This window comes from Paenibacillus rhizoplanae (assembly GCF_042684125.1).
GTDB lineage: Bacteria > Bacillota > Bacilli > Paenibacillales > Paenibacillaceae > Paenibacillus_AQ > Paenibacillus_AQ rhizoplanae.
Genome location: NZ_JBHUKY010000022.1, coordinates 57,672 through 173,014, shown reverse-complemented (window position 1 = coordinate 173,014; position 115,343 = coordinate 57,672). Strand labels below are relative to the sequence as shown.

The window sequence follows — 115,343 nt, the reverse complement described above, 5'->3', positions numbered from 1 at the left end:
TGTACAGCAGGAGCTGGATCACCCGCTTCAGGATACCGCCCGCTTTGCGCACTGCCAATAAGGACAGCAGCAAGATTGCGAAGTTAATGGATGTGACCAGAATCAGCTCCAGAAAACCGCTCCGCGCATAGTCCGCATACGTGCTGTTCTCCGGCAGAATTCCGTCCCAGGCCCCGAACAGATACGAGAACTGGACACTCACAAATAGCATGTACACCGCATTAATTGCAGTCAGCACGGTAGTGATAATGACCGGATCATCAAGACCGATACCCTCCTCCCCTGCTTCAGCCGCTTCCAGCTTCTGCCCCATCGCATCAAACTCACTGACCAGAGGAGTGCGGATATAGGATTTACTCTGTACGAACCCCCAGACGAAGCCGAACATGCCCAGCCCGACCAGCAGAACCCACAGGCCCCGGAAGATCCAGTCCCCCAGCGAGATATTGTCAAAAATCCCCGGGAGTGCTTCCAGCAGCTGACTGAACACTCCGTCCGCCGTAGAGAGCAGCGAGATCACAATCAGCAGCAGCGGTACGGAAATCAGCAGGCCGATCAGCACCCGCATCAATACCTGCTTGCGTTCATTCGCCATCCCGCCCTTGCCCCGGCGCAGCAGCCTCAGTGCCGTCGACCAGTTGCGCAGACTTTGCGGGAACAGATGCTCAAGCGCCGCGCCGATCAGTGCGAATCCGCTCCAGGCGGGCTTGCGGTAACTAAGCATATACGTCATATGTAGTAGAATAAGCACCGGAATAACAACGATATTAAGCGCAAAGAAAAACCAGTTGCCGAACAGCATATAGGTCAGGGACAACAGAAATATGGACACCATCCAAACATAGCTGAACCAGGTCTGCTTGCGCAGCTGCTCCTTGGCGAAATAGAGTATAAAAGCATAAAATAAGACCACAAAAATCGGGTATGAGATCCCCGGCATTTTGCCGTAGAACAGGTACTGATGCACAACCGCAAGCAGAAATGCGGCCAATAAGGCTACACGCCCAAGCCCCGGTTTGGATACCATTTTTTCGTCCATGGTAGATTCCCCCATCTTTTTACTGTCATATCCTAATTCTAGCTGATAAAATAAGAAGAAAAAGAGAAATATAATATTATTAATTTCCTATTTTATAAATTAGGCAGGAGGAGAATGTCCCAAATGAAGCTGCATAGTCAATTCCTGAAGCTGCATTCGCAGCATGGAGGTCCGGCCGAGATCTCTGTTACCCTGGACGAGCTGGCCTTGACCCTTGGCTGCACCCACCGCAATGCACTGCATGTGATCCGCAAAATGGCCGATCTCGGCTGGATCAACTGGACCCCCAACCGGGGCCGGGGGCGGCGCTCCAAGCTGGTGTTCCTCGCAGCGGCCGAGGACATTGCCCTGGAATCCATGAAGCAGGCGATAAGCAGCAAAGATATCAGCAGTGCGCTTGAGGGCATCCGCGGACATGCCCGCACCTCATCGCTGCAGGACACGCTGCAAGGCTGGCTGCTCGCTTACTTCGGGCATCATGCCGAGGTGCACAGCGACAAGCGGATCGATACGCTGCGGCTGCCGGTCACCCAGCAGCTCCATACCTTCGATCCGCTCTATATGAATTTGCTGGCGGAGTCGTTTGTCTCGAGCCATGTTTTTGACGGGCTGGTCGGCCGCAGCGGTGAACGCGGCAAAGTGATCCCCGGCCTGGCCCATGCCTGGGAGACAGACGGGAGCCGGACGGCCTGGACTTTTCATCTGCGTAAGGAGGTCTTGTTCCATCATGGTAAGGTACTGACCGCTGAGGATGTCGTCTACTCGTTCGAACGGATGATGTCTACCTCGCAGCGCATGCTGTACAGCTATATTGTCAAGGAGATTCAGGCAGTCCAGGCCTTGAATGCCTCTACCGTCCGCATACTGCTGAAGAAGCCGAATGAACTCTTCCTTCCCTTCCTCTGCACCAGCCGGGCGGCGATTGTGCCCCGCGATCTGGAGTCCATTGGAGAGAATCTGTTTGGACGCAGACCGGCGGGCACCGGTCCGTTCAAGGTTGTGGAGATGAATGAGGATACCTGTGTGCTGGAGGTGTTCCCTTACTATTTTCAGGGGCGGGCCCATCTGGACCGTGTTGAGATTATCTATGTCCCGTGGAGCCTGGACCGGGAACCCTCAGAGACCGGCTCTGCCTTCCATGTCATCCCGAATCCGTCTACAGCGGGCGCAGACTCTCTAAGCAGAATCCACTCTGAGTCTTATGTCCGCAAATTCGTAACCTGCAACACGAAGAAAAAGGGACCGCTAAGCGATCCCCTTCTCCGTGCCGAGCTGCTGTCCTGTCTGCATGAAGCTCCGAGAGTGCCCTTCCGGCATTTCGCAGCGCCTCCGGCTGAAGTCTTGCAGATTGCCACGATCCCGCAGTATGCCGGAGATGCCGAATACATCGCCGCAAGACTAACGCAGCACGGATATTCCTGCAAGGTATTATCCGTGTCGCCGGAGGAATTCAAAGGCCCGATCCGCCTGAAGTCCGACCTGATCGTCTTCTCGCTGCTCCGCGACCAGGACGAGCAGCTTCGGCTGTACGACCTGTACCTGACCCTCTCGCAGCACATTGAACCGCGCACCCGTGCGGGCATTGAGGGCAGGCTGCGCCAAATCTCGTTGGAGCCTGATGCCGCCGTTCGGGCGGAAGGCTTCCGGGTGATTGAGGATACTCTAACCCGTGACCACCAGCTGTATATTCTGTACGAACGGCCTGCCGAGACCGCCTATCTGCCCTCAGTACGCGGGGTGACCTTCAACAGCCAGGGCTGGGTCGATCTGCGCCATCTGTGGTTTCCGCCCGAGCTGTAGATATGAAGTAGAAGATCGGGGGAGGCTTGCTACACCGCAGACTATATTAGGACACGCAGCCTCCTTTATTCTGTACCGGGTAAATACGTAGCCAGACTTCTGCGCACCAGATTAGGGGAGACCGGCTTACGGCCGAGTTCCCTTGACCAGATGGAGAGCTGGCCGATGTGATGAATCTCATGCGCGGCAACATGCCGCATCACTTCGCCCCATCTATGCTGGGTAACCTGCCCATCCGGCCCATCCTCCCTTAGAATCCTCCGTTCCAATGCCTCATTCCAAGCCACTACGAAGGACTCCACCTCCGGCCGGAAGCGCGCATCTACTTCTCTGATTTTCTGCAAAGTATTGTACTCCGTGAAGTCTAAACGGATATCCGGCTTACCTTCCATATCCCGGACCCAGCTTAATTCCACATCCACTATATGCACCAGCGTCTGCAGGATTCCGCCCACCCCGCCAATGCGTGTCTTCGCCAGTTCTTCTTCCGGCAGTTCCCCGCACCATTGATACCATTCCTCGCGGACCTGCCAGTTATAACGAAATAAGGTTTGCATGGTTGGCCTCCTTTTGCCTCTAAAGATTTAAACCCAAAGCTTGGTCGTCACTGCGGTGAACATTTGGACTGCTGGTCGCTTTTGCTGATTAAACCGCTGCTATATAAAATGCACTTAAGATTTGAACTCCAAGCTTGGTCGTCGCTGCGGTGAACATTTGGCCCTCCGGCCGCTGTTGTGTTTGGATTTCTTGATTTAAACCGCTATTAGCGGTGGAAATCCAAACACAAAGGCGGACGCTATCGCTCCTACAGTTCCAAATTTCCCCTCCGCTTCTTTTGGCTTTTTGTTAAATTCTTTAGTGCTTCTATATACCTTACCCTTTTCTGCGCCGGATGCTATAGAATCTCATCGCTGTGGGAACGCCCTTAATCTCCAGCACCCCGCTATAGATCAGTTCTCTCACCCTGTGCTCAAAATAAGCATCACCGACATATTGCTCACAGTATCCGAGCGCCTCACCGACCAGCCGGGCTGATTTCAGGAATCCATCATCCCCTGGCGGCGGCTGAAGCGAGTCCAGCTTCTCCAGCAGATAGCTGTCATAATACTCAGCGGGCACCTCCAGCAGGGTATCCTCCTGCCAAATCCGCAGAGCGCCGGACTGCCTGGATATCTCCTTCCATTCCTGAGATAGCCGCGCGATATCCGCAGCACCCAGCCTGCTGCCCTCATCAATTCGCAGAAGTGCTTCCCGGAGCTTGTCTGACGGAATCTCACCGGAATGATAGTAATTTATATAAGCATCCGGCCGGTTGAACAGTTCCTCACAGATTTCGCAGGCATCACACACTATGATCTCGTTCGGTCTCTTCCCCAACAGATGAGCAATAAGACGCAGCCCGGTCTGCTCGCAAGCATTGCCACTGGTCCAGATTATAATCTTGGCCTGCTCAGGAATCTGCTCCAGGTTGTCCAGCAGCTCAGAGTACTCTCTTTCACATTCATCAGAGACTGTATAGTATTCATGGATATGCTGGCGGAACCAGTCGCTGCGGAGCTTCCTTCCCACTGGTGTATCCAACTGATCCAGCGGACCTATAGCATAATTCTCCCGTAGGATAATCAGCTTATGGGTAGCCGTCCAGCCAAATTCTTTAAGCACCTGCTTCATGCTGCCCCCGAAGGAGTCGCCGCAGAGAATATGAACATGGGTACTGTCAGGTGCAGGGTCCCAGAAGGCACGCTGCGCCGGAAGACTCATCAGTGATGAGTACTGTTCAATCAATTCAGCAACCGGCTCCGCCATATGCTTATCCAGAGGTCTCTCCAACTGCCCGTGCTGCTCCTTCAACTCGCCTATCCCCGCCAAAATCCCCGTCAAATACTGCTTTACTTCCTCATCCCTGAGCGTACTTACAGCCTTTTTGATCGCCAGCATGTCCATCAACCGGATTCACCTCTGATTCAAAATTGAAATTAATTCTCGGAGCGGTCGAGCAGCCGACCTTTTACAAGTAAATAAGCAGGGGTACTCGGCGTTTCGGTCTTAACGGTAACCTCAAGAGTACCCTCCTTGCGGACAGCTGGTCTTACACGCTCCTGCGGCGGGAACTGAAGCGTATCATCATATAGGATATAAGCTGCTACATCCGCTGCCCCGGCTGGAATATCCTTTCCGGTTATATTCTTCGCCTTCACTGTAAAGCTGCCTTTCCCGGGATCATAGGTGTACGAGACTGGCCGGAAGGCATCGTTACTGATAATCTTTCCCGGGGGAGCTGTAAATGGTCCTCCTTCCATATCCTCCAATGTATATTTAATCATATCCGTCTGCATCAGGGTTTCACCCGTCAGCGTGTAGAGCTGACTCGCCTGATCCCATTTGCTCACAATGCCCAGACGTCCGGCGAGCACACTGACGGGAATGAACATCGAATTCTGCTCCATCACCGGAACCGTGTCCATCGACCCGGCAACCCCGTTAACCGAAACCGATTTGGAACCAATGGTGAACTTAACCGTTACACTATCCTTTTCGATGGCAGCCGTTCTAGCCTTGGCATCATAGCTCACCTTCGCCCCCATCAGCTCGCTAATGGAGCGAAGGGGGATCATCGTCCGGTAGTTGGCATCCACATATGGCGCCTTTGGTGCTGTATAGAGCACATAATAATCGTTGATTTTCAGAAGTGCAGGGTATTTCTTCGCCGCCGCCTCTACCTTCCCCGGATTCATACCCGTCAACATGGCGAAGCTCAATCCCGCAGCCAGTAAGGCTGTCAACACCTTTTTACCTGTCTTCATTTCGAACATCCTCTCTTTTCCTCTATTTCATATATTTTTACCATCTTTCTTATTACTCCAAATCTCTGTATCAGTTGCGCCTCTCTACTAAAATCTAACAAACTGCACAGGGATGCAGTGTCATTTCGTGACATGACCTTTCTCTGGTTGAACATGTAGAAGCAGTTTGAATACTTCCTTGATATATTTATAATTAGAGTGAAGTTAATGCAATCACCTCTCAATAATCTCTCCAGCGAGAAGATAAAGGACCGTCTAAAAAGAAATGACGCCGCTGAACTTCTGATGCTCCCTCTTTCTGTCGGTGAGTACCATTCGAACTGGAAGTTCGCCCAAGATATTTGTGCCATGCTTGCGAATTATGAGTCTGCTGCTATGATCACCACCTGACAATATGCTGCACGGATAATCAGGCTACGGTAACTACCGGGTGATATGCTTCTTACGAAAGGAGGGATTGCGGTGGAGTGGCTGGAGCGAATGAATCGGGCGATCGGTTATATTGAAGATAACTTAGAACAAGATATTGATTACGATCAAATCGCTAAAATTGCCTTATGTTCGGTTTACCAGTTTCAACGCATGTTCTCATTTGTACTTAATGTTCCCTTATCAGAATATATCAGGCGCAGAAGACTGACGCTGGCTGCATTTGATCTAAAGGACAGACAGAACACAGTGATGGAGATAGCTTTGAAGTACAGATACGAATCACCGGAAGCCTTCTCCCGGGCATTTCACAATCTGCATGGAATGACGCCTACATTAGCGCGCAATGCCGGAAGTGAGTTAAGAGCCTATCCCCGCATCTCCTTTCAAATCATCTTAAAGGGAGTGACCGGAATGAATTACCGGATGGAGCACCGGGATGCTTTTCAAGTGTATGGGCTGGAGGATATCTACCACTACGACACTATTGCGAATGAAACGGGCGTAACGATCCCGGAGGTTTGGCAAAATATCTGCAAGAATGGAGAGTTGGAACGTTTAGCCCAGTCAGTAAGCGGGGCATGGAGAGACGAAGGCAATTTCAGCAACGAACTTGGAGCGGTCTTTGCCTTCGATGCCTATACATTCACAAGCAACTCGACCTTCCCTTATCTAATCGGGTGCTACAAAGCGCCAGGCAGCCAAGTGAATGGATACACGGTGGTTGATGTTCCCGCAGCTACGTGGGCCGTATTCTCAACACTCCATGATGGGAACGGCAGCGGCAAGTATGACTTGCGTTCTTTGAAGAATCGTATCTTCTCGGAATGGCTGCCAACCTCAACTTATACGATTCTAGATGGCGGTAATTTCGAGATGTATGGTACAAGCGCAGATGGCTATGAATATTGTGAACTATGGTATAGAGTCGGGGAATAGTTATGGAAAAGCGCGGTGTCCGGAATGTCCGGTCATCGCGCTCTTTTTGTTTTTAGAAGTACTTCTGCAAGGGAGCTCTTGCCTTTCCCCCTGCCTCCCCCCACAGTAAGTGAACTTGAGCTTCTCCCTTTTGGGAGGAGTGGCGGAGGGGATGTTTGGAACTGCAGGAGCGGCAGCGTCCGCCTAAAAGCTTTCCGAAGGAAAGCTCGCATCGAAAGCATATGCTTGATTTGGATTTCTACCGCAGACTATGCGGCATAAATCAGGAAATCCAAATCTAACAGCGGCCGAAAGTCCAAACAATCCCTGGAGCCACGACTATTCCCAATATAGAGAGTAACTCTAATTCACTTCACCGACCCAATCATCCCAGCCACAAACTGCTTCTGCATCACAAAGAACACCAGCGCAGTAGGAATCGTGCCGATTACAATCGCAATCATAATCATCCCGTAATCGGGAGCGTAACCTGATCCGAGGGTAGAGATGAGCAGCGGCATGGTCTTGGTCTGTGGGGTCTGCAATACGATCAGCGGCCAGAGATAGTTGTTCCAGCTCGACATGAACGTAATGATCGCTCCGGCAGCGTAAGTCGTCTTCATGGTCGGCTGGTAGATGCGCAGGAAGATGCCCAGCTCGCTAAGCCCATCCATCCGGCCAGCCTCCAGCAGCTCCTTCGGGAACATCTTCGTACTCTGGCGGAAAAAGAAGATCAGGAACGCGGTAGTCACGGTAGGCAGAATGACCGAGGTCATCGTATCGATGCCCATCCAGGGGAAGACGTTCGAGATCTGGCCGAACATCCGGTACAGCGGGATCATCAGCGCGGCGAACGGAATCATCATCGACAGCAGCAGAATGTTGAATACGATATCCTTCGAGCGGCTGCGGAAAACCTCGAAGCCGTAGCCGGCCAGCGAGGCAATCAGCAGCGCCAGCAGCGTGGTGGTTATGGAGATTTTCGCTGAATTCATCAGGGATAACTGCAGGTCCGTGGTGTCCAGCAGCTTGCGCAGATTCTCCAGCAGATGGGTACCCGGCAGCAGCCGCCCGCGGGTGACATCCACCGACTTATTCGTCGAGCTGACCACCATCCACAGGAATGGAAAAATTGAGACAATGGCCGCGATGCTCAGGAATAGGTACATGAAGAAACGTTTACTTTTAGCCATTCTTATCACCTGCCACTTTGAACTGGATGAACGACAGCAGCGCGATCATAATGACGATCGAATACGATACGGTGGCTGCATAGCCGAAGTCTGCTGCATATTTGAACGACAAATTGTAGATGTACTGGGAGATCGTCTGGGTCGCGTTGCCCGGGCCGCCCTTCGTGATATTCATGACCTCGTCGAACAATTGCAGCGTCCCGATGGTTGAGGTAATCGAGGTGAACAGGATGATCGGCTTCAGCAGCGGGACCGTAATTCCGAAGAACTGGCGGGAAGCCGAAGCTCCGTCAATCCGGGCGGCCTCGTAGATGGAGTGATCGATATTTTGCAGGGCCGACAGGTAAAAAATCATATTGTAACCCGTCCAGCGCCAAGTGATCGCTATGATAATGGTGATTTTGGCCCAGAACGGATCGGTGATCCATTCAATTGGGGCACTGACCAGATGGAGCTTCAGCAGCATCGTATTCACCAGGCCATTGCCGGAGAACAAATACTTGAATACCACAGAATACGCAACCAGTGAAGTGACACAGGGCAGGAAGATCGCCGTCCGGAAAAACCCCTTAAATCTCAGCTTGCTGTCATTCAGCAGTACCGAGATAAACAGCGCGAGGATGATCATCAGCGGCACTTGAACCAGCAGATAAATGAAGGTGTTTTTAACCGATACAATAAATGTTTTGTCAGACAGAAGCCGTGAATAGTTATCGAAGCCGGTAAATGTAAGATTGCTGCCCGTTCCCGTCTGGAACGACAGAATAAGTGCCTGAAGCATCGGATAGAAATAGAAGACGAAGATCAGAATGACCGCAAGCAGGACGAAGGACCATCCGGTCAACACGCTTTTAGTGCGGAACCTAAGTTTGGAATTTGTTTGATGCACAGCTGCCCAGTCCTTTCCTTATCATTTAAAATAAACCCCGGGCGCCGCCCGCCTCCTGAACTCCCGGAAGCTGCAGGCCACGCCCAAGGTCACTGTATGAGAGCTAATTATTTAATCTGTGACTCGGCCTGGGCCTGGGCATCGCTCAGCACACTGTCAATATCCTTGCCGTTCAGATAATTCTGCATCTCTACAATCAGGATGTCTTCAATTGCATAGGTGTTGATACCATAATTGACGCTTGGGATCTGCTCCGTCCAGGCAGCGAAATCCGATACAATCTTCTGACCGCTGAAGAATTCATTGGCCTGGCTGTAAGCTTCTCCGCCCGCAGCCGCTTTGAAGGTGCCAATGACACCGATATCCGTGAGCAGCTTCTGGTACATTTCCACATTCGAGCCGAAGGTCTTAGCCATGAAGTCTGCTGCCGTCTCCTTACCATCCACATTCATGACATACCAGGAGCTTCCGCCCAGGTTCGAGGCATGAACGGATTTGTTCACAGTCAGCTTGGGAAGCGGTGCGATGCCCCACTTGCCGGATTGTGACGCTTCAGCCGTAATCGAAGGGGTGATCCAGTTGCCTGTCGGCACGGATGCTACATCGCCGCTGTTCAGGGCGGCTACGAACTGGCTCCAGTCTGCATGCACCTTGGCTACGTTTGATTCGGTCAGCTCCTTATAGGTTTCAAAAGCTTCCTTAAGCGGTGCATTTCCCGCAATATTAGGCGTCTTGCCGTCTTCCTTCAGGTACCACTCGCCTGCGGATTGAATCATGACCCGGATCAGTCCGAGGTCGTTCGGGTCCAGCGTAATCAGCGCTTTGCCGGTTTTGTCCTTCACGGCCTTGCCGATTTCAATATATTTCTTCCAGTCGATATCCTGCAGATCGGCGGGCTTGTAGCCTGCCTGCTCCAGATAGTCGGTTCTGACATAGAGGCCGGTAACGCCGGAGTCAAAAGGAATTCCGTACTGCTTACCGTCCAGGCTGGTCGGACCGCTCTTGTAATCCGCGAAGTCCGTGCCTTTGATGCTGCTGCTCAGATCGTAGAAGGAATCCTTGTACGATTGCAGGAAGCTCTGGGAACGGTAGTCTTCAATCAGCACGATATTCGGCAGACCTTTGGTGGTTCCGGAGTTCAGCCCCGTGTTCAGCTTCTGGATGATATCCGCCTGTGCATATTCCACAATATTAATTTTTACGTCAGGGTTCGTCTTGGCATATTCTGCTTTGGCCACTTCCAGCGCGGCGATGTTGAATGCAGGGTCCCAAGCCCAAATCGTAATTTCCTTCGCCTGTGCAGGCTCTGTAGCTGCTGTATTCTCTGTCTTTCCCGTGTCCGCAGCAGTATTGCCGGAATTCTTGGACCCGGAGTTCGAGCTGCAGGCCGTAAGCAGTAGCAGGCAAATCAGGACTAACGCAAAGCCTTTTTTCATTGGTAAGCCTCCCCTTTGATGCGCTTTACTGTATCTCGCTTGAATGTAAGCGCTTATTTATTACATAAGTAATCTTATCACCCGCTCCGGGGGACCCGTTAGAACTTACTTTATGGGGATTGGTCATTTTATCGCCTGATTGTAAGCGCTGCCTATTGGCCGTTTGTTCTTTTTTTGGAAAATGGTAATAATCTCACTTCTTCATCAGCGGCAGGCGGATTCGGATCGCAGTCCCCTCCCCCGGCGCACTCTTAATGGTGACTCCATATTCTTCGCCGTACATCAGCACCAGCCGGTCATGCACATTTTTGATGCCGATTCCAGTGAACAGCTGGCGCTTCCCCGCAAGGCTCGACATAGGCAGATCAGCCGCTCCGGTATCCATTCCATCCCCGTTATCCACCACTTCACAGAGCAGAGATCCGGCATCCTGGGAGATGAGGATATGGATATATCCGCCGCTTTTGCGCGTAAACGCATGGAAGAAGGCATTCTCAATGAACGGCTGAATAATCAGCTTCGGCAGATGACAGTCCATACAATCCGGGGAGACGAAGAAATTCACCCTGATCCGTTCGCCGTACCGCACATGGTTGATGAACACATAGGATTTCAGATTCTCCAGCTCCTGCGTCACCGTGATACTCTCACTGACATCGCTCAGCGCATTCTGCAGCATCGAGATCAGGGCATGAATCGTATGCACCGCCTTCTCCTGACTGCCCTGCTGCACCAGGAAGTTGACCGAAGCCAGCGTATTGTACAGAAAATGCGGGTTAATCTGATGCTGCAAGGCCGCAAGCTCGGCATTCCGCTGCTCCTTCTGCGTCTCCACCAGCTTCTCGACATATTCATTCAGCTCGTCCAGCATATAGTTATAGGCATGCCCCAGCTCCTGAAATTCAAAGCTCCCCGTAACCGTAATGTAATTGTGGAAGTTACGCTCGGTGATTTTGGACATCTGCCGGGTAAGCAGCGTGAGCGACCGGGTTAGCCTTCTGAAGATCAGGAACACCACGATCAGGGCCACGGCCACGATGGCTGAGCAGAAGAGCACGACCATTTTACCGTTAACCATCTGGCCGAGGGCCGTCTGCTTATCGATCAGGTTCACAATATAGAAATCGTAAGACGGCAGGTAATCCGCAATCAGAATCGAATCAGTGCCCTGGAAATCAATGTTCTGGTACGCAAGCTGCTGCTCCTCAATCTCACTCGCCACCTGCAATAGATCCCCCGCCTGCTGGCCCATCAGATCACTGCGGTTGCTGGACACAATCATCCCCTGCTTATTGAGGATCACCACATCGTTCCCGGTACTGACAAAGCTCCCGTAGAAGGAGCGGAAATCCTTTTCATGAATGGTAAAAAACAGCGTTCCGTAAATATCGCCGGTCGTCCGGTCCACCAGCGCTTTGCTGCCTACGATCACCGCTTCCTTCTGCGGCGAATTCTGCACCGTCTCCTCATAGAACTGGTACATCAGCCGTTTCGGCTCAGCAAGAGTATTCCGTGTCAGCTCATGCTCCTGAAGCTCGCGGTCGCTCATCAGCAGATTGTTGGTATTGGTGGAGTAGCTGCGGCCGTTTTTGCCCATGATTTTGATCCCGACCTGGTAGGCATCGAGAGTGGACTGAATCTTCTTCATCTGCGTGGTCATATTGTAATAGGTCCGCAGCATCCGCAGCGAGTCCGAGTCCTCCTCAGACAGGAAGGAACGGATCGTGCCACTTAGCTGAGTATTATTAGTAGCCGTAACGATCGAATAATGAAAGGCTTCAAAGCTCGCCTTAATCTGGCTGATCACCTTGGAATTCGTAATGCTGAAGGTATTCATGAACAGCTTCTCCGACATGCGGACGGTCGTCCAGGAGGAAGCGATGGCTACGGCGATGATGCTGATCAGCATGACGATGAAGATTTTGATGAACAGGCTGTGAAATTTGAACCGCTCCCAGTATCTGCGCATACGCTCTACTCCTGCCCGTAATGCTGACGCCGGTAGCCGCTCGGGGACAAGCCGTTGTATTTCTTGAACACTTTGCAAAAATAACTGTGGTCCCCGTATCCGACCATACTGCTAATCTCCGCTATGGGTGCCTCCCCGGCCCGCAGCAGCTCTGCCGCCTTACCCGTGCGGACCGTGTTGAGATGCTCCTTGAAGCCCTCGTGATTGTAGGTCGTGAACAAGCTCGACAGATACGAAGGGTTGAAATGAAAATGACGGGCCAGCTCCGTAAGGGTTAACGGCTCGGCATAATGCTCCTCTATGTACTGCAGCAGCTTCGTCATGTTGGCATTGCTGCCCGGTGCTGGCGCTGCCGATAAAGTCAGCTCCATGATCCGGCTCAAGTAATCATCCAGAATCCGTATGGCCTGCTCGGCAGTATCCGCTTCATCAATGGCCCGGAACAGGCCGTATTTCCCCTCCTCCAGCTCCTGCAGATGGCTGAACTGATTCGTAATATTGAAGATAATATTGCCCAGGAAGGACTTGAACTGATACACATCCCCGTCATTCTGGCGGCTGAGCGCATCCACATGCTGATGCAGGTCACCGAACGCTTCCGCCAGCTGCTGCCGTTTCAGTTGTTCTGTGAAGGGCGTCAGGTTGAACTTGGGCAGCGCAGTCCCCTGATCTGGACGTTCCGGCTGGATAAGCAGGGTCTGCTCCGGCCGGAAAAACCGGCACTGCTGTAGTCTCGCATTGTTCTCCTGCTGGACGGCCGCCAGTTCGCCCAGCGAACTGAATGTCCGGCTCAGCGTCAGCCGCAGCTCCACCTCTTGTCCGGCAAGTGTATCTGCTAACTGGTGTACAGCCTCCAGCAGCTGCGGCCCATGGGCTTCTTCCAGATTGATCAGCATGAACGTAGTGCCCGAAGGCTCTGCGCATGGAATAACGCACTGCACCAGTCCCGGAACACTCCGGCTTAGTTCACCGTTAACAGCGGTAACCACGGTAGCGGATGCAGCCTCATGTGCATTGGCGGCGTTGCTGCTGACTGCATTAATAACGGTATGATTCATGGCGTTGTCGCTGCTGACCGCGTTTATGGCGGTATGGTTAATGGCTTCGCCGCCCGGTGCTGGCTGTGCCGGTTCCCAGCCCAGCAGCGCGAAGCATTCATGCGGAAGCAGCTGCTTCACATACGCTTCGCTCTCCGGCGGCAGCCGGTAACCGGCCAGCATCCGGCCGAGCAGGGTATCCAGCGGCTGCGCTTCTGCCTCCGTTTGTCCCCCGGTGCCGCTCAGTCCCGGGATGCGTTCCCGGGTTTTTTTCAACACTTGCAATAAGGCCCCGGCTTCCAGCTTCGGCTTCAGAATGTAATCCGCCACCCCATGCTGGAACGTCGAGCGCACATAATGGAACTCGCTGAAGCTGCTCAGCACAATCACCTCGGTAGCCGGATAATCGCGCTTCACCAGCCGGGTTAACTCCTCGCCATCCATCACCGGCATGACAATATCCGTAATGATGATATGCGGCTGCAAGGTCTGCAGCGAATTCAATGCTTCCCGTCCGTTGGCCGCTTCACCCACGATCTGAAATCCTTCCTGTTCCCAGTCCAACACATATTTAATCCCTTGCCGGACCAGGATTTCATCGTCCACAATCAGCACCTTGCATATTGGATTCATGATTCTCCCCCGCCTTCTGTAATCTTGACTCTGGCCCTAGCCACTATGAACGGATTATAAAGCGCTATCATGGAGATGGTCAAACTTAAAATAAGAGCAGGGAGACATTCCCTGCTCTTGGTTGTGCAATTTTAGTAAAAAGTATGTTGTCCAGTATATACGAAGGAGCATTCCACTCTCCGTCATTCTTAGATTTCCCGCCAGGTAATTGCATTATGTACAGTAGAATCGGAAAAAAAGCGCTCCAAAACGCATTCTAATGTATTTGCTGCAATAGAATTTCTTAAAAGGGTCCATTTCAGGCAAATATCCGAAAATCTAATGTATGAAGTACAATCGATGGCGAAAAAGCTATGGTTTTCCACCTTTTGATTGTACATAATACAATAGACCAGACCTTCATGCCGCTCTTGGGTAGCATTTCAGAGGATGAATTTTCGAAGATGATGGCCCTCAATTTGGCTCCATAACAATGTCATTCGTACGGACACTGCTATTTCAGGCTAGAATATGCCGGGGCAATTTTCAGTTTCTCCAAACTTTTATGTCCTCTATGCCACCCTAATGCGAGCTAAGATGCTTGCGGTATCCCTCGACCTTCTCTTCCCTATACCCCATCGCCTCATAGAAAATATGCGCTTCCTTCCGCTTCTCCCCCGACACGAAAATGATATAGTAACAGTCCCGTTCATGCGCGATCGCTTCGATCGCAGTCATCAGCTTCTTGCCGAGACCTTGCCGCCGTGCGCGCGAAGACACCACCACATTCTCAATGACCATGAACGGGCGGCAATCGCCCACCAAGTCCTGGCAGACGATCCCCATCAGCGAGCCTAACAATTCCCCGTCTACAAAAGCACCCAGCAGCACATACCGCTCGTCCTCCCGGATGGTCCGAAAAGCATTCTCCAGCTTCAGCGGGTCCGCCCGTCCGCCCATTAATTCATCGTAGAGTGTGTTCAATGCTTCCAGTGATACGATTTCAATTTGTTCTATGGTTACCATGTCTTGTTATGCCCCCTACTTCGCATTCTTCAACTCAAACTCCTCACTCTTCCCGTCCCACTCCACAGTTACTTTAATGACGGAGTCCTCATATTCAAACGCGCCTTCTCCATATCCACCCATATGCAGCATATCCCAGCGTACTGGACCTTCCTCCGTGCGGGTGCCGCCGCCGCTGAAGCCTTTGTAGCCATATTTGAACTGCTTGATTTCCCCCAGATCGGACTGCTTACCCTTGTATTTCAGATCGAAGGTATATTGTTTGGAGCTTTCACTGCTTACTTTGTCCCCTCTAGTAATCAGCTTCTGGCTGGCCTCCTGCTTATAAACGCCCGACCAGGTGTCACCCTCGCCCTTGAAGGTATAGTTGAAATGGGTCGTTTCCGTATTGCAGGACGTCAGCAGCAGTAGCAGAACTCCGGGAAGCAGCAGCACACGTAACATCTTCTTCATTCACGGTCAGCCCCTTTTCCCATAGGTTGAATTAGAGCTAGCGGGACATGTATTGCAGTACTCCCTCCACCCGTTCCTCTACTGTAAAATCCCCTTCCAGCCGCAAAAGATCGCTGCTTAGCCCGGCCATCCATTCCTCATGCAGCGTCCGGCTGCGGACCTCCGGTCCTGCCGTATCATACAGCGCGGCCCATGCCATAAAATCCTGTACATCCTCATATTTATCTCCGCCCGGCAGACCCTCATCCCCGTAACGTTCATACTCCCTCGCCCGCAACCGCTCCAGACGAACCTGCTCAGGAATCCACAGGAAAACCACCAAGTCGAACGTGTCACGCAGCGAATCCCCCCAGCCGCAAACCGCACCGGACAGAATCCATGGCTCATGCCGCGCCAGATCCGTCTGCAATTTGTTCAAACGCTCTGCTACAACACTTTGCTTCGTGTACTTCTGCTCCCAAAAGTAATCGTCACTATCCAATTGAACATGCGGAAGCCTCTCCGCAAGCGCCTTGCCCAGGGTCGTCGTTCCCGCCCCGGAAGCTCCCATAATATGAATTCTGCGGTACATACGCCCTCCTGAAAGAAAGAATCATTGTATACATTCGTATATTTTACCATGCTAAGCAGACGCAAACAAAGCCGCGGCCCCAGGCCACAGCTTTGTTCACCTTCCAGATGCTCAGCGCGCTCCTCAGCTCACATCCGGCGGGATGCGCCGGGCGATGCCAGTGGCGATAGCTGCCCGGATGACAGCCAGACGTACCTGCTCCACGACCTTCTCGTTGAAAATGCTCGGAATAATATACTGCTCATTCCGCTCATCCGGGTGGACCACTGCTGCAATGGCCTGCGCCGCTGCCAGCTTCATCTCCAGATTCACAGTCTTCGCCCGGCAGTCCAGCGCCCCGCGGAAAATCCCCGGAAAACACAGCACGTTATTAATCTGGTTAGGGTAATCGCTTCTGCCGGTGGCCAGCACCCGGACGTAAGGCTCTGCCAGATCCGGTTCAATCTCCGGGGTCGGATTAGCCATGGCGAACACGATACTGTCCGGGGCCATCGTCTTCAGATGCTCCACCTTGAGAATGCCTGGCCCGGAGACCCCGATAAATATATCCGCTCCGCGCATGGCTTCGTCGAGTCCTCCGCTCAGATTCTCAGGGTTGGTAGCTTCGGCCAGCCAGCTCCACTCAGGGTTCGAGTAGGCTTCATTCCGGTGCAGTATCCCTGCCCGGTCTACCGCGTAGATCTGCTTCGCACCCGCAGCCAGCAGCAGACGGCAGATCGACACCCCTGCCGCTCCGATGCCGACGACTACGATTCTGGAATCCTCGATAGTCTTGTCTACGACTTGGAGCGCATTCAGCAGACCAGCCAGAGCAACTACTGCCGTTCCATGCTGGTCATCATGAAAGACCGGAATATCCAGCTCCGCCGACAGCCGCCGTTCAATCTCGAAGCAGCGCGGAGAGCTGATATCCTCCAGATTGATGCCACCGAAGCCGGGAGCAACCGCTTTCACGATCTGAATGATTTCTTCCGGAACTTTGGTATCCAGACACAGCGGGAACGCGTCAATATCCGCCAGCTGCTTGAACAGCATGGCCTTGCCTTCCATCACCGGCATCGCCGCCTCCGGCCCGATATCGCCAAGGCCGAGCACAGCGGTACCGTCGGTGACGACAGCTACCGTATTTCTTTTCATCGTCAGGGAATATGCCTTGGACGGATCTTCGGCAATTGCCGTACAGACACGGGCCACACCGGGGGTATACACCAGCGACAGATCCTCGCGGTTCTTGATCGGCATCTTTGGGGTGACCTCGATTTTGCCGCCCAGATGGGCCAGGAAGGTACGGTCGGAGACATTGATGACTTTGATCCCGGCCATATTCTTCAGCACGCTTATAATCTCTTCATTCGCCGCATCCTGCACATTGACAGTCAGGTCACGGGTCGTCACATCCTTGCCGCCACGGATCACGTCAATCGCTACAATATCACCGCCAGCCGCTGCCAGCCTGGACGCCACATCACCAAAAGTAGCTTCTGCCTTACGGATTTCAAGCCGGATAATCATCGTTGTTGCAATGGACATAGAGTTATGCCTCCCTCATCAGACGGATGAATTCTATCCTCAATATACTACAGTTCACACGATGTTCATAATTTATTCCGGGTTAACCGGGAATTTCCCATTCCTCAGCCAGCTTTAGCAGCTCTGCTTCCGCAGCTTCTTCGTCTTGCCCCAATACTTTCGCTTCTATATAGTAGGTTACCGTATTATCGCTGTCACTCTTGCCGGGACGCTGATAGCACAGCCAATAATAAGTAACTTCAGGAGCAGGATAGACCGCGCTTCCCTCCTGTATGAACTTGATTAGCTCCCCTTCACCTGCCGGTGTAGGCACTGGCTTCCTCCATAGCAACTCTGTATGATTAGGGATACTGATATAATTGCCCGGACGGCTCTGATCGCCAAGCGTCAGCTCCAGCTGATCTTGAGTCACAGACTCCAACCCTTGCAAATACCGCACAGGCTCGTCCTCACTTAGACGCAGCCGGTGGTGTGCCGCCGGGGCGGAATCAGATGCTGCGAACCCGTATAGCGCTCCCCCGCCCAGAACGAGGCAGATTGCTGTGGTAAGCACGGTTTTACGTATTTTCACTCTCATATGGACTCTCCTTAGTAACCATCTAGTGTAGGATATCATTGTGTTTCCAAGATTGACAGGGCACAATAGTAATGGCGCGAAGACTATGAATTCTTATTTTCGAACAAACACAGCAAGGATTAGGAGAGAGAAGATATGACGAACCCTTTTCAAGCATTGGTAGTGGACAAGACAGAACCATTCTCCATAGAGGTCAGACCGGTATCCCTGGAAGAACTGCCCGCCGGTGAAGTGTTAATTAAGGTAGCTTATTCCAGTGTAAACTATAAAGACGGGCTGGCAAGCATCCCGAATGGGAATATTGTACGAAATTATCCGTTCATTCCGGGGATTGACCTGTCAGGGACGGTAGTCTCATCGAAGGACAGCCGCTTCCGCGAAGGCCAGTCGGTCATTGCCACCAGCTATGGGATCGGAGTCTCCCACTTCGGAGGCTTCAGCGAGTACGCCCGCATTCCTGCAGACTGGGTAGTGGACCTGCCGGAGGGCTTAACCCTGCGGGAAGCTATGATCTATGGCACAGCCGGATTCACAGCGGCGCTGTCTGTGCAGGCGCTGGAAGCACAAGGCATGACTCCCGATCAGGGAAAAGTACTCGTCACTGGTGCCACCGGCGGTGTCGGAGGTGCGGCAACCGCCATACTGGCGAAGCTGGGCTACCAGGTTACCGCCAGTACCGGCAGAACGGATGAAGCCGGATATCTGCAGGCGCTGGGTGCTGCAGAGGTGATCTCCCGCGAAGAGGTCGCAGGCACTGCGGTGAAGCCGCTGGACAAGCAGCTTTGGCAGGCCGCAGTAGATTCAGTGGGGGGCGCCCCGCTTGCTGCTGTCCTGAGCAAAATCGCCTACGGCGGCGCAGTTGCCGCAAGCGGCTTAACCGCAGGCACGGCTGTCCCAACCACCGTCCTGCCGTTTATCCTGCGCGGAGTCAGTCTGCTCGGCATCGATTCCGTAGCTTGCCCTATGGAGATACGGGCCAAGCTCTGGCAGCGTATGGCAGGCGACATGAAGCCTGCGGTGCTGGATACGCTGGTGGACCGTGAGATTTCTCTGACTGAGCTGCCTGCGGCGCTTCAGGATATTCTCCAGTCGGGCACCCGGGGGCGCGTGCTGGTCCGCTTATCCTAGCTTTATATTATAACAAAGACGGCAGAATGTTCTGAATTCACAGAACATTCTGCCGTCTTTTTTGCTTTCCATCTCAGGGCTCCCCGTTGTCTGTCACTTTTACCGGCTAATTAAGCCTTGACCTTGAAGTATACTTCAACCTTTATGCTATCCCTGTAACAGACAATTATAGGTGGAGGTACTGCAAATGAGAGGATTAGAGATTGTAATTATTGTTGTGATTCTGGCTGCCACAGCGGGGATTTTATTTATGAAGAAGGGCCGGCGGCTGGATACCGGGATGCTGCTGGCTGTCATAACAGCCTTGGGACTGCATGGAGTGATAGAGAATTACCGTATCCAGATGGCTCCGGCCTACGCCGCAGCACTAGGGCTACTGATCATACTGAGCTTCAGGCTCTTGAAGCAAGACTCACGGGACCGGCCGAAGAGATCTACGAAGCTATGGAAAAGCCTGCTGCTGATCGTTATCCTCCTTCTGGCAGGTGTATCCGTATATGCGAGCCGGCTGCTGCCCATGTTCACGTTACCCGAACCAACAGGACACTATGCCATCGGAACGATAGCAAGAGAGCTGACGGATGAGAACCGTGACGAGACACTAAGCCCACAGGAAGGCGACAAGCGGAAGCTGATGATCAATGTCTGGTACCCGGTCGCTCCGGAACTCGCTGAGGGTAAGCCAAAAGGCCATTATCCTTCCGCTTTAGGGGAAGCGGTGAGCCTTGTATTCGGATTGCCGAAGCTGTTGTTCAGTCATGTCACCGCTATCCCTACCCATGTCGTCGATGGAGTACAGCTGTCTGCTGAAGAAGCCAGTTATCCGGTACTGCTGTTCTCGCCGGGAATCCGCTCCACCCGGTTTCAAAGTATGTCAGTGATTGAAGAGTTGGTCAGCCAAGGGTATATCGTAGTGGGGATGGACCATCCTTATACCTCAGCCAAAGTCACTTACCCAGATGGAGACTCAGTCTATTACGTGCCTGATCCCGAATTCGATACTTCTGCTGAGCTCTACAATCACAATGTGAACGGGATCGCAATCCGTGCAGCAGATGCCAGCTTTGTGCTGGATACATTGACGGAGTGGAACAATCAGGACCCGAACGGACTGTTCCAGGGTAAGCTGGATCTCAGCCGCGCTGGGATCTTCGGTCATTCCTATGGCGGGGCAACCACTGCTGAGTCACTTGCCCAGGATAAGCGGTTCAAGGCAGGCATCAGTCTGGAAGGCGGCTTCTGGGGGGAGGTTGCGCATGCCGGGCTTAAGCAGCCGTTTATGTATATGATGACTGGCGGTACCGCTCAGAGTCTTGATCCGGCTGCAACGAAGAAGGATAAGGTCTTTTATGAGGAATTCGCTCCCGATCTGGAGTCTGTGATGACCCGCAGCTCCGGGGATACCTATTATCTGACCATCGATCATTTCATCCATCAGAGCTTCACCGAGATTGCATTGCTGTCGCCTTCCTTATTCGCAAATGGTCTCGATCCGGTGCATACTGTAGATATTACCAGATCTTATGTACGGTCATTCTTCGATCAATATCTGAAAGGCGAGCCTCAGGCTCTATTGAACGGTCCTTCGGCCGAATACCCGGAGGTAACATTTGACCCGGCCTACACGCACAAGAGACCATAGACGTAGATAGATATCGAGTACAGGAGGGAATAACAGATGAAGGGAATGACCCGTGGTGAACTGGCGCGGCAGGCAGGGCTGAGTGCGGCAGCCATCCGTTACTATGAAGACAGCGGCATCCTGCCTCCCCCGGAGCGGACCGCAAAGGGATACCGGATCTACTCTGCCGATTATCTGGTGAAGCTGAAGTTCATCAAGGATGCCCAGTCCCTGGGCTACTCACTGAAAGAAATCCAGGCGGCGCTCGCCCTGCTCGGCTCAAAGATGGATGAAGATACCTTAAAGGAACTCGTCCGTGACAAAATCACCGAAATCGACGAAAAGGTTGCCTCCCTGTATGCTATTCAGCGCATGCTGACAGGTCTGCTCGAGACCCCGCAGGAGGATATTCAGAATTATCTGCATTCTTTCCAGGTTCCAGATAAGAATCATTGAAGACAAACTATCTCATCTTAGATCCAAGTAGAAACGGCTTTGCCGTCCTTTTATAGGACGGCACCGTTTCAGCGAGAAATTGAAGGATAAGTTATAATGTGAAACATATAAGTTCTTATATTTGCAAAAAAAACGGCGGCGTCATTCTGCATTCACAGAATACGCTGCCGTTTGTGCTGTGTGGATTTCTGTTATTCGGTTCCCGCCTCATGTACAGCTTGCGGAGGAGCCGGGACGTATTGCTGCTGGCGGTAGGGCTGGGCATACGGCTGAGCATAATAACCGTGTACCGCCATCGGCTGGTATCCGAAGGATTGCGGAGCCTGCTGCTGATGCATGTAAGGCGGCATGTTCGCATTAGCCATCATCGGCGCCATATTGGCAGGAGCGGGGTAGGTTCCCTTCATATTCTCGGCCGCAGCCTTCGCAGGGGGGCAGCAGTCTGCAGGCGGACCAATGAGGGTCTGAGGCTTCACCGGAGCCAGTGTTTCCTTAACCAGCGCTTCATTGAGGCAGTAGGTATGTGCCAGCACATTGGCCGGAGTTAGACTCAGAATATCCGAGCCGAGGATGACCTCCGGTGTTGGAGCATCGAAGATCGCCAGCAGATGGGTGCAATCCATCGTGGCCACTTCATAATGCCACCAGCCCTGCGGTACATTGGCAACCTGGCCCGGGGTGATCGGAAAATGCAGCAGCTCATTCGTAAACGGGTTGATCAGCGACACCACAGCCGCGCCTGAGATGCAATACACCAGCTCAGCGGCATTTTGATGATAATGCGGCTCGACTACATTGGATCTGCTGAGAAAGATATCGAGCAGCGAGGTATTCTCCAGGGTGTTCAGATTTTTGATGCCCAGTACGTTGATATAATTGCAGTCATCCTTCTTGAACAAGGTGTTGCAATTCATATCAAACGTAAACTGTGTATTCGGCGACGTATAGTCCATATAAGAGGTCACACATATCCGTCCTTTCCTCGGGGCCGTTTTTATCGTTCTGGTTATAAGATATGTATCCGCCCACGCCCAGGTGACAGGTTCATTCTACAATAGATTGTGCGGATGGGCAGTCGCTGGATGGAGCTGCAACCATAAAAGGAGTAACGTCTCACGTGCCCCGCAGCCGCCTATGCTATTGTATGCTGTTTTCCGCATACATTTTGCCCGGAGGCCCCGTATCTGCCCCAATGTATGTGGTTTTCCACATACATTCCAGACTCCTCGTATACTCGCCGGACCTCCACACCCTTTTCCAATCCCAGACAAAATAAAAAGACGGCGGGTACACACCCTCTCCGTCTGTCCATGGTACAACAAAGTTATCATTCACCAGCAGCTTCGCTGGATTAATGCTGTAATCTGCGCAATGTGATGGCGGCTGTGCCAGATGTACCTTTCCACTGCGGTGTCCAGTGTCATTTCACCAAGACCGCCGCTTACGAAGGTCCGGTCATAATCCTCAGGCTGCAAGGAGTCCAGCAAGGTCGCGAATCTCCGGTTAAGCAGTCCGATGAGCTGAAGTGAGGATTCCACCGGTTCGTTGGAAGAATCGCCCAGTTCCGCCCACAGATCCTGTCTGTAGCTTGGAACCAGCGGTGCTTCCTCCGTCAGCCCCCGCTTGAAACGGAGGTACGCGTACATGCCGGTGTCGGCTAGATGATGCACGACCTGAACTACGGTCCAGCCTCCCGGCCGGTATGGCGTATGCTGCTGTTCCGCCGTTAGCGGCTCTACTGCTGCCCGCAGCTCCTCTCCCAACTGCCTAAAGACCGCAACCGATGCTGCCCGCACTTCTGCTGTCCGGTTCCCCTTAGGGGCGAATCTTCCAATCGGGTATTTTAACAATTCCAGCTCCTGCTCTTCCACATCGTCGTTCATTTCGCTCACAGCTCCTTTGTTATTGTTCGCTGGATATCAGCTCATAGGCCTCTTCCAGTGTTCCCGCTGTAACATCCGGCTTGACTTCAAGCTCCCAGGGCTGACCGTTCCGGTTGAGCCAACAGGATTTGATTCCGGCTCTGGCTGCTCCGAGAATATCTGACGCAGAGTCTCCAATGTGGATAATTTGCTCCGGCTCCACCCCATAATGGGCTATCACCTCAGTAAACATACGGTTATGCGTGTCATTTTTATACGACTGATACGTCTCCGAAGTGAACAGCAAGATGGGATAATTCCGGTAGAACTCAGGAAGCATAAGATCATCTGTATCACTTACAATACATACCTGATAATTCCGGCATATGCGCTGTAAGAAGGCCTCGGTGTCAGCGTACATTTCAGACAGCCGGTGCTGAGCAAAGAGGTTATCCACTGCCTGCTCACAATCGTAATCCAAGCCGGACTCCTGGAATACGCTCTGAAACCCTCTGTAATAGATCTCTCTGCTGCTGATAAAAGTACCCGCCTCCCGGGCTTCGCAGGCTGCGGCATAATAACGGCTCAGCAATTGCTTGCCGAGTTGCAGTGCCCTTGCTTCACTGAACGTCTGCTGGAGAATCGGCCTCCAGACCGCTGACCGCCTGCTCTCAATATTCACCAGGGTCTGGAACATATCCAGACTAATCACTTTGAATGACTGCATGGCCCGTCTCCTTATCTGATTAGCAATTGAATCTCGCCGTCACGAACAATGCCGGTGAATTCCAGTAGATCGTTACCTCGTTCGTGGAATAACTGTCCTCGTGATCCGCGTAACACTGGGCTGCGGGTTTGCGCCGCAAATGCTTCTTCACATATTCATCATGCAGTCCCCGGTCCGGGCCGCCAACCACCAGGCCCGGAACCGGCTCAAGCACATGATCGCCCACAGAAGGGCGGTGATGGGGATGCATGACCGCATGTTCGCCGAACCCGCTCACATAGCTGATTCCCAGCACATTGCGGCCCAGCAGGTAATGCAGATGATCCAGAGCACAAGCAGCATATTCCTGTTCCCCGCTGAAATGTTCCGCTGCCAGCAGCAGCATGGCATGGTTCATGACCAGCATATTGCTGCCCCAGATATAATCCTGCTCCAGCAGCGAGATTCTGTAGCCGTCATGACGGCTCTGCCGCAGCAGGCGGTCTGCTTCTGCCAGCAAGCCCTCCCTTAACTCCGCATACAAGGATGGCAGCGTGCCTGCTTCCCCTATGAGCAGGTAAGCCAGTGTGCCATAGCCGCCCATATCCCCCCAGCCGAAGCTGTATTTGGGGAACGGCAGCTTGGCAAGCTCAAGAGCAGCACTGTGGAATTGTTCATCTCCTGTCGTGCGGAATAGCTCCGCCGCTGCCCAAAAGCGCTCGTCACTGTCTACCTTATCGCCATATTCCCCTGTGGTAATCCCTCGCGGATTGGTGAAGCCCGGCACATGCGGATGCGCAGTCAGCCAGCTCCAGGCAGCCCGCGCGGCTTCCAGACACCGCGCCGCATATGCCTCATCGAACGGCTTGTAGATCCGCGCCGCCATAGCCATCACACCGGCGAAGTCCCCGGTAGCAGCTGCAGAGACTGGCGAGAAATACAGCTCCCCAGTATCCTCCTCCGGCATCACATCAAGTCCGGGGAAATGCGCTGTGGTCAGCTTGTGGTAGACTCCGCCGCTGCCGGACTCCTGCATTTTGAATAGCCAGTCCAGCTCCACGGTGCATTCCAGCAGGACATCCAGCAGGCTGCCGTCACTCTCGGGTAGTGTATGTACACCGGCAAACGCCGCAGGATACAGCTCCCAGGCCAGAAGAAGATCCGCTACGGCCTTCGCTCCAGGCCCGGAGTATTTTCCGTAGTCTCCCGCATCGTGCCACCCTCCGCTGCTGTCTTGTCTCAGCCCGGGCTGGCCGATGACCGTACCTTCTGCCAGATGGCAGGCCTTATGCCCCCAGGCTCCCGCATACTCTCCGTCAAGCTCCACGCCGCAGCGGTAGTAATAGAAGGCTTTCAGCAATCCCCGCTGCAGTTTCTGATACGGCTTCTCTGCAATAAAAAATGCAGCGGATTGCTCCCCCTCCGCCCCCTCGATCCGGTACTCCCCGGGTGAGGTAAGCGCCGAGAAATCTCCGCTGCGCACACGGCAGCCGCTGGGCTTATCCTCAATATTAGCCCCGGTCTGTCCGGTGAATACCACATTTCCGCTTGCTATGTCAATTATATGGTAACGTGGGGTGTCCCAGGAGAACAGAGCCAGCTTATCTCCTCCGCTTGAATAACCTGCCTGGTTCACTGCAATGGTACGAAGACGCTTTTCACTCATCCTGTAGTCGCTCCCTTGTTAACTCCTGTATGTATATGTCCTTCTGTCAAACCATCATCTATTCCTTCAACAGCTTAACAAAGTTATCCGGCAGACTGAACTGCTGATTATTAAGAATCATATCCCGCAACTCGGAGAATGGATCTTCGTCCTCCTGCGAATCCTTGATTTCCTTAATTTCACGGTGCAGCCGCTCCATCTGCAGATCGAGTTCGTACGCCTTGTCAGCCGCATTCTTAAGTTCACGTGTCAGATGCTCGGGAACCGCCTGGCTGTATTTATAGAAAATTTTATGCTCCAGGCTGGCCCAGAAATCCATAGCAATCGTGCGGATCTGTACCTCAACACAAACATGCTCCTGACAGTCCGACATGAATACGGGAACCTCGATAAGCAGATGCAGACTCTGATAACCGTTCGGCTTCGGTTTTTTAATATAATCCTTCACCTCAAGCACCTTGAGATCGTCCTGCTTCTGTAGCATAGCGCTGACCTGATAAATATCTGAAATGAACGAACAGGTGATCCGCAGCCCGGCGATGTCCTTAATACTGGATTTGATCTGTGCGAGGGACAGCTCACTGTTCTTGCGCAGCATTTTCTTCATAATGCTCTCCGGGGACTTGATCCGGGACTTGGTGTGCTCAATCGGGCTATAATCGTGTAGCAGCTGGAATTCCTCTTTGAGGATATCAATCTTGGTTTCCATCTCGGCAAGAGCGAACTTGTAAATCATCATAAAGCGGGTAAGCTCATATTTGAGCTGCTTCAATTTCTCTAACTGGTAGTCGGTATGCATCTTCATTTCTCCTTTATGCTGCTGTACAGAATGACTAGAATCTCTATGCAACTCTTCCATCTCTCATTAATCATAGCCAATCTATGGCGTGAACACAAACCTTCCTCCGGTCACAGGGACTCCTGCGCGCAACCTCCTTTCTTCTCTCTGCACACGAAAAAAAGCCAAACCGTCCAAAAGGACAGTCCGGCCGTTAATTAGAAGGGTTCGCTGCGGACAGTGCCTCTTCATCCAGTTATTCAGTTAACTACTTCATCAATGGACAAGCTGCGTTCACGCGACAAATCCCGGAAGCCCTCGCCCACTTTTACGAGCGGCTTAAAGAGGTCCAGCGGGTTATTCATGACGATCATGCCCACTTCGCCGTTGCTCAGCTGCACATTTTTGCCCACGAAGCTGGGCAGTAAATGTCCGGTCAATGCCTGCACCACCGTCTCGTTCAGCTTGCCGAAGCCCATCTCATGCACCTTGCGCAGCACCGTAACCAGCCCCTGCTTGGGACGGTTCGCAGTAGAAGTGGTGAGCGACATATAGATGTTGGCTACCGAAACAATCTGGGCGTACGGATGAATCTCTTTTTTGAGCAGCTGATTCGGATAACCTGAGCCATCCTCATACTCATGATGCTGGAGGGCTACCAGCGCAGTAACCTCGTCCATTTTGGAGCCGCGGATCAGATCATAGCCATAGAAGGTGTGGCGTGCCAGCTCATCCTTCTCGGAATCCGTCAGCAGACCCTGCTTGTTCAGGATCGACAGGGGCACCTGGCTTTTGCCGATATCATGCAGATAGCCCGCACGGCTGATCAGGTAGCGCTCCTCCTTGGAGTAACCCATCCACGCTGCAATGTAATAGGATAATAAGCCCACCTGTAATGAGTGGTGATATGTATCGATGTCATCCCGGTCCAGCAGGAGCAGCAGGGAGACAACATCCTTTTGCCCTTCCAAGGTCTCCAATAGCGGCTTCAGTGTATCATCGACTGCCGGCTGCGAGAAGCTACCCTTCGTCAAGGCTTCCAGAAAAATCGCTTCATAATTCAAAATAGCGAGATCAAAATCATCGTGCAGCCCGTGGCTGGGCGCAGGTTCGGAATCCGTATGCAGCCCGCTGCGCGGCTCGATATCGACATAATCAATTTTGTGCCGGATCAGGATACTAATCTCTTCCCGCTCCACACGTGTCCCCTTGGGGAGAACATGCAGACCTACACCATTGAAAGTGTCTGCCATTAGACAATCACCGTGCTTCAGATCCGTGACATGTACTTTCAAGTACCAGCACCCCTTTTGTATTTATAGAAATATTCCGTTATGCTCCACTTGATCATAGTCAACAGACGGTAAAGTAACAATCCGGTGAAAGTCACAAACTCCCCGTAATCTAGTGCTATAGAATCCCTGTCTTTAGACGCCTTTCCATATTCTGTTCAGAGCCATCTGACAAATCTCTTGTATTTTAGCCTAATTTCGTTCTCTTCTGCCCAGTACATTAGTCTCTTCCTCACCGCTGCTGTGTCTTCTGTGAACCTGAAGCAGAGATTAACCGGGACAATCCGTTTGCCTGCAGGCAATATTCCTACTAGCGGACCATCTATGTAAATGACCTTAATCCCTGACGCGGAGATGCGCTCTTTGCGAATAATAAGCGAATCTGTCCCCCATTGAAGCTGCCCTTCCTTCCGCAGGGCGTTGATAAGAATGAAGATGCAGGTCACGATACTGAGTCCAATCCATACCAGCATGATGTAGTATAAATAGAAATTTCTATCCCGGTCGAGGTTAGGGGGCAGTGTCAGAATAATTATGGGAAGCAACACCCCTATCAAGGTTTTAACAGGATTAGGCGCTTTGATTCGGTCGGTTATGGCTAGGGAATCTCCGGTCAACTTGTTCAACCTCCATCCGTCCAATTTGTAGTATAATCGCTAATGCAGTCCAACACTTTGTCCAAGGGGGATCAATCCATTATGTATGAGCATCTCGTCGTCTTCCGCTTCAATGAGCAATTCGAACCAAGCCAAGAGCAAGCCCTGTTACAAGCACTGCTGGCGCTGAAAAAGCAAATCCCCGGCATCATTGACCTTACAGCAGGCATTAATGTAACCGAGGAGCAGGAGAATGTCCACGGCTATACGCTGGGTCTCCGCGTGACCTTTCAGAATAAGGAAGCCCTGCGTGAGTACGGGCCGCATCCGGCCCATCAGAAGTTCGTGTCCATGCTGGAGGGAATCCTGGAGAACGTTGTGGTGGTAGACTACCCGATTTAGAACAACTGGTTCACATCGAACAGTACCTTGCCGATCAGCGCATCCTTGTCTACGAACGGAGTCTCCCATAAGTGAGCGTCATAGCTGACATTACGGTTATCGCCCAGGAAAAAATAATGGTCTGCGGGAACGGTGACCGGCCCGAAGGTATAGGTCATCGCTTCCTGGAGATACGGCTCGGCAATAGCCTCATGGTTGCGGTACAGCTTGCCCTCCTTGATCTCAATCACATCGCCCGGCAGTCCAATCAGCCGTTTTACATATCTTTTATGCGCATCTTCGGCGACCGGCGGATGGAACACCACGATATCGCCATGCTTCAGCGAGGTATTCCAGAGCATTTTGTCCACCACAAGCCGGTCGTTAATCGCTATAGTCGGAATCATCGAGCCGGTAGGCACACGCATAGCTTCTGCTACGTAGGTACGAATAAATAAGGATAGAATAATGCCAATGGCAATACTCGGCACCCACTGCTTCAAGAATTTCTTCAACTTCCTTCACCTCAGATTCGTATAATTAGCCTTCAAAATGCTCAATAATCCGCGACATTTCCAGCTCCGCGTCTACTGGAGAGTGCTTCGGCAGATAAATCACCAGCAGTCCGCCGAAGATCTGCTCCCACCTACCCCCATGCTCTGTAACCCGCTCCGTGAAGCTGCGGATCTCGCCGGAAGCCGCCGCCTCTTTACTGAGCAGCCAGGCATACCGGACAAGCCCGGACTTCTTCACCGTCTCAATGTAATACGCGATCCCCTCACGCTCACTCACTCGGATAATATCGCCAAGCGCAATCCCCGGGTTAAAAATCGGCGTCTCCTCAATCCGGTAAATATCCTTATCGACCCGGGTCACATCCAGCACCTCAATCTCCCGGCCTTGCTCATCAAAGCATATATGTAATCCTACCGTTCCCGGCAAAAGCATCCACCCCAATTCTGTTCTGTCATGCTATCATTTCATCGCCCGAAGTGACCTCGAAATGATGCCCTCGAGCACCTTCCAAGGAAGCAGGGCCTTGCCGATCATCAGCACCCGCGAGCCCCGGCCAACAGGATAGCGGAGCTTCGGCGCACGCAAGGCAGTGATCCGTCCAATCAGGTCAGCCACCTCCTGCGGATCGGGAGCCGTCTCGGACGCCCGCCGGGAGTATCGCAGTACCTCCTCAAGCCTGGTGTGATAGGGGGAGCCTTCATTTGTGTGCATTCCCGTAATCCCTTTGTCCCAAATGGGGGTACGGAAGGATCCCGGTTCAACCAGTACAACGCGGACGCCAAAAGAGAGCATCTCCTGACGCAGGCTCTCGCTGAACCCCTCCACCGCAAACTTGGAGGCGGCATACGGACCATAGCCCGGGAATCCGCTCAAGCCGCTGACACTGCTCACATTAATAATCAGGCCGCTGCGCTGGACCCGCATTAGAGGAAGCACCGCCTTCGTTACGGCAACCAGTCCGAAAAAGTTAGTCTCCATCTGCCCTCGCCATGCCTCCATGCTGACCTCTTCCACGAATCCGCCTACGGCGAAGCCAGCGTTGTTCACCAGCACATCAATTCTGCCGGCGAGCTCAAGACTAGCCTGAACGGCAGACGCAATCGAAGCTTCGTCCGTCACATCCAGTGCCAGCAGATGAATACGCTCCCGCACCCCCGCTTGCTCAGCCTGCTGAACCAGCTCCTTGCTGCGGCCAAGATCACGCATGGTGGCAATGACCCGGTACCCTCTGCGGGCCAGCGTGATTGCGGTGAGCAGCCCGAATCCGCTGGAGGTCCCGGTAATCAGCGCAACCGGCTCATGCCCCTGGGGCAGGCCTAAATTAGTGTTCATGGGGCACCTCTTTTTATTATTGATGTGATGTATGAGCTTCCAATTGCAGCAGCTGATAATTGTTCTTAATGTAGTTGTAACCCGAGTATACAGTAAGGACTAACGCACCATACATCAGGGTTAGGTCAACAGGGAAAGAAGTGAACAGGCTGAAGGGCGCATTATTCAAAAGTATTGCCGAGATAGCAGCAACTTGCAGCACCATTTTCCATTTGCCGTATTTATCGGCTGCCAAAGCTACCTTCTGCGCTGAGGCGGCGATACGGACACCCATCATTATAACTTCCCTCGCCAATATTAAAAAAGCAATCCAAGATGGGATCATGTGCAGACTCACCATTAGAATCAGCGCGGCGGCAACAAGCAGCTTATCTGCCAACGGATCAAGCAGTTTTCCTAAATTGGTAGTCTGGTTATATTTTCGTGCTACATACCCGTCCAGCTTATCTGTTATTGAAGCCACAATAAAAACTAAGGCTGCATAAAAAACACCATGTACCTCTAAATATGCCAGAATCGGGAATTGGTTGACCCATGCTTCCGGGTAAATGGGAAAAAGCGCAATGAACAGCGGAATCAGCAATATCCTGAACAAGGTAATACGGTTAGCTAAATTCATCCTCTGCCTCCTGTCTCACTTTCATTGTTCCGGCCTACAGCTTCAGCTTCTGAATAAGCGGCATGCCGATCCGCCGGAGCAGCAGCTCCAGGATGGACCAGCCGCAGCGGTTCAGCAGAGAGGTCCCCCGGTCATACACCGCTGAATATTCAGTGGCTCCAGACGCTCCCCGGTTGCGCTTGAACTGGCCGACGCCGGAGCTCTCGTGCAGTAATAGTTCCCTGCTGCCTGCAAGCCCGATCAGTACAGCGGACAGCATACGGTAGAGTCCTAAGGACTGAGGCAGACTTGTGTCATAACCGAATAATGGCGCCGTCATCGCGCCTTCCCGCTCATAGAAGCCAAGCACCGCATCCAGCCTTCCCTCCTTGCGCAGCCCGTAGATCTGCAAGGTTCTCCGTTCCAACGCAAGAGCAATATAGGCTTCGGTGAACTGCGGATTATAGGCCGAATATTTATCGATATACAGCAGTCTGTACAGCTCCACGATCCGGGGAATGTCTTCCTGCGTGATCTCCTCCGGGCCAACCTCAGTATAGCCGTGCTTTGCCAGCAGATTCCTGTCGCGTTTGACCAGCCATCTGGCCTTCGAGCCGGAGGTATTCGGGTGCAGCAGGTAGATCTGCCGGCTTGGAACGAGCTTGCAGCCATACTCCTGCAGTCTGGCAACGAGTTCTCCCGAGGTCTCCCGGCTAAGCGAACGATACATTAAGGTATAACCCGGATAAGTCTGCCGGAGGTAATCGAGTATCGCCGTCAGCTGTTCCGCACTTAAGTCGGGATACAGATTGGTGGACAGCAGCCAGTTATTCACCTGAACCACCCGGTTGAACCGTGCTTGTCGCAACATCCGGCCCATCCCTGAGAGCATTAGCGACAGGAGTCGCTCAAACATCCGGTTATTAAGCAGAGCTAACTCCTCACGCGCATAGCTGACATAATGGGTATAGGGTGAGCATACATAGGAATTGTCATAGTCTGCTTCGTTGACAGTAATCGGAACGGGCAGCCCATCGATGGTCAGCACCTTAACAGTTGTACTCACATTATCGATAAAAGGTTGCGCTCCCCGCTCCAGCAGCGGTATAAGATACTCCCGGGCATACCGCCCATATTCCGTATCCGGCCAGTCCAGCCCCGCAACAGAATCGCGGTCATACTGCGTTACCCGCTTCTTCACGGCTTCCAGCCCCTCTCCACACGGCGCAGCTTCACAGTTCCGGGCACGAAGCTGTAAGCGGTAAAAGTCAGGTGCGGAGTGTTACAAGACAGCCTGGCGAACAAGCGCATCAGTTCTGCTGTAATCTGCTGCTCCGTGCCTTGATCGGTGCCGCTCCGTGTACGATAGGAGATCTCCAGCTCAGTCAGGCTGTGCTGGATAACCCTGTAATGCTCAATATCTGCGGAAGCCGTCAGCACAGCCCGGGTAACGAAATCAGGGAATACCGTAACGTGCGTGCTGTCTGCCGCATGGGGCAGATACAGAATATCATCGCAGCGTCCTTCGATCTGCTCAATGGCCGTGAACAGCGAACCGCAGGGACACGGCTCTGCCGCTTCGGTCAGAATATCATTCAGCCGGTAGCGGACGATGGGCTGCACACTTCTGGAGAAATCGGTCACGATGGGCACGAACCGGCGTGATTTTTCATCCAGCATTTCTTTTTCGATATGTACAATATCTTCATTGAGATGCAGCGTCCCGTGACTGCAGGTCGCACCGAGGAAGCCTTCCGTACACTGATAAGCCTGATGCACCTTCTGCCTGAAAGTCTGCTCAATCTGCTGCCGGTCGAGCGGGTCCAGCACTTCCGCAACCGCAATGATCCGGCGGGGATGCAGATTCATATCGCCTGATTGCTGTGCCTCAGCCAGCAGACGCAGCATGGACGGCGGTGCAATCCAGATATCCGGCTGGTACTCCTTCATACGGGTCAAGAGCTGGGGAAGCGGCTCCAGCAGATCGAAATACCGGAACTGCAGCCGTCCCTGCTTCACAGATTCATACAAATTACTATTCGCCCGCAGAAAAAATGCAATGCTCGCCCGCTTCCACAGTCCACCCGGCAAAAGCTTCGCCAGCACCGTACCGGTCCAGGCAGCCTGCTCTTCTTCTCCAACGAGAAAAATCCCCCGGTTGCCGGAGGTTCCTGAGGATAACCCGACGGTGACGCCTTGCAGCATAGGCTTGAAGTTCCTGCTGTTCTCCGCTTCATAGGCTTCTGCAAAAGCCTGCTCCTTCGTAATGCCCGCTGTATTAAGCTGATCGAAATTCCCCATCATCTCCGGCTTCCCGATCACCGGGAAACTCCGCCAATCCTTGGACGGAATGCCTGCCCACAGCTCCCTGTAGAACTTCGAGCGCTGCCTCACCTTATCTACATGAAGCCGGATACGCTTCTCCTGCCACTGCTCGAGTGCTGCCCGGTTCTTCCAGCGCCTGCCCCACTTGGTGAGAATATAATGGGTGAGCACCTGCCTGATCCGCTTCATGTCACACTTCCCGTTCCCCAGTGCGCAAGCGCCTCGCGGCAATGGCTGGGTACAATCCGAAGCTTGGGAAATTGTTCATGCAGCTGGCGCAGCCGCTCGAAATTGCGGTGGTATTCTGTGCGGCTGGACATGATTAAGCCTGCTGCCAGGTGCGGCTTACGGTTCTCCCGGAACGCCCGGCTCGACCAGACCGTATCTGCGCAGAGCAGATAATCATGCTCGCCGGTGGAGACGAATACGCCGATCATCCCGGCGGCATGGCCTGACAGCTCCACCGCCAGCAGGCTGCCGTCTCCAAGCAAATCATAGGCTTCCGAGAACGGAAGGCCTTGCGGCAGCGCACGCTTCGCTGAGGCTTCATCCACAGGGATGGAGCGGAGTCTGAAATCCTCCGGCAGCAGCCCTGGCAGGAATCCCGCCTTCGTCGCCCGCACCGGACCCAGCCCGCTTACGGCATCGTAAGATTTCTGCAAATAGATATACTGCGCCTGCGGGAAATCCCGTACCCCGCCGATATGATCGGCATGAAAATGCGACAGCACCACATACCGCACCTCCTCCGGCGAGATCCCCCCTGCCTGCAGCCGCCGCACTGCACTCTCTTCCTCTCTATAGACAACCGGAGTGATCTTGCGGTATAGAGAGGCTGGCAGACTTGCTGTCTCCTGGAAGAAACGCGCACTGTAGCCCGTATCGAACAGGATGGGTCCGTATTCCGGATGCCGGATCAGCGCATAACCTGCCGGGAAGGCAACCGGCTTCAGTGTGCCTCCACGCAGCGTCAGCCGCTCGGGATGCAGGCAATAGCCCGCAGACAGTATAGATAATTCAACTGGAATTTCTGTAATCATTGCTGTTCCCTCCACCATTCTGCAAAGGCACGAAGTCCCTCGTCTGTTGTTATACGCGGTTGATAACCCAGCTGCTCGCGGGCCAGTGTAATATCCAGTGTCTGGGAGATGCCGAGTGCGGCTGCAGAATAACGGGTCAGCAGCGGCTCACCCGGAATAGGCAGCACCTTGTAGATCCCCTCCATTAAGGCCGCTGCGGTATAAGCTACCGGGTAGGGCAAACGCCGGGTGTGCAGCGGAAGCCCAAGCAGTAAGAATAGCCGGGTGACCAGCTCTTCGAACCTTAGCGGCTCACCATTAGTAATATTGTAGACGCTGCCGGAAGCAGAGACCGGGGCTTCACAGCAGAGCAGCATGGCATCGACTACATTCTCTACGCAGGTGAGATCAAGCTTGGCCTGTCCGCCATTCATCAGCGGCACCCCCTTGCTCTCATTCGCTGCCAGCAGCCGGGGGAACAAAGCGTTGTCCATCGGGCCGAATATGGCTCTGGGCCGGAGCATGAAGGCGGTAAGCCCTTCTCTCGCTGCCTGCCGGACTACCTGCTCGGCGATCAGCTTTGTTGCGGCATAAGCATTGGCCGGCCGCCCGGGAAGCGGATCACTCTCCCGGATGCCGAAGCGGGGCCGCTGGCTGGAATACACACTGGGCGTGGAGATATGAACCAGCCTTCCTACGCCATGCCTTTTGCACCCTTCTACGATATGGCTTGTAGCCTCCACATTGCATGTATAGAACTCCTTGTACTTCCCCCAGGGTGACGACAAGGCTGCACAATGGAACACCACATCCATTCCCCGGCAAAAGCTATTGGCAGTCTCCGGATCACGCAGATCCCCGGACAGGAACACTGCACCTTCCTGCTCCAGCTGCTTTCCCTGCTCCGGGTTGCGTCCCTGCGCGTAGACCTCCCAGCCCATCCGGGCCAGCCTCCGGGCAGTATGCCGTCCAAGAAATCCGGTTGCACCTGTTACGAGCGCTTTGGTCATGCCTCACCATTCCATTCTATATCTTCAGTTAATGCCTCTGTAATCGAGATGCGGTGCCGCCTGGATGTCTTCCAGGCGGCGTATACTATGCGGAACTGCTCGCGGGCAGGGCGGCGGTCATCCTTGCGGTAGACCACATCTGCTGCTCCAAGCAGCGCTTGCCGCCAGCTGCGGAGGCCCCCGGTTCCCGGCTTCAGCCCGCAGCCCAGCATGGGCAGCGTCAGCATGGCCGTGCGGGCTGAACGCGGAACAATAATTGTTCCGCTCTGCACGAGCAGGCCGGGATTCAGCAGAGCCTCCGTCAGTCCGTCCTCCGACGAGAACAGATGAATACCGCTTGTTGCGCGCGGATTGCATTCAATCGGATACAGCGTCCCATTCTCCGGTTCGATGAAATCGAATCCGATCTGGCCGCTGAAGCCGGTTGCTGCGGCGAACCGCTGTACCCATTCCAGAGCCGCAGGATGCTCCAGGGATTCAAAATACACGCTGGCCCCGCTGCGCCCCGTCCTGTACCTGCTGTCATAAGCGGCATGCGCCACAACTGTGCCTTCGTGAATAATACTGTACGTACAAACAGCTCTGCCTTGAATGTACTCCTGGGATACCCAGGGAGCCCCGGCCGATAGTCCGGCTGGAGGCTCTACTTCCTTCGTAACGCGACTATGCGGGATGGTTGAAGCGGATCTTTTATCCGGGAGAATGACTTTAGAGGCAAAACGGGAATATGCAGGCTTGTAGACCCGCTGCTCCCCCTTGTCAGCTGCCTGCTTGACAGCTCTCCGCCATTCTTCTGTACTGCTGATCAGCACCGTGTCCGGGACCTTGAATCCGAGCGAACGGAGCAGGATCATGAACTCCCCTTTATGGTGCAGCCCGGCCAGAATACTTCGTTCTGGCGTAAGCACGCAGCACCCCGTCAGATGCTCAAGACCGGCAGAGACATAGAATATCTCCTCACAGGTCGGAATCAGGCAGTGGATGCCCAATTCTTCCGTTAACGCTGCCAGCCGCTGGACATAAGCCTGCGGGTGGTGCCTTGGGGCAGGCACCCGGAAGCTGGCCTCAACGGCAGAGGATACCCGGCACAGATGATACTCAGCACTTTCCGCCACATATACCCGGTGGCCCGCCGCTTTGAACAGCCTCGCCAGTTCCAGAGCCACCGGGGCGCGTCCGCCGGTAATCAGAATATGCCGGGCCTCAGTAATCAATAATCATGCCTCCCAGAGACAGCCCTGCCGCTGTACCGATCAGCATGATCCGGTCTCCGCGCGATATCCGGCCCTGACGGATCGCTTCATGCAGCCCCATCGGGATGGACGCGGCAATCGTATTGCCATGGCCTGCAGTGTTGTCGAGGAAGCGGTCCTCGGCAATACCCAGCTTTTTACGCAGGAGACGCATCGCCATTGCACTGCCCTGATGGGGAATGACCAGCGTGAAGTCGTCCATCTTATTGTCTGTGGCACTCAGCATATCAGCAATGAAATCCGGAAGCAGCTTGGACGCTTTGCGGAATATAGCCTGTCCATCCATATGGAACAGATAAGGCAGCGCATCCTCGGCTGTATAATTCTGGGGATGGAGTCTGGTCCCGCCCCCGGCAATCTCCGAATAACGCGCACCGCTGCTATAGGTTTTGAGCGAGGCATGAAGTATCCGCGAGGAATCACCGGTCTCCCCAGGCCCGATCACCACCGCTGCCGCTCCGTCACCGAACAAGGCTGAGCTCTCCTTATCCTGCCAGTTCAGCCCCACCGAGGCAATCTCAGTGGCCACCAGCAGCACATTTTTATATCTGCCCGCTTCCACCATGTAGGACATCACATCAAGCCCTACAAGAAAGCTGAGACAAGTCGCATCGATATCAAAAGCCGGCACACCGGAATCCGCCTGACCCATTGCCTGCTGAATGAACACGGCGGTACTCGGCAGCGGCTGCTCCTTGGTTCCGCTTGTACACACCAGACAATCGACCTCGCTGAAGCTGAGGCCTGCATCAGCGAGAGCTGCTTCAGCGGCTCTTGCGCCCATGAAGGAGGCGGTTTCATCTGTATTGGCATAATGGCGGGTGCCGACGCCGGTGATTTTGTTCACCCAGCCCGGTGTTGTGCCAAGGATCTGATCAAGCTCTGCATCACTAACTACACGCTCCGGCAAATATTTGCCTGTTCCTTTTATTTTCACATGTCTAAGCTGCATAATGCATCTCCCATTCCTGTGAGTACCAAGATGTCGAACTTTATATAATATTGTAAACTACAGATACATTCTACTAGATTTTCCGGCAGAGTCATATACAAAAAGAAGATAAAATTCCCATTTCACGAACTGGCGTTCTTAAAAACACTTGACTCCCGCAGGTTCACGGGGTTATAGTAAATGCACAATAGCACACGTTAAGCGGGAGAAGCACCTCGCAGGACAGGCAGTTCATGCCTTTCTTGGAGGTGCTTCTTTGTGTCTATTGCCAAATGAACAATCAGAGGAGCTGAACGCAATGTTTAAATTCACGGGCTGCACGAATTGGAGAGGTAAGGGAGTTGTTACACCTTTGACGGGGAGAGCTGTACGAAGGATGGCTGTGCTGGTGATCATCCTGTCACTGTGGGTATATCCCTTGTCCGGTGTCTCTGCAGATTCCGGGTGGGATGCTGCGCTGGACGAGATTCATAATCTGTACACAGAATATACGGGTTTACAGGCATCGCTGAAGTCTGACCTCCAGCGGAATCAGGAATTGCGCAAGCAGAATAACGCTTCACTTGCCGCAGTGAACAAGCAGCTTCAAGCCACTAATGCTGCCCAGCTCGCTAAGCTTAAGTCTGCCCTGGAAGCGGTGCAGAAGAAGCATGCTCCTCTCCTGAACCAGTATACTGCTCTCAGCAAACAGATTACCGCTGCCCGCAAGGCAAGCAATCTGAAGAGTGCCACTGTGCTTGAGCTGAAGCGCAATAAGCTGAAGGCTGCCGCTACCGCAGCACGGGCTGAAGTGAAGAAGGCCACCTCAGCCTTGGCAGAAGCCAAAGCGTTAACTGCTGCGAAGAACAAACCGGCTAAGGATGCCCTTGCACCGATCACCCTGCTCAAGAAGCAGATAGCCGCGCAGAACAAGCTATTCTCAGCCGCACAATCAGAGAGAACCGAGGCCGACAAGCGCTACAAAGCCGCTGTCCAAGCGGGGGACGCCACCCAGGCTGCGGCTGCAATGAAGCTGTCTTATAACCGGATGAAGGAGATCCGTACTATGGCCGGACAGTTATACGGCTGGGAGCAACAGATCAGCACGGCGCTCCGTGCCGCAGAACTGAAGCTGCCGAAGTAGCTTATTTATGAAGGTCAGAGTAGCTTCACCAGCCAGGTGATGATGAAAGCTCCCGGTACCAGCAAGGCTTGGCCCAGCAGAGATCCCAAGAAGCGCGAGCCCATCAGGAGTACATAGATCTTCCCGAGCTGGTCACGGTATTCCGCATTCTCGGTTGCCTTATGGGTGATAATTCCCAGCTGCGGATCAATGAACACAGTCAGCAGTATCGTTGCTATACCGTTAATCAGGCCCGATGCCTGGGAAGCAGTGGTGCTGAACGCCGGCAACAGCTTGGCCGCATACATCGAGGATAACACGCCTACCGTGTAGAAGGCCGTCACGAAGACATTCATCACAATGAAGCGCTTGGGAATTCCAAGATAGCGGAAGCTGCTTAGCCTGACCTTCGGTCTGCGGATATATTTGCGCGTATTCTTAAGTTGGCTGACTGTTACACTCGTCAGCAGCTTGGGGATGGAGCCTTCGATCTCCAGCTTGGAAATCACTCTTGCGAACAGTCCTACGAAGGTCGGAAACAAGGCGATGGCGATCAATGTCCCCAGTGAAGATGCCAGCATAATAATCCGCAGATAGTTGAGCAGCGGGAAGCTGCCGTCAGCTTTGGCATAATCTACGAACTTCGCCGTTAAGGGGCCTTGTACCATATTTGCGGTTCTGGAGACCAGCACGATAATTCCGGTCAGGGATAAGGCGATGGCGATCTTGTTCAGCTTCACTCCGGCAAAACGCACCGAATACGACAAGGTCTCCGCCGTATGAATAATCAGAGTCAACAGACATACCACTAATAAGCTGTTCGTCATTTACGGTTACTCATCTCCAAATCAGGCAGCATTCGGCAGATGACCGGCATTCTTGTTCCAGATTATTACAGACCGGATCGCCTCACTTAATATATATTCTTCTTCCTATAGAATCCAGAATCAATTTTGTAAGATTTGGTCAACCGTCCAGCAGAACAGAATTCCGGCTGTATACCGGACCAGATCAATCCAGAGAAAGCCGTGGCCGAGAATCAAGCTGCCAAGGGTTGTAGCACGCACATGCAGAATCCACTCTGCCTGATAGAGCTGGCTGAACTCAATTCCGAAGCTGAAGCACAGGCTAAGGACAAGCGACATCCATAGCGGATGCCGGACCAGCAGCACACGGGAGGCAAGGTAGATCATCCCTGCCCAGATCGCATCCCCAAAGTGTTCGCTGACAAAGTGCGGCAGCAAGTTCCCGTATGCTCTGGTCCCAAGACCCAGCAGGGCGGCTAGCAGTACTGCACCGCAATAGATCATTCTGGATTGTAAATTCAATATCCGCAATCGAAACTACTCCTTCATCAATCAAATACAACCTTCAATCAAATATAACTTTCCCGGGCGCAGCTGCATCCCGTACGAACAGCTTCGGGGGATACGGAATGGTTAGCCCGGGCAGCTCGTCTTCCTTGAAGAACTTTAGCTCTTCCGCTTCCCCGTCCATGCTTCTGAGCTGGCCTTTAACAATAACGCATTCAAATACAATAGCCGTGTACTCCACCTGATCTCCATTACTATACTCGTATCTGTATTTCTCGCCGCCGAATACGCCGATAATCTGTTCAGGCGTAACCATCAAGCCGGTCTCTTCGAATACCTCTCTGCGCAGCGCTCTGGACGGGGTCTCTCCAGGTTCAATCGCTCCGGCTGGCAGGCCCCATAACGTCTCATCCTTTTTGCGGATCAGCAGAATCCGATCCTGTTCATCCCTCACTACAGCCGCTACGGACGGCATCATTAACAGCCCGTTGCCGGCCTTCCCGCGCAGCTCCCGGTAATACTCAGACATTGGCATGAAGCTTCCTCCTGACTTGACTTAGATTAGTTCCTATATCATTCTTAATTCAGCACTATATTTGACATGGTTGTATGATATTCCTTGTCAGACGTACAATTGTGATAACAAAAGGTTATAGAACCCAAAAACATCTCCAGCCATAAGGCGGAGATATCTTTGGGTTCTATGCATTTTTTATGTTCACACCCGTCACTAACTCTTCAACCTTCTCCAAGCTCCGGTGGCTCCAGCAGATGATCCAGCAGTTGCAGCCCGCGGCGACGGGTGCGGAAGGTCCACAGCAGATCTGCTGTGAATAGCAGCAGGACGATGGGAAGTATGGGCATCCATACCCGCTCCATATGCAGATACAGGAAGTGTACCAGCGGTTGCAGACCGAAGATGCAAGCCACTGACAGTCCCCACCAATACAGCGAGAATTTCAGGCAGATATGCCCTTGCAGCTGAAACGGCATCCCTGAATAATCCCACCACTGTCTACGAAAGATCCCCTTAAGCAGCCAGCCGCTGACAAACTCAACCACCGAAGGGACGATCAGCGCAAGCAGCAGGAATAACGGCAAGGGAAGCCTGATTTCATGTGCCGCCAGCAGCAGCAGCGGTGCGCAGCCATACATGGGCTTGAATGGCCCTTTGAGGAAGCCTTCTTTGCGAAAGGTACCCGTGCTGTAAAGGTTATAGCTACCTTCAAGGACCCAGCCCAGAAATGAATACACAGTGAAATAGAACAGATAGGGACTAGCCGCAGCCACTACACTGTAACTATTCTGTAAAAGTAACGGTGTCATCGTAGTTATTCGCGCCTCCGGTCCCATTTATTTTCCAATTGGAGCTAGTATGCCTCCAAGAACCGGACGTTATGACGGGAATATCTGTCGGTTTTCCGCATACATTCCAAACTCCTTATTTACTCCGTTGGCCTGGGTCCGGTCCTATAATAGAAAAAAAACTGCCCCAGTAGGAACAGTTTGCTACGTGCATATGCCTTATACCTTATGCTGCCTTATGACCTAGCCGTATGCAACAGCCTTAGCCGTATACCCCATCCCCTAATTCTTAGGAAGCGGGTCAGGATGGGCGGTTTCGGCCGGTTTGGCTTCCCAATCATCGGCTTCCGGTTCAATATCCACACCGTTTTCCATCTTTTTGCGTTCTGCGAGTGAATCCCCGTCTTTATTCTCCTTGTTGCGGATGTCTGCTTCATTTTGGGATTGATCCGACATGTGAATTCCTCCTTGTATGCAAGTTGTGCGCGATTTGGATTACTTAGTTATAGTTACCCGCGAACCCCTTTTGCAAACATCCCTTCTGAACAAAGCTGCTTTTCCCTTGTCTTATCCATTCACTTGCCATTCAGCAGACTGGTCCTTCTTACTCGTAATACACCCGAAACACAATGTCCTGCTCGTAATTCCCGAAGCCGCGCCCGAATAACGTTAAGCCGCCCCGCCTTCGGGTCGTGTCTTCTGCCGTGAACCTGAAGCTCCACTGGTCCTGCTGCCAGCCCACCTGATCAATGGTAACTGCCGATATCTGCTGGCCGTCTATATAAGTGCCCCCTGCATTAATTCTGAGCACCTTCAGCAGCCCGTACTGGTTCACATCCGATTTCCACCAGGCTGGAGTCAGCCGGCCTCTCATTACGCCGAAGTCACCGGGGCTGGTCCATTTGCCAAGCGAAATGCCGTTCATCATAAAAGAGATATCCGAAGGCCACTTCTCGTTCACACTCGGCGCCTCCGAGCCGATCTCCATTGAAATCTCAATCTCCTGCACCGTCTGATCCATGAACAGATAATTCGGAACCTTATATTCCACGTATCCCTTGGCGAACCAGAGAATGCCGGCATCCACCCGCTGCGGGTCCAGGAAATAACGCGGGTCGTCATAATACCCGATCAGCTTCTCGGTGGTGGCAATGCCGCAGGTCGGTGAAGCTGCAAGGTCGGTGTAATGGCCGACAGGGACAGAGACCTCGACCACCTTGCGGGCGATTCCTTTGGCCCCGGATAATTTAATCTGCAAGAAATTCGCAGAAAGTGAGCAGAATTTATAAGTCCCCCCGTCGATCCGCTTCATCTGGGAGCTGACGATGCCGGCCTTCTGCAGCTTCGCTACATGCGAGCTGACAATGGCACTGCTGAGGTACAGTCTCGCTGCAATCTCCTTAATATGCATCTCCTCGCTGCTAAGCAGATCGATGATCCGCAGCCGCACTTCGCTGGCCAGTGCTTCATAGACCTTCAGCGATTCGGAATCTGTGGTTAAATACATCGGTGGCCCTCCGCGCTCTTTGAATTAGTTATTAAGTTAATCCTGAAATTAGTTATTGCTTAGTATACCCCGTAATTCGTATCATGTAATCATAAACGGGCTTGAACGATTAGCTATTTCATTAATCTAATACAAAGGAGCTTCTAACTATGAGCATTCAATCCAAGATGATTGTCGACAAAGACTTCAAGCTGGCTGAGGTAGATCCAAGGCTGTACGGTTCCTTCATTGAACATTTGGGCCGGGCCGTGTATGGCGGAATCTATGAGCCGGGACATCCTACCGCTGACGCGAACGGGTTCCGCGGCGATGCCCTCCAGGCCATTAAGGCACTCCGCGTACCGATCATCCGTTATCCGGGAGGTAACTTCGTATCCGGCTATAACTGGGAAGACGGCGTTGGACCCAAGGATGAACGGAAGCGCTCTCTTGAACTGGCCTGGTGGGTTACAGAAACTAATCAGGTAGGCACGAATGAATTCGCCGATTGGGCCAAGCTGGCCGGTTCCGAAGTGATGATGGCAGTAAACCTCGGCACACGCGGAATTGACGCTGCAAGGAATCTGGTCGAGTACTGCAACCATCCCTCCGGCTCTTACTGGAGTGACCTGCGGATCTCCCATGGCTACAAGGCTCCGCACAATTTCCGCACCTGGTGTCTGGGCAATGAAATGGACGGTCCATGGCAGATCGGAGCCAAGACTGCAGTCGAATACGGAAGACTCGCCAATGAGACCGCCAAAGCGATGCGCTGGGTGGATCCTTCCCTGGAGCTTGTAGCTTGCGGCAGCTCGGGCAGCAACATGAGTACTTTTGCCGAATGGGAAGCTACAGTCCTGGATCTCACCTACGATAATGTCGATTTCCTCTCACTGCATACGTACTACAATAACAATGATGGAGATACAGCGAACTTCCTGGCCCAATCGCTCGATATGGATCAGTTCATCGACAGCGTAGCAGCAGTATGTGATTATATCAAGGCTAAGAAGAAAAGCAAGAAAAAGATTTACCTGTCCCTCGATGAATGGAATGTGTGGAAATCGCAGGGCTCAAGCCGTGCCGAGCAGCACTGGCAGATTGCACCGCCTGAATTCGAGGATGTCTATACCCTGGAGGATGCGCTGGTTGTAGGCTGCTGCCTGATCAGCCTGCTCAAGCATGCAGACCGGGTCAAGATGGCCTGTATCGCCCAGCTCATTAATGTCATTGCACCGATTATGACGGAGGACGGCGGACCGCTCTGGCTGCAGACCACATATTATCCTTACATGCATGCCTCCATCTACGGCCGGGGAACGGTGCTTCACCCGCTGATTACAAGTGCGAAATATGATTCCAAGGATTTCACCGACGTTCCATATCTGGAAGCGGTCAGTGTATATAATGAGGAGCTGAACGAGGTTACTGTATTTGCAGTGAACCGCCATCTGAGCGAAGGCATGGAGCTGGCGGTTGATCTGCGGAGCTTCGGGGCTGTAGAGGTCATTCAGCACACGGTTCTTGAGCATGAGGATCTTCAGGCGGCCAATACCCGCTCCAACCCGTCGAATGTGCTTCCGCACAACCGGGGAACGGCAGCCGCAGACGGCGGCCGGGTGAGCGCAATGCTTCCGGCTGCTTCCTGGAACGTAATACGGCTGCGTGTGAACGGCTGATTACTGAATATCTGCAAAATTAATGGTACATGATCCAGGCGACGAGCGGTCCGGCGATGGAGCCGACAATGGCACATACGGTCATGGCTACAGAGCTCATGGACACCGACTCTTCGCCGTATTCCAGCGCTTTGGCTGTGCCGAGGGCATGGGAAGCTGTGCCCAGGCCAATGCCGATCCCCGACTCGCTGCGGATTCTGAACAGCTTGATAATATAGGGTCCGCCAATCGCTCCGGTGAAGCCGGCAACCATCACGAAGACGGAGGTCAGCGATGAATCTCCGCCGAGATTGCTGGAGATCTGGATCGCTACAGCGGTGGTAATCGACTTGGGCAGAATAGACAGCACATACAGCTTAGAGAAGCCGAGTCCGGCCGCCATCAGCAGCCCGCTGAACATGCCGACCATAAGTCCGGTGACCGTTCCGCCGAGAATGGCGGGGAGGTTCTTCCACAGCACATGCCGCTGTTTGTATAAGGGATAGGCCAGCGATACTACCGCTGGTCCCAGCAGGCGGTTAATCCAATCGCCGCCGATCATATAAGTCTCATAAGAGATATGGAAGCCCATAAGCAGCACAACAACCGTGAACGTTGCCGTCAGTGCAGGCAGCAGAACCGGAAGACGGTAGCGTTTGTACAGCATGGACATGACCAGATAGATTAGAACATTCATCAGCACAAAACCAACGGCCAGCAGAATTCTCATGCTTCCTTCCCCTTCTCGTGGAGATTACGGGCACGATACGTCCGGCGTGTTAAGCGTTTGACGCTGCGGGCGGCAATCCACTGGCTGGAATGTGCCGTAACAACCATGGTCAGCACACTACTGATGATGAGAATGCCGATCAGGAGCAAGCCTCTTCCGCTGAAGATATCCAGGTGGTTCATAATGCCTGCGGTGGCGGGGATGAAGAACATGGGCAGATACGCCAGTATAAAGGACGAGCCGTTCTCGATCAGCTTCACGGGCACAATCTTTAGCAAAAGCAGCACGAAGAGCAGCAGCAGTCCCACGATACTGCCTGGAATCGGCAAATGCAGCAGCTCTTGCAGATAGTCTCCGGCCAGGAAGAACACATACAGCAGGCAGACCTCGGCGATAATGCGGATGATTTTCATAATGCAGGAATCCCTTCAATCTTGAAATGACGATCTTAAGCAGCCGCTTACCGGCAGCAAGTTGACCTCCTAAGAGTAGCAGAGTTTTCAGTAAATTTTCAATAAGTTTTCGACTCTTCTATGTACTTTCATAACGGTGGACGCGGAAGCAGGAACTGCCGCAGGTTCTCCAGATTGCAAAAAGAAACGGATGCTGCCTTGAGGGCTGCCCCCGTTTCTTTTTAGATTCTCATCAGGTTCTCCTGCCCGTTGACGCCGCCGCCCTTATATCCACTCTACCACCTGAGCAGCGGTCCGCCGGGTCTTGGCACGCGGCTCGCCGGTACGGTAGCCGAAGGCTACCATGCAGGCCAGCCCGAAATGTTCAGGGTCCATAATCCCCTCGTCGGCCAGAAGCTGCTCCATCTTCTGCTTATCAAAGCCTTCAATCGGACAGGAATCGATGCCGATCAGCGCGGCTGCGGTCATCATATTGCCAAGGGGCAGGTACGTCTGACGTGCCCCCCACTCGAACATCGACCGCTCATTGCCAGCCAGGCCAAAATCGTTTTTCAGGAATGCATCGTAGACCTTCTGCTTACCTTGGGTGATCTCAACCGGCAGCTTCTGTACCTCCGACATGATACTCTGAATATATTCTGAGCCAGCTGCCAGATCACGCGGCTGTCTGGCCAGAATAAGCACGAAATGGCTTGCGCTCGGAAGCTGCTTCTGGGCCCCCCAGGCGTATGGCAGCAGCTTCTGCCGGAGCTCCGGGTTCTGGACAACTACAAACTTCCAGGGCTCGAAGCCGAACGAACTCGGTGACAGGCGTCCCGTCTCCAGAATGAAGCCGAAATCCTCCCCGCTGATCTTTCTGCTGCTGTCGAATTTTTTGGTCGCATGTCTGTACTCATAGGCCGCCAAAATCTGTTGTTTCGTCATTTCAGTTGCTGTGCTTGTGTTCTCCATCCTCCATACTCCCTTTCTGTGTACCGTTCATGATAAGGAATTGACGTTTTCCTGTTACCATGTCTATAGTAATGGATATACAACATATTTAGAAGTACGCACATTTTTGTGATGTAGTATACAAAATGATACTAAGGAGCGTGTTCAGTGATGCGCGACCGTAAAGGCGGTTTCGGCACCTGCCCTGATGGCAATGGTTTTGCTTGTCCTGTAGAATTCACCCTCGATGTCATCGGCGGCAAATGGAAAGGTGTACTGCTGTACCATATGATGGATTCCACAGTCCGGTTCAATGAATTCCGCCGCATCTGCCCCAGCATTACCCAGCGCATGCTGACCCTGCAGCTCCGCGAGCTGGAGGAGGATGGCGTCGTACACCGTGAGGTCTATCATCAGGTGCCGCCAAAGGTCGAATACTCCTTGACCGAATTCGGCCGGTCTCTGATTCCGATCATCAAGCTGATGAGAGATTGGGGTCTGGAGTACCAGGCGAAGCAGCAGACTTCAGAGAGTCCAGCTATCGACACCGGAGTGTAGCAGGGCACACAGAATAGGGATGCAGCAACCCTCTGCATCCCTTCGTTATCTTCCAGTCTATTATGAATCTTCGAAAAATTCCTCCGCCTTCTGCTTATGCTCCTCCTTGACCTGTCCGGCAATGGCCCGGATGCCCGCCGCCATGACGGCAGCATCGTCTGTGAAGCCCAGGCCGATCAGCGCATCGGGAATGGCATCGATCGGGGAAATGAAATACGCCAGCGCTCCAAAGGCAATCCCTTTCGCCCATAGCGGTGTTTTGGCATCCATAGCACAGTAGTACATGGCTATCGCTTCTCTGGTGAAGGGGATTTTACCGGCGGCTTTCTTGGTTTTGCTCCAGAAGCTCTTCTTCACAAGCTCCTCATTCTTCTTGTCATACTCAAAGCTCTCCACCAACACTCCCGCCGGCAGCTTGCCTGTCTGATTGTCCATCCGTAGTTCCCTCCCGGTGATTAGACTGCCTACCTATGGCCTCGCGCCAACTCTTACTATATCTTCACACCATTCCCTTGCGGCTAATCACTGTGACCTGTACTACTTCACTTAGGAGCCCAGATGCTCCTGGAAGAACAGTGCCGTCTGTCTGTGCTGGAATTCGCTTACCTCATGCCCGGAGAACGGATAATCCTTAATCTCCTTAGGCGACTCTATCCGGTTATACGCGGCATAGATCGTCTCCGGCATACATACTGTATCCTTCCAGCCTACAGACATCAGGACAGGGGCAGTGAAGCGGTGAACCAGATTAACAATGTCGAAAAAGGCCAGGTTCTGAAGCGTACGCTCCAGATGCTCCGGGTAGCGCTTCAGGTAATCCGCAATCTCTGTGAGTGAGCTGGTCGAATTCAGCACTCCGAAATCCAAGCGGCACAGATTAGGAATGTCTGCGGCTACCGCAGCCACGCGGCGGCTGAGCGCCCCTGCCAACAGCGCGATCCCCCCGCCCTGGCTGGCTCCTGTAATCGCAATGCGCGCCGGATCAACCCCCGGCAGCTGCGCTGCCGTCTCAATGGCCCGGACTGTATCTATGGCTAATGCCAGATAATAGGATTGCTCCTTCTCCAGCAGCCCCTGGCTGATCCAGCCTCTCACTATACCATGCTCCTGCGGCAGCAGATTGCCGGTCTCGCCAAGCTGTCCCCGTACATCTACGGCCAGAACAGTGTATCCAAGCAGCACGAAATGTGCGTAGCGTTCAGGATATCCCCGGTCTCCGGTGTAACCTGGAAAGGTGACGATACACGGCCGGTCTCCCGTGCCCTCTGCATCACCAGCAGGCTGGATATACCAGGCATTGATCGTAGTCTCCCCATAGCTCATGTAGCTGACCTTGCTCACCTTCATGCCCGGATACGGGGTCTCTTCAGGAGTGATCGTCACCTCCAGTGGCTGATCCTCATCTTCTGCGAGCAGATCATTCCAGAATTCATCAATCGTCTCCCGGTCCAGTGTCGGCTCCGGCCGGCAGTTCTCAAGCTCTTGCTTACGCACTTCTATTGCGTTCATCTCTATTCCTCCTGTATCGCTTGCATTCTTTAACCTTGCATGTCTATGTAAGCGTCATTAATATTATAGATATAAATTCATAGAATTCCAAAGGAGTTGTTTATTATTCGTTACGGAACGTTAGCACATACAGCCGGCTGCCTGCCGCTTAAGGAATTGACTGCCGCTCTTCAGACCTACAATATTGATTTCGTACAGCTCGCTCTGTCCAAAGCCATACAGGATATCGACCTCTCCCCCGGCAAGCTGAGTCCCGGACTAGCCTCCTATATCGGTGAGCAATTCGACAGGGCCGGTATCCGCATCGGCGTGCTTGGCTGCTATATCAATCCGATCCATCCCGATCCTACGGTCCGCCGGGCGGAGATTAACCGCTTCAAGGAGCATCTGCGCTATGCCCGCCTGTTCGGTGCCCCTATGGTCGCCACGGAGACGGGAGCGCTCACGACCTTCCAGGAACTCGACCCTTACCGCTATGAGGAGCTTGGCTGGGATGCCCTTAAGGCAACAATCGAGGAGCTGGCAGAGGAGGCAGAGAAATGGGGCGTATTTTTAGGGCTCGAAGGCGTCAGCACTCATACCCTATCCTCTCCGGCCAAAATGCGGCGTATTCTCGATGAGGTGCCCTCCAGCTCCATCGGTGTCGTATTCGACCCGTGCAACCTGATCGGTGAAGAGGTTCATCTCCAGGATGAGATCGTCGATCAATCCTTCAGCCTGTTCGGCGACCGGATCATCCTCGCCCATCTTAAAGGAATCTATGAGGAAGGCGGACGCATTCGTCACGGCGCTCCCGGAGCCGGACTGTTCCACACCGCTGAGTTCCTGAACAAGCTTGAGGCGCATAAGCCGATGATCGATGTCTCGCTGGAGGATGTCACCAGCCTGGAGATCCGGGACACTGTGAATCTGCTGCGTAATCTGCACAAATCGTTATAATCCGGCCATAACCCCATTTCCTCCAAAAGTACCGCTTAGCGGTACTTTTCGCTTTTCACTGAATAAAATAGTATACCTATCGCATTTTTGTAGAGCGATTGTGCAGAAAGGAAGGGATCACAGATGCGGTTCACTTTCCCCATTCTTACCTTATGTCATGGCGGGGCACAACGTATGCTCGTAGAGCTTACGAACGGTCTTACGGCCCGGGGCCACCAGGTTGTGATCGTCATGCCACTGGGAGGGGATGTTTCCTATGACGTCCATTCCACTCTGCTGATTACCGACTACACGCTGCTCCGTGAATCCGATTTCCCGGTCAGTGATGTCATCGTCTCCAACTTCTACACTACGGTTCCGGTCTCACAGGCAGCCAGCCTGAAAGGCAAGGGCATGCATATCCGCCTCTCCTTGTGTTATGAGCCGCTATTCCTGCCGCAGAATGAAGTCTCCTTCCCTTCCTATCACATTACCGATAAACTAATTGTCCTCTCCAAATGGCAGCAGGAGTTGATTAAGCTGGGACACGGAATCAGCGGAAGCATTGTGCCGGTAGGGATCAGTGCTTCATTCCGAAACATGAATATCCGCAAGGAGCTTCAGGAGCCGCTGAACATTACAGCAATCCTGCGCAAGGTGGAGCACGGCTTCTCCTGGCACCGCGAGCAGGATTACCTGGTGAATCAGCTGGATATCGTGAAGCAGAACTTCCCGTGGATCAATATCAATTTCATCAGTCCGCCGGATGAATGCTTCACCTCCGATTCGCTAAGAAGGATGATGAACAGCGGCAAATACCGCTTCTTCACGCCGCTCAATGACGAGGAGCTATGCTATCACTATAACGGTGCTGATATTTTTGTCAGCTCCAGCATTTTCGACACCGGCTCGTTGCCCGGGCTGGAGGCGATGCGCTGCGGGGCAGCGTTGGTCTCTGTCTATGCGGGAGGAAATCTGGAGTATGCCCGCCATGAGGAGAACTCCTTGTTGTCCTACCGGTATGAGAACCGGCTTGCGGCGGATGTAATGCGGCTCATTCAAGATCCCGTACTCCGGAACCGGATCGCCGCGCGCGGTGAGACCGATTCAAGATCATGGACCTGGGAGAACAGTGTCAAAATTCTGGAGCAGACGGCAACGGCTTTTTTAAAGGGGAACGGTGCGGGGAAATCGCGCTCCAGCCGACCTTTTGCAGAGAATGGGTAGAGGCTCCGGAGAATGCAGAAAAAGGTCCAACTTATGAGGATGGGGTTGAACCTTTTTTGTATTTTCCACTGATCCGCCAGAATACTGCCGGCAAGCCTAAGAACCCATGACATCTATACATAGGCACGGCTGCACGTATGGTTTACACTGATTGTATACACACTAGGGTTATCGGAGGCGGGAGCATGAACAGGAATGAGGAGCAGCAAGAGTCCATGGGGTCTCAGTTCAAATATATGGTCAGCGGGGATTCTATCTCCAAGGGCGTTGTGTACGACGAGACCCGAAGCAAGTATGTTATTCTGGAGGATAATTATGTAACCATGCTTCAGGGCAAGCTCAAGGGAGCTATGCGCAATACTGCCAGATTCGGCAATACGCTGATGAAGGGCTTCAGCAATCTGAAGCGGGATGTACTGAAGGAGAAGCCGGATGTGGTGCTGATTGAATACGGCGGCAATGACTGTGACTACCACTGGAGTGAGATTGCGAGCAATCCTGAGGCAGAGCATAGTCCCAAGACAGATTTTCCGGCCTTCGAGCGGATGCTGGTGGATATGATTCATTTCCTGAAGAACCAGGGGATCACGCCAATCCTGATGAGTCTGCCTCCGCTGAATGCGGACAACTACTTCAAGTGGGTCAGCGGCAACAATCCCGATTCCGAAGTGAACATTATGAAATTCCTCGGCAGCGTCACCAAGATCTACTGGTGGCAGGAGCGTTACAACTCCGCTATCATCAAGGTTGCCGAGAGCACCAAGACCAAGATTATCGATGTCCGGGGTGCCTTCCTGCAACAGCCGGATTACACCAAGTTCATCTGCCGGGATGGCATCCACCCCAACCGGGAGGGCCACCGGATTATCTACGATAAGGTGCTGGAATTCATCCGCATGAGTGAACCTCAGCTGCTGCTGGAGCCTGCGGCCATGCCTGGACATCCTTAGACAATAGCAAGCTCTCCCCAGCCTTGGCGGGGGAGAGCTTATTTGTGTTCAGGGCTGCTGCAAGGAGACGTAGTTGTCGCCCAGAAGCTTCTGGAAGTAATTGCGGTTATACAGCATGCTGGGATGACCCGGAGAATGAAGCAGCGCAGTCTCATTATAACGGTTGGCCCGCTCATGCTGGCCCAGCCGGTCATAACAGAGCGCGAGCTGCAGATTCGGAATCCAGGTGGCGAAGGCCTCATTTTTCATCGCCATGGACTCCGCCTGTCCGGGCAGCTGAAGGGCAAGCTCAAACCAGTAGATTGCCTGGTGTAGCTGGCCCTTATCCAGATGCCAGCCCCCCAGACGGCAGCAGCCTTCGGCACGCGGAGCATCATATTGCAGTGTACGGGTGACCGCAGTGAAGGCCGCTTCCTTCTCCCCCAGCGCTTCCAGGCATTCGGCCAGCCGCAGGCAGGCCTGAATATTATCTTCAATCCAGCCCTGCCCGCCGCTGAGGAACAGCTCGTAATACCGGCAGGCCTCCCGGTGAATTCCGTGGTCGCGCAGCTCATTGGCATAATAATATTGATCACGCGCAGAGAAGCTCTCGCCTTCCGCTGCCCGTTTGCGGTAGATCCGCAGATTGCGGTCGGTGTACGCCTTATCCTTCTCATGGGTAACGCAGACGGTACTTGCCAGCGACGGGCCGTACACCTCCAGATATTCATGCACCGGACCGATCCAGCGGAACCCGCATGACCGGCGGACCAGCCGGTTGCGCCGCAAGGAGGTCGTCACCCTCCCCTCCCCGTCAAAAGCGAGATTATACTGCATATTCACGCTGTCCACCTGCTCCGGCAGCGAAGACTTCAGCTCCCTGAACAGCGCCTGATCTTCTTCTCGCAGATAGTCGTCTGCATCCAGCCAGAAGATATAATCCCGGGTCGCCTTGCTGAAGGCGAAATTACGGGCAGCGGAGAAATCATCAATCCAGGTAAAATCATAAATTACGGCTCCATAGGCACCGGCAATCTCCTTGGTGCGGTCTGCCGATCCTGTATCCACAATAATGATCTCATCGGCCAGCCCTTCCACAGAAGCCAGGCAGCGGGGCAGGCTCTTCTCCTCATCGCGGACAATCATGCATAAACTGATCTCAATCATGGCAGCCTCCTGAATACATAATCCACTAGACTACCATGATATGCAGTGCAGCAACCGGCAAACCCTTGCTCTCACCCAAGGGCTGCGGTGCGTTTTTGGAGCTTATACTTTTTTTGCGGACTAAGCCGATGATTTTTGTTATAATAAGCAGCATACTATTCATATACAAGAAGGGGACGTTAGCTTTGTCAAAAATCGTTAAGACATTAACCATTGCCGGCAGTGACTCCAGCGGAGGCGCAGGCATTCAGGCAGACCTCAAAACCTTTGAGGAATACGGCACTTACGGCTTCAGCGCCCTGACTACCATTGTGACGATGGACCCTGACCGGGGCTGGCACCACAATGTATACCCTATCGATGCTGCCATCGTTGCCGAACAGCTCAAGACGATCTTCGCCGGTGGTCCAGTGGATGCCATGAAGACCGGTATGCTCGGCAGTGTGGAGATTGTTAAGGTGGCTGAACAAGCCCTGAAGAACAACAAGCAGACCAATGTCGTGATCGATCCGGTTATGGTATGCAAAGGCGAGGATGAAGTATTGAACCCGGAGAGTGCAGATGCCATCCGCGATCTGCTGCTGCCGCTGGCTACGGTGGCTACTCCGAATCTGTTCGAAGCCGGAGTGCTCTCCGGTCTCGGCAAGCTGACTACGCTTGATCAGATGAAGGAAGCTGCCCGCCTGATCCATCAGCTTGGCACCCAGAATGTTGTCGTCAAGGGCGGAAAGGCGCTGGGCGGCGACAAGGCGATTGATATCTTCTTCGACGGCAGCGAATACCTCGTCCTGGAGACTGCGAAGATCGAGCCTGCCCATAACCATGGTGCCGGTTGCACCTTCGCCGCAGCGATTACCGGCGGACTGGCTAATGGCTTGTCGGTGAAGGACGCTGTGGTGAAGGCGAAGGATTTCGTATCCGCCGCTATCCGTAACGGATATGCGTTCAATGAATATGTCGGCCCTGTATTTCACGGGGGCTACCGTCTGGAGCAGTAAGGCTGGACCCTTAACAAGCATGTAATTGAGCAATAGGCATACCAAAAACCTCTCTTCCTGATGACTGTCCAGTTCATCGGTGAAGAGAGGTTTTTGGTGTACTGTATATCCTGCTTACTTAACGGGCGGTTCCTCCGCAATATGCTTCACGAACTCCAGCATCTTATCCTTGTCCTTGTCATTCAGTACACCCATAATGATGGATTTCGCATTATAATTGATTGGCAGCTCCGAGATGAACGGAGATTTCAGAATATCCACACCGTACAGCTCATTCTTGCCCGTGTCCTCATTGACTCCCCACTGCATGCGGGTATCGTCAGCGGCAAGCTTCCCGTCCGCCGTGATCTGCTCCATATTCTGGAATCCGGTTTGTCCGCCGATCCATTTGACGGTGGCCTCATCCAGAATGAGGATATCCGGCCGGTTCGCCGCCAGCTCCACAACTGCCTTTTGCATATAATTCATATCCAGCGAGTCGGAGCCGTCGCCCGTTCTGGGCAGATACGTCATCACCGTCTCCACCCGCTTCCATTCCGGGTAAGCCGCGATGATCGCCTTCTCCAGCTCCTCGGTCTTGCCGCTGGTATCCGTGACTCCGAAGCTGCCAATGAACATAATCTTCGCATCCACTGGCGGCAGGGAAGCCAGATATTGTCTGTGCTGGTAATTGTCATAGAGAGCCTTCCCGCCAAAAATCACCACCAGCAGCCCGATAATGCCGAGAATCACATGTGTTCGGTATAGCCGCATGAAGGTCTCCCACTTGCTTGCCGTACCGGAGAAGCGTCCGTACTTGGCGAGCCGATCGTCTTCGGCCTTCTGAATCTCCTGCTCATCCCAGGTATCTAGAATCAGCTTGTACGCCCGGAAGTCCGCTTCATAACCTGCTATCTCTTCCTCAGTGGTCAGGGCGCGTCTTCGCTTCAAATGCAGATCGAACCGCTTGTTCAGTTCCTCTCTGGTTACGGTTTCAGGTAATTCTAACTGCACATACGCTTGCTTCAGGTTCTCGTTCACATTGAATTCTCCTTTGATATGGATGATGCCGTAGTTCTATATTAACAGACTTCACCCTGTATTCTCCACTCGCGCTATAGGCGGGCAGCAATGTCCGGGGTCTCCATCAACAGGAACTCCATTTCGCTCTCCCCATGCTGATGTACGAAGCTATGTAAGAGGACGAAGCCTGCCTTCTTATACAAGCTGACTGCCCTCAGGTTAAAGGCTGCCACCGACAATCTGAATCGCTTCGCGTCATACGTCTGCTCTGCAAACTTCATCCCCGCCAGCAGGAAGGCCAGTCCATGGCCCTGTCCGGTCAGATCCGGTCTTAGCCCCAAGCCGATATCGAGGGCCGTTCCATCCAGGTAGAGTCCGCTCTCAATCCCTTCCCCCACCTGCGCGTTCTGTCCGTAACAGAAGAACCCGATCAACGCTCCCTCCGCAGCAGCTACACTGAAATAAGAGCCATCCAGCAGCTCCTCGATATCCTCTGCGGCATCAGCCGCATCCAGCATATTGTACAAGGTATATGGCGGCTCATATCTCCAGTTAACAATCTCTCTGGCCGCCGGCTCATCCATTAACCGGATCTGATAACCTCTGCCCTGTTCCAGAATCACTACATCATCCCTCCACTCTTTTGTTTCCTGAATTCGGTGGGCGTAAGCCCCCGATCTTCAGCCAGCCCTCTCCGCCCATTATGTAATAAAAATTTCTGTAATCCGGAATATAGCCCATATCCTTAAGCGCTGTCTCTCATTATAACACTTTCGACATGGGTCCCGGGCGGGATATTCTCGGCGAGCTGAAGGCAGCCTTCGCAGAATAACGACTACAAATCCGCCGCAGAAATCATCCGCGATCACTATAGCGGACGAATTGTTCGCTGAGCTTAGAGGAAGTCTATAACAGGAAGCCGGGGTCTGCTAGCCTCTAGTCCAATCCGTGCAGTCCTCTCCACTCTTCCGGCTGCATGCCGGTAATCCGTTTGAAGACGGCGCAGAAATAGCTCACATTCTCGAAGCCTGTCCGCTGGGCGATTTCATAGATCCGCTGCCCCCGGCTGCTGAACATCAGCTGCTTGCTCCGGTTAACCCGCTGCTTGTTAATGTAGGCCACCGGCCGATCTCGGACGGTCCGCTGGAACAGCCGGCACAGATACTGCGGCGAGACTGACGCTACCTCGGCCAGCTCCTTCAGCAGCAGCGGGCGGTGCAGGTGAAGCTCAATATATTGCAACACCGGCTTCATCCGCGCAAGCTCATTGTCCTCATTCGAGGCCGGAAGCAGGCTGCGCTTCAGATCCAGCAGTAGTGCATAGAGCAGCTTGGAACGCTCCAGATTGTCTTGCAGCTCATTGCCGGAGGAGAGGGTTAGCATCTCTTCCAGCGGTGCAAGAATGGGCTCTGCCCGCAGACGCCCGACCCCGGACTCGCGGATTCCGGCGTAGAGCAGCATCTGGGCCGCTTCTCTTCCGTTGAACGAGATCCAGGCCAGCTCCCACTCCCGGCTAAGCGGGGTATAGGAATGGGGAACATCGGGGTAGAGACAGAACAGGTCGCCCGCCTCCGCAAGGTAGGACTTGCCCCTGATATTCACTTCACCCTTCCCGCCGAGGACCTGGTGCAGCTGATAATCCGGGAAGCCCGCAGGCCGTGCCATCTCCCCCTGATGCTCCCAATACCCGATGGTCGTGGCATACAGCGGCAGCAGAAGCATATCTTCCATCTCGCAAAAGATCATCGTGCTATCCATAGATTCTCCTTCCAAATGCAATCTCGCTTTGATCTGTTGTTTCATATTTTATTATAGCTGAAGAAAATCATTATATATACCCAGAACATTTCCCATCCTATAATATGAATATAACAATATAAGGAGATGTTAACTTGCGCAACAAACTCTCATATCAGCAGCCTGTCAACGGATATCCCGAATGGAACAATAATCCTGAGATTTTTCAATTGAACCGTATAGACGCCCATGCCTCCATGATGTCCTTCCCGGCAGCGGCCGACGCCCTGCAAGGGGATAAAGCATCCTCATCCCGTTACCAGACGCTGAACGGAACGTGGAAATTCGCTTTTGCCGAAACACCGGATACACGGATCAAGGACTTCTATAAGACCGGATACGACGCTGCCGGCTGGGCAGATCTCGCCGTTCCTGCCCACTGGCAGTTCCAGGGATATGATTATCCCCAATACACCAATGTACGCTACCCTTGGGAAGTATCCGAGCCGGATCTGAAGCCTCCCTTCGCTCCAACGGTATACAATCCGGTCGGCTCCTATATCCGTTCTTTCAGCGTTCCGCAGGATTGGGACGGACAACCTGTATTCATCAGCTTCCAGGGTGTGGAGTCCGCCTTCTATGTATGGGTGAACGGCGAACTTGCCGGATACTCTGAGGATACCTTCACACCGTCAGAATTCGATATCACCGCCTACCTGCTTCCCGGCGAGAATAAGCTGGCCGTTGAAGTCTACCGCTGGTGTGATGCGAGCTGGCTGGAAGATCAGGACTTCTGGCGTCTGAGCGGAATCTTCCGCGATGTCTATCTCTACACTGCGCCTCCAGTACGGGTAGCCGACTTCTTCGTCCGCACCGAGCTGGACAAGAGCTTCACCGATGCGGAGCTGCAAGTCGACCTGACTCTGGAGAACTATTATAACCGGGTCATCGGGGCACACACCGTTGAAGTACAGCTCTACGACAGCAAGCAGCAGCCGGTATGGGCAGCGCCGGTGTCAGCCGGATTTGCTTTTGAACAAGAGGGAACTCAGCTGCTTAAGCTGTCCGCAGCCGTGAAGAACCCGCAGAAATGGAGCGCGGAGAAGCCTAACCTCTATACCCTGCTGATTACTGTGAAGGACGATCGAGGACAACTGCTGGAAGCGCTCAGCTGCAAGACGGGCTTCCGGACCTTCGAGATCCAGGACGGCCTGATGAAGATCAACGGCAAACGGATCGTATTCAAGGGCACGAACCGCCATGAATTCTCCTGCGATACCGGCCGTGCGCTCTCCAAGGAAGATATGATCACCGACATCAAGCTGATGAAGCTGCATAATATCAATGCCGTGCGTACTTCCCACTATCCGAACCAGTCGGTATGGTACGAGCTGTGCGACGAATATGGTCTCTATGTAATTGACGAGACGAACCTGGAGACACATGGCTCCTGGCAATACGGACAGAAGGAGCTGCATGAGGGCAACGTTCCCGGCAGCCGCCCGGAATGGCGCGCGAACGTCATTGACCGCTGTAACTCCATGATGCAGCGCGACAAGAATCACACATCCGTCATCATCTGGTCGCTTGGCAATGAATCCTTCGGCGGCGATAACTTCCTGGCCATGTATGACCACTTGAAGCAAGCTGACCCGACCCGTCCGGTGCATTATGAAGGCACTTATCATTACAGACCTTCGGACGCGGCCAGCGATATTGAATCGACGATGTACATCAAGCCGGATGAAGTTGTGGAGTACGCTCTCAGCAATCCGAAGAAGCCGTATATTCTGTGCGAATACAGCCATGCCATGGGCAACTCCTGCGGCGGCCTGCATCTGTACACCGAGCTGTTCGACAAATATGACAGCATTCAGGGCGGATTCATCTGGGACTGGGTGGATCAGGCGATCCGTACAACCACTCCTGAAGGCGTGTCTTATCTGGCTTACGGCGGAGATTTCGGGGAGAAGCCGCATGACGGCAACTTCAGCGGCAACGGGCTGCTGTTCGCGGACCGCAGCGTGACGCCTAAGCTCCTTGAGGTGAAGAAATGCTATCAGAATATCACCATCACCGCACTGGATCTGAAGAGCGGAAGCTTCGAGGCCCGCAACCACTTCCTGTTCACGGATCTGGCAGACTATCAGCTGAGATGGACACTGGCTCTGAATGGCGAGACTGCCCAGGAAGGACAATTGCCGCTCTCCACAGCGCCTGGCGAAGCAGCCAGCTTCACGGTTCCGCTGGATTCAGCCTTGCTTGAATCGGACAAGGAAGCTGTACTTACGGTGTCGTTCGTTCAAGAGGGCGCAACCGCCTGGTCTGAGGCTACGCATGAAGTTGCCTGGGAACAGTTCGTGTTAACCCCGTATATTCCGTCCCGGGGCCCGGAGCTTTCGGGTGGTACCCTGCAAGTGAAGGAGCAGGATGGCTTCCTGACCTTCGAGGGCAGCGGATTCGCGATTGCCTTCGAGGCAGCAACCGGAGCCCTGACCTCGCTGAAGTCCTCCGGGAAGGAGGTTCTGCTCGCACCGGCCAGACCTAACTTCTGGAGAGCTGTAACAGACAATGATCTGGGCAACAAGCATCCCGAGCGCTGTGCGGTCTGGAAGGAAGCGTCCTACGAGCGTCAGCTGGCCCGGTTCAGCTGCAGCGTGGAAGGCAACCTCGGCTTCGTGACCGCCGACTATCTGCTCAGTACGCAGCCGCAGTCCACCTTGCGTGTTCATTACGAGATTCGTACGGATGGTTCGGTCGAGATCGTACAGGAGCTTAACCCTGGCAGCAGCACCCTGCCGGAGATCCCGGAATTCGGAATGGTCTTCGAGCTGGACAGCAGCCTGGACACGATCTCCTGGTATGGCCGCGGGCCGCATGAGAACTATTGGGACCGTAAGGCCGGAGCTCCGCTGGGGCTCTACACAGGCAAGGTCAGTGAGCAGTTCACGGATTACCTCCGCCCTCAGGAATGCGGCAACAAGACAGATGTCCGGTATGCTTCCGTCACCGCAGGACGCGAAGGACACGGATTATCCGTGGAAGGCGCAGTACCGCTTGAAGTTGGTGCGCTTCCTTGGTCTCCGGCCGAGCTTGAAGCCAGCGACCACGGCTACAAGCTGCCTGCCTCTGACAAGACCGTGCTGCGTGTCAATTACAAGCAAATGGGCGTGGGCGGCGACGACAGCTGGGGGGCACCAACCCATGAGCAGTTCACTTTGCCTGCCAACCGTCCGTATACCTTCAAGTTCAAGCTGTCCCTGCTATAAACTGCCTTCTCCCTTAAGTCAGATCAGCACAATGTCTGTAATGAGCTAAAGATAGCTTTTCATAATTACCCGGAAGGGGTTATGGAAAGCTTTTTCTTTGTTATAGATTCTACCTCAGCAATGTAAGTATTTCACTGCTCTCTAGAGAGCAAGAATAGTCGTAATTCCACTTTGCTTGGCGAATCAGCACTTCCTTTGTCACCTGTGCAGGGGGCCGCCGAAGAATAACGAATTACTCATAGAAGACTACTACACTGGAGGGATTGAATTGGAAATTCTGAAAACAAAGGAAGCTGCGGAGCTGCTGTCCGTTAGCCAGACTACGATCAAACGCTGGGCGGCCATGTTCCCCGATTTCTTTCCAAAGGACCGTCTTGGACATTATACCTTCTCGGAGCAGCAAATCTGCCAGCTCAATCATATTAAAGACCGTATTAATCAGGGGGAAGCACTGGAAGGCATAGATCCGGATCTCACGAACGACAAGCTGCCAAAGGGCTCGCTGTATGAGAATCCAAGCCTATATACAGACGGTGACCCTATGAATAAAATATGGTCCCGGATCGAGTATATTGAACATGCACTGGATCAAAAAGCGAGCGAGATCGTTTCGGTACAGCTGCTCCAGCAGCGTGCAGAGCTTGAGGATATGCGAGTAATGATTAAGGAATTATCCGCGTCGCTGGAAACGATGCAAAAGCCCGGCAGTCCATCCCTTTCCCCGCATGAAGAGCTTTATCCGGTTGCCGCTGGCAGGCTGACGTCTCCACCAAGGAAGCGAGGTCTATTGCGCTCTTTTTTTTCATTCCTATAACCCTGTCTCTTTCAGCATTACAGAGATTACACTAGTGTGAAGACTTCGCTAACCCAGCCCCTACATTACCCCGGTGAGGAGATATTGTATGTCAGACACCGCCGCAAGAATCCGGGATGAAATCCTGGGCTCCATGGCAGAACAATTCGAAGTGCATGTCACTGAAGCGGTCCAGATCGATCAGGGCTTCCTGAATCTGAAATGGAGGCTGGACAGTGATCATGGCCGTCTGTTCGTGAAGCAGTACAGCAAGATCCGTTACCCTGAACCCCTCACCCGCGGACTGGAGGTCTCCTTAAGCCATCAGGATCATCTGTACCTGGAAGGCCTTCCTGTTCCGAAGCTATTTTCGCACCAGGGGAATTATGTGTTGAGAACGCCTTCACAGGAACGGTATGTCCTGATGAACCTGTGTGACGGTGACAGCATTGCGCCAGGCTCGGCAACCGAGCAGCAGATGTATGCCCTAGGCAGGGTAGTCGGCCGGATGCACAAGGTGCTGAACGCACAGCCTGCTTCGTTGCCATTGTACTGGGAGGTCCGCAGCCAGGCGTCTATGGTGAGAAACTGGGAGGCACGCTATCTCCAGGCCACCGCCCGGCAGAGCGAGGATACTCTATCAGCGCTTGAGCTTCAGCGGAGGATCATCGACCGGATGGACACTGGCATCTTCGCGGACTGCGAACGGGGCTGGGGGCACCGGGACCTGTTCGTGGATAATATGCTGTTCAGGGCAGATCAGGTGGCGGCGATCCTTGATTTCGACCGGCTGCATTTCGTCTATCCGGAGTTTGATATAGCCCGGCCGATCCTCTCCTGCGCGTTATCTGAGGACGGAATCGGGCTGGACCGGGTACGTGCCTTCGTGACGGGCTACCGTGAATATACCCCCTTGCCTGCAAGTACACTCATCCGGTCACTGAAATTAACGTGGTGGAAGGAAGCCGAATGGATTGCTGTGCCTCAGCAGGATGAATTCCCTCCGCTCGTCCGCTTCCGTCAGGAGAATCATTGGATCGCGGCCAACTGGGAGCGCTTGAATGATATTTTTGCCGGGATCTGAGGGATTGTCCTTAGCTCTGATACAGCCGGATGCTCGACACCGTCATTACCGCAGGCAGCGCAGCTTCATCTACCGCGACCGGATCGTACCACCCGCCTACAGCAAGATTAAGCAGCAGATAGAACGGCTGATCAAACGGCATAACACCCGGCTCCAGCCGCCGCTCCGCGAAGCAGTGCCCGTCTACCAGCCACATTATGGAGCCTTCCTCCCATTCCAGTGCATACTCCCGGAATTCATGAATCGTTCCGCGCTCAAGCTCATGGGTGAACTCTTCCACGACCTTATGCTCCAGATCCGGCCCATAGTGCAGCGTTCCCGCTATGTGCCTGGGCAGACGTCCCTTCGCCTCCAGGATATCGATCTCACCGGAAGCAGGCCAAGGGCCGTAAGCCTGATCCTGCGGAAGCAGCCAGATGGCAGGCCAGAGCCCCTGCCCTACCGGCAGCTTGGCGCGCACGACCAGCCTGCCGTAGCAATAAGAGAACTGGTCCTTCGTATCCAGCCGTGCCGAGGTATACGCGAAGCTCCGCCCCTCCTGCTCCGTCACTTCGCAGCGCGCACATAGCTGCAATCCTTCCTCTCCGATAGACAGATTCCCCGGATGCCCTGTATAGAACTGCTGCTCCCCGTTGCCCCAGCCCGGAAATACGGGATTCCCGTCATTGTCCAGCAGGTCGTTACCCAGGCGAATGTTCCAGAGCTTCAAATCCGCCGCTTCACTTGTGAAATCCTGCTCCCATACAAGCTTGTTCATCCACTGCACACTCCTTCCGTTTAATCACAGCATAATGAATTTCCGGCCCCCGTGGGCGGAATCCAAAAAATTGGGATAGGGTCAATAATCATGGCCTTTTTTCCTCTGCCCTTTTCTCATACGATGATAGAGGAAGGGGGCACAAGATATGTTCCACACGAGAACGGAACAAATGAAAGCGCTTCTCAGGCAATGGCAGCTGCAAAGCATGGTGATCCCGGGCATCCTCTGGATGTTCATCTTCTGTTACGTCCCTATGCTGTGGCTGATCATTGCCTTTATGGACTTCAGCATCGCCAAGCCCATGCTGGAGTCTCCATTTGTCGGTCTGAAGCATTTTCAGGATTTCGTCACAGATGACCGGTTTTGGCGTTCGATCCGCAATACCCTCGGCATGAGTACGATCAAGCTCGTGCTGGGTTTTCCCATCCCTATTTTCTTCGCTTTGCTGCTGAATGAGATCCGCAGTCTCCGGTTCAAGCGTACGGTGCAGACCATCTCTTACCTGCCCCATTTCATTGCCTGGACGATCTTCGGCGGCATCGCACTCAACTGGCTGGGCGAGGGCGGTGTAATCAACCAGCTGATGATGGCTCTGGGGCTTCAGGACCGGGAGATCCTGTTTAACAGCGACCCTAAGTACTTCTGGTGGATTACCTTTTTCACCGATACGCTGAAGGAGACCGGCTGGAGTGCCATCATCTACATAGCAGCCATAGCCGGCATTGATCCGGGGCTGTATGAGGCAGCCGAATTGGATGGAGCGAACCGCTGGCAACGGATGTGGCATATCACGGTTCAGAGCATCCGCCCCACGATTGCGATTCTGTTCATCCTCGCCGTCAGCGGAATACTCGGCAGCAACTTTGAGCAGATCTTCATGCTGAAGAACAACATGAACATGAAGATGGCGGAGAGTCTGGACCTCTACATCTATAACATGGGGCTGGTCTCCGGGCGTCACTCCTTCTCCACCGCTGTCCTGTTTGCCCGTTCGATTGTCGCGCTGGGGCTGCTCCTGTTAGCCAATCAGACGTCCAAGAAGTTAACCGGGGACAGTATTTTTTAACCCGACTCCACCTGGAAAGGAGACAACAGATTCATGGCAAGACGCGGAGGTTTGCGGCGGATTGGCGCTTTTGAGCTTATCAACACCCTGCTGATGCTGGCAGTCTGCTTCCTGACGCTGTACCCGATGTGGTTCGTGCTCGTCAACTCGCTGAATTCACCGGCGCAGGCTTCGCTGGGTACCGTCAACTGGTTTCCCAAAGAGCTGTCGCTCGCCAGCTACAGTGTTGCTTTTAACGACAGAACCTTGATGAACGGCTTCTACATCACAACGCTGCGTACGGTAATCGGAACGGTAGTGCATGTGCTGTTCACTGCAATCGTTGCTTACGGAATGAGCAAGGCCAACTTAATGGGCCGCAAGCTGTATCTCAAAATCTCATTGATTACGATGCTGTTCTCAGGCGGGCTGATTCCCTCCTTCATTCTCATGACGAAGCTGGGCCTGTATGATAGCTTCTGGGTGTTCATTATCCCGTCGATGTATACTTTCTTCAATATGGTTATATTTATGAGCTTCTTCCGCACTATTCCGGACAGCCTGGAGGAATCCGCCAAGGTAGACGGCGCTTCGGATTACGGCGTGCTGTTCCGGATTGTACTGCCTAACAGCATGGCGGTCATTGCCACCATCGCCCTCTTCTCTGCGGTCTATCACTGGAATGATTATTATCAGGGCGTCATCTACATTCATTCTCAGGAGCTGCTCCCGCTGCAGACGATGCTGTACAAAATCATCGCCGAGAACTCCATGTCCTTCATGCAGCAGCAGGCGATGGCCCAATTCGGTGCCCGGCTGCCAGGCAATTCGATCAAGTTCGCCTCGATGATGGTGGCCACGCTGCCGATCCTTATCTTTTACCCCTTCATTCAGCGTTATCTGGTCAAGGGCGTGATGATCGGCGCGATTAAGGGGTAGCGGCAATGAAGCATTCTACACCATACCGAAAGGATGATTCTTACGTGAAAAGCAAACCTGTAAGGCCCGTCTTAGCCGCTCTGCTGGCCGTAACCTTAACGTTAACGCTGGCCGCCTGCAGCAGCAATTCTGCAAGCAAGGAGAATACCCCAACGGCTGCACCGCAGGCTGAAGCCTCGCCCTCGCCGTCGGCCGAAGCCAAGCTGAACGGTGATGAGCCTGCCTGGAAGCTCGATACCAGCCCGGTAGATCTAACCTGGTTCGTTGGCGCGAACTGGTATGCCCACACCTGGGGCGAGAGCCTCGCCTCCAAATATGTCACGGAGAAAACAGGCGTCAACGTCAAGCTGGAGGTTCCCTCCGGTGAAGCGAATGAGCAAATCACGCTGATGATGACCTCCGGCAAGCTGCCGGACCTGATCAGCATGGGCTCCTGGGAGACTGCGGTCAAAAAGCTGTGGGAAGGCGATCATGTCTATGCGCTCAATGAACTGGCCGATCAGTACGATCCCTACTTCTTCAAGGTCGCCGGAGACGGTACGCTGAAGTGGTACCGGCAGGAGAACGGCAACACCTACGGGGTTCCGAATGATTCCTACAGCCCCAATCTGATGCATGAGACCAGTATGACCGCAGCCAACCAGACCTTCCTGGTCCGCAAGGATCTGTACGAGGAGATGGGTGAGCCGGACCTCAGTACCCCGGAAGGCTTCCTGGGTGCGCTGCAGCTGCTGAAGGATAAGTACCCCGAGTATAAGGGCCAGCCGATCAGCCCCTTTTTCGCCCAGGGGAATGTGCCTTACGGGATGACGGAATACCTCCAGAATCTGCTGGCGGTTCCGCATGAGAAGGATGGCAAAGTGTATGACCGTATTACCGATCCCGATTATATTGCCTGGCTCAAAACCTTCCGCACCGCTTACGAGCGCGGACTGATTAATGTGGACTTCCTGGTCGATTCCGATACTCAGGTGGAAGAGAAAACGAACAACGCCCGCTACTTCATGATGATCCGCGAATGGACCGGCATGACGGCGGTCAATCCGATGCTGGCTGCGGGCGCAAATCCGGACTCCAATTACATCGCCGTTGACGGGCCACAGAACAGTAAGGGCGACAGCGCCAAGCTGTTCCCCGGCAACATGGACGGCTGGATGGTGACGATGATCAGCAAGTCCACTGAGAACCCGGAGCGGGCGATCCGCTTCCTGACCTACCTCGCCAGCGAAGAAGGCCAGCGTGACCTGTTCCTCGGCAAGGAAGGCGAAACCTGGGATAACGTGGACGGCAAGCCGCAGCTGAAGGCCGAATTCGCAGACATGCTGGGCAGCAATATCGAGAAGCTGGAGAAGGAATACGGCATTCTGGATACGTACTGGATGATGCGCAATCCGGTTATCGTCAACCAGTGGAGACCGGAGAAAGCGCCTGTGATCAAGCAGATGGAGGATTTCGCCAATGCACAGGCCGATATCGACAGCGGGATCTACAAGGGGCTTGACCCGCTGGGCGATTCCGAGGTGGCGGTTGCCTGGTCACGCATCTCCCAGAACTGGGAGGAAGTGCTGCCTGAGCTGATTACGGCCAAGGACGAAGCGGCTTTTGACAAAATCTTCGAGAGCTTCCTCTCCCGCCGCGACAGCTACGGCTTCGCGCAGGTCATGGAGTTCCGCCAGACGGAGCTGGATGCCCGCAAGGCCAAAATGGCGGAATAAGGAAAAGGAATACCCCCTATAACCTACTGTGTACCGGCGGCCGGAAGGGCGGCCGGTATTCCCTGCTTAGAAAGGAATCCGCCTCAGGCTGCAATGCCTTATGGCCTACCAGCCGATTGGTAATCTGTGCTATATTACTGGGATGGGAGGGATTCCAGATGAAGGCTACGCTGACAACAGCAAGGCGGCTATACCGCAATTCCCGCATCTCGCAAAAGCTCTTCCTGGCCTTCAGCCTGATGATTGCCATCCCTGCCATTGTGGTCTCCTTCCTGTTCATCCGCACCCAGGAGAGTCAGCTCTACAAGGAAGCCATGGCGGAAGGCAGCAATCATGTCGCCCGGCTGAACGAACGGCTGCGCAGCCGGATGGACATTCTTGAGAACGCTTCCGCGACTGCCCTGACGCAAAAGGCATTTGTGGATTTCATTCACTCCAATATGCGCGGAGAGGGTCTGCGGCTCGTGAAATTCAAGCAGAACCAGTATGAGCAAATGCACAATATTATTCAAAGCCATGAGATGATCAGCTCGCTGAGCTTCTATGTCGATAACCCCAAGGTATATGAGATCTGGCCGGAAATCTATCATTATTCCAAGTTCCGGCCGCAGGATTACTGGATGACGCTCCGCGATGAAGGCGGCGCCGCCTTCAGGCTTTTCTCCTTCCGGGATGGCAGTGATACGTTGTCTTACTACAGGCTGGTGCGGCTTCAGGGCCAGCAGCAGAAGCTCCCGACCATTATGGAGATCCGCGCCAGACACAGTGTTTTTTTCAGCGATCTGCTGGAAGACAGCGGGCGGGATTTCTTCACGGTGATCATGGACGGCTCGGATGCTTCCCGCAATGTATACCTCCCGGGGCATGAGTTCCCACAGAAGGCCGGGGAGAAGCTGGACGACATCCTGACCGGGGTTCATGAGCAACTGGAGGTGCTGGAGCAGAAGACCCCGATCAAGATTCATTCCGGGGATCAGACCTACTATGCGCTGTATCGTTACATTGCTCCGCTGAACGCCTATGTGGTCGATATCGCCTCCCGCCAGGTGATGATGCAGGGCCCGCGGAACTGGTACCTGATCGTGATCACCGTCACCTCCTGTGTATTGCTGCTGATGCTGCTGCTCGTCTCCCGGATGACCCGGCGGATCTTCCGCCGGCTGGAGAAGGTGCTGGTCTCCATGCGCAAGGTGCGCAGGGGCCAGCTCGATGCCAAGATTGATACGGGACTCCGGGAGAACGAAACCGGTGACGAGATCGACTACGTGGCGGTCAGCTACAATAATATGCTGGACGAAATCCAGCGCCTGATGACCCAGGTCGTGGATAAGCAGCTAATCGCCAAGAACGCCCAGCTCCACTCCCTGCACTCACAGATTAATTCCCATTTCCTGTACAACGCACTGGAGTCAATCCGAATGCGCGCGGAGGTTGAGCGGCAGCCTGCGATTGCCGGTGCCCTGGTGTCGCTGGGTTCACTGCTGCGTTACAGCATGATGTGGCGCAGCGACACTGTTACCCTCGGTGAAGAGCTGGCCAACATTCAGAGCTACATCCGGTTCATCAACTTCATGGAGGGCGGAAATATTGAACTCGCGGCGGATCTCCCCCCTGAAGTGCAGCGCTATAATATTCCCAAAATGTGCATGCAGCCCATCGTCGAGAACGCCGTACACCATGCGGCCCCCTCGGGCGGCAGTGTTCATATCGGCATTTCGGTACGTGTAGAGAAGGACAGCCTGCTGCTGATCGAGATCCGTGATGACGGTGCCGGAGTAGATCCGCTGATGCTGGACAGTCTGCAGTCTGTACTGCTCGGCCATTCGGACACACCGATTATCAGCAGCAATAGCGGCCTGGGGCTGGAGAATGTACATAAGCGCCTGCAATTGCACTACGGCACCGATTCTGGTCTTTGGATCGACAGCATACAAGGAGCCTATACCTCTGTAACCATACGGCTGCCCTGGGAAAATGTGAATCTTGGAGGTTGGTAGACATGATCAACATTCTGATTGTGGACGATCAAAAGCATATCCGCGACGGGCTGCAGGCGATGCTGCGCCAGTTCCCGCTGCAGCCCGGCCATATCTACAGCGCTGCCAATGGAATCGAAGCACTGGAGCTGCTGCGCCAGCACAGCATCCAGCTCGTAATTACTGATATCCGTATGCCGGACATGGATGGCCTGGAGCTTATGGCGCAGACCAGTCAGGAACGACTGACAGTGGATTACCTGATTATTAGCGGCTACAGCGATTTCGCCTATGCCCAGAAGGCCATCGGGCTGGGGGCCAAAGGTTATCTGCTTAAGCCCGTGAAGCGCGAGGATCTGCAAGCCTCGGTGGAGCATGTCTGGCAGGAGATAGAGACGCGAAGGTCGCTCTCCAGCAGCCTCGAACAGCTCTCCCGTCTGGCCCGGGAGGCGGACCGCAAGGAGCTGCGCATGTATATGCAGGGTGCGGCGGGAGATGAGACCTGGATTGCGGAGACCGAGCAGCAGAACACGGAGCTGTGGCGCAGCTACCGCCTCTGCCTGCTGCGCGAGGAGCTGTGGATTAACCAGCCGGGGGCCAGCAGCAGCCATAGCATAGAATCCATTGCCTATCGTGTGTACGGCAGACAGGGCTGTATCTGTCTCCAGCACCGTCCTTATCTCATTCTGGCGGTGGATGCAGCCGTTGATCCTGATGTCTTCCCGGCTGCGCTCACCGCTGAGCAGGTTGAAGTTATCACCGCCATGACCGGCCCGCAGCAGGGATTAAGAAGCCTGCCGGGCAGCTATACGCAGGGAGTTGAGCTATACCGCCACAGCTTCCTTTTTCCGGAGAAGCGCTGCCTTCTCCCCCGGCACATTGAGCGGCTGGAGCAGCAATGGGAGCTTCCTTATGAGGAGCTGTATGCCCTGTTCCAGTTGACCGGCACCAAGAACAGCGGCAGCATTGCCCAAGGGATCTCGGGTCTCTTCCACAAGGATGTGCTGCAGCGTTACCATATCCGCTACACCCAGCAGCTGTGCCGTGCCGTCGTTCAGATGATGGAGGAGTATGAGCGTGTCATCCGTCCATATATGGGCGAAGAAGCGCTCGACCTCCAGTGCCTGCGCAACCTGTTCGATTATCCCGGCATCCGCGATTACATTCAGGCGTTGCAGCAGCAGCTCCTGCGGCTGAACCAGTTCTACTACGATTACAAGTGCAGCTACCGCAGCTCCCAGGACTTGAACGAGGCGATCCGGTTCATCCACGAGAATTACCACAAGCCGCTGGATCTGGCCATGGTCTCCAACCATGTCTCGCTGAATTACGCGTATTTCTCCAACCAGTTCAAGAAGAATATCGGCAAGGGGTTCGCCGAATACCTGCGTGATGTGCGGCTGGACAAAGCCCGGCGCCTGCTGGCCGAGACCGACCAAAGAATCCTGGAGATTGCCTCCATGGTCGGGTATGAGAGTTACAAAAGCTTCACCCGGGCCTTCCGCGAAGCCATGAATATGCAGCCCACCGAATACCGTCTGCTGACCCGCCGGAAGCTGGAACGGGAAGAAGATTACCGGGACAACCACGATTTTGAGGTAAGATCAACGTGAGCACTTGGGTGGATGCTCCGCTGTTTAAGCGGAATCCCCAGTTCATTCTCCAAAAACATGAGCGTACATTCAGCCCATACGCCTCGCGCTGGCCACTTATGTTCGGTTTTCCGATTACATTCGGCCTACGCTACCACCCGGTCTAATTTTGTTCGGTTTTCCGTTAAAATTTGTTAAATAGATGAACAGACGACGTTCTGTTTTTAGGCGCGCTGCTCATTTTCATGCAGGAGTTGTGCCTTGAAAGACATGTTTGTTTTCGCATACCTTCGGCCCATCCGCCTTGCGCCAGCCTATTGCGAGGAGATGTTCCTTGCTTCGCAGGCTAGGGTTTTCAGCAGAGCAAACGGTAGAACACAAAAAATTGGGTCATAACAAAAAAGATTGTCCCTTTTAGCGGTATATAAGATTCGATAGAATAAAGATGTTCTCTCATATGTAAGCGGTTACCTTCACTACCATTTAATTAAAGGAGGGCAAGTATGAAACGACTTCAGCTTAGGGATCACGGATTTATGCAGAAGGTACTCAGTGTGTTCCTGGTTATGGTGATGCTGGCCGGCACCGGCCTGTTGCCTGCATCGAGAATTCAGAAGGCGGACGCAGCGGGTGTAACGGTTAGCTCCATGACTTATTTCTCAGCGGCAGACGGTCCTGTAATCTCCAAATCCGGCGTCGGGCAAGCGAGCTATGGCTTCGTTATGCCTGTGTTCAACGGTGGCTCGGCCACCTGGAGTGATGTGTCGGATGATGTGGGCGTCAAAGTGAAAGTAAATGGCAACTGGGTAGACATCGACAGCGCAGGCGGTTACGTCTACAACCAGAACTGGGGGCACTGGAGCGACGGCGGGAAGAACGGCTACTGGTTCACCCTCTCGGCGACAACCGAAATCCAGCTCTACTCCAAAGCGAATAATGCAGTTACGCTGAACTACACCCTTGCTTTTCAGAATTTGAACACAACCACGATCTCCGCAATGGCACCTACCCAAGGGCCGCAGATTACAGCAGGCTTTACGGGCGGTGCAGGCTTCACCTACCCCACCTTCAACAATGATCCGGCCTTAACTTATGAAGCCGTGGCAGATGATCTCAAAGTATTCGTGAAGCCGGTGGGCAGCAGCACCTGGATTGACATTGACAACAATGCAGCGAGCGGCTGGATCTATGACAGCAACTTCGGCCAGTTCACCGAGGGGGGCGGCGGGTACTGGTTCACCGTTACCGAATCCATCAACGTCAAGCTGGCCTCGAAGACCTCCTCCGCCAGTCTCGTCTATACCATCACCTTCAATCAGCCGGTCCGTAATTCATATGTCCTGACAGCCTATGACGGCACGGCTTACACCGCAGATAACAGCGGCTCCATCGGCTTCCCCCTGCCTAAGATTGACGGGGGCGCACCCATTGGCACCGAGCTTGGCAAATTCGTCTATCAGATCAAAACCGGCGGCCAGTGGGTGGATCTGAGCAATTCCGGCCAGAGCGGATTCGTCTACGCCGGTAACGGCTACAACAATATGTCCGCCGCCAACCAGTGGGGCTACTGGGCCGATCATGTCTACGGACTGTGGTTCCAGCCGATCCAGGTAAATATGGAGATCCGCATCGGCTATCCGCTGAACGGGCAGCAAGGAGGAAATGTCGGCAGCAATTATGTCTATTACACCTTCACCGGCAATCCGAATGCTCCTCGACCGGATGAGAGCGACCAGGAAGATATTACGCTGGGAACCCCGTCAGACCCGGCTGTCGCAGGCATGAACCTCCTCTGGCAGGATGAGTTCAGCGGGACCACGCTCGATACCGGCAAATGGAATTATGAACAAGGCTACTATATTACGAATGACCCCAATAGCTGGGGCTGGGGGAATAACGAGCTGCAGCATTATACGAATAGTACCGAGAATGTATTTGTCCAGAACGGACAACTGAATATCCGGGCCAAGAACGATCCGAAGTCCTTCCCGCAGGACCCGAACCGTTACGCACAATATTCCTCCGGCAAAATCAACACCAAGGATCATATGTCCTTCCAGTACGGCAGAGTAGATATCCGTGCCAAGCTGCCGACAGGCAACGGGATCTGGCCCGCACTCTGGATGCTGCCGAAGGATGCCGCTTACGGGGCATGGGCGGCTTCCGGTGAAATTGATATTATGGAAGCCAAGGGACGGCTTCCCGGCACGACCAGCGGCGCCGTACACTTCGGCGGACAATGGCCTGTGAATAAGTATATTGCCGGTGAATATCATTTCCCGCAGGGCCAGACTTTTGCCAATGACTATCATGTGTATTCCATGGTCTGGGAAGCAGACAACGTCAAGTGGTATGTGGACGGCAAATTCTTCTTCAAGGTCAACAGAGCGCAGTGGTATTCCGTTGCTGCACCGAACAATCCGAACGCCCCGTTCGACCAGCCTTTCTACCTGATTATGAATCTGGCGGTCGGCGGACATTTCGACGGCGGGCTCTCCCCCGCCCCATCCGATATCCCGGCAACGATGCTGGTAGATTATGTACGGGTGTACAAGGAGGGCAGCGGCGGCGGGAATCCCGGCAATCCGGGTAATCCGGGCAACGTCTCCGTCAGCGGCGTATCCGTCACTCCTGCTAATGCCCAGGTTCAGACCGGACAGAACGTCCAACTGACCGCCAATGTGGCGCCGTCCGGTGCGACCAACAAGCAGGTTACCTGGAGCGTTGCGAACAGTAATACCGCCTCTGTAAGCCAGAGCGGTCTCGTCACCGGGCTGGCCGCAGGTACAACAACCGTAACGGCTACAACAGCAGACGGTAACAAAACAGCCAGCAGCACCATTACCGTGACCGCACCTTCTCCGGCGGTCATTGTGATCGGCGATCAGGTGCGCGGCCTCAAAAAAACTGGAAACAACCTGCTCTTCTACGTGAACGGCGCTACCTTCGCCGACCTGCATTACAAAATCAACAACGGCGGCCAGCAGAACGTGGCTATGACCTCTGTGGGTAACGGTAATTATACCTATGCGGTAAATAACCTACAGCAAGGCGATACCGTGGAGTACTCCTTCACCTATAATCCGGGGCAAGGGGCGCTGGATTCCCCTTGGAAGACTTATGTGCATGGGGTGACCCAGGGAACCCCCGAATAACCGCAGCACGGCCTGAATAGATAAGTGACCGGATGTGCAGTCGCTTCATATGACCTCTGTCACAGGGGAGGAGGAAGTCTCAGGACTTCTTCCTCCCCTGTTTTTTGTGCGCCGGGCAACAGGAATGCAGCAATTACAATTTACCGGAAACAAAATGTGACCGAATGCCGTCCTAAAGGGTGTTATAGATAAAGGAGGGCATAACCTCATGCAGCAACCCATGACCCGGCCGGGCAATCATGTGATACAAAGTTACGAAGTCTATGCTGAAATGCTGTACAGGATTGCCCTGGTTCATCTGGGCAGCCGCCAGGATGCCGAAGAAGCAACTCAGGATACCTTCATCAAGCTGATGGAGAAAGCTCCAGTATTCAAGGATGACGAACATCAGAAAGCATGGCTGATCCGTGTCATTACCAACCATTGTAAGAATCTGCTGGGCAGAGGCTGGCGCAAGCGCGAGGTCAAGCTCGAAGGCGTGGAGCCGGTAACGTCCGATAACCCCGAGGAATTGGCTATTCTGCAGCTCGTGCTGGCACTGCCGGTGAAGTATAAGGCTGTGATTCATCTGTATTATTACGAGGATTACCCCATCCAGGAGATCAGCAGGATTCTGCAGATCAGCGAGTCTGCCGTGAAGATGAGACTACAGCGGGGGCGGCAGCTGTTAAAACTGGAGCTGGAAGGAGCGGAACCGGAGTGAAGGAAGAACAATTTCGGACAACATACAAGAAAGCGGTGGATACTATGAAATCTAATGAAACGATGAAGCAAGGACTGGTCAATAAAATGGAACAGAAACGCCGTCCGCGTAGAATGGCCTATCTCGCAGCAAGCTTGCTGGTTGCTGCCGGAATCGGTCTGGCCGGACCGGACATTATGAAGAAGCTGAATGGAACGTCTGCCCCGGGTCAGGTGGCCCAGGTAGATCCAGGCACGCCTGCACCGGGCAATTCCGCAGGGGTAGTCATTCCCAAGATCGAGCTGCCGGATAAGAGTACCGGCGTTGCAGTAGATATGGTCGGACTTGTCGTATACAAAGGTAATATCTATACGCAAGCCGCGACCCGCATTGATGCGGCCGATGCCGCCGCACTACGCGGTGAGAAGCTGGGCCGCACGACCAGCGGAATCGACGAATGGAGCGGCAAGGATCAGTATACCGAGCTGGCCTCGAACATTGGTGAAACAGATATCTATGCCGTCAAGGGTTATGATTCCGGGTTCATGGTCATGTCCTATACGGAGGCTGACGGCCAGGTGTTCGCGGAGCTGTACGAACACACGAATGGCATTACGATTAACAGCGGCGCCGATCTGTTCGGCAAGCTGAATCTCGAAGGCCACATCGCCTCTGCCAAGTGGGAGAGCTTCAGCAGCTGGAATAACGGCCAGCAGCAGTACCTGCCGCTGCCGGAAGGGGCAGCACGGGACGGCTTCCTCGCAGCACTCATGACTGCGAAGCCGCTGGCAGCGGAACCGCTGACAGAGCAAGGCATCTATGACAGCGAAGACCGCAAGATTATCTACTTGGAGCTGGATAACAAGGCCCGGGTGGAGCTGACCTTATTCGGTCAGGGGCTCGTGCGTTACGGTGCGGCTCCCGTATTCTTCGAGGTTGAGTCCGGTGCATTCCAGGCGCTGTGGGATAACCTAAAATAGTTCAAAGGCCATCCCTGCCGGGATGGCCTTAAGCTTTTACACACGAATAGAAAGTAAACCATCCTATACACCGCAGATTTATTCACCTAAGAGACAATTCCCGTGCTACCCTTCCATTTTTCCTTAATATACTCCTTGATCTGTTCCGCCAGCGCGGCCGGAGGTGTAGAAGTGGAGTCAAAAGTAGGCATCGGCGGATAATACTCCGTATCTGCATGGTCCAGCAGCCACTGCGCGAATTCCTCGTGCTGCCTGAGCATATCCTCTGTCCAGGTCGCTGCATCCTCCCGGCCCCGCAGGCGGGCATTTCGGGTGGCATCGTCACAATGCAGGTTAATAAAGTGCACTTCACTGAAAGCATCATAAACATCGCATTTCTTGGCGTCCCAGGGCATCATCGTCCCGCAAATAATCGTCCCTCTTCCCGACAACGCAACGGCACGCGCACAATGAAACAGCACATTATACCGGTCCTGATACTCCAGCTTCTTCCCCGTGCTTCCGAAGTTATCATCATCCGTACTGAACAGCACAAATTCCGGCATCTGCTTCCTCAGCTCGTGCATGACCGTGGTTTTACCTACTCCGCTGGCTCCGGTGATAATGAATAATAGTAATTGGGTTCTCATATACTCTCGATCTTAGCCCCTTCCACGCGGTATTTCTTCTCCCATTCCGACATAGCGTTGGAATCAAGCCTGATTAGCTTGGCCGGGGTGTATTCGTTATACTCATTCAGCTCACTTTTGTCTTGTGGAAGTCGCAGTTCTTTAATTCTGCGCACCACTTCCTCATCGGTATGAATCTCCACCGACTCCTCCTCAGACACGACCTTCAGTGGAATCACCTGCTTAACACTGGTACCGGTTCCATCCCTATCCGTGTAAGACAATTCAACCGCCAGACTATACTCCCCGCAAGGGACCGGCTCCCTGGTGAAGATTTCAACGTACAGGTCCGTTACTGACTGCGTATCGTCAATCCATATTCTCCCACTGCTGTCTTCAACAGCACCATTCAGATTAGGGGACCGGTGAAGCCCTGCCGGAAGGATTAATTGTAAGCGGGCATTCTGCACCCCGCCGGGCGGCGCGATCTGAAGCCAGAGATGAATCATCCCCTCTTCCTGCTCTATAGCAGATTTTGCAAAACGCATTTGGATCATACCTGTCCCTCCTCTTGAAGTAGTCTAGTAATCGTCTCAAGCATCTTCTCCTTCAGCGCCGTTGAGATGCGCGGACTAACGGAGAGAATGACATCCTCACTAACAACATGCATCTCACTCTGGAGCATCTGATCCGATTGGTAGAGCCGCAGGTTATCGCCCAGCTTCATGATTTCGTCCATCGTCAGTCCGGCTAACTTCTCTTGGGCCGAGGCCAGCGTCTCGCCGCTCCTGGTTAATACAAGGATCGCCCGTAAATAATACAAATGACTATCTGTATACGCCCTCTTATTGCCCACCAGTTCCAGCGGCGGCAGCATTCCAATCTGCGTATAGTACCTGACCGTCCGCAGATTCATCTGCGGATCTTCATTCTGTAACACCTCAGCCACTTGCTTCGCGGTGTAGGTATTCATTGGATTCTCCTTCCTTACGAAATTTTTGTTACAGTTCACTGTATTGGTTACAGTTTAGTGTAAGACATAAAGAATGTCAATATTCTCACTTTACGTGAGATCCGGATATTGCTGGAGATCAGAGGTAAAAGATTGATAGGTCCTAATTACAAAAAGAAAAAAGCCTGCCAACCTTAACTGGTTGATAGGCTTTTTTAAAAAAAATTCAAACTGTATAATTTATAAATTTAAATTTCTACAATTGTTCTGTACTTATTCAAATACAGGAGGAACTGTGGAATTTCCAGCTTTCTTCTTACTTAAAACTCCCATGAATCCAGCCACGATAAGTAGTACTCCTGAAAGAACGTAGAACAACGAAATACTGATTGCCCCAGCTACACCACTAACCAACATAAGATATCCAGCTAGTTTTGGCTTACTTTTAGAGAACGCAGAACCAACTATTCCCAAAATACTGAATAGTAACGCAGAAACTGCCAACCCTGTAATACTTGAAGTCCCACTATCCGAAAAAGCAGCATCAACGCCTCCGATAGCCATCGCTAAGAGTGAGGCGATAATACCAGTAATACCACCAATTAGCCCCATTGCAAACATTCCAAATCCCCCCATGGTAATTATTTCACAGGAGAATATTACTACTTTTTTAGAAATTTGTATATACCTATATTTACATATTTCTAACTTTTTCGACAATTTACATTTCAATCAAATTACTAATCCCTCCGCTTCAGCTCCATCGTGCCGGTGATCCGTCCTCACGGTGTGTCGAAGGCCGTGTGTCCCGGCGGATATCTGCGTATAGTATCTGACTGTCCCCAGATTCATCTGCGGTGCTTCGCAGTATACATGTCGATCCTACCCCTTATGCTATACTAGTTTTATCTGCAGGAAAAGAGGACCACAACAATGGATATACGAAAATTACAATACTTCATTGCGGTTGCGGAAGAGCTGCATTTCCATCGTGCCGCAGAGAAATTACATATGACACAGCCTCCGTTGACCCAGCAGATTCAAGCTCTGGAACAAGAGCTGGGTGTGAAGCTATTCGAACGGAACAAACGTCAAGTCCGCCTCACACCAGCGGGATCTGTTTTTTGGGAGGAAGCCACCCGGATCTTAGCTCAACTGGAGCGGTCTATTCAAACTGTACGACTGGCAAGCCAAGGCATCATTGGACATTTGAACATCGCTTTCATCGGTTCAGCAGAGGGCGGAATCATGGTCGATGTGCTCAAAATCTTCCGGCAAAGGTTCCCTCAAATACAGCTGAACCTGCTGGAGATGACTTCTGCCCAGCAATGGCAGGCGTTGCATGACGGTACCATCCATATTGGATTCATGCGCTTCATTGAGCCGGCCAAGAATATTAATCATTGCAGCTTGATCAACGAAACTCTGGTTGCCGTATTGCCTGATCAGCATCCCTTGGCTGAACTGCCGGTATTGCCCGTCTCCGCTTTGCGTGCCGAGCCTTTTATCTTCTTTCCGCGTAAGCATGGGCTTCCTTTTCATGATCTTATTATGGGCTTTTGCGCAGAGCATGATGTCTATCCTCAGGTTGTACAGGAAGCCGTGCAAATGTATACCATTGTAAACCTTGTAGCAGCGAACCTCGGGGTTTCCATTGTCCCTTCTTCGGTTTCCGTGTTCCAGCGCAGCGGAGTCGTGTTCAGACCCTTTGAAGACAAGGTGCCGCCTGTCCCCTTCTATGCTGCCTGGAGAACGGATACGAATCAGGCCGTCATCTCTGCCTTTGTAGAGATTTTACAAGACCATAACTTCAGGTAAAGGTGCGCGAACAGAGTGATTCAGCCGGTCTTCGCAGGATCACGTTCAACCAGTCCCTCCAGTACTCTGTCGATCTCACCCAGCAAATCAGGTCCAAGACGCACCCCTGAAGCCTTAACATTCTCTTGTACTTGCTCTGGTCTGGATGCCCCAATGATTGCAGACGACACCTGCGGATTCTGCAGCACCCAGGCGATGGCCAATTGCGGCAGCGTCAGCCCCGCTTCGTGTGCAAGCGAGGACAGCCGGGATACCGCCGTAAGAACCTCTGTATGCAGCCACTGGCCAGCCAATCGTTCAAAAAACGGAGAACCCGCCGAGGTCGAAGCACGGGACCCCTGCGGGACCGGTTGATTCGGCAGATATTTCCCGGAAAGAATGCCTTGGGCCAGCGGTGACCAGACGACCTGCCCGATCCCTTCCCGCTCTGAAGCCGTAATAACCTCCGCTTCGATCACCCGCCATAACATCGAATATTGCGGCTGGCTAGCGACCAGAGGTACCTTCAGCTCCCGGGCCAAAACCGCAGCTTGTGTGATCTGTTCCGCCGTCCATTCGCTGATCCCCACATACAGAACCTTCCCTTGACGCACCAGATCTGAGAATGCCAGGAAGGTCTCCTCCAGCGATACCTTCTTGTCAAATCTATGGGCATAATAAACATCTATATAATCCGTCTGCAATCTTTTCAACGAGGAGTTACAAGCTTCCATGATATGCTTCCGGGATAATCCCCGGTCATTGGGGCCTGTTCCTGTAGGCTGATAGACCTTGGTACATAACTCGATGCTTTCCCGCCGCACTCCTGCTAAGACTTGCCCCAGCACCGTCTCTGCCTTCGTGTCCGAATACACATCTGCGGTGTCGAATGTAGTAATTCCCGCGTCCAATGCCGCATGGACACAAGCTTTGGCGGTGTCATTATCCACTTGCGCACCATGCGTAATCCAGTTTCCAAAAGCAATCTCACTAACCGATAAGCCGCTTTCACCCAATTTCCGATATTCCATTTTCTTACCTCCTTTTAATAGCCATTTAAGCGTAACAAATCACTATTAATAGGTGAAATATCTTTTAACGGGTATTTTGATATGAAAAAAATATCACAGAGCATTCACTGTGTTCTCATAGTTGAACCAGGCTCAACATGCAAAGACCCCTCCATTAAATTGGAGTGGCCTTCTTAGATCTATAGAGTAGCTACTGTCTGCTCATACAACTCCCCGTCTACCCCATTCACAAACGGCGTCCATTCCCCTGCCGTATACAGCTGCAGCCGATGCATAGCCCGAGTACATGCCGTATAAAAAAGCTTTCGCTCTCTCTCCCTGTGATACGTCTGCGGGGAGGCGTCGTAGATCAACACGGCGTCGAATTCGACACCTTTGGCGAGATAGGCTGGAATCACCTGTACACCCTTTTTAAAGGCAGGAGTATCCTTGGTAATATGAAGCAACCCGGCAGCCCCTCCGGCAGTCAAAATCTCATAAGCTTCTCTACTCTCGTCAGCCGTCTTCGTAATCACAGCGATGGAGCTATAGCCTTCAGCCTGAAGCTCCGCGAGATCCTCTAAAATGCGCTCTGCCTTCAACTCATCATTGCCCAGCTTAGCCAATACGGGCTTCCGGCCCCTCCGCTCAAAAGCTACAATCGCCTCGCCGCCGGGCAGCAGCCGCTTCGTGAACTCCACAATCTCAAAGGTCGAGCGGTAGCTGCGGACCAGCAGGAACTGGCTAGTCTCTTCTTCTCCATAGAGCTGTAGCAGCGGTGAACTGCTTCCATACAGATTCGTCGCCTGCGTGAAGATCGCCTGGCCGAAATCTCCCAGCACCGTCATGCGGGCACGCGGAAACAGCTTTTTGAGGAACTCATACTGGAACATGGAGTAATCCTGGCCTTCGTCCACAAAAATATGCCGCACCTGCGTGTTCGTCCGCACCCCCTCGATCAATTCTTTTAAATACAAATACGGGGTCGCATCTTCATAAAAAAGTTCCTGCCCGCTCAGCTTATCCTTCGTCTGCCCGCAGATCTCCGGCCACAGCTCCGGCACCCCCGCTTCCCCTGTCATCTCCCGGTAGGCTCGTTCATCAGTGAACAGCCCGCGGTATAACCCGTTCATGTCGATGAAGGTGAACTTCTTGACCCCCCGTCTCAGCGGTCTAAACTGCTCCTTCACAATCATCTCGCTTAGCAGTTCTTCCTCCCGTTCGGCGTAATCGAAGTCCCCTTCATCCAGTTGCCGCTTGTGCACCAGCATTTCTTGCAGACGGAGGTACTTCTCGGCAAAATCAAACACCCCTTGCTCTCTGTGGAGCTTACCGTGCACTTCAGCGTATTGGTCATTGTCAAGGTAATTCATCTCTTCCTCTACCCAGGCGGCTCCCTGCTCCTGCTTTTGCAGTCGGGTCAGCTCTTCGAGCAGCCATTTCTGCACCAGCGTAATCCGGTTAGGCAGACGAATGGAAAGATCATAGCTGTATAGCTTGCTCTTGATTTGCTCTCCTGAGATTAACACGCGGTCCCGGAAGCAGATGTCCTTGAACAGCATCCCCTCCAGCTTCAGCCACTGCGCATAACCCTGAAGTGCCCGGAGGAAGGCTTCCGACGCCTTATATTCGACTCCCTTGAGACGGGCTTCATAACCCTCTTCCTGCTGAGCGGTAAGCACATATTCCATCTGATCGAACGAATCTTCTATCCGGTAATCCCGACCCAGCCACGTTTCCAGATATTCCTGAAAGGTCGTCTGCTGCATATTCTCTTCACCCAGCTCCGGAAGAACGGTAGACACATAGCTGTTGAACATCGGGTTAGGGGAAAATAATACGATCTGATCCGCCGTAAGCCGCTCCCGGTGTTTGTACAGCAGATAGGCTACGCGCTGGAGCGCTGCCGAGGTTTTGCCGCTGCCCGCCGCTCCCTGCACAATAAGCATCCGGCTGGTATCGTTACGGATAATCGCGTTCTGCTCCGCCTGAATCGTGGCGACAATGCTTTTCATTTGTGAATCTGCGCCTTTGCCAAGCACCTGCTGGAGCAGTTCATCTCCGATCGTAACGCTCGAATCGAACAAATGCCGGAGCTGACCGTCACGGATCTGGTACTGCCGCTTCAGCTCCATCGTTCCGCTAATCCGTCCTCCCGGTGTGTCGAAGGCTGCTTTTCCCGGCGGATAGTCGTAGTACAGGCTCGCAATGGGGGTCCGCCAGTCATAGACCACGAAGCTCAGACCATCCTCTTCGATGAAGGAAGACACTCCGATATAGACCTGTTCCACCGCCTTCTGACCCTCCTCGTGAAAATCAATCCGGCCAAAATAAGGCGACGGCAGCAGCCGCTGCATGTTCTTCCATTGCCGCAGCTTCCGCGCATGACTGCGTTCCCGTTCAGACAGGACGGCGTCCTGCTGGGTGATCGTGAAGAAGCTCTCTTCGAAATCCTCCTCCGTACTCGTATTGACCGTAACCTCTTCCCAGAATCTGCGGCGGATGTCCGTAGCCTGCTCCTTCAGCTGGCCAACTTCCGGCTCCAGGTTTGCGATCCCCGATTTCAGCTTCTCCTTGACCTGCTCCAGCCACTCCTGCTCCTGCTCCCAGCTGCTTACCTTCTCCATCACCGGATCACTCCTCTTTCTTGAAATAGTCCCAAACAGGCGGGTTGACAAACCGGATGTCCCTTTGCTATAATTAAGATATAAATAAGATGCGTTACCTCCGATATATTTTAATAAAAGTAGTCAACAGTCTTATAACATTAGCATATTATTTCTTTGTATGCAATATTTTTTTGTACATAATTAGCCCTGGCGCTTGCGCCAGGGCTTTGTTGTTCAGATGATAACCTGTCCTATTATACCGGTCTCTCGATCTCAAAAATCTCCCCGATCCCCGCATAATGATTCCCGGCCAATCTGCTTACCGCCCCTAATTGTACCGGATCAATTCTTCCCTGTTCGTAGATCTCCTCATCAATATGAAACTGCACGATCCTGCCGATAATCAGATCATTATTAGGCAGCTCAAGGCAATGCTCCAACACACATTCCATCCGCACCTTCGCTTCCTTAATCCCCGGCACGCCAATGTGCAGACTATCCACAGGCGTCAGTCCGGCTAGAGAAACCTCACTCTGATCCGGCGGCAGAGGAGCCGCAGTCATATTCACCTGCCCGACATTCTGCTGATCCACAATATGAACCACAAACTCCTTCATTTGCTTAATATTGCGTGCAGTATCCTTGGACTGCCCCCCGGCATGTTGAATAGAGACGGAGATCATCGGCGGGTTGGAGGATACGATATTGAAATAGCTGAACGGCGCACCATTCAATACCCCCTCATCCCCCAGCGTGGTGACAAAAGCGATCGGCCGCGGAATAATGCTCCCGACCAGCAGCTTATAATTATCCCGTTCGGTATTGTGCATAGGATCAATTGAAATCATGATCGTGCCTCCTCTTTTTGTATATAAGCTGAATTAGACAAGCTCTCTTAATGTGAATGGCAGCAATACCTGCTTAAGCTGTTCTCTATGCGGCTCATATTGTTCCGGCAACATCAGGCGACTGCCCATTGTTTCCGGGGATTCATCATGGGCGAAGCCTGGAGGATCAGTAGCAATCTCGAACAGAATCTCCCCATGCTCTCTGAAATAGATAGCGTTGAAGTAATTCCGGTCCTGAACTGGCGTTACTCCATATCCATTATCATGCACATAATCCTGCCATTCAAGCTGATCCTGGTCATCCTTCGCTCTCCAGGCGATATGATGGACAGTGCCGACTCCCATTTCGCCGCGCTGCACCGCAGTTACCTTGAGTTCAACCACATTTCCGAGGTCCGCAGTGGAATGGTAGCGGGCGACATCGCCTTCCTGCCCCACCAATGTAAGTCCCATCACCTTGTCCAGCAGCTCAGCCGTTTGTTCAGGATGCGTGGACAGCAGTGTTGCGCCGCCTAAGCCCTTGATCGCCACCGCGGGGGTTACCCCGCTGAAGGTCCATTCATTACGCTCACCCGCCTCCCGTTCCACCAGCTCCAGATGCAGACCGTGCGGATCATCGAACTCGAGATACTGCTCTCCGAACCGCTCCATTTCGGTAAAAGCAACCTTGAACTTTGTCAGTCTTTCTCTCCAGAAAGCCATCGCGCCTACCGGAATGACATACGAAGTAACACCAACCTGCCCCCCGCCGATCTTACCCTGATACGCATCCGCCCACGGGAAGAAGGTAATAATGGTTCCGGGCTTCCCGCCATCATTGCCGAAGTAGAAGTGATACGTTCCCGGATCATCGAAATTGACCGTTTGCTTCACCAGCCGCAGACCCAGTACTCCTGCATAAAAGTCCATATTCTCCTGCGGATGCCCGACAATAGCGGTGATATGATGAATGCCCATGGTTTGTTTGTTCATTTGAATTGCCTCCTTATTTATTGATTCGGATATATCTTTACTTTAAGATATTTAGTTAATAATTATCTTTAAGTTAAGATGTTTTATATCCTCACTTTACTTTCTATAGTTACAGTTGTCAAGTACTTGTTGAAACAACAGGCTTGGAACGCTTTTATCAGATTACCATTCACAATGCTGCACATATTGCAATATTCTCCGCACTGTATAGTCCCCAATCCAAAATTGTTGCACAAAAGGCAGTTTTCCCGCATCGACCAAGCCACTGAGCGGATTATTCCTGCTTTTTATACAACAATCCTCGCGAATACTAATATATCAATGAATCGGAGTTGCAATTTATGCAGCATTTCTATCTGTAGGCGTTAACTTCACTTAAGAGTTTTCTCGTAAAAGCACAAGGTCATCTTATCATTGATTTCCCGGGTTTCATCGGTCCTTCTGTAGCCCAGCTTCTCATACAAATAGCAGTTACGCTCCTCCTGCACGACGGTCGCCAGCCCCCACGTTTTCGCATCCGCATAGATCTCTTCAATCAGGGCAAAGGCTTGCTGGGCAATGCCTTGGCCTTGACATTGCGGCAATACGCATATTTGACCGAGCCAGTATTGATACTGATCTGTCTTCTTGACTCTCATGCTGCCTACTGCATTTCCGGCGTTTCGGATGAGATAGTAATCAACAAATTCCTGATTCATCCGTTCTACACGTCTCTCCAACGTTTCATTAGCCGGATTTGTCTCATAATCCTGATATTTCTCCAAGAGCGGCATAAAGGCCTGAAGCTGCATAGCATGAATATCCGCCGCATCCTCCCCTGTAGCTTTACTTAGTGTAACCTCTGACTTTTTAGTAATCCCCCAATTTCATGGCCTGTACACGTAATCCCAATGTTCACCTTTAAGTACAGAGCCAGGACCCATGTGCCGCTTCTGCTGCAAAATAAAACCAACGCGCTCATACATCCGCTGGGCGGGAAGCAGATCGTCATTAGTGGTCACTAGAATGTGCTGTACTTCATTCTGCAGAATACGATGAACCGCTTCTTGAAGCTGCAGGGTGCTGTAGCCCTTGCCTTTGTAGGCAGTCGCAATACAATTATGGCCGATTTCAGCATATCGGGGCATCTGCCTCGGGTCCCAGGATACAAAGCCAATCGCCTTACCATGCAGCGTAGTCATGAACCCATATTTATCCGCAATTTGCAGATTGTCAAAGAAAAAGTTGTCAAACTCCTGCCAATCCTCCAGACAGCTCTGCTCATACCTGCGATCGAAGGAATAGGCATCCTTCAATAATTCAAGCAGTGTTCCCCGTTCAAACAGGCTTACCTTACTGAACTCAATGTTCATTTACTTCCCTTCTTTTCCCGGGTTTGGCTAAATTATTTCAATACTACAGGTTCCAGCAGACTAAGATCATACAAGTTGCCGCTGCCCTCAGGGCAGTCATTGCGGATATGCTCTTCCAGACAGAGTCTGCTGCGGTCAGAGCGGTACTTTGTGCTATGGGCTAACTGATCCATCAGCATCTTCCAGGAGCCCCCAATGTCTTCACTGCTATCCAATTTGGCATAGAGTCCTCCGGGCAGGATCATTTCCTTGAAAGGCTCAGGTATGCTGATTCCTTCAGGAATTGTCGCACACATTCCATAACCGTAAGGCTTACCTGCACTACTTGGCATAGGCTTCATATTCCCGCCGAATAACCGCGCCGTACCCAGAAGATTTGCGGATTCCAGCCAATCCATTAAGGGTCCCATCGCTTTGTCTTCCGGAGACTGGTCCACCACGATATGAAAGGCTACCCTCATCGTTGGCAGTGTAATCACTTTGAATGTGGACTGCTCGGTTACATTACTCATAAAGACATTCTCCATTTCGCTAAGCAGTTCCTCCTGAATGGAGGTCCTCTTATTGGAAGTATTCAGATAATCGAGTACCTGATGTAATTGCTGTCCCACCCGTTCGAGTTCTTCCTGGTGCGCCTGTAGAGCAATTAGCCTGTTCTGTATAACCTGCTTAAGCACAGGCACAGAACTTTTATCCAAAACAGCCTGTATTTCTTTGATCGGGATATCCATTCTCCGCAGCAGCGCCGTGATCCTGATACACCTAAGCGCTTGTTCATCGTAAGTACGCCAACCTGAGGATACCTCCCGATAGCTCTGAAACAATCCTTCCGCTTCCCAGTGCCGCAAGGTGCGGCTTGTCAGCCCCAGTTGCTCCGACAATTGCTGTATGGTAACCACAGCTTCAGGTACTGATTCGTATAATCCTCCAGCTTCTCACGCAGGCTCTGCACGGATTCATCTCCTAACTTATTTGAGTGTGATTGATGCGTACACAACAAGCGGGCCTACAGCTTCGCAAATAACCGCTCCCCGCTTGTCTGTATATATCTGTACATGCCAGTGCAGACCGCCGCCATTAGAATGCCGAAGCCCAGCAGGATGAGATTTCCGCCCACCCCAGGAAGAAGCATGAACAGTACGGCGGGAACAGCCAGCGTGAGAACGCCGATAACCATCGTTACCAGCACCGACGCGCTCTGCTTGATCGCCGCAACTTCACTAGTCCAGTCCAGCTTGGGCAGCTTCAGGTTCACCATAACGCCCAGCAGCGCGGAATAGCAGGCATAGATTACCGGAACGGCCAGCATTAATATACTTTCCATCCATCCGGCATGAAGAGTATAGGCCAGCAGCCCCCAGCTTACAGCTGTAATGGGTAACGTAATGGTGAGATTCACCGCCACTTTGCTGAATACAATCGCCGGTTTGGGCACGGGGGAGCTGGTCAAGATCCACAGATGATTGCCTTCCAGCGAAATAGAGCAGGCTGTCGTACAGCTCAGAACAACGAATAGAGAGATAACCAGCGGACTCAGCGTACTTAGGGAGTCCGACAACTGCGGGATGTCAAGAATGGTTCCCAGCTGCTCTGAGCTGACGAATAATAAGGAAATGGACATCATCAGGAGCAGCACCATCCCGATCCCTGTGTTCAGCACATAATTGACCGAGCTGAAATAACGCCGAAGCTCCTTTAGATACAAGGCTTTGAATGCTGAATTAGCCTGTAGCGGCTTCATCTTATATGCGCGGCTTGCGCGGCTGGTCATAAGCCCTGTATGAATCGCCTTATACCGGGTCGCCAGCAGGACTGAGAACAGCATAAAGGCCAGCACAGACACCGCGATGAAGAAGAGCAAGGCGCTTACCCGGTACGAGCAGACTGCGTCAACATACACGGAAGCCGGAGGATACACCTTGAAGATCATATCACCCAAGGCGGCTCCAACATCTGCAATCGCCTGCTGCCCTTGATTGAGTGTGAACGAGCCCAGCATCAGCACAATGATGAAGGCGAACGTGAGGATCATATTCAGGATTTTGCTCGCCCGGAACCGGGAAGAGACCCAGCTAATGAGGGTGCCCACCAGCGTAGCCGCTATAATCGGCAGCAGAGTAATGAAGAAGAGCGTCAATAGGAAAAACAGATAGAACAGCACGCCCGGCTTCACATGTATTGCATACACCGCCCCCGCCGGAAGCATGATCAGCAGGGTGAAGAACAAATTCATCACATAGAGCTGAAGCACCCGGCTCGCCACAACATGGCTGGTCTTCACCGGGAGGGACATAATCATATCGTAGTCTTTATAGCTGAATAATACCCCGCTTGCCTTATAGACCGTAGTGAAGAAGCCAATCAGCGAAGTGACCGCCATCATCACTGCCAGCAATAAGTCCATCCGCCCAAGCTGCTCGAACGACTGCGCCATCATGAAGCTGTAGCCGAATGACACGGCTCCGATCATGAGTATCCCGGTTATCACCAAGAGGCTGATCAACAGCGCCTTGCGTCTCTGGGCAGGGTCTTTCGTATGGAGCGCCTGATTGAGGCCGAAGGAGGACAACAGCTGCAGCTTCGTTAATCTCCAGACATTAATCATTATCGATCAGCTCCATGAATACGTCCTCCAGGCTGTTCTCGCCCCGTACCGTTTCAGTTAAGCCGTGGGCAATCAGCCGTCCGCCCTTAATGATCGCGATTTTGTTGCAGAGCTTCTCCGCCGTATCTAGTACATGTGTGGAAAAGAAGATGGCGCTGCCCCTGCTGCACAGATCCGTCATGATGGTCTTCAGCGTATGCGCTGCCTTGGGATCAAGGCCGACAAAAGGCTCATCCAGCACCAGCAGCTTCGGCTCATGAATCAGCGCCGAGATAATGGCCAGCTTCTGCTTCATGCCGTGGGAATACGAGGAGATCAGATCGCCCAGACTGGCTGTAAGCTGGAAGGCATCGCCGTATTGCCCGATCAGCCGCTCGCGATCCGCCTTGGATACGTTAAAGAGATCGCCGATGAAATTCAGGTACTGAATCCCCGTCAGGTGATCGTACAGGTCCGGGTTATCCGGGATGTAGGCAATTTTCGCCTTACAGGCTAACGGATCTTTTTTAATTGAAATGCCGTCAATCTCAATCTCCCCTTGTTCAAAATCAAGCACGCCCACCACAGCGCGGATAGTCGTGGTCTTGCCAGCGCCGTTATGCCCGATGAAGCCATAGATGTCGCCCCGCTCGACTACCAGACTGAGATCATCTACTGCTTTTTTGCCGCCCTTATAGCTCTTCGTAAAATGTCTAATCGTCAGCATTTCCTCTCACCTCTTCCTTGGTGTTAGCAAATAACTATAATACGAACAGCACGGGCTAATGGTTCATTTCAATATTAAATCCCAATCTCCCGCATCTTCGCCGTGATTAAGTTCATGCGGGGCTCAAGCGTCCCTCCGCTGTATCTCGGCAGACGTATCTCATCGACGATCCGGCCGTCGCACATGAACATAATCCGCTGCGTCCTGGCCGCCACAGTGGCATCATGGGTGACCAGCATGATTGCCGTCCCTTCTTCATTGATTCCGGACAGCAGGTCCATGATCTCCTCGGCAGCCTTCAGATTCAGCGCGCCGGTCGGCTCATCCCCGAAAATAATGCGCGGACTGCCCATCAGCGCCCGGCAGATGCCGGCCCGCTGCAGCTGTCCGCCCGAAGCCTCCGTGATATCACGCTTCGCCAGCTCCGCGATGCCCACCTTCTGCATAAGCTGCTGCGCCGTATCCGTAATCGCCGCAACCTTCCTCCGGTTGCCGCGCATCGACGGCAGAATAATATTATCCAGGATGTTCAGATTCTTCATCAGTGTCGGCTGCTGGAACACGAAGCCCATTTCCGTTCTGCGGAGATCTGCAAGCTCATCCTCTTCAAGTATCCCCAGATCCCTGCCCTCAAAAGTAACCAGGCCCCCGTCGATCCGGTCCATTCCGCTCAGCGCAAACAGGAGCGTGGATTTCCCTGAGCCTGAAGGTCCCATCACCGAGACGAATTCACCTTCGTGAATATCGACAGATACTTCGTCCAGCACCTTGCGGCGCTCCCCGCCGGTGCCGTATTGTTTGGTTATATTTTCACCCGAAATAATCTTCTTCATCTGCTTGATCTACTCCTTAATATTGCCGGATATTTGAATTCGGCCGATGCCCGATGTGCCGATAACCGCCCCGATGAGTACAGAACCGGTCATGATTAGCGGACACAGCAGATACGCCGAGAGTGGATGGACCACGAACTTGAACGACGAAGCCCCGAAGGAGGAGATCACAGCCCCGGCAAGAATCTGCCCCAGAGTGTTCGCCAGCAGGGTGCCCAGAACCATCCCGGTCACCAGTACAAATATAGAACGCGTATAATACTGTACAGTCAGATCGGAATTCCGGAAGCCCATCGATTTCATGACGGCAATAGAGTAACGGTCCTTGGCTACCAGCATCCGCATGAACAAGAGTGTAATCAGTACATTCAGGACCAGCATCACGGCTAGAGCAGCCCACGCAGCCTTACCGACTGAGCTAATGGTAGAGCCGAAGGTCTGCGTCACATATTCCCCGATATCGGACACCTTCGCATAACTGAACCGCTCTGCATATTCGCTCACCTTGCTGCTGATTAGTATGGAATCTGCAAGCTCCGCATAAATCACGGCCCACATGGCCTGATCAGAAGTCGTGGTGAAGGTGGCCTTGGCTGTTTTCCCGCCGTTGGTCACATCCGAATAAATCCCGGACACCGTAAGCTCCTTCGCTTCTCCGTCTACGAGCAGGGTCAGGGAATCACCGGCTTGCTTGCCCAGCTCCTTGGCATTCGCGGCGGAGAGGGCAATCTCATTCGCTGCAACCGGGCCATGTCCTTCACCATAGGCAACCGGAAAAATGGAATGGTCGCCCAGCTCAACCTTTATCCGCTCAACGACACCATTGTCCAGCTTCACGTTCAGCGCCTGAGTGGTCAGCACGGCAAAACGGAAGATCATCACATCCTGCTCCATCACCCGCGCAATATCTGCGGCCTTCTCTGCAATATGGTCCGTCTGCTGGATATCCATGCGCAGATCACTGTCACCGATGCCCATGTATGTAATGAAGCTTGGAGAGGAGATCGTATGATAGAGATTCTGGGGCACAATCATAAGGAAGGAAGAGATGACGAGCACCGCAAGCATGGTTGCGTATAGACTTTTTCTGGACAAAACATCCTTAACGCCCAGGTAGACATTCGTGTTCAGCAGCCGGTTGCCGCTCAAGGTAAAACGTCTGGAGCCCGTCCGGGTCTCCCGGGATGTCCCGAACCGGATGGCTTCGACCGCCGAAATCCTGCGGAAACGCTTCAGCACCCTGTTCACATAGGCAATAATAATAAGGAATACGAGCAGTACGCCAAGGATGCCGCAGGCCAGAGCAAGTGCCGGATGCGCACTTTCGCCCATATACAGCCTGATATTCTCAAGCAGCAGACCTCTGAAGCTGAACGATAATGCCAAGCCGAGGATACTCCCCAGAGCTGCTATCGCTGCGTATTTGGCCAGATAGATTCTTTTGAGATCCGAGACGCGCAGACCGATGGCCTTCATGACACCAATCTCCCGGTAATCGCTCTCGATGGTAGCCATGAGGGTGAACCGTATACATAGAAAAGCAATAATAACGACCAGCACGCTCGCCAGCAGGATCACCGCAATCATCAGCCCGTCAGAGATCGCATTAAGCACTCTGAACAGGGGATATGTAATCACCGGGCCGTTCCCCTCAAGTCCTGCTGCGGTGTAGTCGGTCTCAAAGGCCCCCAGCATGGACAGGTCCTTCAGCCTGAACTCAATCAGATATTCCGTGGTTCCGTACTGCGCCAGCTCCGCATAATCCGCCGGGCTGACGAGGAACCGCTTCGATGAAGCGAGCAGCGAGTTCATCTGTGAATCCCGCAGGAACCCCGCTACGGTGAGACTTGCGGCTCCCACGGTAACCGTCCCTCCGGCCTTGACGGAGCCATCCTTCATATAACTGATCGGGACATACACCTCGCCATCCCGTACATCAATCACATTCCCGTCCAGATCAAGCAGATAATCAAACTTCCCGCTCTGTGTGCTGAAGCCGTTATCCTGAACACTGTCCGCAAGCGTATGCCCGTCCATGACAATCCTCGCGCCTTCTACATTGAGAAAATCAAGCACCTGGTGTTCTTCAACCTTATTGTTCTGCTCTGCAAAGGCCTTGAGCCGGGCTTGATCCAGCTGGCCGGAATGCATCTGCAGGAAATGCGGCGTCTTCGCCTGCGTCATCAAATGATCGATGGCCCCGCTCAGATTGACGACCAGAATGGCTGACAGAGAGACGAGCATGGCTGCAGCTGCTACGAACAGCATAGTCGTGAGCGTAATTCCCTTACTTGTGCGGATATCTCTGCGGATGATTCGGTAAAACATAAGTTACCCCCTGCTCTCAAGACTTGTAATGGATTTGAGCCGATAGATCATAACCGAAGCGGCGCTTAACAGCAGGCCGGCAATGATGATGAGAAGTCCCATCCCCCGCCCGCTGCCGGTGCCGATGATCCGCCCCACACTATCCGCCAGAACTCCGCCGCTCACCAGCAAGGGAGTAAATACGTAGTCTGCCAGCACACCTGCCAGCATATAAGCCGCCACGAATCCTAGCTGTGAGAGCAGTCCGATCAATGACCAGGCTCTCCCTTGAACGGAATTGTCAATATTGGTGCGGACCAGATAATCCAGGGCCGTGTTCGTAAAGGGCAACATGGCAAAAAACATAAATCCGGCAGCGCCAATCAGCACAATATTCTCACGCAGTCCGAAGACGGCGATACTGATTCCTGAGCAAAAAAGCGACACTGCCAGCATGCGAACGAAATTTTTTTGTATATGCAGCATCCCTATAATGACACTCGACACCAGCATTCCCGATGCCATGACCGTCTCAAGCGTTCCCAAGACAGCACTATTAGAGAACGCCAGAATCATCGGCATGGACAAGGTCTCGATGAACCCGATGAAGAAGGTCATGACCGAGGTCATAATCACCAGCACCAGCACCCCCCGGTTCCCCGAGACCGCCCGCCAGCCTTCTTGAAACTCCCGGAGGAAGGCCGGTGCCTGTTCCGTCTTCTTGGAGGTAAGCCCGCTGCGGACCGCAAGCGTAGTAGGCACGGTTAGAAAAAATGTACAGATGTCGATAATCAGCAGCAGCTTCACATCAGAGACTGTAAGCAGCAGGCCGGCAATGAGCGGCGAAATCAGATATTTCGCGGAACCGGCAATCTGCACAAATCCGCTGGCCTTTGTATACTGCTCCTCGGTAAGCAGATCCGTTATCGTAGCCTTATAGGCGGGATCAAGCAAGGAGGAGAACACCGAGCTGACGGTCACCCCTAAGCAGATCTGCCACAGCTGCGCGTCTCCATTCAGCAGGCAGACCAGAATATAAATCAGACCTAAGGCAGAGAGCGTATCCCCCAGTACCATCAGCAGCCTGCGGTCATAGCGGTCCGCAAGCACGCCTGCGACTGGACTGAGCAGCAGTGATGGCATGAATGCCAGCAGGGTCACCAGCGCCATAGCCGATGCCTGCCCGGTCTGCTGTAAGGTATAAATCCCCAGTCCGAATGCGGTGAGCCCGCTGCCGATGGCTGAGATCAGTTGCCCTGACCAGAGAAACAGGAATCTGCCAAACCCTGTGCCGGATCTACTCATCACCATGGTTTTCCTTCGCTCCACTACTGCTGCCGAACATCTGCATCACACTCATTAGACTTCCGCCCGCAGCACCGAGCAGCCGTTCCACATTGGCGATGAAGGCCAGAATGCGTGACATCCGCTCCTCCTCCGTCATTTCAACCATGTCATTATCAAAAATGGTGGTGGCATAGACAACGACTATCTCCATGCATTCATACGGATAAGGAGTATTGAATATCCCCTGCTCGATCCCCTCGCTGATGATGGGGGCTAGAATCGGCGGAACGCTGCGGATAACCGCCTTCTGAATTTTCTGATGCATCAGCGCATTCTGCGGCTTGTGGATATGCTCCATAATTTCCGTGCTGCTGCTTTCTCCGCTGCTGATGTTCAGCGCCATGACCGCACGCAGAATCCGCTCAATGACGGGTATGCTCTTATCTTCAGCAATCTGCTGCGCGGCATGAAGGATAGTGGCATTCGTCCGCTCAATCAGCGCGTCCATAATATCCTCCTTCGACTTGAAGTGATAATACAGCGTCCCGCGCGCAATGCCTACCCTGCCCAGAATATCGCCCGTGCTGGTACCGTCGAAGCCCTTCTGTCCGAACAACTCCTCGGCTGCATCCAGAATCTCATTTCTGCGGGTTTCCGCTTCTTTTACAACTCTCATGGTCAGGTCTCCTCGTGGTGAAGCTGGGATTGTACTAACTTTGGGTGTAAATGTGATTGTAGCTTTGGCTGTAACCGTAACTTTATCTATAATGCATTTCACACCGACCGACTGTCTGTCGGTAAGTAATTATAGCATAGCATGCTTGGATGGAACAAGGTAGCTTAAATTTTTCGCATACCGCACAGCAAGGGATTCTCCCGGATCAGAGAATCCCTGCTTCACGCTCGCATTGTGCCAGAACCTTTTCCAGCCCGTTCACCAAGCTTTTGAGCACCATCAGCTTGCTTCCGGAGTCCAGCTGGTAATAGTTGCGGGTGCCTTCTTTTCGGACGCTAACGATCTCCGCTTCTATCAATATTCTCAGATGATGGGACACGGCCGGACGGGAAAAGTGGGTGATCCCTCTGATCTCGCCTACACGCATGCCGGGATCTTGCGGCCCTTGCAGCAAGGCCATCAGGATGGCTTGCCGGGTCTCGGCACCAACCGCATTCAGTACCTTCAGCGAATTCTTGAATTGAGACGCCAGTTCATTCATAAGTTCCTGATCCATGGAAATCCCTCCTATGTGCTTCATCGTCACGAACCCTATCGTTTTTCAGCGGCTCACCCCTGGAGCAGTGACCAGAATCTTGCTGGCCAGGGCAATCATCTGTGCCCGCTCCTCCCCGGTAAGACCATCGGTTACCGCCGTAATTTGACGTTCGATCTGCTCCCCGACCTCATGAATAATCTTCCAGCCTGCCGGGGTGGCCCTCACATTGAATGCCCGCCGGTCACTCTGTGATACGGTACGCTCTACCAGCCCGCGGCGCTGCGCCCGGTCAACAAGCCCTGTAATACTGGATTTATCGAGACCCAGATGCTTGGCTAACTGCAACATACCCGGCTCCCGGTCACGCAGTATCCCCAGCAGACGGATCTGAATGATCGACAGATCATGCTCCGTTCCTATTCGGGCAAGGATATTCTGCACCAGGAAGGAGAGCTGCACAAGGCTGTCTACCATCGACAGATCATCCAGCTTATCAAAAGAATTATCGTAACTGTTCATTCATTTCACTCCGCACTTTTATATATTTCAGACCTGTTTGCTCCTATTGTACCACAGGAACCGTTGACTTTGTACGTAATACAAACTATATTGTTTGTATTGCAAACTTTTTAGTTTGTTTCACAAACAAAAATCACTCACCCGGGTAAATAACCGGGTAAATGGAGGCCTATTTATGTACGCTGCTGTTGTAAGATCATTCGATTCAGGTCCGAAATACGAAAAGATTGCAGCTCCTGCACCTTCAGGAGAACACGAAGCTCTGGCGGAGGTGCTCGCTGCCGGATTACATCTCCGGGTCCGGGCACAAGCCAATGGTTCTCACTACACGAGTACGGAAGAACTGCCGTTAATCCCAGGTATTGACGGCGTCGGACGGCTCCCGGATGGCAAGCTGGTCTATTTTGTAGCCACCGATAATGCCCAGGGATCATTCGCAGACCAGACCCTCATCGATCTTCGCCGCGCTGTCCCGCTACCTGCAGATGCTGATCCCGTGCTCATCGCCGCCGCGATGAATCCGGCCATGTCCTCCTGGGTAACTCTCCGCCGCCGGATTCAGGCTAAGCCCGGGTTCAAGGTGCTCATTCTAGGCGCTACCGGCAACTCCGGACAAATGGCCGTGCAGATTGCCAAGCTTATGGGAGCCAGTCAGATCATCGCGGCCGGGCGGAACCCGGACCGTCTCCGTTCGCTTACACAGCTTGGGGCGGATGTTGTCTTATCGCTTGCCGGAGATCCCTTGACAGCGGCCCGGAGCCTTGGTGAGGCCTCAGCCGAAGTTGATATCGTTCTCGATTATCTGTGGGGTGAGCCTGCTGCACTCTCCATGCTCCCGATATTAACCCGCCGGTCCGACCGCAGCCGGCTGTTAACCTGGATTCAGATCGGTTCCATGGCCGGCGCAGACGCCGCGATCCCTTCCGCTGCACTCCGCTCTGCCAACTTCCAGATCATCGGCAGCGGCCAGGGGTCCGTCACTCCAGCCGGATATCTGGCGGAATTCCCGGCGTTGATCCAAGCGATTGCAGAGGGGCAGCTTACAGCGAACCCCATCGTTTATCCGCTATCGCAAATTGAACAAGTATGGAAGACTTCAGCCGATAGTCAGCAGCGTATTGTCTTCGTGCCGCAAGCAGAAACGGATTTGCCGTCCTTTTAAAGGACGGTAACGTTTCAGCGAGAAATAGAAGGATAATGCAATGCGTGAAACTATACATTCTTATATTTTAAAATAAGTAATTCCCGAACCCTCTAAGCAAGCTATGTCCGGGTATTGTCAAGCTGCGTTGCTCCGATTGTAACTTCTGTTCTTGAACATTCTGGAAAGTAAGTGATAGACTTAGCAGGATATCCTTCTTGTAGGAACCTTTTAAGGAATCATACTTACGCATCATAGAACAGGGGGCCGAGGAGCAGTTGGCAATATATCTGGTAAGACACGGCAAGGACGACGAAGGATATCGCGGCGGATGGAGCCAGCGGGGGCTGAATACCCAGGGTTACAGACAAGCCGAGAAACTTGGCCGCTACCTGAAAGAGAACCATTCCTTATTCAACATAAAGCGTATAGTCAGCAGCGATCTGCAACGCGCGCTGGATACAGCCGGTGAGCTGGCAAGAGAGCTGGAGTTACCCTTAGAACACAGTATGGATTGGCGGGAGATGAACAATGGCGTGATCGCCGGCATGCCGAACGAAATCGTGAATGAACGGTATCCAGGTCTATACTTCTCAGGACTGCGGATGGACGAGCGTTACCCTGATGGAGAGAGTCCGCTCGAATTCTTCACACGGATTCAGGAGACCCTCACCCGGTTCTGCGAAGAGTGTGCGGACAGCGGCCCCGATGATAACCTGATTATCGTTACACACGGCGGTGTCATAAATATCATTTACCATATAATCAAAGGGATCGACTGGAATAACCGGGGCAGTAAATTCCCTGCTTCCTATGCCAGCCTGCACAGAATCGAGCTTGTGGACGGAAGATGGAGCCTTTCGCTGGAAAATTATACGGTGTAGCTGCTGCCGCTAGCTTTGCGTTTCGCAGGCAGCCTCCACCCAATCAACACAACAGCACACGCCCGGCTGCCGAGCTTCTGCTCTCTGCTGCCGGGCGTGTGCTGTTAATAATGCTCAGGACGTATAATTCTGTCCCAGCCCCAGGCTGCTTAGCAGCTGTCTGTAGGCAATGGAGGTCCGGTCTGCCGGAATATGAGCTTCGGCCTGCAGATCCAGCGGCAGATCTTCCGGCGTCTGCGATTCCACCATCTCCGCATCCTCCTGGAACACCTGCAGATTGAACTTCACCGTGTCCTCCAAGGGGGCGTTCTTATCAAAGTTACGCGAGATTGGGCAGAACAGCCGGGTATAACGGGCCGACACCGGAGAAGCACAATTCAGAATCTTCAGCCTGCCCTCATCCGGAAAATAGACCGTCAACGAAGCGGCGAACGGTGCGAATACACGGAACTCCCGCAGCCACTGGAAGCCTTCCGGCGCAGGATTCTCCTGCCCTTTGCCATAGTTGCTGACCGTGCTCCAGTATTCGGCGACCAGCTCCGTCTCTCCTTCACGCCACACCTTGTACTGGGGGACCTCTGTATTATTGCGGTCACCGAAGGTTGCCGTATGCACGTAGGCGAAATGGGACACATCGAGGAAGCCCTCCATCTGCCGCCCGGAGGAGCCGGCAATATCGAAGCTCGGGATCAGAATATTAAGATAATCGGGATCATCCCAGGCCGGGAAGGCGGGAATCTGCTCCGGCGTATCTGCAAGGCAGGTCCAGATCAGACCGTAGCGTTCGATGGCCGGATAGACGATCAATTTCAATTTGGGCGAGATTTTGGCGCTTGGATGTGCCGGTACCGCAGTACATTTCCCCTCACAGTTATAGCGGAACCCGTGATACGGGCAGACAATCTCCCCGTTCTCCACCCATCCCTTACTTAAAGGGGCTCCCCGGTGAAAACACAGATCCCGGGCAATAACTACCTTGCCTCCGCTGCGGTAGCATACCAGCTTCATATCCAGCAGCTTCACCGCCACCGGCTGATCCTGTACCTCTGCTGCCGTAGCCACCGGATACCAGTACTGGGCCAGAATGCGCCAGTCTTCAGGCGAGAAGGTGCAATCACGCGGGAGTTCAAGCTCTGCCTGCCGTTTCTTTTCCTCTATCATGGCTGCCCCACCTCTCCCTATATTAAAGATATAAGATTGCTTAATTATATGTCAGAATAACTGACTTGTTGAGTGTATTTTAAGCTGATGACAGCTTTGAAATCAATATTTAATCTAATTTATTTGTGATTCCGCCTAAAATACACATTTAAATGTTATGCAATATAACATATTAGAATGACATACTAATCCTTTTATCCTTAATAGACCATCCGTTAAAATAGTTTCAAAAATTCACTTGCTTTATTTAAGTTATGAACTATAATAAAAATATGTTCATCACTTGCAAAATACTGTAAACCAAATTCGAGGAGGAATTACATTGACAACACTTAATATCGGAATTATTCTTGGAAGCACACGCCAGGGCCGCGTTAGCCCGCAGGTAGGCGAATGGGTGAAGGGGATTGCTGATGCCCGCGGCGATGCTAATTACGAAATCGTAGATATTGCCGACTTCAAGCTGCCGATGTTCGGGGAGAGCGACAGCTACGCCGAAGCCCAGGCCTGGGCAGCCAAGCTGGCTACGCTGGACGGATTCGTATTTATCGTTCAGGAATATAACCACAGTCTCTCCGGGGCACTGAAGAACGCACTGGATTCTGCCCGCGATGAATGGAACAACAAGGCTGCCGGGATCGTAAGCTACGGCTCCGCCGGAGGCGCCCGCGCCGCTGAGCATCTGCGTGGTATTCTCGGCGAATTGTCCGTTGCCGATGTTCGTGTCCACCCGCTCCTCTCGCTGTTCACCGATTTCGAGAACGGCTCGGTGTTCAAGCCTGCTGACCTGCATGCTGCCAACGTTAATGCTATGCTTGATCAGGTTCTGGCCTGGAGCGGCGCGCTGAAGACACTGCGCCAGTAAGCATTCATTCTGTTCATTCTAAAAGTCCGAACATGAAGCAAGGGGAATCTCCAGCCAGGCGGCTGTGGAGATTCCCCTTATTTGTTCTTAGTGATTCTCGGGTCCTTATCGCGGAAGCAGCCGGCTGATCAGCTCTCTGCGGCTGGACACGCCTGTCTTGGCGAAGATGGATTTCAAATGATCCTGCACGGTGTAGGCGGAGATATGCAGCGATTCTGCCAGCTCCTTGGTCGATAACCCCAGCGCCAGCAGCTCTGCCAGCTCCTTCTCCCGCGCGGTCAGGGCGAAGGCTTCGGCCAGCAGCCGGAAGACATCCCCGGAGCGGGCACTCACCAAGGATACGGCGAGCTGTGTCTGCGGGCCGCCAAGCAGGCTTGCGGTAACCGTCAGATACGCCCCGTCTCCGGCCGGGAGACTTATTCTTGCCTGTGAAACCCCGGTTCCGGCAGGCTTCTGCGCGCCGAGCACCCGCAGGCAGACAGCACGCACCGGACCGGGAAGCTGTCCTTCTTCCAGCTGTTCCAGGTTCCAGATCTGCTTCAGCCAGTAACGGGCTGCTGCATTCGCACTGACCGGGACCAGCTGCTCACTCAGCAACAGAATACCGTTATCCTCCGGCACTGCCCGGTCCGCTCCGGATACCGGCAGGACAGAGGCATACGCACGCAGACGTTCAGCGATCAGCGGAGCTACCGAAGCCAACAAGGTGCATTCCTGCTCCTGAAACGTCGGCTGGCCCAGCGGACGGAATAGGGTCAGGAATCCCCAGCAGACCCCGCCTGTACGCAGCGCCACGCGCAGCTCATCCCCGAATCCGGCGGGCTGCAGCACCTTGCGGTAACGCGCGCTTTTCTCCAGGCTTCCCCCGGTCACTCCGCTTAAGCAGACTGCCGGAATATCCGACGCCGCTAACTGCTCATACTTCATATAATCCTCATGCAGATATTCATATTCGAACAATAGCGGATGAACCTCTTCAAGTCCCTGCTCCGTGACCGCCCCTGTCGTTAAAAGCGTGTGCGGGTCTACTGTCGTACAACAGGCCGCAGCGAACGGAACCAGCAGGCGGAGCCTGGCAATCACCGCTTCGCGGTACTGCTGTGAATCCAGCACCGGACCACCCCGGGCAGGGTCAAGCTGCAATAGGCTATGTATTCCCTTGTTCATCTTCTGTCCTCCCCGAAATCCCACAAATGTGGGATAGTCTGCCGCCCGCCAAAGCAGGATAATGATACGTAACGTTAATTATACCGCAGAACCTGCAATCCACCACGAAGGACGGGAATACTCATGAAAACAGATATAGTAGTAATCGGCGGTTACGGGCATGTCGGGTCACAGATATGCCGGCTGCTCGGGGCACAGCACCCCGGCAAGGTCTACGCAGCAGGAAGAAATCTGCACCGGGCCGAGGAATTCTCCCGCAGTACCGGCGGATACGTGAAGCCGCTGCGCCTGTCGGCAGAGATGCCGCTTCCTCCAGAGCTGCTGGAGAAGGTCAGGCTGGTCGTCATGTGTCTGGATCAGCAGGACACCCGGCTGGCTGAAGCCTGCCTCCAGAGCGGCACCCAATATGTAGATGTCTCGGCAAACGGAGACTTCCTGACCATGCTGCAAAGACTCGACCCTGTGAAGCATAAGCTCAAGGCAGCGGCAGTGCTAAGTGTGGGTCTCGCGCCGGGGCTGACAAACCTGCTTGCGGCACGGGCCGTCCAGGAGCTGGACCATACAGAGCAGATCGACATCTCGATCATGCTGGGACTGGGTGACAGCCATGGACAGGCGGCTATGGAGTGGACGGTGGACAACCTCGGAGCCGACTTCGAGATTACCGAACACGGCAGCCCGCGCACCGCCTCAAGCTTCACGGAGGCTAAGGCGGCGGATTTCGGGTTTGCTCTGCGGACGCATAGAGCCTACCGCTTTCCTTTTTCGGATCAGATGACTCTGCCTCAGACCCTTGCTGTCCCTTCCGTCTCGACCCGGCTCTGCTTCGATTCACGGAGCATGACCTCAGCCGCAGCGCTGGTGCGCCGCACCGGACTGTCCCGTCTGCTGCGTAACCGGACGCTCCGCAATCTCGCGGTCCAGGCGTTCACCCGCTTCCGCTTCGGCTCGGAGCGCTACGCTGTCAAAGTCGATGCCTACGGTACGAAGGACGGCAGACCCGCCTCCAGAGAATACGGAATTACAGGCGTGCATGAAGCATCCATCACAGCTCAAGCGGCGGCCGGAGTCGCACTGAGACTCTATGAGTCAGCTCCGTCTCCCGGTGTCTATCATATTGAGCAGCTATTCTCCCTTGATTCCAACGGGGAACAATGTTCGCTAATTCCGTCCGCTTCCGGCGGAACCGGGCCCTCCTTCCGTTATCCGCTGGACGGACTGGCTATCTGGACCCGCTCCGACCGGCCTTCACATGCTTAAGCTGGGCGACAATAATCACGCTGATAATCACCAGCAGGAACCATGAGCTGATCTTGCCGAAGCCGACCAGCTGCCAGCTCTCGTGCTGGTCCGGGTATTGCCACGCCCCCAGGAAGGTCGCAATATTCTCGGCCAGCCAGATGAAGAACCCCACAATGGCAAAAGTAAGCACAAGCGGCATCCGGTACGTCTTGCCCTGCACCCGGTAGATGATCCAGGTTCTCCAGAATACCACTACTACCAGGGCTGTCAGCCACCAGCGGAAATCTGGAATATAGTGGTGGGTGAAGAAGTTCAGGTAGATCGCTCCGCCCAGCAGTCCCGCAGCGGCAAGACCCGGCCAGCCGGTCAACTCCATCTTCAGTCTGCGCCAGATCTGGCACATGTAGCTTGCCACACTGGCATACATGAATCCGCTGTACAGCGGCACACCGAGCAGCATCGCATAACCGGGTTCCGGGTAGGCCCAGGAGCCCATTCTTATTTTATACATCTCCAGCACCAACCCAATCACATGAAACACACAGATGACCTTAAGCTCATCCAGTGTCTCCAGCCCGCTCCGGTACATCAGGTACTGCACAGTAAGGAGGATCAGCAGAATCAGATCATAGCGGTGGATGAACGGCAGCTCTGCTGTCCGGGTCAGGATTAACGTTCCAAAGATCGCTACAGGAAAGATACAGCTCATCGCCTGATGATACCCGAAGTGCAGCAGCCGTGTCATGCCTCTCAATAACGTCCCCTCCCCGCTCCCGGCGCCCATTATTCTGTAGCATCCGGTGTATATTCCAGAATATCTCCCGGCTGGCAGTCCAGCGCCTTACATATCGCCTCAAGCGTTGAGAATCGGATCGCTTTGGCCTTGCCGTTCTTAAGAATGGACAGGTTCGCCATCGTAATTCCCACCCGCTCCGTAAGCTCTGTTACACTCATTTTCCGCTTAGCCAGCATCACATCAATATTAACGATAATCGCCATGGTCGCCACCTCAGACTGTCAGATCATTCTCAGATTTCAATTCAATCGCTTCATTCAGGAGCTTCTGGAGTACCGCCGCGAATACTGCAATCACCATGGATGCAAAAATAAGAATCAGCCCGATCACAATAATGCCCGGGGCATCATCCCGCTCCGCCAGCAGATAGAGCAGCGGCAGTCCTAAGGTGAACATTCCGCTGATGGCGACTGCACAATATTTGATGTTCCTCAGGATCTGTACGGAATGCTCCGAGAACGCTTGATTACGGTCGATGTGGCTAAGCAGCTTGAAGGCCTGGTAGAGCGCAATGTAAAATGGCACCGCAGCCCCGTACAAATCAATCATGAGAAGAGCCTGTATGTAGCCAAAATCCGGATACAGCTCCGCTGCGAAGTCAGCGATGGCCGGGACCGCGAAGATACACAAGGCCAGCGCAGCCAGTGCAAACACAATAAGTACCGCCTTCAGAAACGTGGTTGAGCCTGGCTTACGGTTCATTACACAAACACCTCACTTGTTAGGGTGAGTATAATTTAGCATAAGATTTATCGTTTATCAATATATTTTAATTGAAAAGGAATATATTATTATTGTTCATCATTGACGACAGATGTCAATAAACCGCTGTAGCCCGGCTGACAGGGTCTCGTTCTTGCGTGTACAGACAGCAATATGGTTGCTAAGCTGAATGCCTTCCACCTGTACCCGGCATAACTGCTTCCACTCCACATAGTCCCGCACAGCCAGTGAGGAGATGAAGTTGGCGCCATACCCTGCCATGACCGAACGAATGACTTCGCCCAACCCGCTGAATTGCAGGGTCACACGCGGCGGCTTCAAGCCGTAGGTTGTACAGAGCGAGACCAGACGCTCCCGGGTGGAGCTGCCTTCCTCACGCATCACGAACGGCTCCTGCATCATCTCCGGCAGCGATACCGTACCATTGGCAAAGGGATGGGAAGGGGCCACTACGAACCACAGTTCATCCTCAAACAGCTCCAGCCAGTCTACATCCTCCGGCTTCTCCTTGGCTCCGCCCCCGTAAAAGGCGACATCTGCTTCATGACGCTGCAATTGTTCAAAGGCCTGCGTGGAATTGGTTGTGGTAATCTCAATCTCTATCTCAGGCTGCCCCGCCTTGAACCGGGCGGCCCAGCCCGGGACCAGGAAATTCGCCGGAAGATAGGTAGCGGCAATGCGCAGCTTCCCCTTCCGTCCCTGGCGGTAATCCTCTACGAACTCCTCAATCCGTTCTTCAGCCTCTTGATCTGGCTGGTCACCGCCGGCTGGCTGATCCTCAGCCGGGCAGCCGTCTTCGTGACGCTTCCCGTCTCGGCTACATAATAAAAAAGCCTCAGTGCATGAATGTTCATAAATACGCTCCTATTCATAGGTTGTATTCATAACCAAAAATTATGATTATGCCATTAACATATATTAGTATTATGAATGATAATCCCTTATATTTAAAGCAGTTCTAATACACCACTTATACAAATGGAGGGATTCCCATGGAAGAACAGAGCAAATGGAGTAAGGTCGATACCTATTTCGGTGACAGGCTGCTGGCGGCAGATCCGGTCCTGGAGGCTGTGCTGGATGCGAATGCCGGGGCCGGCTTACCGGCGATTGATGTCGCTCCGAATCAGGGGAAGCTGCTGTATCTGCTCGCCAAAATGAAGGGAGCGTCTAACATTCTGGAGATCGGCACCCTGGGCGGTTATAGCACCATCTGGCTGGCACGGGCATTGCCGGAGACGGGCAGGCTGGTCTCGCTGGAATTCGAGCACAAGCATGTTGTAGTAGCTGAGGATAACCTGAGAATGGCGGGGCTGGCAGACAAGACAGAGGTAATTGAAGGCCCGGCGCTGGATTCGCTGGCGCTGCTGGAAGCCCGGGGCTATGAGCCGTTTGACTTCATCTTCATTGATGCCGACAAGCCTAATAATCCGCATTACCTGAAGTGGGCGCTGAAGCTGGCCCGGCCGGGCGCGGTCATTGTGGCCGATAACGTGGTGCGTGACGGCGAGGTTATTGACCCGGGCAGTGCGGATGAGCGGGTTCAAGGCATCCGCCAGTTCATGGAGCTGCTCTCCGCAGAGCCGCGTATAGATGCTACTGCAATACAGACGGTCGGCAGCAAAGGCTATGACGGCTTCGTGCTCGGCATTGTCACCGCATAAAATAACCCCACAAAGTGGGGCTTTAGCGTAGGTGATGACTCAGGTACTTTGCGGGGGCCCCAAACATATAGCTTTTAACGAATAACCCGCAGGGAAGGATAGCGATGCTTATCCGGCTCTGCGGGTTATTTGTTGTTGCGGGCTCTTTTTCGCTCACAGGCGTCCGCCTATTCCTTCGATAAGCCCTCAATCACCTGATCGATATTCCACTTAATCATCTTCAGATAGGTATCTCCATCCTCGCCTTCCTTAGCCAGAGAATCTGTGAAAATTTTGGAGTGGACCGGCACCCCGGTCTCGCGGGAAATCGTCTCCATCGTCTTAGGGTTGACGCTCGTCTCCAGGAACAACGCCGGAATCTGCTTCTCCTTGATGACCCCGATGATCCGGTTCATCTGCTCCGGTGTTCCCTGGCTGTCGGTGTTGATCTCCCAGATGAAGGCGGACTCGAAGCCATAAGCCTTGGAGAAGTATTTGAAGGCCCCTTCACTGGTCACAAGGACGCGCTTCTCCTGCGGGACCTTGCTCACAGCTTCCTTAGCATACTGATCCAGCTCTGTCAGTTCTTTCACATAAGCAGTCTGGTTATCCAGATAATACTGCTTGTTGTCCGGGTCCCGTTCGATCACACGTGTGGTAATGACATCCACATACTTGACCGCGTTCTGTATATCCAGCCAGGCATGAGGGTCAACCTGGGATTCTTTTCCTTTCTCGGTTAGGTACATCGGCGTGACCTCTTCGGAGACGGCAAACGCGGCAGCTTCCTTTTTCGTCACCTTGAGCAGATCCTGGAACCAGCCCTTCCCGGTCTCCAGATTCAAGCCGTTATAGAAAATAAGGTCCGCACTCGACACCTTGCCTGTATCTGCGGGCAGCGGGTCATACATATGCGGGTCTGTGCCAATAGGCACCATACTGTAGACCTCCGCCTTATCTCCGGTGATATTCCGGGTCATGTCTGCAATAATCGAATACGTGGCCACGATCTGCAGTTTGCCGTCATCCGCTCCCCCCTTACTGGTGTTGGAGCATGCTGCGAGTAGTAGAATGAGTACGGATGCCGATAGTATTTTGAACAGTCTCATGCTTGCTTCAGTCCTTTCCGCAGAAAATTATTCTTGGGCGATATGATGAATGAAATGCTGAACAATGTGACGCCCACCAGCACGATGGTTGCACTTGTCGGCAGATTGTAGCGGAAGCTCACGTATACGCCGATGATCCCCGAGGCTGCCCCTACTGCAGAGGCCAATACGATCATATGCAGTAAGGAATTAGACCACAGATACGAGGTGGCTGCCGGGATGACCAGCATGGCGATGACCAGCACAATTCCAACCTGGGACAAGGAGGAGACGGTCACTACGGAGAGCAGCATCATCAGCAGATAATGATAAAAGCCGGTCTTCAGCCCGTAAGCTTTCGCTACCACCGGGTCGAATGAGCTGATCAGCAGTTCCTTGTACAGCAGTGTAATAATGGCAAGCACAGCCAGCATGATGATAAAAGATTGCAGCAGCTCGGATTGCGGAACGGCCAGAATGTTGCCGAACAGAATATGGGTGAGATCCAGCCCGCTGCGGGCGAACGTAATCAGGACAATACCGAGTGCAAAGAAGGAACTAAGAATGATGCCGATGGAGGTATCGCTCTTGATATTGCTGCGGCTGGTGATGAATTGAATGAGAATAGCGGCTAACAGGCCGAACAACGAAGCGCCCAGCAGGATGTTAATGCCCAAGATATAAGACAGGGCGACGCCTGGAAGCACCGCGTGAGATAAGGCATCGCCCATCAGCGACATTTTGCGCAGAACGATGAAGCTACCCAGCGCTCCCGAGACAATCCCGAGGAGAATGGCAGATAATCCGGCGTTAAGGGCGTATACCGGAATATTCAGCAGATCTGACAGGGCCTCAAGCATGAGCGGCACCTCCTGCTCCCTGGATGATCACATTGCCCAAGGACGTACCGTAGGCTCTGCGGATATTCTCCGTGGTGAAGGTATCCTGCACATCTCCGAAGGCGATTAGCTGCTTGTTGAGCAGAATGATTTTGTCAAAATATTCTTCGACCTCATGCAGATCATGGTGCACCACCAGGATGGTCTTGCCTTCCCCGCGGAGCTGCTTGAACAGGTTCACGATGATGCGCTCACTGACCATATCAATGCCGACAAACGGCTCATCCAGGAAAAACACACTGGCCTCCTGGGCCAGCGCCCGTGCGATAAACACCCGCTGCAGCTGCCCGCCGGACAAATTACTAATCTGCTTATCCGCGAGGTCACCGATCTCCACCATCGCCATGCTGCGCTCCGCAATCGCCCGCTCCTTCTTGCCCGGACGCCGGAACAGCTTCAGGTTCGGATAAGTTCCGGTCAGCACCGTATCCTTAACTGTAATGGGAAAAGTCAGGTCAATATCGTTCTTCTGCGGCACGTAGGCGATATTTCGTCTATACAGGGCGATGTCCTTCCCCTCTGCCTTAACCGTTCCGCTTCTCTTCTTGATCACATCCAGCAGCGCCTTAATGAACGTGGACTTCCCGGCGCCATTGGGCCCGATAATGCCTACGGAATGCCCGAAGGGGATATCCAGCGTTACACCTTCCAGCGCGGAATTGCCGAAATAATCTACGTTTAAACCTTTAATCTGAATCATATGAACACCCCGTCTCTTGTTTGGTCTATCTAGTCTTTTTAGGTTTTGGGATTGGCCGTGACTTGAATTATTCAGTTCAAACTATATAGCCTATTAATGTGTCTATTGTTTCTCATCTGCATATATGTTTCCTTAAGGAAACTTTTATTCTTATGGATAATATATTTGATCAAAGGCAAATTGTCAACGGTAATTTAAATTTTAATTACAGTTGTGGCGTTGGTTAACGTTCAGGGGCAGCACATTGTGTTCGGTTTTTCGCTTACATTCGGCCTACGCGTATTCATACCACTCGCACCGCAACTCCGCATAAGCTAGATATCATCATATTGGCCTCTGCAATAAACAATAAAAAAGCCTAACCCGGCGACCGCTTGCGCGGACATCCTGATCAGACCGAACCACTACTCCTCAAAAATCTCCTCCAGCACCCGCCCGTCCCCCGGCCCGAACTCCATTCCCAGAATCCGTCCCATCGTCGGGGCGATGTCGACCATCTCCAGGTCACCGATGGGATAGCCTTGCTTGATCCCCGCGCCTGTGATGACGAGATTGCAGCGGTACCCGCTTGCATCCGGGGAGTAGCCATGCGTAGCATAGCGTATGCCTTCCGCCTGCAGATCGGTGATCAGCGTGTCCGCCAGCGCTTCATCGAAGCTGTAGCCCCGCTGGGCTTCAAGCATGACTTTTGCCACCGGGCTGGCGTGGAGCTGCTTCAGCGTCTCTTCCGTATATACACTCTCAATTCCTGGTGCTCCGCCACGCCTATATTCATCCACAGCCGCCAAGGCCAGCCGCTGCGCTTCCTCATCTCCGGGCTGCACATGCAGATAAGCTGAACCGCCGCCGCTCTGGAAGTAAGCCCGCCACTGCATCACGCCGTCCTTCTCATAGATCAGCCCCTTAGTCTGCAAAAGATTGTTCAAATGCACCTTGTAGCGCACGTTGAACTGACCATGGTCGCCAAGTACCATAATCACCGTCTCCTCCCGGATTCCGGCATCCTCTACCGCTTGCATGATCTCCCCCAGCCGGTTGTCCATCCGCAGGATGACATCATCTACTTCCTCGCTGTCCGTACCGCACAGATGCTTGGTGTCATCCAGGTCGATCAGATGCATCAGCAGCAGGTTCGGCTTATGCCGCTTAATCGTATCGGTAGCACATTTCGTGGTGAAGTTATCGAGCTGCGGCTGGGCGATGCCCTGCCTGATCCGTCCGTATTTCAGCTCCAGCCGGGCGCAGTACAGGGGACTGCCGCTTCGCAGTACCTTGAGCGCCTGATTCTCCCCTTTTAGCGCCCGGATCTCTGGAATATTATACTGAATCGAGGACTTACCGCTTACCGGCCAGAGCAGTCCCGCCGTACTCAGCCCCGCCTTACGCGCGGCATCATAGATCGTTGGCACCTGGACCGCCTCCCGGAACCAGAACCAGCGCTGTTCCTCCTCCGGCACGAACGGCTGCAGCGGATTGTTGTGATAGACGCCGTGTTTATCCGGGTAGACGCCGGTAGCGATGGTCGTATGTACCACATAAGTGAGCGTGGGATAGACACTTCTGAGACGGTTGCTGTAGGCACCGCTGGTAATCAGCTTAGACAGATTGGGCAAGCGGCTGGCCATCTCCCAGTGATCTTCAGAGAAGGCATCATAGGAGATGACGATCAGATGCTTGGCTGCAGAGGGTGGTTGCGGTTGCAGTCCAGTAGATTCCATACTATGCCCCCTTTGGCAATGTGATGAAGATAAAGAAGCCGATCAAAAAGAGCGGAATAATCGACAAAATACTATAGCGGGCATCCCCCACCAATGTGGTGGTTAGAGACATTAATGCAGGGCCGAGAATCGCCGCGAACTTGCCGAAAATATTATAGAACCCGAAGAATTCGTTGGAATTCTCCTTCGGGATGATTTTGGCGAAATAGGACCGGCTAAGCGCTTGAATGCCGCCCTGTGCCGAGCCGATCAGCGCACCCAGCAGGAAGATATGCCACACCGAAGTAATGAAGAACGCTGCGATACAAGAAATAACGTAGGTGAAAATCCCCGCAATAATCAGATTCCGGGCGGAGTAGGTTTTGGCCAGATTGCCATAGAGAATCGCGCAGGGAAAGGCAATAATCTGGATGATGAGCAGAATTCCCAGCAGCGTGAAGGTATCCAGGGCATCTGTGCCCAGGACGGAGGTGGCGTAGGGCACAACCATTTTGATAATCGTATCTACTCCGTCAATATAGAAGAAATACGCGAGCAGGAACACAAAGACGATGCGGTGCTGGCGGATATTTCTGAAGGTGGCAGCGATACGCTGGAAGCTCCGGGCCACAGGCTTCGGTTCAGGCTCGATATAATATCTCTGCTTCACATCCCGGATCATCGGCACCGTCAGCAGTCCCCACCAGAGCGCCGTAATGATGAATCCGATCTGGTAGCCGATGGCCTTGTCCATCCCCAGCAGGAAGATCAGCAGCAGACTGATGCCGAACGGAATACAACTGAAGATGTAGCCGTAGGCGAACCCTCGGGTAGACACCTTGTCCATCCGTTCATCCTCCGTAATATCCACCAGGAAGGAATCATAGAAGATGTTGGACCCGGCGAAGCCGACCGCTGACAGAATGTAAAAGGCGATGAGTAGCTGCCATTGCCCGCTGTCCGGGGACACGAAGGCCAGGGAGGCGGTGGCAAGGATACCGAGCGCAGCGAAAAAAATAAAAAACCGCTTCTTCCGGTCCTTATAATCGGCAATCGTACCCAGAATCGGGCTGAGGACCGCGACCAGAATACTGGCGATGGAGTTGAAGTACCCCAGGTCCATGCTGCTGCCCACATTATCGAACATCCCGAAGATAATCGGCAGCAGCGCCGTAGTCACGGCCATCGAATAAGCGGAATTTCCGCAGTCGTACAGAATCCACGATCTCTCCTCTTTGCTTAGCTTCATCTCATCTTCTCCTCTTATAACCGATTGTTTCAGTTATATCACGCCAACATATGAAGGATGTTAATGGGGTGTAAAATCACGGGCGGATCTGCTATTACGATTATGTCCATCATACCATAGGCCTTCTTCCCAGGTGATGACTATATCTGAATCCGCTCGTACAGGCCGCCAAAGAATGCCGCCCCATCCGACTATGAGCTTGAACCCGACGGCTCCTAGCCGATCAAGCCAAGCTCAGGTAAGGTGGTCACACCAGGAACTCCTCCGCAGCTGACAGCAGCTCCGCTCCGAATTGGCTCTGCACCCAGGTGTCCGAGTACACCGTATCGAGATACCGTTCTCCTTTATCATGCAGGATGGCGGCGCAGACCGCGCCGGGAGGAATTTCCTGCTTCAGTTGCTGTATCGCAGCAAGCACTGCCCCGGAGGAGGCTCCGGCCAGAATGGATTCCCTGCGGGCCAGCGCCCGGCAGCCCTTCACCATATCAGCGTCGGTCACATGCACAATCCGGTCGATCAGATCCGGTCTGCGCAGCGGGGGCACGATACCTGCGCCCAGTCCAGGGAAGCGCCTCTTCTTCGGATGGCCGCCAAAAATAACGCTGCCCTCTGCATCCACCGCCACAATCCTTGTTCGCAATCCCTTGTCCTTCACGTATTCTGCCAGCCCGTTTATCGTTCCGCAGGTACTGACGCTACAGAACAGATAATCGACCTGCCCCAGCTCCGTCACGATCTCAGGCATGGTCGTATCATAATGGGATAGATAGTTATTGGGATTGGCATACTGATTCGGCCAATAGCTGCCCGGTATCTCCGCGAGCAGCTGCTGCACACGCTTCAGCCGGGCCGGCAGGAATTCCCCGGTTTCGGGATCAGGGCGGTCAATGAAATCAATGGCCGCACCCAGGGCCTTCAGCAGCTGAAGATTCATCCCGGTGGTTCTGGCATCCACCACACTGATGAAGGTCATCCCGAGCTGCCTGCATATCATGGCCAGGCTGATGGCCATATTCCCGGAGCTGGATTCAACAACAACGGTCCCCGGCCCGATAAGACCTTCCTTCCACGCTTCCCGGATCATCCGCAAGGCTGGGCGGTCCTTTGCGCTTCCTCCCGGGTTCATCAGCTCCAGCTTGGCGTAAACGCTGAACCCGCTGGCAGGAAACAGATTATCCAGCTTCAGGAGTGGTGTATGTCCGATAGCCGATAATATACCCCTGGTAAGCTGCGGCTCCGCCGTCTGTTCCACTGCCTGCTGCTTCACTACCCGCTGCTCCGTTTGATCTTTCCGGTAATACAGTTTTTTGTTCTTCACCTGCCCGCCGATAAGCTCCTCGTCCTCTTCCGTCAGAATGACCTCAATATCGTCAAGCAGGTGATTTGCGATCATCAGACCAATCTCCGGGATGCATGCCCTGATCTCTTCCCTGATGACCGGAATGCAGGAGGGATCTGCTGACCTGCTCTGGATATACACGGATAATGCATTATGGCTGACATGAACCCGGACCCTAGCCTGCTGAAGATGACGGTAGACCACCTGTTCAATATCGTAGATGCTGATTTTCTCCCCATGCTTCAGTTCACGGCCCACCCTTTTGACAATGGACTGGAAGCTCTGCCGCTCCAAGCCGTCTACCTGCACGGTCCTGAAATCCCTCACCACATCATAGGTGACAAACCGGAGGGCTGGCAGCAGCTTACGCACGGTTGAGGTAAGCACGAGAATGCCTTCGCCGCTGCCGAGCGGGTCGAGTCCTTCCCCTACGATCTCCGTCCCCACGGCTTCGGCAACGATGCCTTCAGCCAGCAGATACCGGCCCAGCTCATGCGAATAATAAGCAATCGTGCCGATTTCAATCGACCCGTACGTATCGGTAATATCCTGCGGCTTCAGGCCGAACAGGCGGGCCATATTCTGCTGCCACTCCTGTGTAGCGATCTCGCCGACCAGAATGATTTTGCGGATTCCAAGCGCCCGGGGGTCGTCTGCAGCATATACGATATGATCCAAGATAGAGGGCATTGTGTATAGCAGGTCGGGCTTGAATGCCTGAATACGCTCAATATGCTGTTCTACCGGCAACTCGAAGGGAATGGAGCTGTTAACCAGTCCCAGCCGTGCAAAAATAGCCAGCGCCGTATTCGCAGCATGTCCGGTTCCCATATCCGCCAGCGCCCTGGCACATCCGCTTCCCTGTAGCACTTCCCCGAACAGCCTGGTTTTGATATCGATATAATGCTGTTCATCCTCTTCCGAATAGACGATTGATTTACGCCGTCCTGTGCTGGTGCCCGAGGTCCGGTAGACGGCAAGAGAAGCATCGGGTTCGTTGTTATAATAATGAGTATCCAGCAGATCCGAAGTCATCAGGGGAAGATGCTCCAGACTGTAATTCATGTGCTCATTGCCAATAAGATCCTTGTACCAGGGGAAGTACCTGACTACTTCGTTTACTTTATCCCGCCACTGCTCCGCCATTCCCTTCGACGCCTCCCGCTCCGGTTGCCTGAACGCAGCCCCCGGATGAATACCTTCAATAATCTATGTAATCATCTGCCTGTGTGTTCAGTCCCGGGGCATGCGCCCAAGCCAAATCCGGCTCTGTACCGTACTATAGCCTATTAGAGTCTATGAACGGGGGAGTAGCATGAAGGAGCAAATCAGCAGAATATCCAATAAATTAACGAAGACAAGGGTACTGGCGAAGAAGATTGAATTAAAGAGACATATACCGGAGACCCGAAAATTAAGCTGGAAAGTACTCCAGGCGATGCTGCAAAATCATCAGATGGTCTACATTAAGCCCTGCTGCGGTTCGTTAGGCGAAGGGGTCATAAGAGTTGAACAGCAGATACTGCGGAGCAGTAGCGGCGCTGGCGGAAGTGAGACTGATTCGGGGACCAGGCGGTCCTACCGCTATCAGGCAGGGACAAGGATAAACACATTCGGTAATTATAACGAGGCCTATCAGGCCCTCCTCGCGGAGACCCGGGGCCGATCCTATCTGGTGCAAAAGGGCATCCGGCTGCTGACTTACGGGGGACGGCCTTTTGATATCCGCGTGATGGTGCAGCGCAATCCTCAGGGGGAGTGGGAGGCTACAGGAGCGGCGGGACGCGTGGCGCATCCGCAGAAGGTGGTTACGAATGGCAGCCAGGGCGGAACCATCTATCCGGTGGAGACACTGCTGAAGGCTTACACCCGTTCCGGGAAACGCAAGCCTCTGCTTGCCCAAATGTACAGACTTGGTGTGAAGTGCGCCATCCAGTTAAGCTCTGCCTATCCCGGACTTAAGGAAATCGGCCTGGATTTGGCCTTGGACCGGCGGCTGACTCCCTGGATTCTGGAAGTGAACACCGCCCCCGATCCTTGCCCGTTCACCAAGCTAAAGGATGCCCGGATGCTGGACCGGATCGTAAGATACGGCAAAGCCTACGGGCGTACCTACAAGCTCAAGTGCATGAAGGCCAAACGGGGGATAAATTAGTGATTGTCACGGTAAGCCCCCGGGGTGCTGCCGGTATATTTTTTGAACACCTTGTTGAAGTAATGCTTGTTCTCATACCCGACCCGGCGTCCGATCTCACCTACCGGCAGATCCCGGTGGAGGCTCAGCAGCTTCTGCGCCTCCTTGATCCGGGTGGTATTCAGGTAATTGACGAACGTATCGCCGGTGACCTTCTTGAACAGGCTGCTGATGTAATTCGGATGAAGATGCATCAGCTCGGCCAGATGATCCAGGGACAGGTCATTCATATAATTCAGCCGGGTATAGGCAAGAATCCGCTTGGCATGAGGCGGACAGTCCGTGCTGTCCAGGGAGGGAAGATTCCGGTTCACCTGACTCAGCAGCCGGGCTACCTCCTCCTTATCCACCGGCTTCAGCAGGTAGTCCACTACCCCGTAGCGGAGTGCCCGGCGGGCATATTCGAAGTCATCATGTCCGGTAAGAATAATGAAGCGCTCACATAAACCGTTCTCCTTCGCCTCCTCCATCATCTCGAACCCGTTCTTCTCCGGCATATGCAGATCGGTTACTGTCACATCCGGCATATATTCCTTCATAATCTGAAGCGCCTCGAAGGCGTCGCCGGCCTCGCGGATCTCAGCTCCGACAGGCGCGGCTCCGCCAATCACCTTCACCAGCCCTCCAAGGATAATCGGCTCATCGTCTACGATCAGAATTCTCATGCTTGCTCTGCCGCCCCTTTCGATAGGATGATGGTCAGGCAGGTCCCCTTGCCCTCTTCACTCTCAAGCTCCAGCCGTGAAGTCCCGCCATAGAATGATTTAATCCGCTCGCTGACATTATACAGCCCCACGCCTCCCTCCGCCTCTTCCTGAGTTCTCACCTCTTCCCCGCGGGATAACCGGGCACGAAGCTGCTGCACCTGTTCTTCAGGAATGCCAAGGCCGCTGTCCGACACGCTGATTCGGATCTCGTCCGCCGTCTTCTTCGCCTGAATCAGAATATGGACCGGCCGCAGCGTCACGGCAGCTCCGTGAATAATACTATTTTCGACCAGTGGCTGGAGGATGAATCTTGGACAGATCAGGGACTCGGCAGCCACAGCGATATCGACCTCATAGGTAAGTCGTTTTTGCAGCCGCATTTTGTGAATATTGAGATAGAAAACCACGGTCTCAAGCTCTTGGGAGAGAACGGTATGATCGTCCTGGGCGGACAGGCTGTAGCGCATCAGCTTGCCGAACCAGTACGAGATTTCAGCCACTTCCTTGTCATTGTTGGATTCCGCCAGCATCCGGATGGTCTCCAGCGTATTATAGAGAAAATGCGGCTTGATCTGGGCCTGGAGCACTTTGTAAGCAGCTTCCTTATTGCGCAGCTCGGCCCGGTGGACATTGTTGATCAGCTCATCCATGCGCAGGAGCATCGAATTATAGGTCTCGGTCAGAAAGCTGATCTCATCCCTGCGGCCCGGCTTATCTTCCTTACTGATGGACTGCTTCAGGTTATCATCATTCAAGTTACGCATATGCCGGGCCAGCCGGAGGACGCGCTTGGTAATCGTCGAAGCCAGGGTGTAATACGCAAACGACAGTAACGCCAGCAGAACGGCGAAGGTGGTAATCATCACGATCTCCTGGCTTCGGATCGAACGGAACACCTCAGATACCTTGCCGATCACGGCGACACGTACACCCAGTTCCTTCATATATAGCTGATTAACAATGACCTCACGGTTGATAAAATAGGTCTGTGCTTCTCCTGAAGCCAGTCTGCTCCAGGTGGCATCGTCCACCGCTGCGGGAATGCCTTCCCGCTTCAGCGGCTTGCCCTCCGCCGGCAGAAGCAGCGCAGCCCAATCCCCTCCGCCTGTCGCCCGGTAGAACTTGCGGATCAGCTCACTGCCGACCCGCAGCTCCAGCAGTCCCACAATCTCGGTAAAGTCATTGTTATATATTTTCTGGTAGAATACCAGCGGGGGCGCTTCCACCTCAGGATCGGGAATGATCCACTTGCCCTGTCCCGGCCGCAGTATACGGGTAGCCTCGGCACCCTGTTCATCCAGCGCCGATAGTTCGAGCAGCCGGTCAGTAATGGGCAGCACGCCCTGCTTGGTGATATAGATTCTGAACGTGTCGATCTCCGGACTGATATTAAGCGATTGCAGAATCACCGGATTGATATAACGGTTATAGGCATATATGCTCTCTGAGTCCGTCTCATAGCTGCCGTCCAGATAGTCAGTGA

General features: G+C 53.3%; 110 protein-coding genes and 1 pseudogene (2 of these 111 cut by a window edge). 31 read left to right on the top strand and 80 right to left on the bottom strand.

Annotation, left to right across the window (positions count from 1 at the left end):
- Positions 1–1,039: the 5' portion of a DUF4153 domain-containing protein gene (locus ACFSX3_RS13090; RefSeq protein WP_209992254.1), read on the bottom strand. Its footprint begins 500 nt before the window's first position; only the first 1,039 of its 1,539 coding nucleotides appear in the window; it begins with the start codon at positions 1,037–1,039; the stop codon falls past the left edge of the window.
- 123 nt (positions 1,040–1,162) lie between these two features.
- On the opposite strand from ACFSX3_RS13090, the gene ACFSX3_RS13085 reads away from it, so the two are divergent.
- Entirely contained in the window at positions 1,163–2,839 is a 1,677-nt protein-coding gene (locus ACFSX3_RS13085; protein ID WP_209992255.1) for an ABC transporter substrate-binding protein, read from the top strand.
- 65 nt (positions 2,840–2,904) lie between these two features.
- Here ACFSX3_RS13085 and ACFSX3_RS13080 read toward each other — a convergent pair whose 3' ends face one another.
- The 3 genes from ACFSX3_RS13080 to ACFSX3_RS13070 all read right to left on the bottom strand — a co-directional run bounded on the left by ACFSX3_RS13080 (position 2,905) and on the right by ACFSX3_RS13070 (position 5,643).
- Entirely contained in the window at positions 2,905–3,396 is a 492-nt protein-coding gene (locus ACFSX3_RS13080; RefSeq protein WP_209992256.1) for a DinB family protein, read from the bottom strand.
- A gap of 316 nt (positions 3,397–3,712) precedes the next feature.
- Entirely contained in the window at positions 3,713–4,783 is a 1,071-nt protein-coding gene (locus ACFSX3_RS13075; RefSeq protein WP_379312923.1) for a DUF1835 domain-containing protein, read from the bottom strand.
- A gap of 32 nt (positions 4,784–4,815) precedes the next feature.
- Entirely contained in the window at positions 4,816–5,643 is an 828-nt protein-coding gene (locus tag ACFSX3_RS13070) for a copper amine oxidase N-terminal domain-containing protein (protein WP_209992257.1), read from the bottom strand.
- A 462-nt stretch (positions 5,644–6,105) separates the two neighbouring features.
- Between ACFSX3_RS13070 and ACFSX3_RS13065 the strand changes: the two genes are divergently transcribed.
- Entirely contained in the window at positions 6,106–7,011 is a 906-nt protein-coding gene (locus tag ACFSX3_RS13065) for an AraC family transcriptional regulator (RefSeq protein ID WP_209992259.1), read from the top strand.
- A 347-nt stretch (positions 7,012–7,358) separates the two neighbouring features.
- On the opposite strand, the gene ACFSX3_RS13060 is transcribed toward ACFSX3_RS13065, so the two are convergent.
- The 10 genes from ACFSX3_RS13060 to ACFSX3_RS13015 all read right to left on the bottom strand — a co-directional run bounded on the left by ACFSX3_RS13060 (position 7,359) and on the right by ACFSX3_RS13015 (position 18,283).
- The gene (locus tag ACFSX3_RS13060) at positions 7,359–8,183 is read right to left on the bottom strand and encodes a carbohydrate ABC transporter permease (RefSeq protein WP_209992260.1); all 825 of its coding nucleotides are present in this window, start codon (positions 8,181–8,183) and stop codon (positions 7,359–7,361) included.
- Positions 8,176–9,072 (bottom strand): carbohydrate ABC transporter permease, encoded by an 897-nt coding sequence (locus ACFSX3_RS13055; protein WP_209992261.1) that lies wholly within the window; start codon positions 9,070–9,072, stop codon positions 8,176–8,178. Before ACFSX3_RS13055 ends, ACFSX3_RS13060 begins: the two co-directional genes overlap by 8 nt.
- 107 nt (positions 9,073–9,179) lie before the next feature.
- A complete protein-coding gene (locus tag ACFSX3_RS13050; protein ID WP_209992262.1) occupies positions 9,180–10,508 on the bottom strand; it encodes an ABC transporter substrate-binding protein in 1,329 nt (442 codons plus the stop codon).
- Between the two features lie 193 nt (positions 10,509–10,701).
- Entirely contained in the window at positions 10,702–12,477 is a 1,776-nt protein-coding gene (locus ACFSX3_RS13045; RefSeq protein WP_209992263.1) for a sensor histidine kinase, read from the bottom strand.
- Positions 12,478–12,482: 5 nt separating this feature from the next.
- Positions 12,483–14,147 (bottom strand): response regulator transcription factor, encoded by a 1,665-nt coding sequence (locus tag ACFSX3_RS13040; protein WP_209992264.1) that lies wholly within the window; start codon positions 14,145–14,147, stop codon positions 12,483–12,485.
- A 561-nt stretch (positions 14,148–14,708) separates the two neighbouring features.
- Positions 14,709–15,152 (bottom strand): GNAT family N-acetyltransferase, encoded by a 444-nt coding sequence (locus tag ACFSX3_RS13035; protein WP_209992265.1) that lies wholly within the window; start codon positions 15,150–15,152, stop codon positions 14,709–14,711.
- A gap of 15 nt (positions 15,153–15,167) precedes the next feature.
- Positions 15,168–15,605: a hypothetical protein gene (locus ACFSX3_RS13030; protein ID WP_209992266.1), complete on the bottom strand. Its 438-nt coding sequence runs from the start codon at positions 15,603–15,605 to the stop codon at positions 15,168–15,170.
- 37 nt (positions 15,606–15,642) lie between these two features.
- Positions 15,643–16,176 (bottom strand): AAA family ATPase, encoded by a 534-nt coding sequence (locus ACFSX3_RS13025; protein ID WP_209992267.1) that lies wholly within the window; start codon positions 16,174–16,176, stop codon positions 15,643–15,645.
- A gap of 123 nt (positions 16,177–16,299) precedes the next feature.
- Positions 16,300–17,706 carry an NAD-dependent malic enzyme gene (locus ACFSX3_RS13020; RefSeq protein ID WP_209992268.1) on the bottom strand — a complete coding sequence of 469 codons (1,407 nt, stop codon included), beginning with the start codon at positions 17,704–17,706 and terminating at the stop codon, positions 16,300–16,302.
- An 82-nt stretch (positions 17,707–17,788) separates the two neighbouring features.
- On the bottom strand, positions 17,789–18,283 hold the full coding sequence (locus ACFSX3_RS13015) for a hypothetical protein (protein ID WP_209992269.1): 495 nt from the start codon (positions 18,281–18,283) through the stop codon (positions 17,789–17,791).
- A 135-nt stretch (positions 18,284–18,418) separates the two neighbouring features.
- Between ACFSX3_RS13015 and ACFSX3_RS13010 the strand changes: the two genes are divergently transcribed.
- From ACFSX3_RS13010 to ACFSX3_RS13000, 3 genes are all read left to right on the top strand, one after another.
- Positions 18,419–19,411, top strand: a complete 993-nt coding sequence (locus tag ACFSX3_RS13010; protein ID WP_209992270.1) for an acrylyl-CoA reductase family protein — start codon at positions 18,419–18,421, stop codon at positions 19,409–19,411.
- A gap of 187 nt (positions 19,412–19,598) precedes the next feature.
- Entirely contained in the window at positions 19,599–21,053 is a 1,455-nt protein-coding gene (locus ACFSX3_RS13005) for an alpha/beta hydrolase family protein (RefSeq protein WP_209992271.1), read from the top strand.
- Between the two features lie 36 nt (positions 21,054–21,089).
- On the top strand, positions 21,090–21,488 hold the full coding sequence (locus ACFSX3_RS13000; RefSeq protein ID WP_209992272.1) for a MerR family transcriptional regulator: 399 nt from the start codon (positions 21,090–21,092) through the stop codon (positions 21,486–21,488).
- Positions 21,489–21,679: 191 nt separating this feature from the next.
- On the opposite strand, the gene ACFSX3_RS12995 is transcribed toward ACFSX3_RS13000, so the two are convergent.
- The 7 genes from ACFSX3_RS12995 to ACFSX3_RS12965 form a co-directional block, all read right to left on the bottom strand.
- On the bottom strand, positions 21,680–22,453 hold the full coding sequence (locus ACFSX3_RS12995; protein WP_379256722.1) for a cupin domain-containing protein: 774 nt from the start codon (positions 22,451–22,453) through the stop codon (positions 21,680–21,682).
- 366 nt (positions 22,454–22,819) lie between these two features.
- Positions 22,820–23,371 (bottom strand): YfiT family bacillithiol transferase, encoded by a 552-nt coding sequence (locus ACFSX3_RS12990; RefSeq protein WP_379256723.1) that lies wholly within the window; start codon positions 23,369–23,371, stop codon positions 22,820–22,822.
- Positions 23,372–23,390: 19 nt separating this feature from the next.
- Positions 23,391–24,077, bottom strand: a complete 687-nt coding sequence (locus ACFSX3_RS12985; protein WP_209992274.1) for an HAD family hydrolase — start codon at positions 24,075–24,077, stop codon at positions 23,391–23,393.
- A 19-nt stretch (positions 24,078–24,096) separates the two neighbouring features.
- Entirely contained in the window at positions 24,097–25,722 is a 1,626-nt protein-coding gene (locus tag ACFSX3_RS12980; RefSeq protein ID WP_209992275.1) for a glycoside hydrolase family 9 protein, read from the bottom strand.
- A 58-nt stretch (positions 25,723–25,780) separates the two neighbouring features.
- Positions 25,781–26,521, bottom strand: coding sequence for a GTP pyrophosphokinase (locus ACFSX3_RS12975; protein ID WP_209992276.1), 741 nt, complete (start codon positions 26,519–26,521; stop codon positions 25,781–25,783).
- Positions 26,522–26,760: 239 nt separating this feature from the next.
- Entirely contained in the window at positions 26,761–27,795 is a 1,035-nt protein-coding gene (locus tag ACFSX3_RS12970) for an HD-GYP domain-containing protein (RefSeq protein WP_209992277.1), read from the bottom strand.
- Between the two features lie 155 nt (positions 27,796–27,950).
- Positions 27,951–28,409: a hypothetical protein gene (locus tag ACFSX3_RS12965; RefSeq protein WP_209992278.1), complete on the bottom strand. Its 459-nt coding sequence runs from the start codon at positions 28,407–28,409 to the stop codon at positions 27,951–27,953.
- 81 nt (positions 28,410–28,490) lie between these two features.
- Here ACFSX3_RS12965 and ACFSX3_RS12960 point away from each other — a divergent pair, with 81 nt between their 5' ends.
- A complete protein-coding gene (locus tag ACFSX3_RS12960) occupies positions 28,491–28,790 on the top strand; it encodes a Dabb family protein (RefSeq protein ID WP_209992279.1) in 300 nt (99 codons plus the stop codon).
- Here ACFSX3_RS12960 and lepB read toward each other — a convergent pair.
- From lepB to ACFSX3_RS12910, 10 genes are read right to left on the bottom strand one after another with little or no spacing between them, the layout of a single operon-like run.
- Positions 28,787–29,284 carry a signal peptidase I gene (lepB, locus tag ACFSX3_RS12955; RefSeq protein ID WP_076074017.1) on the bottom strand — a complete coding sequence of 166 codons (498 nt, stop codon included), beginning with the start codon at positions 29,282–29,284 and terminating at the stop codon, positions 28,787–28,789. The two genes, ACFSX3_RS12960 and lepB, sit on opposite strands and share 4 nt — an antisense overlap.
- A gap of 25 nt (positions 29,285–29,309) precedes the next feature.
- Positions 29,310–29,711, bottom strand: a complete 402-nt coding sequence (locus ACFSX3_RS12950) for a DUF4265 domain-containing protein (RefSeq protein WP_209992280.1) — start codon at positions 29,709–29,711, stop codon at positions 29,310–29,312.
- Between the two features lie 33 nt (positions 29,712–29,744).
- Positions 29,745–30,617 carry an SDR family oxidoreductase gene (locus tag ACFSX3_RS12945; RefSeq protein WP_209992281.1) on the bottom strand — a complete coding sequence of 291 codons (873 nt, stop codon included), beginning with the start codon at positions 30,615–30,617 and terminating at the stop codon, positions 29,745–29,747.
- A 16-nt stretch (positions 30,618–30,633) separates the two neighbouring features.
- Positions 30,634–31,236 carry a CDP-diacylglycerol--glycerol-3-phosphate 3-phosphatidyltransferase gene (gene pgsA, locus ACFSX3_RS12940; protein WP_209992282.1) on the bottom strand — a complete coding sequence of 201 codons (603 nt, stop codon included), beginning with the start codon at positions 31,234–31,236 and terminating at the stop codon, positions 30,634–30,636.
- 34 nt (positions 31,237–31,270) lie between these two features.
- Positions 31,271–32,416, bottom strand: a complete 1,146-nt coding sequence (locus ACFSX3_RS12935) for a GNAT family N-acetyltransferase (protein WP_209992283.1) — start codon at positions 32,414–32,416, stop codon at positions 31,271–31,273.
- Positions 32,413–33,729, bottom strand: coding sequence for a F390 synthetase-related protein (locus ACFSX3_RS12930; protein ID WP_209992284.1), 1,317 nt, complete (start codon positions 33,727–33,729; stop codon positions 32,413–32,415). The genes ACFSX3_RS12935 and ACFSX3_RS12930 overlap by 4 nt, the downstream gene beginning before the upstream one ends.
- A complete protein-coding gene (locus ACFSX3_RS12925) occupies positions 33,726–34,580 on the bottom strand; it encodes an MBL fold metallo-hydrolase (protein ID WP_209992285.1) in 855 nt (284 codons plus the stop codon). Before ACFSX3_RS12925 ends, ACFSX3_RS12930 begins: the two co-directional genes overlap by 4 nt.
- Positions 34,577–35,569, bottom strand: a complete 993-nt coding sequence (locus ACFSX3_RS12920) for an NAD-dependent epimerase/dehydratase family protein (protein WP_209992286.1) — start codon at positions 35,567–35,569, stop codon at positions 34,577–34,579. Before ACFSX3_RS12920 ends, ACFSX3_RS12925 begins: the two co-directional genes overlap by 4 nt.
- Entirely contained in the window at positions 35,566–36,783 is a 1,218-nt protein-coding gene (locus tag ACFSX3_RS12915; RefSeq protein ID WP_209992287.1) for an ATP-grasp domain-containing protein, read from the bottom strand. The genes ACFSX3_RS12920 and ACFSX3_RS12915 overlap by 4 nt, the downstream gene beginning before the upstream one ends.
- Complete coding sequence (locus tag ACFSX3_RS12910) at positions 36,773–37,774, bottom strand: beta-ketoacyl-ACP synthase III (RefSeq protein WP_209992288.1); 1,002 nt, start codon at positions 37,772–37,774, stop codon at positions 36,773–36,775. The genes ACFSX3_RS12915 and ACFSX3_RS12910 overlap by 11 nt, the downstream gene beginning before the upstream one ends.
- A 298-nt stretch (positions 37,775–38,072) precedes the next feature.
- Between ACFSX3_RS12910 and ACFSX3_RS12905 the strand changes: the two genes are divergently transcribed.
- Entirely contained in the window at positions 38,073–38,897 is an 825-nt protein-coding gene (locus ACFSX3_RS12905) for a hypothetical protein (protein WP_209992289.1), read from the top strand.
- A 14-nt stretch (positions 38,898–38,911) separates the two neighbouring features.
- Here ACFSX3_RS12905 and ACFSX3_RS12900 read toward each other — a convergent pair whose 3' ends face one another.
- From ACFSX3_RS12900 to ACFSX3_RS12875, 6 genes are all read right to left on the bottom strand, one after another.
- Positions 38,912–39,703: a lipid II flippase Amj family protein gene (locus tag ACFSX3_RS12900; RefSeq protein WP_209992290.1), complete on the bottom strand. Its 792-nt coding sequence runs from the start codon at positions 39,701–39,703 to the stop codon at positions 38,912–38,914.
- A 120-nt stretch (positions 39,704–39,823) separates the two neighbouring features.
- The gene (locus tag ACFSX3_RS12895; protein ID WP_379256728.1) at positions 39,824–40,213 is read right to left on the bottom strand and encodes a ribosomal maturation YjgA family protein; all 390 of its coding nucleotides are present in this window, start codon (positions 40,211–40,213) and stop codon (positions 39,824–39,826) included.
- 34 nt (positions 40,214–40,247) lie between these two features.
- Positions 40,248–40,724 (bottom strand): NUDIX domain-containing protein, encoded by a 477-nt coding sequence (locus ACFSX3_RS12890; protein WP_209992291.1) that lies wholly within the window; start codon positions 40,722–40,724, stop codon positions 40,248–40,250.
- Between the two features lie 203 nt (positions 40,725–40,927).
- Complete coding sequence (locus tag ACFSX3_RS12885; RefSeq protein WP_209992292.1) at positions 40,928–41,515, bottom strand: putative ABC transporter permease; 588 nt, start codon at positions 41,513–41,515, stop codon at positions 40,928–40,930.
- A gap of 261 nt (positions 41,516–41,776) precedes the next feature.
- Positions 41,777–41,950 carry a hypothetical protein gene (locus ACFSX3_RS12880; protein WP_209992293.1) on the bottom strand — a complete coding sequence of 58 codons (174 nt, stop codon included), beginning with the start codon at positions 41,948–41,950 and terminating at the stop codon, positions 41,777–41,779.
- 148 nt (positions 41,951–42,098) lie between these two features.
- Entirely contained in the window at positions 42,099–43,001 is a 903-nt protein-coding gene (locus tag ACFSX3_RS12875) for an ArsR/SmtB family transcription factor (protein WP_036729749.1), read from the bottom strand.
- A 149-nt stretch (positions 43,002–43,150) separates the two neighbouring features.
- On the opposite strand from ACFSX3_RS12875, the gene arfA reads away from it, so the two are divergent.
- Positions 43,151–44,659 (top strand): arabinosylfuranosidase ArfA, encoded by a 1,509-nt coding sequence (gene arfA / locus ACFSX3_RS12870; RefSeq protein ID WP_209992294.1) that lies wholly within the window; start codon positions 43,151–43,153, stop codon positions 44,657–44,659.
- Between the two features lie 19 nt (positions 44,660–44,678).
- Here arfA and ACFSX3_RS12865 read toward each other — a convergent pair whose 3' ends face one another.
- The 3 genes from ACFSX3_RS12865 to ACFSX3_RS12855 form a co-directional block, all read right to left on the bottom strand.
- Complete coding sequence (locus ACFSX3_RS12865; protein ID WP_209992295.1) at positions 44,679–45,368, bottom strand: LrgB family protein; 690 nt, start codon at positions 45,366–45,368, stop codon at positions 44,679–44,681.
- Positions 45,365–45,781 carry a CidA/LrgA family holin-like protein gene (locus ACFSX3_RS12860; RefSeq protein WP_379256729.1) on the bottom strand — a complete coding sequence of 139 codons (417 nt, stop codon included), beginning with the start codon at positions 45,779–45,781 and terminating at the stop codon, positions 45,365–45,367. Before ACFSX3_RS12860 ends, ACFSX3_RS12865 begins: the two co-directional genes overlap by 4 nt.
- A gap of 264 nt (positions 45,782–46,045) precedes the next feature.
- Entirely contained in the window at positions 46,046–46,732 is a 687-nt protein-coding gene (locus ACFSX3_RS12855; RefSeq protein ID WP_209992296.1) for an NAD(P)H-dependent oxidoreductase, read from the bottom strand.
- 150 nt (positions 46,733–46,882) lie between these two features.
- Here ACFSX3_RS12855 and ACFSX3_RS12850 point away from each other — a divergent pair, with 150 nt between their 5' ends.
- Complete coding sequence (locus tag ACFSX3_RS12850; RefSeq protein ID WP_209992297.1) at positions 46,883–47,269, top strand: winged helix-turn-helix transcriptional regulator; 387 nt, start codon at positions 46,883–46,885, stop codon at positions 47,267–47,269.
- 60 nt (positions 47,270–47,329) lie between these two features.
- Here ACFSX3_RS12850 and ACFSX3_RS12845 read toward each other — a convergent pair whose 3' ends face one another.
- On the bottom strand, positions 47,330–47,704 hold the full coding sequence (locus ACFSX3_RS12845; RefSeq protein ID WP_209992298.1) for a YkvA family protein: 375 nt from the start codon (positions 47,702–47,704) through the stop codon (positions 47,330–47,332).
- A gap of 111 nt (positions 47,705–47,815) precedes the next feature.
- Positions 47,816–48,778, bottom strand: coding sequence for an acetylxylan esterase (locus ACFSX3_RS12840; protein ID WP_209992299.1), 963 nt, complete (start codon positions 48,776–48,778; stop codon positions 47,816–47,818).
- 96 nt (positions 48,779–48,874) lie between these two features.
- On the opposite strand from ACFSX3_RS12840, the gene ACFSX3_RS12835 reads away from it, so the two are divergent.
- The 3 genes from ACFSX3_RS12835 to ACFSX3_RS12825 all read left to right on the top strand — a co-directional run bounded on the left by ACFSX3_RS12835 (position 48,875) and on the right by ACFSX3_RS12825 (position 51,873).
- Positions 48,875–49,717: a sugar phosphate isomerase/epimerase family protein gene (locus ACFSX3_RS12835; protein ID WP_209992300.1), complete on the top strand. Its 843-nt coding sequence runs from the start codon at positions 48,875–48,877 to the stop codon at positions 49,715–49,717.
- A 123-nt stretch (positions 49,718–49,840) separates the two neighbouring features.
- Positions 49,841–50,923, top strand: a complete 1,083-nt coding sequence (locus tag ACFSX3_RS12830; RefSeq protein ID WP_209992301.1) for a glycosyltransferase family 4 protein — start codon at positions 49,841–49,843, stop codon at positions 50,921–50,923.
- 185 nt (positions 50,924–51,108) lie between these two features.
- Positions 51,109–51,873, top strand: coding sequence for an SGNH/GDSL hydrolase family protein (locus ACFSX3_RS12825; protein WP_209992302.1), 765 nt, complete (start codon positions 51,109–51,111; stop codon positions 51,871–51,873).
- A 48-nt stretch (positions 51,874–51,921) separates the two neighbouring features.
- On the opposite strand, the gene ACFSX3_RS12820 is transcribed toward ACFSX3_RS12825, so the two are convergent.
- Entirely contained in the window at positions 51,922–53,019 is a 1,098-nt protein-coding gene (locus ACFSX3_RS12820; protein ID WP_209992303.1) for a glycosyltransferase, read from the bottom strand.
- 185 nt (positions 53,020–53,204) lie between these two features.
- On the opposite strand from ACFSX3_RS12820, the gene thiD reads away from it, so the two are divergent.
- The gene (thiD, locus tag ACFSX3_RS12815; RefSeq protein WP_209992304.1) at positions 53,205–54,017 is read left to right on the top strand and encodes a bifunctional hydroxymethylpyrimidine kinase/phosphomethylpyrimidine kinase; all 813 of its coding nucleotides are present in this window, start codon (positions 53,205–53,207) and stop codon (positions 54,015–54,017) included.
- Between the two features lie 114 nt (positions 54,018–54,131).
- On the opposite strand, the gene ACFSX3_RS12810 is transcribed toward thiD, so the two are convergent.
- The 3 genes from ACFSX3_RS12810 to ACFSX3_RS12800 form a co-directional block, all read right to left on the bottom strand.
- Positions 54,132–55,037: a hypothetical protein gene (locus ACFSX3_RS12810; RefSeq protein ID WP_209992305.1), complete on the bottom strand. Its 906-nt coding sequence runs from the start codon at positions 55,035–55,037 to the stop codon at positions 54,132–54,134.
- Positions 55,038–55,111: 74 nt separating this feature from the next.
- On the bottom strand, positions 55,112–55,642 hold the full coding sequence (locus ACFSX3_RS12805) for a GNAT family N-acetyltransferase (protein ID WP_379256731.1): 531 nt from the start codon (positions 55,640–55,642) through the stop codon (positions 55,112–55,114).
- A gap of 313 nt (positions 55,643–55,955) precedes the next feature.
- On the bottom strand, positions 55,956–56,777 hold the full coding sequence (locus ACFSX3_RS12800) for an AraC family transcriptional regulator (RefSeq protein ID WP_209992306.1): 822 nt from the start codon (positions 56,775–56,777) through the stop codon (positions 55,956–55,958).
- Positions 56,778–56,911: 134 nt separating this feature from the next.
- Between ACFSX3_RS12800 and ACFSX3_RS12795 the strand changes: the two genes are divergently transcribed.
- From ACFSX3_RS12795 to ACFSX3_RS12785, 3 genes are all read left to right on the top strand, one after another.
- Positions 56,912–60,025 carry a glycoside hydrolase family 2 TIM barrel-domain containing protein gene (locus ACFSX3_RS12795; RefSeq protein WP_209992307.1) on the top strand — a complete coding sequence of 1,038 codons (3,114 nt, stop codon included), beginning with the start codon at positions 56,912–56,914 and terminating at the stop codon, positions 60,023–60,025.
- Positions 60,026–60,293: 268 nt separating this feature from the next.
- A complete protein-coding gene (locus ACFSX3_RS12790; RefSeq protein ID WP_209992308.1) occupies positions 60,294–60,839 on the top strand; it encodes a MerR family transcriptional regulator in 546 nt (181 codons plus the stop codon).
- 88 nt (positions 60,840–60,927) lie between these two features.
- Entirely contained in the window at positions 60,928–61,902 is a 975-nt protein-coding gene (locus ACFSX3_RS12785) for a phosphotransferase (RefSeq protein ID WP_209992309.1), read from the top strand.
- Between the two features lie 10 nt (positions 61,903–61,912).
- On the opposite strand, the gene ACFSX3_RS12780 is transcribed toward ACFSX3_RS12785, so the two are convergent.
- Complete coding sequence (locus ACFSX3_RS12780) at positions 61,913–62,659, bottom strand: glycoside hydrolase family 16 protein (protein WP_209992310.1); 747 nt, start codon at positions 62,657–62,659, stop codon at positions 61,913–61,915.
- Positions 62,660–62,807: 148 nt separating this feature from the next.
- Between ACFSX3_RS12780 and ACFSX3_RS12775 the strand changes: the two genes are divergently transcribed.
- From ACFSX3_RS12775 to ACFSX3_RS12740, 8 genes are all read left to right on the top strand, one after another.
- Positions 62,808–63,728 (top strand): ABC transporter permease, encoded by a 921-nt coding sequence (locus ACFSX3_RS12775; RefSeq protein WP_209992311.1) that lies wholly within the window; start codon positions 62,808–62,810, stop codon positions 63,726–63,728.
- Between the two features lie 33 nt (positions 63,729–63,761).
- The gene (locus ACFSX3_RS12770) at positions 63,762–64,646 is read left to right on the top strand and encodes a carbohydrate ABC transporter permease (RefSeq protein WP_209992312.1); all 885 of its coding nucleotides are present in this window, start codon (positions 63,762–63,764) and stop codon (positions 64,644–64,646) included.
- A 44-nt stretch (positions 64,647–64,690) separates the two neighbouring features.
- A complete protein-coding gene (locus ACFSX3_RS12765) occupies positions 64,691–66,361 on the top strand; it encodes an extracellular solute-binding protein (protein ID WP_209992313.1) in 1,671 nt (556 codons plus the stop codon).
- Positions 66,362–66,519: 158 nt separating this feature from the next.
- A complete protein-coding gene (locus ACFSX3_RS12760; RefSeq protein WP_209992314.1) occupies positions 66,520–68,358 on the top strand; it encodes a sensor histidine kinase in 1,839 nt (612 codons plus the stop codon).
- A 2-nt stretch (positions 68,359–68,360) separates the two neighbouring features.
- Positions 68,361–69,950, top strand: a complete 1,590-nt coding sequence (locus ACFSX3_RS12755) for a response regulator (protein ID WP_209992315.1) — start codon at positions 68,361–68,363, stop codon at positions 69,948–69,950.
- 482 nt (positions 69,951–70,432) lie between these two features.
- Positions 70,433–73,084 (top strand): family 16 glycosylhydrolase, encoded by a 2,652-nt coding sequence (locus ACFSX3_RS12750; RefSeq protein WP_209992316.1) that lies wholly within the window; start codon positions 70,433–70,435, stop codon positions 73,082–73,084.
- Positions 73,085–73,292: 208 nt separating this feature from the next.
- A complete protein-coding gene (locus ACFSX3_RS12745) occupies positions 73,293–73,787 on the top strand; it encodes an RNA polymerase sigma factor (protein ID WP_173140031.1) in 495 nt (164 codons plus the stop codon).
- A 44-nt stretch (positions 73,788–73,831) separates the two neighbouring features.
- Complete coding sequence (locus ACFSX3_RS12740) at positions 73,832–74,746, top strand: hypothetical protein (RefSeq protein ID WP_379312913.1); 915 nt, start codon at positions 73,832–73,834, stop codon at positions 74,744–74,746.
- Between the two features lie 86 nt (positions 74,747–74,832).
- On the opposite strand, the gene ACFSX3_RS12735 is transcribed toward ACFSX3_RS12740, so the two are convergent.
- The 4 genes from ACFSX3_RS12735 to ACFSX3_RS12720 all read right to left on the bottom strand — a co-directional run bounded on the left by ACFSX3_RS12735 (position 74,833) and on the right by ACFSX3_RS12720 (position 77,038).
- Positions 74,833–75,375, bottom strand: coding sequence for an AAA family ATPase (locus ACFSX3_RS12735; protein ID WP_209992318.1), 543 nt, complete (start codon positions 75,373–75,375; stop codon positions 74,833–74,835).
- Complete coding sequence (locus ACFSX3_RS12730; RefSeq protein ID WP_209992319.1) at positions 75,372–75,911, bottom strand: hypothetical protein; 540 nt, start codon at positions 75,909–75,911, stop codon at positions 75,372–75,374. The genes ACFSX3_RS12735 and ACFSX3_RS12730 overlap by 4 nt, the downstream gene beginning before the upstream one ends.
- Positions 75,908–76,327 (bottom strand): helix-turn-helix domain-containing protein, encoded by a 420-nt coding sequence (locus ACFSX3_RS12725; RefSeq protein ID WP_209992320.1) that lies wholly within the window; start codon positions 76,325–76,327, stop codon positions 75,908–75,910. The genes ACFSX3_RS12730 and ACFSX3_RS12725 overlap by 4 nt, the downstream gene beginning before the upstream one ends.
- 252 nt (positions 76,328–76,579) lie before the next feature.
- The gene (locus tag ACFSX3_RS12720) at positions 76,580–77,038 is read right to left on the bottom strand and encodes a DUF4064 domain-containing protein (RefSeq protein WP_379312911.1); all 459 of its coding nucleotides are present in this window, start codon (positions 77,036–77,038) and stop codon (positions 76,580–76,582) included.
- A 201-nt stretch (positions 77,039–77,239) separates the two neighbouring features.
- On the opposite strand from ACFSX3_RS12720, the gene ACFSX3_RS12715 reads away from it, so the two are divergent.
- Positions 77,240–78,124, top strand: coding sequence for a LysR substrate-binding domain-containing protein (locus ACFSX3_RS12715; RefSeq protein WP_209992321.1), 885 nt, complete (start codon positions 77,240–77,242; stop codon positions 78,122–78,124).
- Between the two features lie 20 nt (positions 78,125–78,144).
- Here ACFSX3_RS12715 and ACFSX3_RS12710 read toward each other — a convergent pair whose 3' ends face one another.
- The 15 genes from ACFSX3_RS12710 to ACFSX3_RS12640 all read right to left on the bottom strand — a co-directional run bounded on the left by ACFSX3_RS12710 (position 78,145) and on the right by ACFSX3_RS12640 (position 94,365).
- A complete protein-coding gene (locus tag ACFSX3_RS12710; RefSeq protein WP_209992322.1) occupies positions 78,145–79,134 on the bottom strand; it encodes an aldo/keto reductase family protein in 990 nt (329 codons plus the stop codon).
- 179 nt (positions 79,135–79,313) lie between these two features.
- The gene (gene helD, locus ACFSX3_RS12705; RefSeq protein WP_209992323.1) at positions 79,314–81,740 is read right to left on the bottom strand and encodes an RNA polymerase recycling motor HelD; all 2,427 of its coding nucleotides are present in this window, start codon (positions 81,738–81,740) and stop codon (positions 79,314–79,316) included.
- Between the two features lie 236 nt (positions 81,741–81,976).
- Positions 81,977–82,570 carry a flavin reductase family protein gene (locus ACFSX3_RS12700; protein WP_209992324.1) on the bottom strand — a complete coding sequence of 198 codons (594 nt, stop codon included), beginning with the start codon at positions 82,568–82,570 and terminating at the stop codon, positions 81,977–81,979.
- Between the two features lie 33 nt (positions 82,571–82,603).
- Positions 82,604–83,542, bottom strand: coding sequence for a ring-cleaving dioxygenase (locus ACFSX3_RS12695; RefSeq protein ID WP_209992325.1), 939 nt, complete (start codon positions 83,540–83,542; stop codon positions 82,604–82,606).
- Between the two features lie 371 nt (positions 83,543–83,913).
- Positions 83,914–84,399, bottom strand: a complete 486-nt coding sequence (locus ACFSX3_RS12690) for a GNAT family N-acetyltransferase (protein ID WP_379258824.1) — start codon at positions 84,397–84,399, stop codon at positions 83,914–83,916.
- 9 nt (positions 84,400–84,408) lie between these two features.
- A complete protein-coding gene (locus ACFSX3_RS12685; RefSeq protein WP_209992327.1) occupies positions 84,409–84,894 on the bottom strand; it encodes a GNAT family N-acetyltransferase in 486 nt (161 codons plus the stop codon).
- A 32-nt stretch (positions 84,895–84,926) separates the two neighbouring features.
- The gene (locus ACFSX3_RS12680) at positions 84,927–85,793 is read right to left on the bottom strand and encodes a MerR family transcriptional regulator (protein WP_209992328.1); all 867 of its coding nucleotides are present in this window, start codon (positions 85,791–85,793) and stop codon (positions 84,927–84,929) included.
- 107 nt (positions 85,794–85,900) lie between these two features.
- On the bottom strand, positions 85,901–87,499 hold the full coding sequence (locus tag ACFSX3_RS12675; protein ID WP_209992329.1) for a hypothetical protein: 1,599 nt from the start codon (positions 87,497–87,499) through the stop codon (positions 85,901–85,903).
- Positions 87,492–88,205, bottom strand: coding sequence for an ABC transporter ATP-binding protein (locus ACFSX3_RS12670; protein WP_209992330.1), 714 nt, complete (start codon positions 88,203–88,205; stop codon positions 87,492–87,494). The genes ACFSX3_RS12675 and ACFSX3_RS12670 overlap by 8 nt, the downstream gene beginning before the upstream one ends.
- Positions 88,206–88,279: 74 nt before the next feature.
- Positions 88,280–89,038 carry an ABC transporter ATP-binding protein gene (locus ACFSX3_RS12665; protein WP_209992331.1) on the bottom strand — a complete coding sequence of 253 codons (759 nt, stop codon included), beginning with the start codon at positions 89,036–89,038 and terminating at the stop codon, positions 88,280–88,282.
- A 9-nt stretch (positions 89,039–89,047) separates the two neighbouring features.
- A complete protein-coding gene (locus ACFSX3_RS12660) occupies positions 89,048–91,366 on the bottom strand; it encodes an ABC transporter permease (RefSeq protein ID WP_209992332.1) in 2,319 nt (772 codons plus the stop codon).
- Between the two features lie 3 nt (positions 91,367–91,369).
- The gene (locus ACFSX3_RS12655; protein ID WP_209992333.1) at positions 91,370–92,650 is read right to left on the bottom strand and encodes an MFS transporter; all 1,281 of its coding nucleotides are present in this window, start codon (positions 92,648–92,650) and stop codon (positions 91,370–91,372) included.
- Entirely contained in the window at positions 92,643–93,308 is a 666-nt protein-coding gene (locus ACFSX3_RS12650) for a TetR/AcrR family transcriptional regulator (protein WP_209992334.1), read from the bottom strand. Before ACFSX3_RS12650 ends, ACFSX3_RS12655 begins: the two co-directional genes overlap by 8 nt.
- A 205-nt stretch (positions 93,309–93,513) precedes the next feature.
- Positions 93,514–93,864, bottom strand: coding sequence for an ArsR/SmtB family transcription factor (locus ACFSX3_RS12645; protein WP_379256739.1), 351 nt, complete (start codon positions 93,862–93,864; stop codon positions 93,514–93,516).
- Positions 93,865–93,909: 45 nt separating this feature from the next.
- Entirely contained in the window at positions 93,910–94,365 is a 456-nt protein-coding gene (locus tag ACFSX3_RS12640) for a MarR family winged helix-turn-helix transcriptional regulator (RefSeq protein WP_209992335.1), read from the bottom strand.
- A gap of 175 nt (positions 94,366–94,540) precedes the next feature.
- On the opposite strand from ACFSX3_RS12640, the gene ACFSX3_RS12635 reads away from it, so the two are divergent.
- A complete protein-coding gene (locus ACFSX3_RS12635; RefSeq protein ID WP_209992336.1) occupies positions 94,541–95,527 on the top strand; it encodes a quinone oxidoreductase family protein in 987 nt (328 codons plus the stop codon).
- A gap of 257 nt (positions 95,528–95,784) precedes the next feature.
- On the top strand, positions 95,785–96,390 hold the full coding sequence (locus ACFSX3_RS12630) for a histidine phosphatase family protein (RefSeq protein WP_209992337.1): 606 nt from the start codon (positions 95,785–95,787) through the stop codon (positions 96,388–96,390).
- Between the two features lie 114 nt (positions 96,391–96,504).
- Here the strand turns inward: ACFSX3_RS12630 and ACFSX3_RS12625 are convergent, their stop codons facing one another.
- A complete protein-coding gene (locus ACFSX3_RS12625; RefSeq protein ID WP_209992338.1) occupies positions 96,505–97,551 on the bottom strand; it encodes a Rieske 2Fe-2S domain-containing protein in 1,047 nt (348 codons plus the stop codon).
- A 322-nt stretch (positions 97,552–97,873) separates the two neighbouring features.
- Here ACFSX3_RS12625 and ACFSX3_RS12620 point away from each other — a divergent pair, with 322 nt between their 5' ends.
- Positions 97,874–98,416, top strand: a complete 543-nt coding sequence (locus ACFSX3_RS12620) for an NADPH-dependent FMN reductase (RefSeq protein ID WP_209992339.1) — start codon at positions 97,874–97,876, stop codon at positions 98,414–98,416.
- A 105-nt stretch (positions 98,417–98,521) separates the two neighbouring features.
- Here ACFSX3_RS12620 and ACFSX3_RS12615 read toward each other — a convergent pair whose 3' ends face one another.
- Positions 98,522–99,583 (bottom strand): LuxR C-terminal-related transcriptional regulator, encoded by a 1,062-nt coding sequence (locus ACFSX3_RS12615; protein ID WP_209992340.1) that lies wholly within the window; start codon positions 99,581–99,583, stop codon positions 98,522–98,524.
- A 123-nt stretch (positions 99,584–99,706) separates the two neighbouring features.
- Here ACFSX3_RS12615 and ACFSX3_RS12610 point away from each other — a divergent pair, with 123 nt between their 5' ends.
- A complete protein-coding gene (locus tag ACFSX3_RS12610; protein ID WP_209992341.1) occupies positions 99,707–100,843 on the top strand; it encodes a saccharopine dehydrogenase family protein in 1,137 nt (378 codons plus the stop codon).
- Here the strand turns inward: ACFSX3_RS12610 and ACFSX3_RS12605 are convergent.
- The 4 genes and pseudogenes from ACFSX3_RS12605 to ACFSX3_RS12590 form a co-directional block, all read right to left on the bottom strand.
- Positions 100,806–101,570: a DUF817 domain-containing protein gene (locus ACFSX3_RS12605; protein WP_379258826.1), complete on the bottom strand. Its 765-nt coding sequence runs from the start codon at positions 101,568–101,570 to the stop codon at positions 100,806–100,808. The genes ACFSX3_RS12610 and ACFSX3_RS12605 overlap by 38 nt on opposite strands.
- A 38-nt stretch (positions 101,571–101,608) precedes the next feature.
- Positions 101,609–101,824, bottom strand: a complete 216-nt coding sequence (locus tag ACFSX3_RS12600) for a helix-turn-helix domain-containing protein (RefSeq protein ID WP_209992343.1) — start codon at positions 101,822–101,824, stop codon at positions 101,609–101,611.
- 10 nt (positions 101,825–101,834) lie between these two features.
- Positions 101,835–102,323: a DUF2975 domain-containing protein gene (locus tag ACFSX3_RS12595; protein ID WP_209992344.1), complete on the bottom strand. Its 489-nt coding sequence runs from the start codon at positions 102,321–102,323 to the stop codon at positions 101,835–101,837.
- A gap of 99 nt (positions 102,324–102,422) precedes the next feature.
- Positions 102,423–103,198 (bottom strand): annotated as a pseudogene (locus ACFSX3_RS12590) (LysR family transcriptional regulator).
- A gap of 138 nt (positions 103,199–103,336) precedes the next feature.
- Between ACFSX3_RS12590 and ACFSX3_RS12585 the strand changes: the two are divergent.
- Positions 103,337–104,008: an O-methyltransferase gene (locus tag ACFSX3_RS12585; protein ID WP_209992345.1), complete on the top strand. Its 672-nt coding sequence runs from the start codon at positions 103,337–103,339 to the stop codon at positions 104,006–104,008.
- Between the two features lie 167 nt (positions 104,009–104,175).
- On the opposite strand, the gene ACFSX3_RS12580 is transcribed toward ACFSX3_RS12585, so the two are convergent.
- The 6 genes from ACFSX3_RS12580 to sbnA form a co-directional block, all read right to left on the bottom strand.
- Positions 104,176–105,096, bottom strand: coding sequence for a metal ABC transporter substrate-binding protein (locus ACFSX3_RS12580; RefSeq protein WP_209992346.1), 921 nt, complete (start codon positions 105,094–105,096; stop codon positions 104,176–104,178).
- Positions 105,093–105,935 carry an iron chelate uptake ABC transporter family permease subunit gene (locus ACFSX3_RS12575; protein WP_209992347.1) on the bottom strand — a complete coding sequence of 281 codons (843 nt, stop codon included), beginning with the start codon at positions 105,933–105,935 and terminating at the stop codon, positions 105,093–105,095. The genes ACFSX3_RS12580 and ACFSX3_RS12575 overlap by 4 nt, the downstream gene beginning before the upstream one ends.
- Entirely contained in the window at positions 105,928–106,671 is a 744-nt protein-coding gene (locus ACFSX3_RS12570) for a metal ABC transporter ATP-binding protein (protein WP_209992391.1), read from the bottom strand. The genes ACFSX3_RS12575 and ACFSX3_RS12570 overlap by 8 nt, the downstream gene beginning before the upstream one ends.
- 407 nt (positions 106,672–107,078) lie before the next feature.
- Complete coding sequence (locus ACFSX3_RS12565) at positions 107,079–108,392, bottom strand: alkaline phosphatase family protein (protein ID WP_209992348.1); 1,314 nt, start codon at positions 108,390–108,392, stop codon at positions 107,079–107,081.
- 1 nt (position 108,393) lies between these two features.
- Positions 108,394–109,620, bottom strand: a complete 1,227-nt coding sequence (locus ACFSX3_RS12560) for an MFS transporter (protein ID WP_209992349.1) — start codon at positions 109,618–109,620, stop codon at positions 108,394–108,396.
- 247 nt (positions 109,621–109,867) lie between these two features.
- Positions 109,868–112,105: a 2,3-diaminopropionate biosynthesis protein SbnA gene (gene sbnA / locus ACFSX3_RS12555; protein ID WP_379312906.1), complete on the bottom strand. Its 2,238-nt coding sequence runs from the start codon at positions 112,103–112,105 to the stop codon at positions 109,868–109,870.
- Positions 112,106–112,274: 169 nt separating this feature from the next.
- Here sbnA and ACFSX3_RS12550 point away from each other — a divergent pair, with 169 nt between their 5' ends.
- Positions 112,275–113,114: a YheC/YheD family protein gene (locus ACFSX3_RS12550; protein ID WP_209992350.1), complete on the top strand. Its 840-nt coding sequence runs from the start codon at positions 112,275–112,277 to the stop codon at positions 113,112–113,114.
- On the opposite strand, the gene ACFSX3_RS12545 is transcribed toward ACFSX3_RS12550, so the two are convergent.
- Together ACFSX3_RS12545 and ACFSX3_RS12540 are read right to left on the bottom strand one after the other, a co-directional pair.
- Positions 113,111–113,818 carry a response regulator transcription factor gene (locus tag ACFSX3_RS12545; protein WP_209992351.1) on the bottom strand — a complete coding sequence of 236 codons (708 nt, stop codon included), beginning with the start codon at positions 113,816–113,818 and terminating at the stop codon, positions 113,111–113,113. The genes ACFSX3_RS12550 and ACFSX3_RS12545 overlap by 4 nt on opposite strands.
- Positions 113,815–115,343: the 3' portion of a sensor histidine kinase gene (locus tag ACFSX3_RS12540; protein ID WP_209992352.1), read on the bottom strand. Its footprint extends 217 nt past the window's final position; the window shows 1,529 of its 1,746 coding nt (coding positions 218–1,746); its start codon lies beyond the right edge, outside the window; the stop codon is at positions 113,815–113,817. Before ACFSX3_RS12540 ends, ACFSX3_RS12545 begins: the two co-directional genes overlap by 4 nt.

Excerpts from the sequence above, each read along its gene's own strand:
- ACFSX3_RS13085 (WP_209992255.1), top strand. The coding sequence starts at position 1,163 with ATGAAGCTGCATAGTCAATTCCTGAAGCTGCATTCGCAGCATGGAGGT.
- ACFSX3_RS13080 (WP_209992256.1), bottom strand. The coding sequence starts at position 3,396 with ATGCAAACCTTATTTCGTTATAACTGGCAGGTCCGCGAGGAATGGTAT.
- ACFSX3_RS13075 (WP_379312923.1), bottom strand. The coding sequence starts at position 4,783 with ATGGACATGCTGGCGATCAAAAAGGCTGTAAGTACGCTCAGGGATGAG.
- ACFSX3_RS13070 (WP_209992257.1), bottom strand. The coding sequence starts at position 5,643 with ATGAAGACAGGTAAAAAGGTGTTGACAGCCTTACTGGCTGCGGGATTG.
- ACFSX3_RS13060 (WP_209992260.1), bottom strand. The coding sequence starts at position 8,183 with ATGGCTAAAAGTAAACGTTTCTTCATGTACCTATTCCTGAGCATCGCG.
- ACFSX3_RS13050 (WP_209992262.1), bottom strand. The coding sequence starts at position 10,508 with ATGAAAAAAGGCTTTGCGTTAGTCCTGATTTGCCTGCTACTGCTTACG.
- ACFSX3_RS13045 (WP_209992263.1), bottom strand. The coding sequence starts at position 12,477 with ATGCGCAGATACTGGGAGCGGTTCAAATTTCACAGCCTGTTCATCAAA.
- ACFSX3_RS13040 (WP_209992264.1), bottom strand. The coding sequence starts at position 14,147 with ATGAATCCAATATGCAAGGTGCTGATTGTGGACGATGAAATCCTGGTC.
- ACFSX3_RS13035 (WP_209992265.1), bottom strand. The coding sequence starts at position 15,152 with ATGGTAACCATAGAACAAATTGAAATCGTATCACTGGAAGCATTGAAC.
- ACFSX3_RS13030 (WP_209992266.1), bottom strand. The coding sequence starts at position 15,605 with ATGAAGAAGATGTTACGTGTGCTGCTGCTTCCCGGAGTTCTGCTACTG.
- ACFSX3_RS13025 (WP_209992267.1), bottom strand. The coding sequence starts at position 16,176 with ATGTACCGCAGAATTCATATTATGGGAGCTTCCGGGGCGGGAACGACG.
- ACFSX3_RS13020 (WP_209992268.1), bottom strand. The coding sequence starts at position 17,706 with ATGTCCATTGCAACAACGATGATTATCCGGCTTGAAATCCGTAAGGCA.
- ACFSX3_RS13015 (WP_209992269.1), bottom strand. The coding sequence starts at position 18,283 with ATGAGAGTGAAAATACGTAAAACCGTGCTTACCACAGCAATCTGCCTC.
- ACFSX3_RS13010 (WP_209992270.1), top strand. The coding sequence starts at position 18,419 with ATGACGAACCCTTTTCAAGCATTGGTAGTGGACAAGACAGAACCATTC.
- ACFSX3_RS13005 (WP_209992271.1), top strand. The coding sequence starts at position 19,599 with ATGAGAGGATTAGAGATTGTAATTATTGTTGTGATTCTGGCTGCCACA.
- ACFSX3_RS13000 (WP_209992272.1), top strand. The coding sequence starts at position 21,090 with ATGAAGGGAATGACCCGTGGTGAACTGGCGCGGCAGGCAGGGCTGAGT.
- ACFSX3_RS12990 (WP_379256723.1), bottom strand. The coding sequence starts at position 23,371 with ATGAACGACGATGTGGAAGAGCAGGAGCTGGAATTGTTAAAATACCCG.
- ACFSX3_RS12985 (WP_209992274.1), bottom strand. The coding sequence starts at position 24,077 with ATGCAGTCATTCAAAGTGATTAGTCTGGATATGTTCCAGACCCTGGTG.
- ACFSX3_RS12980 (WP_209992275.1), bottom strand. The coding sequence starts at position 25,722 with ATGAGTGAAAAGCGTCTTCGTACCATTGCAGTGAACCAGGCAGGTTAT.
- ACFSX3_RS12975 (WP_209992276.1), bottom strand. The coding sequence starts at position 26,521 with ATGCATACCGACTACCAGTTAGAGAAATTGAAGCAGCTCAAATATGAG.
- ACFSX3_RS12960 (WP_209992279.1), top strand. The coding sequence starts at position 28,491 with ATGTATGAGCATCTCGTCGTCTTCCGCTTCAATGAGCAATTCGAACCA.
- ACFSX3_RS12945 (WP_209992281.1), bottom strand. The coding sequence starts at position 30,617 with ATGAACACTAATTTAGGCCTGCCCCAGGGGCATGAGCCGGTTGCGCTG.
- pgsA (WP_209992282.1), bottom strand. The coding sequence starts at position 31,236 with ATGAATTTAGCTAACCGTATTACCTTGTTCAGGATATTGCTGATTCCG.
- ACFSX3_RS12930 (WP_209992284.1), bottom strand. The coding sequence starts at position 33,729 with ATGAAGCGGATCAGGCAGGTGCTCACCCATTATATTCTCACCAAGTGG.
- ACFSX3_RS12925 (WP_209992285.1), bottom strand. The coding sequence starts at position 34,580 with ATGATTACAGAAATTCCAGTTGAATTATCTATACTGTCTGCGGGCTAT.
- ACFSX3_RS12920 (WP_209992286.1), bottom strand. The coding sequence starts at position 35,569 with ATGACCAAAGCGCTCGTAACAGGTGCAACCGGATTTCTTGGACGGCAT.
- ACFSX3_RS12910 (WP_209992288.1), bottom strand. The coding sequence starts at position 37,774 with ATGCAGCTTAGACATGTGAAAATAAAAGGAACAGGCAAATATTTGCCG.
- ACFSX3_RS12905 (WP_209992289.1), top strand. The coding sequence starts at position 38,073 with ATGTTTAAATTCACGGGCTGCACGAATTGGAGAGGTAAGGGAGTTGTT.
- ACFSX3_RS12900 (WP_209992290.1), bottom strand. The coding sequence starts at position 39,703 with ATGACGAACAGCTTATTAGTGGTATGTCTGTTGACTCTGATTATTCAT.
- ACFSX3_RS12890 (WP_209992291.1), bottom strand. The coding sequence starts at position 40,724 with ATGCCAATGTCTGAGTATTACCGGGAGCTGCGCGGGAAGGCCGGCAAC.
- ACFSX3_RS12885 (WP_209992292.1), bottom strand. The coding sequence starts at position 41,515 with ATGACACCGTTACTTTTACAGAATAGTTACAGTGTAGTGGCTGCGGCT.
- ACFSX3_RS12880 (WP_209992293.1), bottom strand. The coding sequence starts at position 41,950 with ATGTCGGATCAATCCCAAAATGAAGCAGACATCCGCAACAAGGAGAAT.
- ACFSX3_RS12875 (WP_036729749.1), bottom strand. The coding sequence starts at position 43,001 with ATGTATTTAACCACAGATTCCGAATCGCTGAAGGTCTATGAAGCACTG.
- arfA (WP_209992294.1), top strand. The coding sequence starts at position 43,151 with ATGAGCATTCAATCCAAGATGATTGTCGACAAAGACTTCAAGCTGGCT.
- ACFSX3_RS12865 (WP_209992295.1), bottom strand. The coding sequence starts at position 45,368 with ATGAGAATTCTGCTGGCCGTTGGTTTTGTGCTGATGAATGTTCTAATC.
- ACFSX3_RS12860 (WP_379256729.1), bottom strand. The coding sequence starts at position 45,781 with ATGAAAATCATCCGCATTATCGCCGAGGTCTGCCTGCTGTATGTGTTC.
- ACFSX3_RS12855 (WP_209992296.1), bottom strand. The coding sequence starts at position 46,732 with ATGGAGAACACAAGCACAGCAACTGAAATGACGAAACAACAGATTTTG.
- ACFSX3_RS12850 (WP_209992297.1), top strand. The coding sequence starts at position 46,883 with ATGCGCGACCGTAAAGGCGGTTTCGGCACCTGCCCTGATGGCAATGGT.
- ACFSX3_RS12845 (WP_209992298.1), bottom strand. The coding sequence starts at position 47,704 with ATGGACAATCAGACAGGCAAGCTGCCGGCGGGAGTGTTGGTGGAGAGC.
- ACFSX3_RS12840 (WP_209992299.1), bottom strand. The coding sequence starts at position 48,778 with ATGAACGCAATAGAAGTGCGTAAGCAAGAGCTTGAGAACTGCCGGCCG.
- ACFSX3_RS12830 (WP_209992301.1), top strand. The coding sequence starts at position 49,841 with ATGCGGTTCACTTTCCCCATTCTTACCTTATGTCATGGCGGGGCACAA.
- ACFSX3_RS12825 (WP_209992302.1), top strand. The coding sequence starts at position 51,109 with ATGAACAGGAATGAGGAGCAGCAAGAGTCCATGGGGTCTCAGTTCAAA.
- ACFSX3_RS12820 (WP_209992303.1), bottom strand. The coding sequence starts at position 53,019 with ATGATTGAGATCAGTTTATGCATGATTGTCCGCGATGAGGAGAAGAGC.
- ACFSX3_RS12800 (WP_209992306.1), bottom strand. The coding sequence starts at position 56,777 with ATGGATAGCACGATGATCTTTTGCGAGATGGAAGATATGCTTCTGCTG.
- ACFSX3_RS12785 (WP_209992309.1), top strand. The coding sequence starts at position 60,928 with ATGTCAGACACCGCCGCAAGAATCCGGGATGAAATCCTGGGCTCCATG.
- ACFSX3_RS12780 (WP_209992310.1), bottom strand. The coding sequence starts at position 62,659 with ATGAACAAGCTTGTATGGGAGCAGGATTTCACAAGTGAAGCGGCGGAT.
- ACFSX3_RS12775 (WP_209992311.1), top strand. The coding sequence starts at position 62,808 with ATGTTCCACACGAGAACGGAACAAATGAAAGCGCTTCTCAGGCAATGG.
- ACFSX3_RS12770 (WP_209992312.1), top strand. The coding sequence starts at position 63,762 with ATGGCAAGACGCGGAGGTTTGCGGCGGATTGGCGCTTTTGAGCTTATC.
- ACFSX3_RS12760 (WP_209992314.1), top strand. The coding sequence starts at position 66,520 with ATGAAGGCTACGCTGACAACAGCAAGGCGGCTATACCGCAATTCCCGC.
- ACFSX3_RS12755 (WP_209992315.1), top strand. The coding sequence starts at position 68,361 with ATGATCAACATTCTGATTGTGGACGATCAAAAGCATATCCGCGACGGG.
- ACFSX3_RS12750 (WP_209992316.1), top strand. The coding sequence starts at position 70,433 with ATGAAACGACTTCAGCTTAGGGATCACGGATTTATGCAGAAGGTACTC.
- ACFSX3_RS12745 (WP_173140031.1), top strand. The coding sequence starts at position 73,293 with ATGCAGCAACCCATGACCCGGCCGGGCAATCATGTGATACAAAGTTAC.
- ACFSX3_RS12740 (WP_379312913.1), top strand. The coding sequence starts at position 73,832 with ATGAAATCTAATGAAACGATGAAGCAAGGACTGGTCAATAAAATGGAA.
- ACFSX3_RS12735 (WP_209992318.1), bottom strand. The coding sequence starts at position 75,375 with ATGAGAACCCAATTACTATTATTCATTATCACCGGAGCCAGCGGAGTA.
- ACFSX3_RS12730 (WP_209992319.1), bottom strand. The coding sequence starts at position 75,911 with ATGATCCAAATGCGTTTTGCAAAATCTGCTATAGAGCAGGAAGAGGGG.
- ACFSX3_RS12725 (WP_209992320.1), bottom strand. The coding sequence starts at position 76,327 with ATGAATACCTACACCGCGAAGCAAGTGGCTGAGGTGTTACAGAATGAA.
- ACFSX3_RS12715 (WP_209992321.1), top strand. The coding sequence starts at position 77,240 with ATGGATATACGAAAATTACAATACTTCATTGCGGTTGCGGAAGAGCTG.
- ACFSX3_RS12710 (WP_209992322.1), bottom strand. The coding sequence starts at position 79,134 with ATGGAATATCGGAAATTGGGTGAAAGCGGCTTATCGGTTAGTGAGATT.
- helD (WP_209992323.1), bottom strand. The coding sequence starts at position 81,740 with ATGGAGAAGGTAAGCAGCTGGGAGCAGGAGCAGGAGTGGCTGGAGCAG.
- ACFSX3_RS12700 (WP_209992324.1), bottom strand. The coding sequence starts at position 82,570 with ATGATTTCAATTGATCCTATGCACAATACCGAACGGGATAATTATAAG.
- ACFSX3_RS12695 (WP_209992325.1), bottom strand. The coding sequence starts at position 83,542 with ATGAACAAACAAACCATGGGCATTCATCATATCACCGCTATTGTCGGG.
- ACFSX3_RS12685 (WP_209992327.1), bottom strand. The coding sequence starts at position 84,894 with ATGAACATTGAGTTCAGTAAGGTAAGCCTGTTTGAACGGGGAACACTG.
- ACFSX3_RS12675 (WP_209992329.1), bottom strand. The coding sequence starts at position 87,499 with ATGATTAATGTCTGGAGATTAACGAAGCTGCAGCTGTTGTCCTCCTTC.
- ACFSX3_RS12670 (WP_209992330.1), bottom strand. The coding sequence starts at position 88,205 with ATGCTGACGATTAGACATTTTACGAAGAGCTATAAGGGCGGCAAAAAA.
- ACFSX3_RS12665 (WP_209992331.1), bottom strand. The coding sequence starts at position 89,038 with ATGAAGAAGATTATTTCGGGTGAAAATATAACCAAACAATACGGCACC.
- ACFSX3_RS12660 (WP_209992332.1), bottom strand. The coding sequence starts at position 91,366 with ATGTTTTACCGAATCATCCGCAGAGATATCCGCACAAGTAAGGGAATT.
- ACFSX3_RS12655 (WP_209992333.1), bottom strand. The coding sequence starts at position 92,650 with ATGAGTAGATCCGGCACAGGGTTTGGCAGATTCCTGTTTCTCTGGTCA.
- ACFSX3_RS12650 (WP_209992334.1), bottom strand. The coding sequence starts at position 93,308 with ATGAGAGTTGTAAAAGAAGCGGAAACCCGCAGAAATGAGATTCTGGAT.
- ACFSX3_RS12645 (WP_379256739.1), bottom strand. The coding sequence starts at position 93,864 with ATGGATCAGGAACTTATGAATGAACTGGCGTCTCAATTCAAGAATTCG.
- ACFSX3_RS12640 (WP_209992335.1), bottom strand. The coding sequence starts at position 94,365 with ATGAACAGTTACGATAATTCTTTTGATAAGCTGGATGATCTGTCGATG.
- ACFSX3_RS12635 (WP_209992336.1), top strand. The coding sequence starts at position 94,541 with ATGTACGCTGCTGTTGTAAGATCATTCGATTCAGGTCCGAAATACGAA.
- ACFSX3_RS12625 (WP_209992338.1), bottom strand. The coding sequence starts at position 97,551 with ATGATAGAGGAAAAGAAACGGCAGGCAGAGCTTGAACTCCCGCGTGAT.
- ACFSX3_RS12615 (WP_209992340.1), bottom strand. The coding sequence starts at position 99,583 with ATGAACAAGGGAATACATAGCCTATTGCAGCTTGACCCTGCCCGGGGT.
- ACFSX3_RS12610 (WP_209992341.1), top strand. The coding sequence starts at position 99,707 with ATGAAAACAGATATAGTAGTAATCGGCGGTTACGGGCATGTCGGGTCA.
- ACFSX3_RS12605 (WP_379258826.1), bottom strand. The coding sequence starts at position 101,570 with ATGACACGGCTGCTGCACTTCGGGTATCATCAGGCGATGAGCTGTATC.
- ACFSX3_RS12600 (WP_209992343.1), bottom strand. The coding sequence starts at position 101,824 with ATGGCGATTATCGTTAATATTGATGTGATGCTGGCTAAGCGGAAAATG.
- ACFSX3_RS12595 (WP_209992344.1), bottom strand. The coding sequence starts at position 102,323 with ATGAACCGTAAGCCAGGCTCAACCACGTTTCTGAAGGCGGTACTTATT.
- ACFSX3_RS12585 (WP_209992345.1), top strand. The coding sequence starts at position 103,337 with ATGGAAGAACAGAGCAAATGGAGTAAGGTCGATACCTATTTCGGTGAC.
- ACFSX3_RS12580 (WP_209992346.1), bottom strand. The coding sequence starts at position 105,096 with ATGAGACTGTTCAAAATACTATCGGCATCCGTACTCATTCTACTACTC.
- ACFSX3_RS12575 (WP_209992347.1), bottom strand. The coding sequence starts at position 105,935 with ATGCTTGAGGCCCTGTCAGATCTGCTGAATATTCCGGTATACGCCCTT.
- ACFSX3_RS12565 (WP_209992348.1), bottom strand. The coding sequence starts at position 108,392 with ATGGAATCTACTGGACTGCAACCGCAACCACCCTCTGCAGCCAAGCAT.
- ACFSX3_RS12560 (WP_209992349.1), bottom strand. The coding sequence starts at position 109,620 with ATGAAGCTAAGCAAAGAGGAGAGATCGTGGATTCTGTACGACTGCGGA.
- sbnA (WP_379312906.1), bottom strand. The coding sequence starts at position 112,105 with ATGGCGGAGCAGTGGCGGGATAAAGTAAACGAAGTAGTCAGGTACTTC.
- ACFSX3_RS12550 (WP_209992350.1), top strand. The coding sequence starts at position 112,275 with ATGAAGGAGCAAATCAGCAGAATATCCAATAAATTAACGAAGACAAGG.
- ACFSX3_RS12545 (WP_209992351.1), bottom strand. The coding sequence starts at position 113,818 with ATGAGAATTCTGATCGTAGACGATGAGCCGATTATCCTTGGAGGGCTG.